105 protein-coding genes, 5 tRNA genes and 1 pseudogene (2 of these 111 cut by a window edge) are annotated in these 113,393 nt (G+C 65.8%); 36 read left to right on the forward strand and 75 right to left on the reverse strand.

What is annotated here, in order from left to right; genetic code table 11:
* The 6 genes from leuD to ACW18B_RS15430 form a co-directional block, all read left to right on the forward strand.
* A protein-coding gene (gene leuD, locus ACW18B_RS15405) for a 3-isopropylmalate dehydratase small subunit (RefSeq protein ID WP_492047902.1) crosses the window boundary here: on the forward strand, positions 1–346 show its 3' portion. Its footprint begins 251 nt before the window's first position; only the last 346 of its 597 coding nucleotides appear in the window; its start codon lies beyond the left edge, outside the window; the stop codon is at positions 344–346.
* Positions 343–1,206 carry an isocitrate lyase/PEP mutase family protein gene (locus ACW18B_RS15410; protein WP_492047903.1) on the forward strand — a complete coding sequence of 288 codons (864 nt, stop codon included), beginning with the start codon at positions 343–345 and terminating at the stop codon, positions 1,204–1,206. Before leuD ends, ACW18B_RS15410 begins: the two co-directional genes overlap by 4 nt.
* A complete protein-coding gene (locus tag ACW18B_RS15415) occupies positions 1,203–2,342 on the forward strand; it encodes an alcohol dehydrogenase catalytic domain-containing protein (protein WP_492047904.1) in 1,140 nt (379 codons plus the stop codon). The genes ACW18B_RS15410 and ACW18B_RS15415 overlap by 4 nt, the downstream gene beginning before the upstream one ends.
* Before the next feature lie 7 nt (positions 2,343–2,349).
* Positions 2,350–2,856, forward strand: a complete 507-nt coding sequence (locus ACW18B_RS15420) for a VOC family protein (RefSeq protein ID WP_492047905.1) — start codon at positions 2,350–2,352, stop codon at positions 2,854–2,856.
* An 84-nt stretch (positions 2,857–2,940) separates the two neighbouring features.
* Entirely contained in the window at positions 2,941–4,410 is a 1,470-nt protein-coding gene (locus tag ACW18B_RS15425) for an NAD-dependent succinate-semialdehyde dehydrogenase (RefSeq protein WP_492047906.1), read from the forward strand.
* Positions 4,411–4,506: 96 nt separating this feature from the next.
* Positions 4,507–5,673 (forward strand): FAD-dependent monooxygenase, encoded by a 1,167-nt coding sequence (locus ACW18B_RS15430; protein WP_492047907.1) that lies wholly within the window; start codon positions 4,507–4,509, stop codon positions 5,671–5,673.
* Positions 5,674–5,738: 65 nt separating this feature from the next.
* On the opposite strand, the gene ACW18B_RS15435 is transcribed toward ACW18B_RS15430, so the two are convergent.
* From ACW18B_RS15435 to ACW18B_RS15460, 6 genes are all read right to left on the reverse strand, one after another.
* A complete protein-coding gene (locus ACW18B_RS15435; RefSeq protein ID WP_492047908.1) occupies positions 5,739–6,542 on the reverse strand; it encodes an alpha/beta fold hydrolase in 804 nt (267 codons plus the stop codon).
* Positions 6,543–6,557: 15 nt separating this feature from the next.
* Positions 6,558–7,613 (reverse strand): DUF3089 domain-containing protein, encoded by a 1,056-nt coding sequence (locus tag ACW18B_RS15440; protein ID WP_492047909.1) that lies wholly within the window; start codon positions 7,611–7,613, stop codon positions 6,558–6,560.
* A gap of 122 nt (positions 7,614–7,735) precedes the next feature.
* Positions 7,736–9,940 (reverse strand): beta-glucosidase, encoded by a 2,205-nt coding sequence (locus ACW18B_RS15445; protein WP_492047910.1) that lies wholly within the window; start codon positions 9,938–9,940, stop codon positions 7,736–7,738.
* 21 nt (positions 9,941–9,961) lie between these two features.
* Positions 9,962–10,924 (reverse strand): alpha/beta hydrolase fold domain-containing protein, encoded by a 963-nt coding sequence (locus ACW18B_RS15450; RefSeq protein ID WP_492047911.1) that lies wholly within the window; start codon positions 10,922–10,924, stop codon positions 9,962–9,964.
* Complete coding sequence (locus ACW18B_RS15455; protein ID WP_492047912.1) at positions 10,921–12,480, reverse strand: carboxylesterase/lipase family protein; 1,560 nt, start codon at positions 12,478–12,480, stop codon at positions 10,921–10,923. Before ACW18B_RS15455 ends, ACW18B_RS15450 begins: the two co-directional genes overlap by 4 nt.
* A 91-nt stretch (positions 12,481–12,571) precedes the next feature.
* Positions 12,572–14,893, reverse strand: coding sequence for a TonB-dependent receptor (locus ACW18B_RS15460; protein WP_492047913.1), 2,322 nt, complete (start codon positions 14,891–14,893; stop codon positions 12,572–12,574).
* A gap of 270 nt (positions 14,894–15,163) precedes the next feature.
* On the opposite strand from ACW18B_RS15460, the gene ACW18B_RS15465 reads away from it, so the two are divergent.
* Positions 15,164–16,375 carry an alpha/beta hydrolase gene (locus tag ACW18B_RS15465; protein ID WP_492047914.1) on the forward strand — a complete coding sequence of 404 codons (1,212 nt, stop codon included), beginning with the start codon at positions 15,164–15,166 and terminating at the stop codon, positions 16,373–16,375.
* Positions 16,376–16,379: 4 nt separating this feature from the next.
* On the opposite strand, the gene ACW18B_RS15470 is transcribed toward ACW18B_RS15465, so the two are convergent.
* The gene (locus ACW18B_RS15470; RefSeq protein ID WP_492047915.1) at positions 16,380–17,375 is read right to left on the reverse strand and encodes a DUF1838 family protein; all 996 of its coding nucleotides are present in this window, start codon (positions 17,373–17,375) and stop codon (positions 16,380–16,382) included.
* Between the two features lie 95 nt (positions 17,376–17,470).
* Complete coding sequence (locus ACW18B_RS15475) at positions 17,471–17,995, reverse strand: hypothetical protein (RefSeq protein WP_492047916.1); 525 nt, start codon at positions 17,993–17,995, stop codon at positions 17,471–17,473.
* A gap of 396 nt (positions 17,996–18,391) precedes the next feature.
* Between ACW18B_RS15475 and ACW18B_RS15480 the strand changes: the two genes are divergently transcribed.
* The 5 genes from ACW18B_RS15480 (at position 18,392) to ACW18B_RS15500 (ending at position 21,621) form a co-directional block, all read left to right on the forward strand.
* Positions 18,392–19,009: a GtrA family protein gene (locus ACW18B_RS15480; RefSeq protein WP_492047917.1), complete on the forward strand. Its 618-nt coding sequence runs from the start codon at positions 18,392–18,394 to the stop codon at positions 19,007–19,009.
* A 67-nt stretch (positions 19,010–19,076) separates the two neighbouring features.
* Positions 19,077–19,541 carry a winged helix-turn-helix domain-containing protein gene (locus tag ACW18B_RS15485; protein ID WP_492047918.1) on the forward strand — a complete coding sequence of 155 codons (465 nt, stop codon included), beginning with the start codon at positions 19,077–19,079 and terminating at the stop codon, positions 19,539–19,541.
* 2 nt (positions 19,542–19,543) lie between these two features.
* On the forward strand, positions 19,544–20,767 hold the full coding sequence (locus ACW18B_RS15490) for a hypothetical protein (protein WP_492047919.1): 1,224 nt from the start codon (positions 19,544–19,546) through the stop codon (positions 20,765–20,767).
* Positions 20,768–20,806: 39 nt separating this feature from the next.
* Positions 20,807–21,130, forward strand: a complete 324-nt coding sequence (locus ACW18B_RS15495) for a HAMP domain-containing protein (RefSeq protein ID WP_492051743.1) — start codon at positions 20,807–20,809, stop codon at positions 21,128–21,130.
* Positions 21,097–21,621, forward strand: coding sequence for a sensor histidine kinase (locus tag ACW18B_RS15500; protein ID WP_492047920.1), 525 nt, complete (start codon positions 21,097–21,099; stop codon positions 21,619–21,621). The genes ACW18B_RS15495 and ACW18B_RS15500 overlap by 34 nt, the downstream gene beginning before the upstream one ends.
* A gap of 920 nt (positions 21,622–22,541) precedes the next feature.
* Here ACW18B_RS15500 and ACW18B_RS15505 read toward each other — a convergent pair.
* Positions 22,542–24,212, reverse strand: coding sequence for a carboxylesterase/lipase family protein (locus ACW18B_RS15505; protein ID WP_492047921.1), 1,671 nt, complete (start codon positions 24,210–24,212; stop codon positions 22,542–22,544).
* Positions 24,213–24,840: 628 nt separating this feature from the next.
* Here ACW18B_RS15505 and ACW18B_RS15510 point away from each other — a divergent pair.
* The 3 genes from ACW18B_RS15510 (at position 24,841) to ACW18B_RS15520 (ending at position 29,916) form a co-directional block, all read left to right on the forward strand.
* The gene (locus ACW18B_RS15510; protein ID WP_492047922.1) at positions 24,841–27,081 is read left to right on the forward strand and encodes a glycoside hydrolase family 3 C-terminal domain-containing protein; all 2,241 of its coding nucleotides are present in this window, start codon (positions 24,841–24,843) and stop codon (positions 27,079–27,081) included.
* A gap of 248 nt (positions 27,082–27,329) precedes the next feature.
* Positions 27,330–28,274, forward strand: coding sequence for a LysR family transcriptional regulator (locus tag ACW18B_RS15515; protein ID WP_492047924.1), 945 nt, complete (start codon positions 27,330–27,332; stop codon positions 28,272–28,274).
* A 10-nt stretch (positions 28,275–28,284) separates the two neighbouring features.
* Positions 28,285–29,916, forward strand: coding sequence for a DUF6351 family protein (locus ACW18B_RS15520; RefSeq protein WP_492047925.1), 1,632 nt, complete (start codon positions 28,285–28,287; stop codon positions 29,914–29,916).
* A 111-nt stretch (positions 29,917–30,027) separates the two neighbouring features.
* On the opposite strand, the gene ACW18B_RS15525 is transcribed toward ACW18B_RS15520, so the two are convergent.
* From ACW18B_RS15525 to ACW18B_RS15580, 12 genes and pseudogenes are all read right to left on the reverse strand, one after another.
* Positions 30,028–31,227: an alpha/beta hydrolase gene (locus ACW18B_RS15525; protein ID WP_492047926.1), complete on the reverse strand. Its 1,200-nt coding sequence runs from the start codon at positions 31,225–31,227 to the stop codon at positions 30,028–30,030.
* 100 nt (positions 31,228–31,327) lie between these two features.
* Positions 31,328–33,583, reverse strand: coding sequence for a beta-glucosidase (locus ACW18B_RS15530; protein ID WP_492047927.1), 2,256 nt, complete (start codon positions 33,581–33,583; stop codon positions 31,328–31,330).
* 77 nt (positions 33,584–33,660) lie between these two features.
* Positions 33,661–36,531: a TonB-dependent receptor plug domain-containing protein gene (locus ACW18B_RS15535; protein ID WP_492047928.1), complete on the reverse strand. Its 2,871-nt coding sequence runs from the start codon at positions 36,529–36,531 to the stop codon at positions 33,661–33,663.
* Between the two features lie 399 nt (positions 36,532–36,930).
* On the reverse strand, positions 36,931–38,913 hold the full coding sequence (locus tag ACW18B_RS15540) for a 3-hydroxybutyrate oligomer hydrolase family protein (RefSeq protein WP_492047929.1): 1,983 nt from the start codon (positions 38,911–38,913) through the stop codon (positions 36,931–36,933).
* Positions 38,903–39,229, reverse strand: a complete 327-nt coding sequence (locus ACW18B_RS15545; RefSeq protein WP_492047930.1) for an AtuA-related protein — start codon at positions 39,227–39,229, stop codon at positions 38,903–38,905. The genes ACW18B_RS15540 and ACW18B_RS15545 overlap by 11 nt, the downstream gene beginning before the upstream one ends.
* Complete coding sequence (locus ACW18B_RS15550) at positions 39,226–40,581, reverse strand: acyclic terpene utilization AtuA family protein (protein WP_492047931.1); 1,356 nt, start codon at positions 40,579–40,581, stop codon at positions 39,226–39,228. Before ACW18B_RS15550 ends, ACW18B_RS15545 begins: the two co-directional genes overlap by 4 nt.
* Positions 40,581–41,879 (reverse strand): CitMHS family transporter, encoded by a 1,299-nt coding sequence (locus ACW18B_RS15555; RefSeq protein WP_492047932.1) that lies wholly within the window; start codon positions 41,877–41,879, stop codon positions 40,581–40,583. Before ACW18B_RS15555 ends, ACW18B_RS15550 begins: the two co-directional genes overlap by 1 nt.
* A 479-nt stretch (positions 41,880–42,358) precedes the next feature.
* Positions 42,359–42,777: pseudogene (locus ACW18B_RS15560) on the reverse strand (transposase); the annotation flags it as partial.
* Between the two features lie 125 nt (positions 42,778–42,902).
* The gene (locus ACW18B_RS15565; RefSeq protein WP_492047933.1) at positions 42,903–43,232 is read right to left on the reverse strand and encodes a DUF4387 domain-containing protein; all 330 of its coding nucleotides are present in this window, start codon (positions 43,230–43,232) and stop codon (positions 42,903–42,905) included.
* Positions 43,216–44,631, reverse strand: a complete 1,416-nt coding sequence (locus tag ACW18B_RS15570) for an acyclic terpene utilization AtuA family protein (RefSeq protein WP_492047934.1) — start codon at positions 44,629–44,631, stop codon at positions 43,216–43,218. The genes ACW18B_RS15565 and ACW18B_RS15570 overlap by 17 nt, the downstream gene beginning before the upstream one ends.
* Positions 44,632–44,669: 38 nt before the next feature.
* A complete protein-coding gene (locus ACW18B_RS15575) occupies positions 44,670–45,986 on the reverse strand; it encodes a CitMHS family transporter (protein ID WP_492047935.1) in 1,317 nt (438 codons plus the stop codon).
* 27 nt (positions 45,987–46,013) lie between these two features.
* Complete coding sequence (locus ACW18B_RS15580; protein ID WP_492047936.1) at positions 46,014–48,149, reverse strand: TonB-dependent receptor; 2,136 nt, start codon at positions 48,147–48,149, stop codon at positions 46,014–46,016.
* 157 nt (positions 48,150–48,306) lie between these two features.
* Between ACW18B_RS15580 and ACW18B_RS15585 the strand changes: the two genes are divergently transcribed.
* Entirely contained in the window at positions 48,307–49,476 is a 1,170-nt protein-coding gene (locus ACW18B_RS15585) for a citrate synthase (RefSeq protein WP_492047937.1), read from the forward strand.
* Between the two features lie 153 nt (positions 49,477–49,629).
* On the opposite strand, the gene ACW18B_RS15590 is transcribed toward ACW18B_RS15585, so the two are convergent.
* The 13 genes from ACW18B_RS15590 to ACW18B_RS15650 all read right to left on the reverse strand — a co-directional run bounded on the left by ACW18B_RS15590 (position 49,630) and on the right by ACW18B_RS15650 (position 59,046).
* Positions 49,630–49,706, reverse strand: a tRNA-Arg gene (locus tag ACW18B_RS15590).
* 27 nt (positions 49,707–49,733) lie between these two features.
* Positions 49,734–50,039 (reverse strand): ETC complex I subunit, encoded by a 306-nt coding sequence (locus ACW18B_RS15595; RefSeq protein WP_492047938.1) that lies wholly within the window; start codon positions 50,037–50,039, stop codon positions 49,734–49,736.
* Positions 50,040–50,116: 77 nt separating this feature from the next.
* Positions 50,117–50,193, reverse strand: a tRNA-Pro gene (locus ACW18B_RS15600).
* Positions 50,194–50,268: 75 nt separating this feature from the next.
* On the reverse strand, positions 50,269–50,748 hold the full coding sequence (locus ACW18B_RS15605) for a DUF192 domain-containing protein (RefSeq protein ID WP_492047940.1): 480 nt from the start codon (positions 50,746–50,748) through the stop codon (positions 50,269–50,271).
* A gap of 102 nt (positions 50,749–50,850) precedes the next feature.
* Positions 50,851–51,471, reverse strand: a complete 621-nt coding sequence (gene cspD / locus ACW18B_RS15610) for a stationary phase survival cold shock domain protein CspD (RefSeq protein WP_492051744.1) — start codon at positions 51,469–51,471, stop codon at positions 50,851–50,853.
* 194 nt (positions 51,472–51,665) lie between these two features.
* Positions 51,666–51,740, reverse strand: a tRNA-Glu gene (locus tag ACW18B_RS15615).
* A 58-nt stretch (positions 51,741–51,798) separates the two neighbouring features.
* Positions 51,799–51,873: transfer RNA gene (locus tag ACW18B_RS15620), tRNA-Glu, on the reverse strand.
* Between the two features lie 69 nt (positions 51,874–51,942).
* A complete protein-coding gene (recJ, locus tag ACW18B_RS15625; protein WP_492047941.1) occupies positions 51,943–53,760 on the reverse strand; it encodes a single-stranded-DNA-specific exonuclease RecJ in 1,818 nt (605 codons plus the stop codon).
* 105 nt (positions 53,761–53,865) lie between these two features.
* Positions 53,866–54,840: a class 1 fructose-bisphosphatase gene (locus ACW18B_RS15630; protein ID WP_492047942.1), complete on the reverse strand. Its 975-nt coding sequence runs from the start codon at positions 54,838–54,840 to the stop codon at positions 53,866–53,868.
* A gap of 61 nt (positions 54,841–54,901) precedes the next feature.
* Positions 54,902–55,855 carry a class II fructose-bisphosphatase gene (gene glpX, locus ACW18B_RS15635; protein WP_492047943.1) on the reverse strand — a complete coding sequence of 318 codons (954 nt, stop codon included), beginning with the start codon at positions 55,853–55,855 and terminating at the stop codon, positions 54,902–54,904.
* Between the two features lie 51 nt (positions 55,856–55,906).
* Positions 55,907–57,196, reverse strand: coding sequence for a homoserine dehydrogenase (locus ACW18B_RS15640; protein WP_492047944.1), 1,290 nt, complete (start codon positions 57,194–57,196; stop codon positions 55,907–55,909).
* A gap of 76 nt (positions 57,197–57,272) precedes the next feature.
* Complete coding sequence (locus ACW18B_RS15645; protein ID WP_492047945.1) at positions 57,273–58,493, reverse strand: LL-diaminopimelate aminotransferase; 1,221 nt, start codon at positions 58,491–58,493, stop codon at positions 57,273–57,275.
* Positions 58,494–58,602: 109 nt separating this feature from the next.
* Positions 58,603–59,046, reverse strand: coding sequence for a hypothetical protein (locus ACW18B_RS15650; RefSeq protein WP_492047946.1), 444 nt, complete (start codon positions 59,044–59,046; stop codon positions 58,603–58,605).
* 312 nt (positions 59,047–59,358) lie between these two features.
* On the opposite strand from ACW18B_RS15650, the gene ACW18B_RS15655 reads away from it, so the two are divergent.
* Positions 59,359–61,146: a class I poly(R)-hydroxyalkanoic acid synthase gene (locus tag ACW18B_RS15655; protein WP_492051745.1), complete on the forward strand. Its 1,788-nt coding sequence runs from the start codon at positions 59,359–59,361 to the stop codon at positions 61,144–61,146.
* A gap of 69 nt (positions 61,147–61,215) precedes the next feature.
* Complete coding sequence (locus ACW18B_RS15660; RefSeq protein ID WP_492047947.1) at positions 61,216–61,830, forward strand: DUF1287 domain-containing protein; 615 nt, start codon at positions 61,216–61,218, stop codon at positions 61,828–61,830.
* On the opposite strand, the gene argC is transcribed toward ACW18B_RS15660, so the two are convergent.
* From argC to rplM, 3 genes are all read right to left on the reverse strand, one after another.
* Positions 61,827–62,774, reverse strand: coding sequence for an N-acetyl-gamma-glutamyl-phosphate reductase (gene argC, locus ACW18B_RS15665; RefSeq protein ID WP_492047948.1), 948 nt, complete (start codon positions 62,772–62,774; stop codon positions 61,827–61,829). The two genes, ACW18B_RS15660 and argC, sit on opposite strands and share 4 nt — an antisense overlap.
* Before the next feature lie 89 nt (positions 62,775–62,863).
* A complete protein-coding gene (gene rpsI / locus ACW18B_RS15670; protein ID WP_492047949.1) occupies positions 62,864–63,337 on the reverse strand; it encodes a 30S ribosomal protein S9 in 474 nt (157 codons plus the stop codon).
* 3 nt (positions 63,338–63,340) lie between these two features.
* Positions 63,341–63,814: a 50S ribosomal protein L13 gene (rplM, locus tag ACW18B_RS15675; RefSeq protein WP_056444711.1), complete on the reverse strand. Its 474-nt coding sequence runs from the start codon at positions 63,812–63,814 to the stop codon at positions 63,341–63,343.
* A gap of 236 nt (positions 63,815–64,050) precedes the next feature.
* Here rplM and ACW18B_RS15680 point away from each other — a divergent pair, with 236 nt between their 5' ends.
* Positions 64,051–65,448 (forward strand): alkaline phosphatase PhoX, encoded by a 1,398-nt coding sequence (locus tag ACW18B_RS15680; RefSeq protein ID WP_492047950.1) that lies wholly within the window; start codon positions 64,051–64,053, stop codon positions 65,446–65,448.
* Here the strand turns inward: ACW18B_RS15680 and ACW18B_RS15685 are convergent.
* The gene (locus ACW18B_RS15685; RefSeq protein ID WP_492047951.1) at positions 65,445–66,476 is read right to left on the reverse strand and encodes a COX15/CtaA family protein; all 1,032 of its coding nucleotides are present in this window, start codon (positions 66,474–66,476) and stop codon (positions 65,445–65,447) included. The two genes, ACW18B_RS15680 and ACW18B_RS15685, sit on opposite strands and share 4 nt — an antisense overlap.
* 158 nt (positions 66,477–66,634) lie before the next feature.
* Here ACW18B_RS15685 and ACW18B_RS15690 point away from each other — a divergent pair, with 158 nt between their 5' ends.
* Positions 66,635–66,889 (forward strand): GlsB/YeaQ/YmgE family stress response membrane protein, encoded by a 255-nt coding sequence (locus ACW18B_RS15690; protein ID WP_492047952.1) that lies wholly within the window; start codon positions 66,635–66,637, stop codon positions 66,887–66,889.
* Entirely contained in the window at positions 66,886–67,113 is a 228-nt protein-coding gene (locus ACW18B_RS15695) for a DUF2842 domain-containing protein (RefSeq protein WP_492047953.1), read from the forward strand. Before ACW18B_RS15690 ends, ACW18B_RS15695 begins: the two co-directional genes overlap by 4 nt.
* A 69-nt stretch (positions 67,114–67,182) precedes the next feature.
* On the opposite strand, the gene ACW18B_RS15700 is transcribed toward ACW18B_RS15695, so the two are convergent.
* From ACW18B_RS15700 to ACW18B_RS15730, 7 genes are all read right to left on the reverse strand, one after another.
* Positions 67,183–67,259: transfer RNA gene (locus ACW18B_RS15700), tRNA-Pro, on the reverse strand.
* A gap of 72 nt (positions 67,260–67,331) precedes the next feature.
* On the reverse strand, positions 67,332–67,748 hold the full coding sequence (locus tag ACW18B_RS15705) for a MerR family transcriptional regulator (protein ID WP_492047954.1): 417 nt from the start codon (positions 67,746–67,748) through the stop codon (positions 67,332–67,334).
* 12 nt (positions 67,749–67,760) lie between these two features.
* Positions 67,761–68,063 (reverse strand): integration host factor subunit alpha, encoded by a 303-nt coding sequence (locus tag ACW18B_RS15710; protein ID WP_035047822.1) that lies wholly within the window; start codon positions 68,061–68,063, stop codon positions 67,761–67,763.
* A 199-nt stretch (positions 68,064–68,262) separates the two neighbouring features.
* Positions 68,263–69,240 carry a beta-ketoacyl-ACP synthase III gene (locus tag ACW18B_RS15715; RefSeq protein WP_492047955.1) on the reverse strand — a complete coding sequence of 326 codons (978 nt, stop codon included), beginning with the start codon at positions 69,238–69,240 and terminating at the stop codon, positions 68,263–68,265.
* Positions 69,237–70,310 (reverse strand): phosphate acyltransferase PlsX, encoded by a 1,074-nt coding sequence (plsX, locus tag ACW18B_RS15720; RefSeq protein WP_492047956.1) that lies wholly within the window; start codon positions 70,308–70,310, stop codon positions 69,237–69,239. The genes ACW18B_RS15715 and plsX overlap by 4 nt, the downstream gene beginning before the upstream one ends.
* Positions 70,311–70,442: 132 nt before the next feature.
* Positions 70,443–70,982: a YceD family protein gene (locus tag ACW18B_RS15725; protein ID WP_492047957.1), complete on the reverse strand. Its 540-nt coding sequence runs from the start codon at positions 70,980–70,982 to the stop codon at positions 70,443–70,445.
* Positions 70,967–71,497 (reverse strand): ubiquinol-cytochrome C chaperone family protein, encoded by a 531-nt coding sequence (locus tag ACW18B_RS15730; protein ID WP_492047958.1) that lies wholly within the window; start codon positions 71,495–71,497, stop codon positions 70,967–70,969. Before ACW18B_RS15730 ends, ACW18B_RS15725 begins: the two co-directional genes overlap by 16 nt.
* 121 nt (positions 71,498–71,618) lie before the next feature.
* Here ACW18B_RS15730 and ACW18B_RS15735 point away from each other — a divergent pair, with 121 nt between their 5' ends.
* Positions 71,619–72,107 carry an outer membrane protein assembly factor BamE gene (locus ACW18B_RS15735; protein WP_492047959.1) on the forward strand — a complete coding sequence of 163 codons (489 nt, stop codon included), beginning with the start codon at positions 71,619–71,621 and terminating at the stop codon, positions 72,105–72,107.
* Positions 72,108–72,346: 239 nt separating this feature from the next.
* A complete protein-coding gene (locus ACW18B_RS15740; RefSeq protein ID WP_492047961.1) occupies positions 72,347–72,883 on the forward strand; it encodes a response regulator in 537 nt (178 codons plus the stop codon).
* A 6-nt stretch (positions 72,884–72,889) separates the two neighbouring features.
* On the opposite strand, the gene ACW18B_RS15745 is transcribed toward ACW18B_RS15740, so the two are convergent.
* Complete coding sequence (locus ACW18B_RS15745; protein WP_492047962.1) at positions 72,890–74,674, reverse strand: SLC13 family permease; 1,785 nt, start codon at positions 74,672–74,674, stop codon at positions 72,890–72,892.
* 200 nt (positions 74,675–74,874) lie between these two features.
* Here ACW18B_RS15745 and ACW18B_RS15750 point away from each other — a divergent pair, with 200 nt between their 5' ends.
* Positions 74,875–75,213, forward strand: coding sequence for a hypothetical protein (locus tag ACW18B_RS15750; RefSeq protein WP_492047963.1), 339 nt, complete (start codon positions 74,875–74,877; stop codon positions 75,211–75,213).
* An 81-nt stretch (positions 75,214–75,294) separates the two neighbouring features.
* Here ACW18B_RS15750 and ACW18B_RS15755 read toward each other — a convergent pair whose 3' ends face one another.
* From ACW18B_RS15755 to glyA, 7 genes are all read right to left on the reverse strand, one after another.
* Positions 75,295–77,448, reverse strand: coding sequence for a sodium-translocating pyrophosphatase (locus ACW18B_RS15755; RefSeq protein WP_492047964.1), 2,154 nt, complete (start codon positions 77,446–77,448; stop codon positions 75,295–75,297).
* A gap of 243 nt (positions 77,449–77,691) precedes the next feature.
* Entirely contained in the window at positions 77,692–78,192 is a 501-nt protein-coding gene (locus ACW18B_RS15760) for a hypothetical protein (protein WP_492047965.1), read from the reverse strand.
* Between the two features lie 34 nt (positions 78,193–78,226).
* Entirely contained in the window at positions 78,227–79,291 is a 1,065-nt protein-coding gene (gene thiL, locus ACW18B_RS15765) for a thiamine-phosphate kinase (RefSeq protein WP_492047966.1), read from the reverse strand.
* Positions 79,251–79,703: a transcription antitermination factor NusB gene (gene nusB / locus ACW18B_RS15770; RefSeq protein WP_492047967.1), complete on the reverse strand. Its 453-nt coding sequence runs from the start codon at positions 79,701–79,703 to the stop codon at positions 79,251–79,253. Before nusB ends, thiL begins: the two co-directional genes overlap by 41 nt.
* The gene (gene ribH, locus ACW18B_RS15775) at positions 79,700–80,164 is read right to left on the reverse strand and encodes a 6,7-dimethyl-8-ribityllumazine synthase (RefSeq protein ID WP_492047968.1); all 465 of its coding nucleotides are present in this window, start codon (positions 80,162–80,164) and stop codon (positions 79,700–79,702) included. The genes nusB and ribH overlap by 4 nt, the downstream gene beginning before the upstream one ends.
* A 67-nt stretch (positions 80,165–80,231) precedes the next feature.
* Positions 80,232–80,705 carry a transcriptional regulator NrdR gene (gene nrdR / locus ACW18B_RS15780; protein WP_492047969.1) on the reverse strand — a complete coding sequence of 158 codons (474 nt, stop codon included), beginning with the start codon at positions 80,703–80,705 and terminating at the stop codon, positions 80,232–80,234.
* 31 nt (positions 80,706–80,736) lie between these two features.
* Entirely contained in the window at positions 80,737–82,029 is a 1,293-nt protein-coding gene (gene glyA, locus ACW18B_RS15785; RefSeq protein ID WP_492047970.1) for a serine hydroxymethyltransferase, read from the reverse strand.
* Between the two features lie 164 nt (positions 82,030–82,193).
* Here glyA and ACW18B_RS15790 point away from each other — a divergent pair, with 164 nt between their 5' ends.
* Entirely contained in the window at positions 82,194–82,634 is a 441-nt protein-coding gene (locus ACW18B_RS15790) for a Ros/MucR family transcriptional regulator (RefSeq protein ID WP_492047971.1), read from the forward strand.
* Positions 82,635–82,651: 17 nt separating this feature from the next.
* On the opposite strand, the gene hemA is transcribed toward ACW18B_RS15790, so the two are convergent.
* The 8 genes from hemA to ACW18B_RS15830 all read right to left on the reverse strand — a co-directional run bounded on the left by hemA (position 82,652) and on the right by ACW18B_RS15830 (position 89,438).
* Positions 82,652–83,878 carry a 5-aminolevulinate synthase gene (hemA, locus tag ACW18B_RS15795; RefSeq protein WP_492047972.1) on the reverse strand — a complete coding sequence of 409 codons (1,227 nt, stop codon included), beginning with the start codon at positions 83,876–83,878 and terminating at the stop codon, positions 82,652–82,654.
* Between the two features lie 160 nt (positions 83,879–84,038).
* Positions 84,039–84,935: a 3-hydroxyisobutyrate dehydrogenase gene (mmsB, locus tag ACW18B_RS15800; protein WP_492047973.1), complete on the reverse strand. Its 897-nt coding sequence runs from the start codon at positions 84,933–84,935 to the stop codon at positions 84,039–84,041.
* 107 nt (positions 84,936–85,042) lie between these two features.
* The gene (locus ACW18B_RS15805; RefSeq protein WP_492047974.1) at positions 85,043–85,843 is read right to left on the reverse strand and encodes a class I SAM-dependent methyltransferase; all 801 of its coding nucleotides are present in this window, start codon (positions 85,841–85,843) and stop codon (positions 85,043–85,045) included.
* Between the two features lie 59 nt (positions 85,844–85,902).
* On the reverse strand, positions 85,903–86,955 hold the full coding sequence (locus ACW18B_RS15810) for an enoyl-CoA hydratase/isomerase family protein (RefSeq protein ID WP_492047975.1): 1,053 nt from the start codon (positions 86,953–86,955) through the stop codon (positions 85,903–85,905).
* Positions 86,952–87,563, reverse strand: a complete 612-nt coding sequence (locus tag ACW18B_RS15815; protein WP_492047976.1) for a histidine phosphatase family protein — start codon at positions 87,561–87,563, stop codon at positions 86,952–86,954. The genes ACW18B_RS15810 and ACW18B_RS15815 overlap by 4 nt, the downstream gene beginning before the upstream one ends.
* Positions 87,564–87,571: 8 nt before the next feature.
* Positions 87,572–87,985 carry a type II toxin-antitoxin system VapC family toxin gene (locus tag ACW18B_RS15820; RefSeq protein WP_492047977.1) on the reverse strand — a complete coding sequence of 138 codons (414 nt, stop codon included), beginning with the start codon at positions 87,983–87,985 and terminating at the stop codon, positions 87,572–87,574.
* The gene (locus tag ACW18B_RS15825) at positions 87,982–88,251 is read right to left on the reverse strand and encodes a type II toxin-antitoxin system Phd/YefM family antitoxin (protein WP_492047978.1); all 270 of its coding nucleotides are present in this window, start codon (positions 88,249–88,251) and stop codon (positions 87,982–87,984) included. The genes ACW18B_RS15820 and ACW18B_RS15825 overlap by 4 nt, the downstream gene beginning before the upstream one ends.
* 47 nt (positions 88,252–88,298) lie before the next feature.
* The gene (locus ACW18B_RS15830; protein WP_492047979.1) at positions 88,299–89,438 is read right to left on the reverse strand and encodes an isobutyryl-CoA dehydrogenase; all 1,140 of its coding nucleotides are present in this window, start codon (positions 89,436–89,438) and stop codon (positions 88,299–88,301) included.
* Between the two features lie 140 nt (positions 89,439–89,578).
* Here ACW18B_RS15830 and ACW18B_RS15835 point away from each other — a divergent pair, with 140 nt between their 5' ends.
* From ACW18B_RS15835 to ACW18B_RS15865, 7 genes are all read left to right on the forward strand, one after another.
* Positions 89,579–89,914 carry a hypothetical protein gene (locus tag ACW18B_RS15835; protein ID WP_492047980.1) on the forward strand — a complete coding sequence of 112 codons (336 nt, stop codon included), beginning with the start codon at positions 89,579–89,581 and terminating at the stop codon, positions 89,912–89,914.
* A 154-nt stretch (positions 89,915–90,068) separates the two neighbouring features.
* Entirely contained in the window at positions 90,069–91,571 is a 1,503-nt protein-coding gene (locus ACW18B_RS15840) for a flavin-containing monooxygenase (RefSeq protein ID WP_492047981.1), read from the forward strand.
* Positions 91,572–91,762: 191 nt separating this feature from the next.
* Positions 91,763–92,230, forward strand: a complete 468-nt coding sequence (locus ACW18B_RS15845; protein WP_492047982.1) for a DUF2147 domain-containing protein — start codon at positions 91,763–91,765, stop codon at positions 92,228–92,230.
* Between the two features lie 49 nt (positions 92,231–92,279).
* The gene (gene hemB / locus ACW18B_RS15850) at positions 92,280–93,284 is read left to right on the forward strand and encodes a porphobilinogen synthase (protein WP_492047983.1); all 1,005 of its coding nucleotides are present in this window, start codon (positions 92,280–92,282) and stop codon (positions 93,282–93,284) included.
* Positions 93,281–94,159, forward strand: a complete 879-nt coding sequence (locus ACW18B_RS15855) for a helix-turn-helix transcriptional regulator (protein WP_492047984.1) — start codon at positions 93,281–93,283, stop codon at positions 94,157–94,159. Before hemB ends, ACW18B_RS15855 begins: the two co-directional genes overlap by 4 nt.
* A gap of 29 nt (positions 94,160–94,188) precedes the next feature.
* Complete coding sequence (locus tag ACW18B_RS15860; RefSeq protein WP_492047985.1) at positions 94,189–95,271, forward strand: serine hydrolase domain-containing protein; 1,083 nt, start codon at positions 94,189–94,191, stop codon at positions 95,269–95,271.
* Between the two features lie 32 nt (positions 95,272–95,303).
* On the forward strand, positions 95,304–95,687 hold the full coding sequence (locus ACW18B_RS15865; protein WP_492047986.1) for an NUDIX hydrolase: 384 nt from the start codon (positions 95,304–95,306) through the stop codon (positions 95,685–95,687).
* Here ACW18B_RS15865 and ACW18B_RS15870 read toward each other — a convergent pair.
* A complete protein-coding gene (locus tag ACW18B_RS15870) occupies positions 95,684–96,301 on the reverse strand; it encodes a TetR/AcrR family transcriptional regulator (RefSeq protein WP_492047987.1) in 618 nt (205 codons plus the stop codon). The genes ACW18B_RS15865 and ACW18B_RS15870 overlap by 4 nt on opposite strands.
* A 71-nt stretch (positions 96,302–96,372) precedes the next feature.
* Here ACW18B_RS15870 and ACW18B_RS15875 point away from each other — a divergent pair, with 71 nt between their 5' ends.
* Entirely contained in the window at positions 96,373–97,221 is an 849-nt protein-coding gene (locus tag ACW18B_RS15875) for a metal-dependent hydrolase (protein WP_492047988.1), read from the forward strand.
* On the opposite strand, the gene ACW18B_RS15880 is transcribed toward ACW18B_RS15875, so the two are convergent.
* A complete protein-coding gene (locus tag ACW18B_RS15880; protein ID WP_492047989.1) occupies positions 97,196–97,588 on the reverse strand; it encodes a ribosomal maturation YjgA family protein in 393 nt (130 codons plus the stop codon). The two genes, ACW18B_RS15875 and ACW18B_RS15880, sit on opposite strands and share 26 nt — an antisense overlap.
* Positions 97,589–97,639: 51 nt before the next feature.
* Positions 97,640–98,587, reverse strand: coding sequence for an NAD(P)-dependent oxidoreductase (locus tag ACW18B_RS15885; RefSeq protein ID WP_492051747.1), 948 nt, complete (start codon positions 98,585–98,587; stop codon positions 97,640–97,642).
* Between the two features lie 21 nt (positions 98,588–98,608).
* Between ACW18B_RS15885 and ACW18B_RS15890 the strand changes: the two genes are divergently transcribed.
* A complete protein-coding gene (locus ACW18B_RS15890) occupies positions 98,609–99,508 on the forward strand; it encodes a flagellar motor protein MotB (RefSeq protein WP_492047990.1) in 900 nt (299 codons plus the stop codon).
* A 100-nt stretch (positions 99,509–99,608) separates the two neighbouring features.
* The gene (locus tag ACW18B_RS15895) at positions 99,609–100,451 is read left to right on the forward strand and encodes an arginyltransferase (protein WP_492047991.1); all 843 of its coding nucleotides are present in this window, start codon (positions 99,609–99,611) and stop codon (positions 100,449–100,451) included.
* A 134-nt stretch (positions 100,452–100,585) separates the two neighbouring features.
* On the opposite strand, the gene ACW18B_RS15900 is transcribed toward ACW18B_RS15895, so the two are convergent.
* From ACW18B_RS15900 to ACW18B_RS15915, 4 genes are all read right to left on the reverse strand, one after another.
* On the reverse strand, positions 100,586–101,353 hold the full coding sequence (locus tag ACW18B_RS15900) for an SDR family oxidoreductase (RefSeq protein WP_492047992.1): 768 nt from the start codon (positions 101,351–101,353) through the stop codon (positions 100,586–100,588).
* 11 nt (positions 101,354–101,364) lie between these two features.
* Entirely contained in the window at positions 101,365–102,306 is a 942-nt protein-coding gene (locus ACW18B_RS15905; RefSeq protein WP_492047993.1) for an NAD(P)H-dependent flavin oxidoreductase, read from the reverse strand.
* Complete coding sequence (locus ACW18B_RS15910) at positions 102,303–103,265, reverse strand: quinone oxidoreductase family protein (RefSeq protein ID WP_492047994.1); 963 nt, start codon at positions 103,263–103,265, stop codon at positions 102,303–102,305. Before ACW18B_RS15910 ends, ACW18B_RS15905 begins: the two co-directional genes overlap by 4 nt.
* Before the next feature lie 75 nt (positions 103,266–103,340).
* Entirely contained in the window at positions 103,341–104,663 is a 1,323-nt protein-coding gene (locus tag ACW18B_RS15915; protein WP_492047995.1) for a serine hydrolase domain-containing protein, read from the reverse strand.
* A 351-nt stretch (positions 104,664–105,014) separates the two neighbouring features.
* On the opposite strand from ACW18B_RS15915, the gene ACW18B_RS15920 reads away from it, so the two are divergent.
* Complete coding sequence (locus ACW18B_RS15920) at positions 105,015–105,212, forward strand: hypothetical protein (RefSeq protein WP_492047996.1); 198 nt, start codon at positions 105,015–105,017, stop codon at positions 105,210–105,212.
* Between the two features lie 14 nt (positions 105,213–105,226).
* Here ACW18B_RS15920 and ACW18B_RS15925 read toward each other — a convergent pair whose 3' ends face one another.
* The 7 genes from ACW18B_RS15925 to era all read right to left on the reverse strand — a co-directional run.
* On the reverse strand, positions 105,227–106,405 hold the full coding sequence (locus ACW18B_RS15925; RefSeq protein WP_492047997.1) for a saccharopine dehydrogenase family protein: 1,179 nt from the start codon (positions 106,403–106,405) through the stop codon (positions 105,227–105,229).
* A gap of 101 nt (positions 106,406–106,506) precedes the next feature.
* Positions 106,507–107,085, reverse strand: coding sequence for a TMEM175 family protein (locus ACW18B_RS15930; RefSeq protein ID WP_492047998.1), 579 nt, complete (start codon positions 107,083–107,085; stop codon positions 106,507–106,509).
* Positions 107,086–107,096: 11 nt separating this feature from the next.
* The gene (locus ACW18B_RS15935; RefSeq protein ID WP_492047999.1) at positions 107,097–108,434 is read right to left on the reverse strand and encodes a serine hydrolase domain-containing protein; all 1,338 of its coding nucleotides are present in this window, start codon (positions 108,432–108,434) and stop codon (positions 107,097–107,099) included.
* Entirely contained in the window at positions 108,431–110,710 is a 2,280-nt protein-coding gene (gene parC / locus ACW18B_RS15940; protein ID WP_492048000.1) for a DNA topoisomerase IV subunit A, read from the reverse strand. Before parC ends, ACW18B_RS15935 begins: the two co-directional genes overlap by 4 nt.
* 59 nt (positions 110,711–110,769) lie before the next feature.
* Positions 110,770–112,359 (reverse strand): alkaline phosphatase D family protein, encoded by a 1,590-nt coding sequence (locus ACW18B_RS15945; RefSeq protein WP_492048002.1) that lies wholly within the window; start codon positions 112,357–112,359, stop codon positions 110,770–110,772.
* A gap of 63 nt (positions 112,360–112,422) precedes the next feature.
* Entirely contained in the window at positions 112,423–113,154 is a 732-nt protein-coding gene (gene recO / locus ACW18B_RS15950) for a DNA repair protein RecO (protein WP_492051749.1), read from the reverse strand.
* 150 nt (positions 113,155–113,304) lie between these two features.
* Positions 113,305–113,393 carry the 3' portion of a GTPase Era gene (era, locus tag ACW18B_RS15955; RefSeq protein ID WP_492048003.1) on the reverse strand. It continues 877 nt past the right edge of the window, so the window shows 89 of its 966 coding nt (coding positions 878–966); the start codon falls outside the window, past its right edge; it ends in the stop codon at positions 113,305–113,307.

Raw genomic sequence — 113,393 nt, forward strand, 5'->3', positions numbered from 1 at the left:
CCTCAAGGAGGCCGGCGTGCGCGTGGTGATCGCGCCCAGCTTCGGCGAGATCTTCCTGTCCAACTGCGCCAAGAACGGCGTACTGGCCATCCGCCTCGCGCCCGCCGACATCGCCAGCTTGGCCGATGCGCCCACTCTGACCGTCGACCTGCGGGCCCTGACGGCCACGCGCCCCGATGGCATAGTGGTCACCTTCGAGGTTCCGCCAGCCACCCGCGAGGCCCTGCTGAACGGCTGGGACGACATCGCCCGCATCCGCGCGCTGCATGGGCAAGACATAGAGACCTTCGAAGCCCGTCGGCGCGCCGCCGAGCCGTGGCTTTTCAGTGCTGGAGACCGAGCATGAGCCGAAACGACGTCCTCAAGATCAAGCTGGCCGCGGGCAAGTTCTTCGTCGTGCCGGGCGTGCACGACATGATCGCCGCCGTGATGGCCGACCGCGTCGGCTTCGACGTCGTCTACGGCACCGGCTACTGGCTCACCGCCTCGTCAATGGGCCTCCCGGACGCCGGCATCGCCAGTTACACTCAGATGCTGGACCGCATGGCCACAGTGGCTCGCACCAGCAAGGCGGCCCTGATCGCCGACGCCGACACCGGCTATGGCGGCCTGCTGAACGTCCACCACACCGTCAAGGGCTACGAGGCGGCAGGCGTCAGCGCCATCCAGCTGGAAGACCAGGAATTCCCCAAGAAGTGCGGTCACACGCCCTTCAAGCGCCTGATCTCGCAACAGGACATGGCCGACAAGATCCGCGTCGCCAAGGACGCCAGCGAGGGGATGCTGGTCGTGGCCCGCACCGACGCGCGCCAGTCTGAAGGCCTGGACGGCACGCTGCGCCGCCTGGAAGCCTATGCCGAGGCCGGTGCCGACATCCTGTTCCCCGAGGCCCTGACCACCGAAGAAGAGATGCGCAAGGCCTGCGAGACCTTCGACAAGCCGGTCATGGCCAACATGGCCAATGGCGGCCTGACCCCGATGCTGAAGGGCGACGTGCTGGCCGACATCGGCTACGCCTTCGCCATCTATCCGTCGCTGACCAGCTTGATCGCCGCCTCGGCCATCGAACAGGCCCTGATCAAGCTGCGCGACGAGGGCGATGGCGAACCGGCCGACATGCCGATGTTCAATTTCAAGACGTTCTGCGAAATGATCGGTTTCGAGGACGTCTGGGAATTCGAGAAGAAGTGGGGCAAGGGCCAATGAGCCGACAGATCCGGGCCCTCGTCCTCGACGCCTGCGGTTGCTGCCCCCGCCCCTATCGGGAGTCCGCGCCGCTGCGGGTGGCGCAGCTGACGCTGGACGATCCCCAGCCCGGGGAACTGCTGATCCGCATCGACGCCGCCGGCCTGTGCCATAGCGATCTGTCGGTCGTGAACGGCGACCGTCCGCGCCCGATGCCGATGGCCCTAGGACACGAGGCCACGGGCATCGTCGAGGCCTTGGGCTCGGAAGACGACCTGGTGTTCAAGGTCGGTGACCGCGTGGTCATGGCCTTCCTGCCCGCCTGCGGCGAGTGCGAGGACTGCGTGGCCGGCGAGAGCTATCTTTGCGGCCCTGGCTCCAAGGCCAATGGCGAGGGCCGGATGCTGCGCGGCGGCTCGCGTCTTCGCGAAGGCGACACGCCGATCAAGCATCACCTGGGCGTCTCCGGCTTTGCCGACTACGCCGTGGTCGACCGCCGCTCGGCCGTGAAGATCGACGACGACGTCCCGGCCGAGATCGCCGCCCTGTTCGGCTGCGCGGTGCTGACCGGCGTCGGCGCGGTGATGAACAGCGCCAAGGTCCAGCCCGGCGAAAGCGTCGTGGTCTACGGCCTGGGCGGCGTCGGCCTGTCGGCCCTGCTCGGCGCGGTGGCCAGCGGCGCCAGCCCAGTTGTCGCCATCGACCCGATCCCGGCCAAGCGCGAACTGGCTTTGAAGCTGGGCGCAGCCGCGGCCTTCGCCCCGGCCGAGGCCGAGGCGGGGATCAAGTCGGTGCTGCCGCGCGGCGCGGACGTGGTCATCGAGACCGCCGGCAAGGCCGTCGTGCTGCAGGCGGCCTATGCCGCCGGCCGACGCGGCGCCCGCATCGTCACGGTCGGCCTGCCCAACCATAACGACATGCTGACCCTGCCCGCCGTATCACTGGTGGCCGAGGGCAAGACCCTGATCGGCAGCTACATGGGCTCGGCCGTGCCGGCCCGCGACATTCCCAAGTACATCCGCCTGTGGAAGGCCGGCCGCCTCCCAGTCGAGCATCTGCTGACCTCGCAAAGCCCGCTGGCCGACGTCAACGCCCTGCTCGACGCGCTGGAGGACGGCCAAGCCATCCGCCAGATCCTGCTGCCGCAAGAAGCCTGATCCCTAGATGGCCCAGCCGCCCTCTTCTGCCCTGATCCGCGCCACCCTGTTCGTCGAGTATCTGGCCCGGTCGGCGACCTTCTACGGGGCGCTGGGCCTGACGGAGACCTACTACCAGGGGCTGCTGGAGGATGCGTCCGCCAGCATCCTGCTCGGCTTCGACCGCCACTGGCCCTATCCGGTGCGGATCGTGAAGACGGCAGGTCCCTGCTTCGGCATGGTGGGCCTGTTCCAGCTGGACCCGCGTCACGACGCCGAGACCCTGCCGACGCCCACCGGTCCCGCCCGCCGCGGCGAGGTCGCCCTGATCTTCTACACACCCGACCTAGAGGCGACCGTCGCCCGACTGAAAGTGGCCGGCGCAACCTGGATCGGCCCGGTCCACGTTTTCCACGCCCCCCAGGGCCGTGCACAGCCGGAGATCTGCCTGCGTGATCCCGACGGTGTGCTGATCAACCTGGTCCAGCGCAATCCCGCCGACCAGAACCTGCTGACCGAGCCCCTATCCGCTTAGCGGTGACGACGGCCCGCCATTGGCCGCACGGCAGCCTTGCCCGCTAACGGTGACGTCGATCATTCCAAGGGAGTCCTGGGTGCCATGACCGTGTTCAACCCGCTGAACCTGGCCGATCCCGACCTGCTGCGTCAGCAGTGCCTGGTCGGCGGCCAATGGATCGACGCCCCGGACGGCCGCACCATCGCGGTGACCAACCCTGCCACCGGCCGGCTCATCGGTCATGTGCCCAACCTTGGCCAGGCCGAGACCCGCGCCGCCATCGAAGCCGCCGGCGCGGCCTTCGCCCAGTGGCGCAAGACCACCGCCGGCGAGCGCGCGACCATCCTGCGCCGCCTGTTCGACCTGAAGCTAGCCAATATCGACGACCTGGCCAGGATCATGACCGCCGAGCAGGGCAAGCCCCTGGCCGAAAGCGCCGGCGAGATCCGCTACGCCGCCAGCTACATCGAGTGGTTCGCCGAGGAGGCCAAGCGCGCCTATGGCGATATCATTCCGCAGAACCGGTCCGACCGCCGCATCCTGGTGCGCAAGGAGCCGATCGGCGTGTTCGCGGCCATTACGCCTTGGAACTTCCCGGCGGCGATGATCACCCGCAAGGCCGGCGCCGGCTGGGCGGCGGGCTGCGCCGGCGTGATCCGCCCGGCCAGCAAGACACCGTTCTCGGCCCTGGCCATCGGCGTGCTGGCGCAGCGCGCCGGACTGCCGCCCGGCGTCTGCAACATCATCACCGGCTCGGCCGGCCCGATGGGCGAGGAGATCACCTCCAACCCGATCGTCCGCAAACTCAGCTTCACCGGCTCGACCGAGGTGGGCGCCGCCCTGCTCGCTCAATGCGCCCCGACCATCAAGAAGACCTCGATGGAGCTGGGCGGCAACGCGCCCTTCATCGTCTTCGACGACGCCGATCCCGAGGCCGCCGCCCAGGGCGCCTTGGCCGCCAAGTTCCGCAACAGCGGCCAGACCTGCGTCTGCGCCAACCGCCTGCTGGTGCAGTCAGGGATTCACGACGCCTTCGTCGAAGCCTTCAAGCGCGCCGTAGCCGGGCTGAAGGTCGGGGCCGGAGACGAGCTTGGCGTGACGCTGGGCCCGTTGGTCGACGGCGGGGCGCTGGCCAAGGTCGAGCACTACGTGCAGGACGCTGTCGCGCGCGGCGCCAAGGTCGCGGCCGGCGGCGCCAGAAGCGAGCGCGGCGGGCTGTTCTACGAGCCGACCATCCTGGTCGACACGCCGGTCCACGCTCTGTGCTTCAGCGAGGAAATCTTCGGCCCGGTCGCCCCGATCTTCCGCTTCGAGACCGAGGACGAGGCCATCGCCCTGGCCAACGACACGATCTTCGGCCTGGCCTCCTATGTCTACACCCGTGACCTGTCGCGCGCCTTCCGGGTCAGCGAGGCCCTGGAATACGGCATGGTCGGGATTAACGAGGGCCTGATCTCCACCGAGGTCGCGCCGTTCGGAGGGGTCAAGGCCTCGGGCCTGGGCCGCGAAGGCTCCAAGTACGGCATGGACGACTATATGGAGCTGAAATACGTCGGTATCGGCGGGCTGTAGTTATCCGCGCAGCGACAAGCCGCGTCCGGCGCTTTGCAGGTCGGGCGTCGACGCTCTACAGCCGAAGGTGAACACCAATCCACCGGAGGCTCCCGCGTGAATCCCAAGCCCAGCATCGCCATCGTCGGCGGCGGCATCGGCGGCCTCTCGGCAGCTCTCGGCCTAGCCCGAGCTGGCTACAGCGTCGACGTCTTCGAGGCCGCGCCGGCCTGGGCCGACATCGGCGCGGGGGTCACGCTCGCGCCGAACGCCATGCTCGGCTTCCAGTACCTGGGCATCGGCGAACAGGTGGCGGCGGCCGGAGTCGAGCCCAAGACCCAGTCGATCCGCCACTGGCAGGACAACCGCCTGCTGTTCCAGCTCGAGCGCGGCAACGAGATGCGCGAGAAGTACGGCGCGCCCTACGTCTACATCCACCGCGCCGACCTGCACGCCATCCTGGTCGAGGCCGTCCAGGCCGCCGGCGGCCGCCTGCACATCGGCAGCGCGGTCGAGGTGGTCAGTCCCGTCGAGGGCGGTGCGGCCTTGATTCTGAAAGGCGGCCAGACCTTCCGCGCCGATCTGCTGATTGGCGCAGACGGTGTCAAGTCTGTGGTGCGCAAGCTGTTCGAGCCCAGCCTTCCCCACTTCACGGGCCACATCTGCTTCCGGGGGCTGATCCCGGTGACGCCGGATATCGAGCACCTGGCCCAGAACCCCGGCATGCATATCGGTCCGGGCCGTCTGGCGGTGCGCTATCCGGTGCGCGGCGCCCAGGTGTTGAACCTCGTCTTCTTCATCCGCCGCGACGGATGGAGAGATGACGGCTGGACCATCCCGGCGACCCGGGACGAGCTCTCGGCCAATTTCGAGGGCTGGTGCGACGACATCCACACCATGATCGGCCGGATCGACGAGAGCCGGCTCTACAAGTGGGCGATCAACGCCCGCACGCCGCTACCGACCTGGCGGATCGGCGACACCATCACCCTGCTGGGCGACTCGGCCCACGCCATGACGCCATTCCTGGGTCAGGGCGCGGCCGCCGGCATCGAGGACGCCGTCGTTCTGACCCGCGCCCTGGAAGCCTCAGCCAGCCTGGACGAAGCCTTGACCCGCTATGAGACCGCCCGGCATGAGCGGGCCAGCTTCATCCAGCTGGAGTCCAACGCCAACGCCGATCGCATGCAGGGCCAGGAAACCGACAACTTCGGCCTGGGCGGCCTGAAGAACGAAGAGACCCTGGGCCTCTTCGCCTATGATCCAGGGACGGTGGCCATCTAGGCCACGCTCAAAGTACTGAGGCCTGTTTATCCGTTTCTGGTGTTTCCATCAGAAACGGACAGGCTCTATGCGGCCAGGAATTCGCTGACGGCCTTTGCCCAAGCCTGCGGCTGGTGATCGACCACATCGACGCCGCCGCCGGCGGGCAACGCGACGAAATCGAAGTCCGGGCGGATCTCCCGCGCACGCAGGGCCGCGTCATAGATCAGGTCGTCGAGATTGGTCAGGATCAGCGTCGGATGACGGATGCGCGTCATCGTCTCGGCGTGATCGTAATTGAACGCGGCGTTGTGCCCCCACCACATCTCGCCGTAACCGATGAACTTCTCGGCGACCATGCGGGTGATGATGGCGGGATCGGCGCCGGGGCCGTGCAGGCGCAGACGCACCTTGAAGGTCTCGGCCACGTGCTCGCCGTCCAGGTGATGGACCATGCCCTTCTCCTCGGCCGTGACCGTATCCCGCATCTCCTGCAGTTCGGCCTCGGTGAACGGCGTCGGGCCGTTGATCACCAGCTTGCGCACCCGGTCGGGCCACAGCAGCGAGATCTCGGTCACGACCTGGGCGCCGGTGTGGTGGCCGGCGAAGTCGGCGCGGGCGATGCCCAGGTGATCGAGAACCGCCGGGAACACCGAGGCATAGTCGGCGATCGAGGGCACGTGCGGCGTCGGGTCCGACGCGCCGAAGCCCGGGTGATCGACCGCGATCACGCGCAAGCCATGTGCGGCCAGGGCCGGAACCAGCAGATCGAACTGGCGGGCCGACTGCGGCGACTGGTGGCTCAGCACCAACGGTTGGCCGTCACCGCCCGTGTCGTGGAAATGAACCTGGCCAAAGGGTCCGTCGGCATAGCCGCGACGCGTTTTCATAGATGTCTCTCGGATCTAGCGGTGTTTCGCCACGGCGGCCTTGGCGCGCAGCAGGGCATTGGCCTGCATGTCACCCCAGAACAGGCCGATATCGTGGAAGTGCATGCTGCCGCCCGGCAGCGGCTGAAGGTCCGACGCCGGGTCGGGCGTGACGACCAGATAACCGCGATCGCAGCGGGCGGCGACCTTGCCCTTCTCTGGGGCGCGCATCGGCGAGGCGTCGGGCGTCCCCGGAATGGCGCCCTGGCTGGCGCTGGCCTCGGCGGACGGCTTGCCGGCGTCGAAGGTCAGCGGGTTGACGCACAGGATCGAGGTCCCGGGCGCGCCGGGGTGCAGAGCGGTGAAGCGAGCCGTGGAGGCCTTGCTGATCGCGTCCAGGTCGGCCGAGGCTACCACCGCGTTCCATTGCACCAGGCAATGCAGCTGATCGGGCGTCTTGCACACCGGGACGGTCTTGTAAGTCAGCGGGAAGTCGCCTTCGGCCAGGTTGAAGCCGATCGCGTAGGCGGCGACCATCCGGCCTTGCAGCGGCTTGCCGTCGATACGGCGCTCGACCAGACGGGCGACGTGCGAGCCGCCCTGGCTATGGCCAACCAGGATGAAGGGGCGGCCCTTGTTCTCGTGGGCCAGATAGTAATCGAACGCCCGCTCGACATCGCCATAAGCCAGGTCGAAGGCCTGGGCACCGTCGGTGGCGATCTTCGACAGGGCCAGGGTCGAGGCCTGGCGATAACGCGGAACGAACAGGCGGCAGCAGGCGGCGAACGGACTGGCCTGACGCGCCGTGGCGCTACCGTCAGTCCAGGCGTTCAGCGTCGCGTCTGCAGGGTCGCCGTTCCACTTGTCGGCGCTGCGGAAGGTGGTGGGGTGGATGTAGAAGACATCGACCTTTAGGGGTTTGTCCGCGACCACGGGGGCCGGAACCACGCCGACGCCCTTGCCGGCAAACGTGGCCCATGACGCGGGCTTTGCGTAGTCCAGCGCCGGAGGCGGCGACTGCGCCGCGAAGTCGGTCGCCTGCCGTCCTGCGGCGGGCGACGCCAGCGAGAGCGCCAGGAGTCCCAGGATCAAGGCCGTTGGCCTCCAGTACCCACGCCCGGTCATGTATCCTCCGCTGAGATGGCTGGCGATCCTACAACATCGTCACCGGCGCGAGGCAAATGCTCCAACGCCGGTGACCACGTGTCGGAGAATCAGGGCTGGAGGGTCCGGGCCCGAAGCTTGGCCGCCCCCTTCAGAGACAGATCGGCCGAGGACGCCCCGACCGCGACGCCATGCTGGCCGGCTGTCACGCGCCAGACCTTGGCCGCCGCGTCGTAGTTCGCCAACAGCCTGGCATCCGCCGCCAGGCTTACGCGCCGTGTCTCGCCCGGGGCCAGCGCCACCCGCTCGAACCCGATCAGGCGCTGCAGCGGCTTGCCGGCGCGGTCCGTCAGATAGACCTGCGGCGTGTCCTTGCCCGCCCGGGCGCCGACATTGGTGACGTCGAAACTGACCGTCAGCGTGTCGCCGCCCGCGACCTTCAGGTTGGCGTACGAGAACCGGGTGTAGGACAGGCCGAAGCCGAACGGGAACAGCGGCTTGACGCCGGTGGCGGCGAAACGGCGATACCCGACCTCCGCGCCCTCGGAATAGACGACGTCGAACCGCGTCTTGGCGGGCAGGCCTAGGCCCGGAAGCTCGGCGCGAGGATACTGGTCGATCGCCGCCGGGAACGTCACCGGCAGTCTGCCGGCCGCGTCGACCTGACCAAACAGCACGTCCGCTATGGCCTCGCCGCCGTCCGCGCCGGCGTACCAGGCCTCGAGCACGGCTCCGACGGAGCCCAGCCACGGCATCGACACCGGCCCACCCGTCTGCAGAACGACCACGGTCCGGGGATTGGCGGCGGCCACCGCCGCGACCACGGCGTCCTGCCCGCCCGGCAGGGAAAGGTCGGGCGCGTCTTCGCCCTCGCCCAGCCACTGGTTGGCGAAGACGACGACGATGTCGGCGTTCCTGGCCGCGGCCACGGCCGAGGCCATATAGCGACCGTCATCGAACGTCACCGAGGCCTCGGGAGCCAGCTTCCGGATGGCCGCCAGCGGCGTCGAGCCCTGAGGCCCGGCGGAATGGAACTGCATCGAGCGCCACAGGGCCATCATGCCTTCGCCGCCCAGCGGCACCTTGGCGCCCTTGCGGCCGGGCGGAACGACCTGCGACGAGCCGCCGCCGGACAGGACGCCCTGGTCGGCATAGCCGCCGATCACGGCGATCCGCTTGGCGCCTTTGGCCAGGGGCAGCAGGCCGCCTTCGTTCTTCAGCAGAACGATGCCTTCGCGCGCCACCGCGCCGGCCACCTTGGCGTTGGCGGCATAGTCGATCGGCTGAATCTTCGGCGGATCGTCAAACAGGCCGACCGCGAACATCGAACGCAGGATGCGGCGGATGGCGTCGGATAGGCGCGCGGCCGGAACCTCGCCCTTTTCCACCGCGACTTTCAGCGGCGCGCCGAACCAGGTGGTCCCGTCCAGCTGCTCGCCCGACTGCTGGTCCAGACCCTTGACGATGTAGTCGGTGGCGTGGACCGCGCCCCAATCCGACATCACCCAGCCCTTATAGCCCCAGTCACGCTTGAGCACGCCGTTCAGGAGATGGTCGTTGCCACAGCTATAGTCGCCGTTGACCAGGTTGTAGGCGCACATCACCGAGGCTGGCTGGCCCTTCTCGACGGCGATCTGGAAAGCCAGCAGGTCGCTCTCGCGATGCGCCGCCTCGTCGATCACCGAATTGGCGAAGTTGCGACCGGTCTCCTGGCCGTTAAGCGAGAAGTGCTTGAGGGTCGAGGCCACCTTGCGGCTCTGGACACCCCGGATCGCCTCCCCCGCGAGCACGCCCGCCAGCCATGGGTCCTCGCCCAGATACTCGAAATTGCGGCCGTTGCGCGGATCGCGCGCCAGGTTCGCGCCACCGGCCAGCAGGACGTTGAAGCCCTTGGCCCTGGCTTCTCCGCCGATCATCGCCCCGCCCTCAAAGGCCAGGCGCGGGTTGAACGTCGCCGCCAGGGCCAGGCCCGACGGCAGCGCCGTGGCGCCATCGCCCGGTCGTACGTCGCCCGGGTTGGCCACGCCGAGGCTGGCGTCCGTCTCCTGCAGCGCCGGAACGCCCAGGCGGGCGACGCCGGGAATGAAACCTGCCGAGCCGATCGCCCCCTCCGGCAGTTTGTTCGCTCCCCAAGCAAGCGCCATCGGCCCATGCAGTAGGCCGATGCGCTCGTCCAGGGTCAGGGCTTCGTCAAGCAACGCCGCTCGCTGATCCGGTGAAAGCTTGGTGTTCATCCAGGGATGGGGGACTTGAGCGAACGCGCTCCCGGCCAGCGCCAGCGCCGACACGGCGGCCGCAAGGGTCTTGCTGATCATAGGGGAAATCTCCGATCGTGCTTATCGGGACGGCTTTAGGACGCGGTCGAAGAAGGCGAAGGTGTCGTCGATGGCTCGTTGGTGGAACTCTCGCGTGGCCTCCGGCGTCGCCCCATACCAGCCATGGTTGGCGCCCTGATAGACCTTCACATCGGCTTGACCACCAGCCTTCTTCAGCGCCTCGGCCATGGCAACCGATTGGGACGCCGGGATCGCGAAATCCTTGTCGCCATGCAACAGCAACATCGGTGGCGGGATCGCCTTGATGTGGTTGATCGGGCCAACCGCCTTGGCCGTCTCGGGGCAGTCGATGATCCGGCAGCCGAGGAACGTGTTGGTCGTAGCGAACATCTTGTCGCTGTAGGTCACGTTCGGCGGCAGCGTGAAATCGAAGACCCCGTACCAAGACACACCGGCCGTGACGCAGTCTTCGCCGCTGCAGTTCACCGTCGTCATGGCCGCAAGCTGGCCGCCCGACGAGTCGCCCCAAGCCGCCGACCGGGTCGGGTCGATGCCGTAGGTGTCGGCGTGCTGCTTCAGCCAGACGACCGCCGCGTCGACATCGTCGGTCTGGGCCGGCGACGGCGCCTCGCCGCTAAGCCGATAATTGACCGCCGCCACCACGTAGCCGCGCGCCGCCAGGGCGGCCAGCACGTTGGGGAAGTCCTTGTAGAACGCCATCCGGCGCGCCGTGCCCCGCGACCAGCTACCCCCATGGATCTGCACGATAAGGGGCCGTTTGCCCGTCCCCGCCGGGACATACAGGTCCAGAGTCAGCGGTCGAAAGCCTTCGCGCTCGATATAGACGACGTCCTTCCACATCGTGACGCCGCCGGGCATGGCGACCGTGGAGATCGGCAGCGGGTCGGACAGTTTTGAGTCCAGGATATCGATGCGTGGCGTGGGCGCCGGGGTTTGGGCAGCGGCTAGCCCGGGCGCCGAAGCGGCCAGCGCGAGGGCGATCAGTATATTGCGCGGGTTCATTTCGGTGAGGTCTCCTCGACCAGGTCCAGGCGGGCCTTCAGGGGGTCGGGACCGACCTTCGCCCCCTCGGCGGTAATATCCAGAATGATGTCCTTGGCGGCGTCGTAGGCCGGCAGAGCAGGAGCGCCGGGCGCGGCCGGGACACCGGTTTTGGCGAAGCCGACCCAGTAGGCATGAGTCAGCTGGGCGGCGGCCTTGTCGGCCGGCGTCAGAGCTTGGCCATATCGCGCCTCGGCGGTGTCGAAGACGAACGGGATCTCGGTGGCGTGCGGCGCCCCCCACAGCGCGCTCCGCAGGCTCTCGGCCACATAGGAGAAGCGGTAGGGATAGACCTTGGCGCCCTGGGCCGACAGCATCTTGGCGATCAGCCGCACCGGCTCGATCATCGCCCGGTCGGCGGCCGCCTGCCAGCCATAGACCTTGATGTCCGCCGCGCCCGTCGGGTCGTAGACGGCCTCGGCGGCTTTGCGCTTGTCGCCGAACGGCGCGAACACCTGGTCGCGAGAACCGCCGAAGAAGAAGCCGTCAGCGCTGGTGGCGCCGATCATCAGCGGAACCTTGGCCCACTCGCCGGCCTGATAGGCCAGCAGGGCTTCCCGGGTGAAGATCCGATCGTCGAGCATCGGGCCGGAATAGGCCTGGGTAAAGGCGCTCGCCATGTTCAGCCCATCGGTCACCTGCTCGGCCGAGAGGCCCCGCAGCGCGGCCAGGGCGGCGGCGTCGGTTCCCTTGATGCCGGACTTCTCGGCGAAGACCAGGCCCACAGCCTCGCCCGTACGCTCGCCCGCGGCGCCGCGCAGCTTGGGAATGGGGAACAGACCCGCGCGGCCGGCGCCCGACTGAATGATCGCCTTCTGGAACAGGCCCTTGGCCATCGGCGTGGCCAACAGGGCATGGATCGACATGCCGCCGGCCGACTCGCCGAAGATCGTCACGTTATCGGGGTCACCGCCAAACGCCTCGGCGTTGTCGCGCACCCACTTCAGCGCCGCGATCTGGTCGAGATAGGCGTAGTTGCCCAACAGGCCGCCATCGGCGTTCTCTGCGCTCAGGGCGGGGTGGGCGAAGAAGCCGAAGCGGCCCAGGCGGTAGTTGAAGCTGACCAGGATCACGCCGTCGCGGGCGAAGGCGTCACCGGCATAGACGGGCGGCGAGCTACCGCCGTTGACGAAGCCACCGCCATAGATCCAGACCATGACCGGCAGCTTGGTCTTGGCCATGGCCGCGCTCTCGGGCGCCCAGACGTTGAGATAGAGGCAGTCCTCGGCCGGCGTCACCCCCAGCGGCGCGGCGTCGCCCGGAAAGGGCTGCTGCATACAGTCGGGACCATAGGCCTTAGCGGGCCTCGGCGCCGCCCAGGTTTCAGGGCTTTGGGGAGCTCGCCAGCGTAGCGCGCCCATAGGTGGCTTGGCGAAAGGAATGCCCTTGAACGCGGCGACGCCCGCGGTCGTCTCGCCGACGACAGGGCCAAACCGGGTTACGACGGTGCGCTCGGCGGCCAGCGTCGGACTGGCGGTGAAAAGCAGGGCGGCGGCGAAGAGTGCGCGACACGACATGAAAGCCATCCGGTCTTGAAGAAAAGGGTCGGCGCGCCCGCCGCAAGCGAGCGCGCCGAATGGGGGCGGTTCAGCCCACGATGTCAGGCCGTTAGCGCCAGACGTACTTCAGGCGCAGGCCGATGCTGCGGCCCGGCGCGATACCGGCCAGCAGCGCACTGGACCGCGTAAAGTCCAAGGTCACGACGTCGTAGAAGGTCGTGGCGTTGGTGAAGTATTGCGAGTCGAACAGATTGCGCACGAACAGCTCGGCCGACAGCGCCCCCTTGGTGACACCGGCACGGACGTCGACCGTGTGCTGGTCGGGGGTCTTCAGCAGGTTGTCGTTGCTGACGTACGAACCGGACTTGTAGCTGTAGTTGATGTTGGCGAACCAGTTGGCGTCCGGCAGCGACGTGAGCTCGCCATAGTAGCTAGCGCCGAGGATCGACTGGTATTTGGAGACGTTGTTCAGCTCGTTGCCACGATAGACGTGGGTGTCGGGGTTGCCGGTGATCTCGTTGCAGCTGATGCAGCTGCCGGCGCGGATGTTGGTATCGTTGATCGCGCCGCCGAAGTTGATCTCGAAGCGGCGGACCGGACGATACGTCCCCTCCACCTCGACGCCGCTGAGCTTGATCTTGCCGTTGTTGACCTTGGCGAAGGCGCCGATCAGATCGGCGCCCTGCCTGTAGTAGCGGCTCACGTAGTTGATCTGGTTTGACCACTCGTCGTAGTAGGCGTCCGCCGCCAGCGACAGCTTGCCATTGAGGAACGTGCCCTTCAGGCCCGCCTCGAAGTTCTGCAGTTTCTCGGGCAGCACTTCCACGCCGAAGCCATAGCGCGAGATGAAGTCCGCACGGTTGGCCGGCGTCAGGGCGTCAAGGGCGCGAGGACTGTTGAACGGGCCCGGGTTCACGCCCTTGGAATAGGTCGCATAACCCATCACCCGATCGGTGAAGTGGTACTGGGCGATGGCCCGCGGCAGGAAGGTTTTGTAGGTCGCCGACTGGCCGCCGCTTTGGACCTTGTCGGACTGGTAGCGGCCTTCCAGGTTCAGCGTCAGCTTCTTGCTCAGGTCGTAGGTCAGGCCGAAGAAGCCGGCCAGCGTCTCAGAACTGGAGGTGCTGGAGGGGGTGTACGAGTTGCTCGACGCCCCGAACGCCAGCAGCGAGCTAGCCAGGCTGGTATCGACCCGCTGCCAGGCGTAGCTGCCGCCGGCCAGCCAGCGGAAGGCGTTGTCCTGGTTCGAGATGACCCGGAATTCCTGCGAGAAATTGCGATTACGCTTCGAGACCGAGAAGACGTAGTTGACCAGTTGGGAGTCCTGGTTGTCGAAATCCTGCATCTGGCCGAAGACCTGCTGGTCGACGCCCGTGATCGACACGAAGGTCAGGTCCAGGTTCGGCGCGTAATATTCGGCGTTCAGGCCGCCGTGAAAGGCGTCGCGTTCCAAGCCAAACTCATCGATCGACTTGACCTGCCGGCCTGTCGTCTTGCCGGCGGCGACGAAGGCCTTGATGTCAGGGGTGACCACATCATTGATCGTGATCTTCTTGATGACCGTCGGCACCTTGCCGCAGAACCAGCGCCCGGCCGGCGTCGTGCAGTTCGAATAGTTCGGTGCGATATAGACTTGGGCCGACGGACCGTCCTTGTCGTGACGATACATGCCGGTGAACTTGATCTTCAGATTGTCGACCGGCTTGGCGACGATGGTCAGGTTGACGTTCTGGGTCTGGCGATCGCCGACCCGCTCGTGGGTACGCCAGGTGGCGCTGTTCTCGTAGTAACCGTCCTGGTCCGAGTAGCGGTACGAAATCCGCGCGGCCAGCTTCTCGCCGTCGCCGATCGGACCTTCCAGAGTAATGCGACCTTCGGTCAGGTTCTGGGTGGCCAGGATGCCGTTCAAGGTCAGGGCCGGTGTGAAGGACGGATCCTTGGTGATCAGCGAGATGGCGCCGCCGAAGGTCTGACGGCCGAAATAGGCCGCCTGAGGCCCCTTCAGCGTTTCGATGCGCTCCAGATCATCGACACCGTCCACGGCGCCGGCCGACAGCGGCGCCCCGTCGAGAAAGGTCGTCGTCGTGGGAATGTCCACGTCCGACGGCATGATGCCGCGCAGGATGAATTGCGAGAACGAGCGGTCGTTGCGGCCCGAGCTTGTGATGGTCGCATTTTCGGTCATGCCCGGCGTGTAACGGGCTACATCGGTCAGCGACGTGACGCCCAGTTGCTCGATCTTCTCGGCGCTCATGGCCGAGATCGCCACGGGCGTCTCGAGAATCTTCTCCTTGCGGCCGCGCGCGGTGACCACGACTTCGGTTATCTCGCTGCCGGCTTCCTTGTCCGTGGCCTGACCTGCGGCCGTTGCACTGCTTGCGGCGAACGCGAACACGGTGGCCGAAGCCCCGATCATAAGTGATGCTTTCACGCGGTTCATCTTGCTATCCCCCTCACAGATCGCACGCCTGTCCGGCGCTTTGTTGATGAGGGCGAGCATCTACGACAACGCTGTCGTCGGCGCGCAAATCACGGCGTTATCCGACCTGCGAAGACTCGTTGTTACGCCGCTGCAGAATTGTGCAGGCAGGACCATCAAAAAGCGGCGCCGGTATCCGCACGGCGAAAAGCTGGCAAATCGCCCGCCCTGCCAGGCGGCGCTCGGGGAAGACTTGATCTTTTGCGGCCCAGGAACTCTCCGGTGAGACACACGATCATCGCGCTGCTGACGGCCGGCGCGCTTCTGGCGCTACCGGCGGCCGCGGCGCGCGCCGAAACCTCGTCGTGCGAGATGCGCGGGCCGACCCAGGCGCCGCTCGACTATCAATCCGTGGAGACCCTGCCGGACGGACGCGTACGCTTCCGGCTCTGCGCGCCGGCCGCTCCGTCCGCCAAGGTCGTCAGCGGCGACATAGACTCGATCCCTACTGGATATGACGGCGGCCCGCCCGGCCTGGCGATGGCCAAGGACGCGAAGAACTACTGGGCCGCAACGACGGCGCGGCCGGTAAAGCCCGGCGTCCATATCTACGGATTCGAAGTCGTCGGACTGGTCATCCCCGATCCTCAGTCGTCCGAGACGGCCAGCCAAGCTCGCGGAATGCGGTCGACCTTCTATGTCGCCGCGCCGGACTTGGCCTTCGAGCGCTATCGCTCCGGGATCGCCCACGGACTAGTCTCGACGGTAGAGTATCCGTCGGCGACGACAGGCACGCTGCGCCGGGCGCAAGTCTACACCCCGCCCGGCTACGAGGCCGGCGGCCGACGCCGCTATCCCGTGCTCTATCTGGTGCATGGCGTCGGCGACACCGAACGCAGCTGGATCGAGAAGGGCCGTGCGAACTACATCCTGGACAGCCTGATCGCCAACAAGGCCGCGCCGCCGATGATCGTGGTGATGCCGTTCGGACATACCCCCGCGCGCGCCGAAATCGACAACCGTTTCAACAGCGATTTCCGCGACGACCTGATCAAGGATCTGACGCCGTTCATCGATGGCCATTTCCGCACCGAGGCCAGGGCGGACCGCCGGGCGATGGCGGGCCTGTCGATGGGCGGTCTGCATACGATCAATTTCGGCCTGACCCGTCCCGACGTCTTCGGCCCGATCGGGATCTTCAGCATCGGCTTCATCGGCGAGGACAACCTGGCCCGGTTCCGCGATCACGACTTGCCGGCTTTGAAGGCGCGCGCGGCCGCCGGCACGTGGGTCTATTACACGATCGGGCGCGGCGATCCGGTGCTGTCGCTGGTCCCGCCGACCCGCACCCTCTTCGATCAGGCAGGCCTGAAGTACGAGTATGTCGAGACGGACGGCGGCCACGACTGGGACGTCTGGCGCCGCGACCTGCGCGACTTCGCAGGGCGCGTCTTTTCCACGAAAGGGCCCGCGGCGAACCGCGGGCCGCAGTAGCGGGTTATTTGCGCCGCACGTAGCCCGGCGTCTCGGGGGGAACCTCCTCGGCATAGCGCATGAAGGTGTCCTGCACGCCTTCGTCCGGCCCCTCGGTCGGCTCCTCGAGCAGGTCGGGACGGTCGCGCTCGACGCGCTTGAGCACGGCCTTGGGCACGTCCTCGGGACCGCCGGTGATCTTGTAGCTGTGCATCCGGCCCATCAGCACGCCGTGCACGCCGCTCTGGCCCATCTTCATCCACGGCCACCACGGCCCCTGGCGCATGAAGCCGGCATGAAAGCGGGCCGAGACGACAGACCGGTCGTCGATCTCATCGGCCGGCGTGAAGATGCTGAAGTGTTCGGACGGATTGATCACCGGTCCGGTCGAGGCTTTGGGCCAGCCTTCCGGCGTGACGGGGTTGCTGTATTCGTGGGCGTAGTCCCACGACAGCAGGTACTGGTCGCCGACCCGTTGCCAGGGCAGACGGAACGGCTGGGCCTTGGCCTCGCCCATGTCGTTGTTCTTGGTCTCGGCGTCGCCGACCTTGAACACCTTCTGCTCCAGGCCCAACGTGCCGCGGAAGCGGTCGTTCAGGAACGTGTAGACGTCGACCTTTTCGCCCGTATACGGATTTTCCCAGGCCTCCAGGATCTCGCCGGTGGCGAGGTCGGTGAAGTAGCTGCACTCCTTGCCCATCACCTTCACCGAGCCGTCGGGCTGGATGACGTTGCGGATGTTGCCGAAGCCGCAGAAGTTGAACAGCGGCTTAGCCCGCTGACTGCCGACGATGCCGTACTGCACGCCGTGATAGCCCGACAGCACGGCCTTGGGACCGATCGTGCCCCACATCTTGGCGAAGCCGTAGAGGTTCTCGCGCGGGTCCTCGAGGTTCAGCGGTCGGATGTTGCTGGAGGCCGCTGCAGTGGCGGCGGGCGCGGCGGCCGCGACGCCGGCTCCAAGGAACCCGCCCAGCGCCCCGCGCCGGGACACAGCCCTGTTCATCGCTTCAAAGATCATCGCGCCTCACCTCAGGTTCAAAAGTCTGAGGCAGAAGCATGCATGGATCGGCGTGGCCGGGCCGCGCGGCCCGGCCACTCTCCGCCCTGCGGACGTCAGGCCTTCGGGGGAACGGTCACGTCGAAGCTGGCCCAGTCCTTGGTGATGAACACCTCGTCGATTAGCGTGCGCTGGAAGCACAGCCCGTTGCGGAACCACTGCCAGGTCCGGGCGCGGTTGGTGCGGTCGTCGGAGTTCTGGATCATCTCGTAGAGATAGACGTCGGGCTCGCCCTTGCGCACCCAGTTCAGGCAAGTTGAGCGGCCGAAGTCGTCCGGCGACATCTGCGCCGCCCAGCCCTTGATCAGGTCGTTGTCCCACCAGACGCGGCCGTTCTCGTACCAGGCCGGGAAGTCGCGGATCTCGGTCTTGCCATCGTCCCAGAAGTAGTAGTTGGTCTGGTGATAGCGGACCTTGCCGTCCTCCTCGATGAGGCGGCACAGCAGACGCGAGCGGTGCTGGTCGGTCAGCTCGCCCGTCTTGGCGTCGTAATAGCGATACCAGCCTTCCCAGACGCCTTCGTTGCTGACGAGGATCGGCATGGTCTCGTGGATGTCGTCGGTCTTCGGCTTGCTGCTCATGTCAATCTCCGGCTTTCCTCGTTTCGAGCGGCGCGATCGGCCGGGGCGGCGCACTGCGAAGGCGCTCGCGACCTCGGCGACCGGCGGACGCGAGCCCATCTGAACTTTCGTCACCTGTGGCTAGTTCATCGCGGTGGCGAGCGATGACCCATGAGCGGAGGCTATCCACCTTGCGGATAGCCTCCGCTCATCCGAAGCGACTGCTGGACGCGATTTTCGACCGGCGGCATCGAAGCCTCCGGTCCCGACCTCAGGGATCAGATGCAGGAACTCCGGAAACATGTGTGGTCCCGGAATGAGGTGGTGCGGGTTGATCTTGAAGATTGACGGGTCTTTCGTCCAGGCGTCGCCACCGGCCTGGCCCATAGCTCGGGCCTGCGCCAGCTGACCGACCCGATGAGCGGCTTTTTCGCCATCCGTCGCGAGGCTTTCGAGGCGCGCGCGCCGCATCTGGCCGGGCGAGGCTTCAAGATCCTGCTGGAACTGATCGTCGCCCATCCGACCTTTCCGCCGGGGCGAATCCGTGAGCTGGGCTTCAAGTTCGGCCTGCGGACGAAGGGTCAGAGCAAGTTCTCGATTTCGGTCGCCTGGGACTGTCTGGCCACCCTGGTGCAGGGCGGTTCGGGTGGATTGATCGGTCGCCGATTCTTCACCTTCGGCTGCGTCGGCGCCTTCGGTTTCGGCGTTCATCTGGCGATCCTGGGCCTAGGCTACAGGGTCCTGGGCGCGTCGTTCGCCGCCGCCCAGATCTTCGCCCTCTGCGGCGCGATTCTGTCGAACTACGCGCTGAACAACATCCTGACCTACGGCGACCGGTCCAATCGCGGCTGGCGCTGGATGTCGGGCCTGGTGTCCTTCGCCCTGATCTGCGGGTCCAGCGCCTGGGCCAATTTCGAGGTCGCGCAGCTATCATTCCGGCATGGCGCGCCCTGGCCGGCCGCCGCCTTCCTGGGCGCGGCCACCGGCGCGCTCTGGAACTACCTGGCCACCGCACGGATCACCTGGCGGGCCTGAACCTCTCGGTTTCGAAACAAAAGTCCCGACATCGCGCGCGGGACCGAGCGTGTTGATGCTGTCGTCAATGGGGGAATCCATTGACCGCATTCTCGGGCTCGAACTCGGCGCCGACGACTATGTCGTCAAGCCGGTGGCGCCTCGCGAACTTCTGGCGAGGGTTCGGGCGCTTCTGCGGCGGCGGGGCGACGGTGGCGAGGCCCCGGCCAGCCGGACAGCGGTCTATTCCTTCTCCGGGTTCCGCTTTGATCTGGTGCGTCCCAGCTTCGCTCCCCGGACGGAGACGATGATCATGCTGACGCCCGGCGAGCTTTCGCTGCTGGGCGCGCTGGTCGAGAACCCGCAGCGGGTGCTTTCACGGGAAGAACTGGCGCGCTTTTCGCGCGGCGAAACCCAAGTCTCGCTTGATCGCGCCATCCACATCCAGATCAGTCGGCTGCGCAAAAAGCTCAACGAGCAGAGCGGAACCGAGATCATCAAGACACACCGGGGTCTGGGCTATGTTCTGGACTCGAAAGTCACGAGGGTTTGAGCATGCAGCGACGGGCGCGGTGGCCGGCGGGCGGCGTTCCGCTGCGATTCCAGATCGTCGCCCTGCTTCTGGCCGGGCTGGTGGTCGCCCAGCTGGCGATCCTGGGTCTGACCGTCCTGCTGCCGCCCAAGCCCGCGCCGAAGTACCGGATGGTGGACGTGGCCTTGGCTCTGAAGGGCGGCGCGCTGAAAAGCGACAATCCTCGTCCCCTGGAGCGCGTGGTCCGCGACGAGCCGCCAAGCCTGGAAAGCCCCAACTGGGTCATTTCAGAAGAGTCCCGCGCGGACCTTTCGCGGATGCTCGGCGTATCACAGGCTCATGTGCGAATTCTGTTCTACGCCCCGCCGGCCCTCACCGGCGGCAGCGCGGCGACAAGGCTTTCGACGGCCACATCAGCCGAAACCGTCGATCCCGCCGCCTATGCGGCGCCGGTCGACGCCGCGCCACGCCTGATCCGCACCTCGCTAAGCGCCGAGCAAGGTCCAGCAGGCGGCGGTCCGCCAGGTGGGGGCCAACCTCCCGGCGGCGGTTTTCCCGGAGGCTTCCCAAGCGACGGCTTCCCGGGGGACCCGGGTCGCGGCGGCGATTTTCCATCCCTCCCCGAGCGCGCGCCACAAGATCACAAGCCGCATGACGATCGGCCAGCCGCGCGCCGGAGCGAGCGATCGTCTCAGCCCGCATCGACGGTCGCGGCGGCCGCCCCGGCCTCCGCGCCAGGCGACGCGCCAGGCGCCCCCCAGCCCGCGCCGAGCACGAATCCCTTGGCGACAAGCTCGCCGGCTGGCGCGCCGTCGTCCGGCGGCCCAGGCGCCGAGGCCAGCGAAGGGCGACGCGAACCCGCCGTGATGCAACCCATTCCTGACGTCCCACCGCCGCGCACCCGTCTCGACCGCACGCCTGTCGTCGCGCAGGAGGCGCCAGAGCCGAGCGCCGTGGCGCTGGACGTCCCGATTCAGCCCAGCGCGGCCGCCTCCGCCGTCACTGAACCGCTGACGGCCACAGTGGCGCAGCCCTCCATCGGATCAGAGGCTCGCCCGAGCGGCTTCGTGATCGGCGCGGCCGACCAGGGCGGCTATGTCCTGCCGTCGGAGAGCGCGCCGGCCAAGGGCCTCTTTGGCCTCGCGCCGACGCCCTTCGTTCAGGGCGACTTCGTGGCCGCCTTCCAGGCTTCGCCAGGGCGCTGGGTGACTGTCCGGCCTACGCCCGAGCGCTTTCCAACCACCTAGCAACGTCGGATCGCGCTTTGGTTCCTGCTTTCATCCTTGGTGATCGCGCCCTTGGGCCTGATCTTCGCACGGGGGCTGGCCGAGCCGTTGGTCCGGTTCGCTGACGCCGCCGAGCGCTTGGGCCGTGATCCGTCTGGCCAACAGGCGCCGCTGAACGGTCCCGCCGAGATCGGCCGCGCCGCCCGCGCCTTCAACCTGATGCAGAGCCGGCTCAAACGCTATATCGACGACCGAACGGCCATGGTCGGGGCCATCAGCCACGACCTGCGCCCCCCCCGGCGCGGATGCGGTTCAGGCTTGAGCGTATCCCCGTCGAGGCGCGGGCCGGCATGTCCAACGATATCACCCAGATGGACCAGATGATCGGCGCGGTCCTCGCCTTCATCCGCGACGCCAGCGAGCCTTCGGTGCGCGAGCGGGTCGAGCTGCGCTCCATACTCGAATGTGTTGTCGACAACGCCACGATCATGGGCGGGGATGTGACCCTGGACCCCGGTGACCGCGTGCCGGTCGATGTCGACAGCCTCAGCGTCGAGCGGGTGCTGACCAATCTGATCGACAACGCCCTCAAATACGGCGACCGCGCCCACGTCCGCGTCTTCGAGGAGGGCGGCGAGGTCATCGCCGAGGTGCAGGACGACGGTCCCGGCCTCCCTGATGAGGAAATGGAGAAGGTCTTCCTGCCGTTCTACCGGTCGGACCATTCGCGGAACCTGAACAAGAGCGGGATAGGTCTGGGTCTGGCGGTCTCGCGCTCGATCGCCCGCGCGCACGGCGGCGACGTCAGTCTCAGCCGCGGCGAACAAGGGCTCAAGGCCCAACTGCGCCTGCCCCGCGCACCGTTGGCGGCCTAGAGCCAATCGACATTCATCGCATCCAGTTCATGGCGGCGGCGAGGTGGACGAAGCCGAGAAAGTGAACGGCTCTGCGATCATACTACGTGGCGAAGCGCCGGAAGTGTTTGAGCATTGAGAAGCAGGGCTCGATGCAGTTTCTGGCGCGATAGGCCTCAGTGTCGTGGTCGATAAGCACCTTTCGGGTTCGATTGAATGGGATGACACCGTCGCGAGCAAGGTCGCGGGCGCACCGTCAATCGCACGAAATTTGACCTGCCCCTCGATCGTTGCCGATCCCTGGAGAGCAAAAACACTTTCAATTTCAATGGTTTAAATCAAATTCACAATGATCCCCGAAAGCCCCCGGATCACTCCCACTCGATCATCAATTGAACGGCAAGGCGTTGAATTTTCTGGTATTAAAATGCAACTAAGATGTATTGATGCCAAGCAATACGTAAAATTACTAAACTAACGACTTAATTGAACTTCATATTTATTAAAAGTTTTCACTCATAGTCATTAATGAGGAACGATCAAACATCTATACTGTATATCACAGTGCACCTTTTCACGCTCGAGGCACCCAAAATACGCTTGCGCACGCTGGAACACTCCATTTTGACCTGCGGCACCCCTGGAAATGATGTTTCCAGCGTTCCATCGACGGGAGGCTGAGCTAGCTAGCGCCTTTGAAACTGAGCGTCCGAGCGACTCTAACAGCCCAACAATGCCCATCAGGCGGGGAAAACGGCTGGCGAAAGTGACTCCTCAGTATGTCCGCTCGCTCGATGTCGAGCGGATCCAACGGAGCGCCCGGGGGCTCGGTAGTTTTCAAGTGGGACCGGCTGACCGTGCGCTCATCGCTCGTCGACAGCATGACCTGAGGGAGCGTTGCCAAAGGCCAGGTGGGGTGTTGCCCCCCGGCCTTCGGACGATCACCGTGGCTTGGGTAGCGTCGCCAGTTCGGTATCGATTTGGTTCAGCTTCGCTTCCGTGAGCTGCTGCGGCAGATAGGATTGAAGCGCCGCGAGCGTCAGGCCCCGCGCCATATTGATCTGGGGGCCGCTAACCACGTCCAGGATGTGGCGATCCAGCACCGCACGGGCCGCGGGATCATCAAGCAGCGCGCCAAGCGGTGTCGTCAGGCTATTGTAGCGCCCCGACGCCCGCGCCGCCGCCAGTCGAGCCACGCCCTTGTCGATCTCCTCGCCCCATGGGTCCTTCTGCGGCACGGCGGCGCCTTGCGCCGAAAAATCCATCAGCGCATCGGTCGCCGGATCATATTTGGGCCACGCAGGCAAACCAGCGCCATTGGGATCGCCTGTCTTGGCGAAGTTGACGACATAGGCGCTGATTGTCTTGCCGACGGCGTCATCCTTGGGCGCGGTCTGGGCGCCGTATTTGATAGTGGCGTTGTCAAAGAAGAAAGGAACGTCGGTCGCGTGCTGCGCGCCGGGCTGACCGACGGATTCAGCGACATAGGAGAAGCGGTAGTGCCAGACCGGCACGCCTTGCTTTGCGATCCTGGCCGCGGCGCTGCGTGCGCCAGCGATCATGAAGCCGCTCTTGCCTCCCATGTCGGCGCTGGTGGCGCCGATCACCATCGGCACATGCGCGAACTGTCCCGAGGCATAGGCCTGGCCTTGATCGACGATGATCTTTCCATCGCGAACCGGCCCGGTGAAGGTTTTTGGCCCCGGCTTGGGCTGGAACAGTTGGATCATGCTGAGGTCGTCGGTGACCTGCTCGGCGCTGAGCGCGCGCAACTCTTCCATGGCCTTGGGGTCGTCGGGCGACACACCATTGGCCTTGGCGAAATTGGACATGATCTGCTCGGCGTCGGCGAGCGAGGGGTTCTCGGTGGTCTCGGCGTTGCCGCCGGAGAGCACCATCGCCTTCTGGAAGAGTCCGCGCGCGAGCGGCGTCGTGACCAGCGTATGCACGGACATGCCGCCCGCGCTTTCGCCGATAATGGTCACGTTAGAGGGATCACCACCGAAGGCGGCGATGTTTTGCTGAACCCACTTCAGCGCAGCGATCTGGTCGAGAATGCCGTAGTTTCCAAGCAGCCCGTGGTCGGGGTCCTGCTTGGTCAACTGAGGCAGTGCGAAATAGCCGAAGCGCCCGAGGCGATAGTTGAAGCTGACGAACAGCACGCCCTGCTTGGCGAGATTGGCGCCCGAATAGGTGGGCGGCGAGGCGCCGCCGTTGACGAAGCCGCCGCCATAGATCCAGACGACGACCGGCAACTTCGCCTTAGCCTCCGTGGGCTTCCAGACGTTCGCATACAGGCAGTCTTCGGCGGGGGTCGTACCGAGCGGCGCCGCATCGCCACCGAACGGCTTCTGCATGCAGTCGGCGCTATACGTGGTGGCCGGACGAACATCCGTCCAAGGCGCCGGCGGCTGCGGCGCGCGCCAGCGCAGCGCGCCAACGGGAGGAGCGGCGAACGGTATGCCTTTCCAGCTGACAACGCCCTCCTCTAGCGTTCCGCTGATCTTTCCTTGCTCGACACTGACCACGGCCGAGGGAGCCTGGGCCAGGGCGGAAATCGGCGCACAGGTCAACGCCGCCACCATCAGGGTCTTGAAGGCCAGAGACTTCATTTTGTCTTCCTCGTTCATAAGAACCGTCGAACGCCTTTCCTTCAGGCTGAGAGGCGGCGCCATCAGGCGAAAGCGGACGGGTCCCAAGCATCGAAGCGCACAGCCTCAGGCTGCCCTACCCCATTCGTCGCCCGACGCAACAACAGCACTAGCCTGGCCCCGCATCCGAAACCACTCCCAACACACTACGCCCCTCATCAGATAGCGTAAAGGACTATGCCCCAGAAATACAATAACTCAATTGCCTCATAACTTTCCAATATGGATTAAAGATCCGATATATTCAGTTTTCCGATAGACCTATAAAGAATTTATATTTGTTGAGAGCTTCCCGGTTCGTCACGATCAATGCGCGCAGACGACTAGTGACAGACTAGAGGCTGGGTCAGGCTTAGGGGGCGAGCAATGCGTGGTATCTGGCGGGACAGTGCGCCATGCGCCGGACTAGCCGACGCACCGCCGAAAGGCTCGGAGACGCAGTCGTCTTTCCCTGGCGCCCTGACCGCGAAATCTTAGCCAAGCAGCAGCCGCCGCGCGCGCAACGAAAGCACGCCGCGAAAGATCGCTCCCAACGCAAGGAGCCGGTCGAGCTTCAGCGCCCCCAAGTCGCATATTGAGGAGAGAAACCATGAGTCGTCGCACCACTCTGAGGATCGCGCTCGCCGCGAATCTGACGGCGCTAACGGTCGCCGCCGGGCTGGGCGCCGCCGCGGCGGCTGAAGAGGCCCGTCCCTGGATGAAAGCGACACTCACGCCCGAACAGCGCGTCGCGGTGCTGCTGCCGCAAATGACCCAGGACGAGAAGCTGACGCTGGTGTTCGGCCAGTTCGCGACGGATTTCCCTTTCCGCAATAACCACAAGGCGCCGGCCGACGCGCGCGCGGGCTCGGCCGGATATGTCCCAGGCGTCCCCCGGCTGGGGATCCCGGCGCAATGGCAAACGGACGCGGGGATCGGCGTCGCCACCCAAGGCGGGGCCGCCCGTAAGCGCGAGCGCACCGCCCTGCCCTCCAATCTCGCGATCGCGGCCAGCTGGGATCCTGATCTCGGCTTCCGGGGCGGCGCGATGATCGGCGCGGAGGCGCGCGCCTCCGGCTTCAACGTCATGCTGGCGGGCGGCGTGAACCTGGCCCGCGAACCGCGCAATGGTCGCAACTTCGAATATGGCGGAGAGGATCCTCTCCTATCGGGCGCCATCGTCGGTGCGCAGATCGCCGGAGTGCAGTCGAACCACCTGATCTCAACGGTCAAGCATTTCGCGCTGAACGATCAGGAGACCGATCGTAACGCCGGCAACTCGGTGATCGACCCCGTCGCGGCGCGTCAGTCCGATCTCCTGGCCTTCGAACTGGCGATCGAACATGGCGATCCAGGTTCGGTGATGTGCGCCTATAATCGCGTCAACGGGCCCTTCTCCTGCGAGAGTTCATGGCTGCTGCGCGATGTGCTGCGCCAGGACTGGGGCTTCAAGGGCTATGTAATGTCCGACTGGGGCGCGGTCCATTCCACCGTCCCGGCCATCTCCGCGGGCCTCGATCAGGAGTCGGGCTTCCCGTTCGACGAAAAACCCTATCTGGGCGAAGAGCTGAAGAAGGCGCTAGCTGACGGAACCGTCACGACCGCGCAGCTCGACACGATGGTGTCCCGGATCCTCTACGCGATGTTCCGCCACGGGCTGTTCGATCACCCCATCACCAGCGCGCCGATGGACCTGCCCGAGGACACCCTCGCCAAGCACGCCGTCATCAGTCGGACGGCGGCGGAAGAGAGCATCGTGCTCCTGAAAAATCAGGGCGGGTTGCTGCCACTGGCGCCCGGCGCCAAGCATATCGTGGTGATCGGCGGCCATGCGGACAAGGGCGTGATCGCTGGCGGCGGATCGTCACTCGTTTATCCGCGCGGGGGCAACGCGGTCCCTGACGCCGAGCCCAAGTTCTGGCCCGGCCCGCAGATGTTCTATCCGTCCGCTCCCCTCGCGGCGCTGCGCCTAAGGCTGCCGTCGGCGCAGATCGAATTCGTCGACGGTCGTGACGCAGCGGCGGCGGCTGAGAAGGCGAAGTCCGCCGACGTCGCTATCGTCTTCGCCACACAATGGGCTGGCGAGGCCTTCGACGTCTCGCTGTCGCTGAAGGACGGCCAGGATGCCTTGATCGACGCAGTCGCCACGGCCAATCCGCGCACCGTCGTGGTGCTTGAGACGGGCGGCGCGGTTCTGACACCTTGGTCAGGGAAGATCGCGGCGCTCCTGGAGGCCTGGTTCCCCGGCACTCAAGGCGGGGAAGCGATCGCCAACGTCCTGACCGGCAAGGTGAACCCATCGGGCCGCCTGCCGATCACCTTCCCGTCCGCCCTCGTCCAGCTTCCCCATCCTGAAGACCCTGCGAAAGGCGACGTGCGCTACACCGAGGGCGCGGCCGTCGGTTACAAATGGTACGAGCTGAAGAAAGCCCAGCCCGCGTTCGCCTTCGGCCATGGCTTGTCCTACTCGGACTTCGGCTATTCCAAGCTGACGGTCAAAGCAGGGGCGGACGGCATCGTCGCGCGTTTCGACGTGAAGAACCGTAGCCGGGTCAAGGGCAAGGCCGTTGCTCAGGTCTACGTGGCCGGCGCGGGTTGGGAAGCGCCGCGCCGCCTGGCCGGCTTCCGCAAGATCGAGGTTGCGCCGGGTAAATCCCAGTCCGTATCCGTGAAGATCGATCCGCGCCTGCTCGCGACGTTCGACGACAAAGGACGTTGCTGGCGAATGTCGCCCGGAAGCTATCAATTCGAGCTCGGAGGATCTTCCTCCGACACGCAAGCCACGACGAAGGTGACGATCTCACCCAGCCAGACCCACAGTCTGAAGGAACTTTGCGGGGGCGGTGCTTAGGACCTGCCCAGAGTAGCCGATCCTGATACCCGGTTGCTCTGCCCCCCCCCTTGCCAGCACCTCGCTCAAGCTCTGGGCGTGGTGCTGGCAAGGGGCGGCGGCTGATCACGGCATAGAGCGACCGTAATTATATCCGGCAGAACAGACGATGCAGCGCCCGACAGCGCAATGCTGACTAGACGGCTGTCGAACCTTCCAGTTCAATCGTCCCGTACCGGCCCAAAAAGACGCCGGACGGGGGAAACAAGATGGACCATCGCGATACGCGATTGCTTAATGGCCTACGGATCACGTTCAGTCAGGTCCGGGGCTTTGTCACGGTCGCTTCGACCAACAGCTTCACGCGGGCCGCCGAGGTCCTCAATCTCTCCCAGCCAGCGCTGACGGGTCGCATCCAACAGTTGGAGGAGAGCCTGGAACTGCGCCTGTTCGACCGCAACACCCGCTCAGTCGAACTGACCGACGCAGGGCGAGAGTTGCTGCCGGTCTTCATGCAACTGGTCAACGATCTCGAGGGCGCGGTCATCAACGCTCGGGACCAGGCTGTGCGAACCGGTGGGACGGTCCGATTGGCCTGCCTGCCATCCTGCGCCGCAACGGTTCTGCCCGGGCTCATCCGCGCCTTCAGAGCCGATCGCCCCGATACCACGTTCGTTGTCGAAGACGCCCTGGATACGCAGGTCCGGGCGCGCGTGCGGGAAGGCGAGGTCGATTTCGGGATCTGCGCGCGCGGCGATAACGACCCTGACCTCGATTTCGAGGATCTCTTCCAGGACAATCTTCAGGTGGTGTTCCGGCCCGGCCATCCCCTTGCCAAGGTTGACCAGATCACCGTGCATGAGCTCACGAGTCATCCTTTGATCCTGACCAACCGCGCCAGCAGCGTGAGGATGGTAGTCGAACGTGCTTTCGCCGCTAACGGACTCGGTGTCACGCCAGCATGCGAAACGAGTTACATGTCCACCGCCGTCGCGCTTGTGCGAGCGGGTCTAGGCGTGGCGATCCTGCCGTCTACGGCGCTAGAGGCGAGAGACGCTGAGGTCTGCGCGAGAGTGATCGACGATCCAGGTTTCGCCCGCACGCTGGTTCTCGCCCGGCGTCGCGGCGTGCCGATGCGCCGGATCGCGGTCGCTTTCGTCGACAGCATCCGCCAGGCGCATCTGGGGAGATCGCCGTTTCCGATCGCCTCATAAGAAGTCTCGAATGGCGGCTGCCGGGAAGGCGCGGTCGAATGGCCCCTCGTGTTTCGGGGGCGCTGTGACTCATCCAAGTTCATGGATTTCCGCGGCCGCGCTCGTGCTCGCCGCCGGAATTTTGACGCCTGTCGATGCGAGCGCCGCGACCCGGTGCGAGACGCTTGCAAAGGCCTTTACCGGCGGGGACAGCGTCGCCACCGCACGCGAGATAGACGGCGCCTGTCGGCTCCAGGCCGTCACACGGCCCCGGCCAGGCTCGGAGATCGGCATTTCCGTCTGGCTGCCGGCCGATCGCTGGAATGGACGCCTCTTGGTGCTTGGCAACGGCGGTTACAGCTCGGCCCTGCCGGAACCGGCCATGAACGCCTATCTCAAGCGCGGTTATGTCGTGGCCGCGACCGACACTGGGCACAAGGGCGACGATCCCGACTTCGCGGCCCAGCGTCCAACATCGATTGACGATTGGGCCCGCCGCTCGGTGCACGAAACCGCCGTGCGCGCCAAGCGGGTGTCGTCGACGTTCTATGGCCGCCCAGTCTCCTTCGCCTATTTCCAGGGCTGCTCGACCGGCGGCCACCAGGCCTTCATGGAGGCTCAACGCTACCCTGGAGATTTCGACGGCATCGTCGCGGGCGCGCCCGGCTTCAATCGAACGCGTCTGAACGCCGGCTTCCTCTGGCAATTTCTCCAGAACCACGAGGCCGATGATCCGGCCCGCCCGATCATCCCCGCCAGCAAGCTGGCCCTCATCACCAAGGCGGCGCTGACGCAATGCGGCAAGGCCAACGGCGCCGAAGGCGGGGGCTTGCCGCAAGATCCTTATCTGAACGCGCCGCAAGCCTGCGCCTTCGATCCCTCGCCCCTTCGTTGCGTCGGTGAGGAGACAGACAGCTGCTTGACCGACAAGCAACTGGATCGCCTGCGCCGCATGTCCGCGGGGGCTCGCAACGCCGACACGGGAGAGCGGATCTATTTCGGCTGGCCGCCGGGCAGCGAAAGCCCCGCCGGCGCGTATGGCGGATGGAGCCTCTACTGGGCCAATCCCGTAAAGCCGGACGAGCCGGCACGGGCCAGTTTCTGGCGGATTTGGGCGGGCCTGGGCGGCGGCTGGCGGCCTAGCCTTGTCGATTTCGCCAAGGACACCGACCGCGCCGACCGCAGGCTTGCCCGCCGTATCAACGCGATGAGTGTCAAGCTCGACGCGTTTCGCCGTCGCGGCGGCAAGATGATCCACTGGCATGGCGGAGCCGACCCGGTCGTGCCGGTGCAGGATTCGATCGTCTACCATGACCGACTGACCAGCCGCGAAGCGCGCGCGGGGCGTGACGCCAGCGCCTTCTATCGGTTCTTTATGGCCCCCGGCGTCGAACACTGCCAAGGCGGACGGGGCCCCGCCCCGCTAGACATTCAGGCGTCGATCGAAGCCTGGGTCGAGCGTGGTCAGCCCCCCGCCACGGTATTGGCCACCCAGGTCCAGGGCGGCTCGACGGGACACGGCTTCGCCCGCCCGCTCTGCCCCTACCCGCTCGTCGCTCGGTTCGATGGTCGCAACGCACCCGATGCGGCGTCGAGTTTTGCCTGCGCGCCACCGGCCGGCGGCACTAAGGTCGCGCCACCCGCTCGGAAGTATCTGCGCTAAGCGATGCCTGACGCATTTCACGGCCTGACGGCGGCCCGTTCGACCGGTCGAGCGGCGGTTCTGCCACACCTGTTCGCGCGACCAGATTGAAGCAATCCGACCGGAAAGCGCCTAGCGGAAAAGGCGCGGCGCGAAATCGGCCAGGTAACGGCGCCAGTTGATCCAAGTGTGGCCGCCGCTGCTCTCGTTGTAAACGTGGGCGATGCCGTACTTGTTCAAGGTGGCGCGGGTCGGGGCGACGGTCCCGTACAGGAAGTCATCCTTGCCCATGGCGTAGTAGACGAGCTTGAAGCTCTTGGCGCCGGCCTTGAGGGCGGCCTCGTTGCGGGTCGCGTAGTCGGCGGCCTGCTGCGGCGACTGCAGGCCCATGCTGAAAATGCCGATGTAGTGGAACAGCTCCGGGTGGGTCAGACCGTTCTGGATGGTGTGCGCTCCGCCCATCGACAGCCCCGCCATCGCCCGCGCGTCGGCCTTGGCGATCGTGCGGTAGTGGGCGTCGACGTACGGGATCAGGTCCTGGAGGAAGTCGTCGCGGAAGTCGGTGTTGGTCAGCATGTCCGCGCCGGGCCGGTCAGGCGTGTGGCCGGCGGGCATGACGATGATCATCGGCCGCGCCTTGCCCGCCGCGATCAGGTTGTCGAGAATGTACTGGGCGTGGCCGACCGAGGTCCAGCTGTCGTCGCTGTCGCCTGCGCCGTGGACCAGATAGAGCACCGGATAGCTGCCCTTGCCCTTCTCGTAGCCGGGCGGGGTGTAGACGTGAGCGCGGCGGCGAACGTTCAGCGCCCCTGACCAGTACTCGACCGTCGACACCACGCCGTGCGGCACGGCCTTGTTGAAGGTCTGAAACGCTCCGGCTGGCCCCGTGACCTCGAAGGTGCTGTTGACACCGGCGCGCTCTTCCGAGAACCGCGTGCCCTGAGGATCGGGCACGCGCGCGCCGTCCACATTGAAGTTGAAGCGATAGGTGTCGGCCGCGACGGGCTTGTCGGTCGTGACGGTCCACAGGCCGGTCGGGTCCTTGGTCATGGCCAGGCCGCGCGGCCCCCCGCCGAAACCCATCGGGATGACGTCGGCGTTGTCGGTGCTGGTCACCATGGCGACCTGGGCGTCCGGCGCACATAGGCGGAAAGTCACTCGGCCGTCGGGCCGTTGCTCCACCGATCTGTAGGCGGCCGGTCCGGCGAAGAAGCCGCGCGGCAAGCAGCTGGCGGCGTCACCCGGGGCTGAGGCCGGAGCCTGAGTCAGGGCCGGGACCGGCGCGAACAGCAGGGCGGCGGCCGCCGTGCCGATCAGATGGAGCTTGGTCATCGTACTCGGCCTCCCGCCGAAGCTTGAAGTGTGATCGCAGTCTGGTTCTCGGCCCGCGCCGCCCACCTGGACAGGCGCGGCCAAGGAGCGCGCCATTCTACTAGGGCTTGATCACCCCGGCCTTCACCTTGGCCGAGGCCTTGGCGTCCAGGGCCGTGGCCGAGGCGCCGACTGCGACGTCGTAAGTCCCGGCGTCGACGCGCCACTTGCGAGCCTTGACGTCGAAGTCGGCCAGCAGGCGGCGATCGGCGATGACGGTCACGCGCCTAGTCTCGCCCGGCGCGAGCTCGACCCGCGACCAGCCCAGGAGACGCTGCTCCGGCGCACCCGAGCGGGCGGTCAGATAGACCTGCGGCACATCCGCCCCCACCTTGGCGCCGGTGTTGGTCACGTCAAAGCTGGCGGTGATGGTGTCGCCGCCGGTGACCTTAAGGCCGCTGTACTTGAAGCTAGTGTAGGACAAGCCATACCCGAAGGCGAACAGCGGCTTGAAGCCCTTGCGCGCGTACCAGCGATAGCCGATGTCCGAGCCTTGGGGATGGGGTGCGTCGAAGCCCTTGCTCTTCTCGGCGACAACCTCTGGCGGGTCGCCGAAACTAGGACCGACATAGCCAAAGCCGGCGATCTGGCGGTTAGGCAGTTGGTCCTCGGAGGCCGGGAAGGTGATCGGCAGGCGACCCGACGGATTGACGTCGCCGAACAGCACGTCGGCGATCGCCTCGCCGCCCTTGGCGCCTGAGTACCAAGCCTCAACCACCGCGCCGACCTGGTCAAGCCATGGCATCAGGACCGGATTTCCCGTCTCGAGAACCACGATGGTGTTCGGATTGGCGGCGGCCACGGCGGCGACCAGTTGATCTTGCCCCTGGGGCAGGGACATGTCGCCTCCGTCGATGCTCTCCATGTTCCATTGGGTGACGAACACCACAGCGACCTCGGCGTCCTTGGCCAGGGCGGCGGCCTCCGACGGATAACGCCCGTCGGTGAACCGCACCTTGGCGCCCGGGGCCTTGTCCTTGATCGCCTTGAGGGGCGAGGACGGGTGATAGACTTGGTTGGCCCACGCCACCATCGGCCCCTCGCCGCCCACCGGAATGGACGCGGCATGGCCAGCCCCGGTGGTGACTTGGGAGGACCCACCGCCCGACAGCACGCCCTTGTCGGCATAGCCGCCGACCACCACGATCGACTTGGCCGTCTTCAGCAGCGGCAGCAGTGATTTGTCGTTCTTCAGCAGGACGATGCCTTGCTGGGCCACCGCCTTGGAAGCGGCCGCGCCGGCGTCGTAGTCGATCGCCTGGCCCTTGCGCGAGGGCGTGTCGAACACGCCGACCGCGAACATCGAGCGCAGGATGCGGCGGGACATGTCGTTGACTCGAGCCTGCGGGACCTCACCCTTGGCGACGGCCTCCTTCAGCGGCTTGTCGAACCAGACCTGAGGGTCAAGCTGCGCGCCCGACTGCTGGTCCAGGCCGTTAATGGCGGCTCTGACGCTCGGGACCGCGCCCCAGTCGGACATCACCCAGCCCGGCCAGGCCCAATCGCCCTTCAGCACCTTGTTCAGCAGGAAGTCGTTGTCGCAGGCGTAGTGGCCGTTGATCTTGTTGTAGGCGCACATCACCGAGCCGGGCTGGCCCCTCTCGATCGCAAACTGGAAGGCCAGCAGTTCGCCCTGCCGGAAACCCTGCTCGTCGATCGTGGCGTTGACGATGTTGCGGCCGGTCTCCTGGTCGTTGAGGGCGAAATGTTTGACCGTGGAGATGACCTTCTGGTCCTGCGTGCCCCGCACGGCCTCACCGGCCAGGACGCCGGCCAGCAGCGGATCCTCGGCCAGGTATTCGAAGTTGCGGCCGTTGCGCGGCTCGGCGGTCAGGTTCATGCCCCCACCCAGCAGGACGTTGAAGCCCTTCTTGGCCGCCTCCTCGCCGACGACCGCCCCGCCCTTGTAGGCCAGGGCCGGGTTCCAGGTCGCGCCAAGCGCCAGGCCCGACGGCAAGGCCGTTGCGATGTCGCCCTTGCGCACGTTCATCGGGTTGGTCACCCCCAGGCTGGCGTCGGTCTCGAACAGCGCCGGCACGCCCAGGCGCGGGATGCCGGCGATGTAGCCGGCCCCGGGGATGGCCTCTTCGGGGATCTTGGCGTTGGGGCCGAACGGGATCGGCATGATCCCGTGCAGCAGGCCGTAGCGTTCGTCGTCGGTCAGCGCCTGATCCAGCAGCTCGGCGCGGTCGTCGGCCGAGAGCTTGGTGTTCATCCACGGCCGATCGGTCGACGCTTGAGCACAGGCCGAGCCGGCCATCGCCGCCCCCGCGCCGAGCGCCACGCAGATAGTGGACGACGCCAAAAGCTTTCTCATAATACTCATCCCCAAAGGGGCCGCCCACCAGGCGACCCCGTCTCTAAGGTGTTGATGCGTAGCTCGTCAGGAGCCGACTAGAAGGCCTTGTTGATCTGCAGGGTCCACTGTCGGCCCAGTACGTTGTGGACGCTCCCATCGAACGCCGAGCCTGTGGTCAAGACGAGAGGCGGGTCCTTGTCGGCGAGGTTCTGGACGTTCAGCGACACGCGCAGCCCGCGGGACCAGGCCGACGTGCGATCTTCCGGCACCGAATAGGTCAAGCCGGCGTCGAAGGTGGTCCAGCTGGGCACCTTCGACTTGCCCACCGTCACGCCGCCGATGGTGAGCGGGATGGTGTTGGTGTAATCGCCCACATAGTTCATGAAGAGGTTCGCCGCCCACGCCCCTTGGTTCCATCCGATATTGGCGCGGCCACGCAGACTGACGGGGTAATAAAGCTCGTCGAGGCGGTTTGCCTCGGCGACCGAGGGCGAGGCCTTCACCTTGTTGTTGAGGATTTTGGTGACCGACCCGCCAACGGTCCAGCGGCCCACCTCGGTGTCGAACCCGTAGTTCAGGGAGAAGTCGAGGCCATCCTGCAGGGTCGAAGCCAGGTTCGTCTTGCGGGAGTCCAGGATGACGTTGACCTGGCAGTAGGTGCCAGTGACCGGCACGATGTAGTCGGCGATCCGGCCGGCAAGATAGTCGCGCAGCTTCGGATCATAGGTCGCCGGGTCTCCCGCCACACATGTCGTGGGGTTATTGATCGGCGTGATGAATTTCGCGAACGCAGCGCGGTTGGCGGCGCTGGCCAAGTATAGGTCTCGATTGGGGCTGGTGATCTGATTTTGATAGTCGATGCGATAGTAAGTGCCGGACACCCTCAGGCCGGCGATCGAGGGCGGGGTGAGGTCGAAGCCGATCGACAAGGTGTCTGCGGTCTCCGGCTCGAGCGTGGAGTTGTTGCCGAGGATGACCAGCGCGCTGGTATAGCCCGGGAACAGGGTGCCGATGGCCGGATCGCCTGAGTTGTTGATCGTCGGCAGACCCACGATCTCGGCGGAAAAGACCGTCGGGCTCTTGTCCGTGAGGGTGGGCGCCCGGAATGAGGAACCCGCCGAGGCGCGGAACGCCAAGGTGTCGTTGACCTCCCAGGTCACGCCGATCTTCGGATTGGTCGTCGAGCCGACGTCCGAATAGTCGTCGTAGCGAGCCGCGACGTCGATCGCCAGACTCTGAACGAAGGGCATGGCGTTATCCGGCCCGACGATCGGCACGTAGATTTCGGCAAACACCGACTTCACCTTGCGATGCTCGTCGGACTTGTTGTCGATGGCGAAGACGTTGCTTACGCCGCGGTTGGCGCCGTTGCTCAGTGTCTGATGCTGGTCGGAATACTCACCGCCGAACGCCGCGCGGACCATGCCGCCCGGCAGGCGGAACAGCGGGCCGTTAAACTTGAGCACCGCGTCGTTCATCACGTTGCGGCTGTACTGAACGTTCGATCCGGTGAAACTGGCGATTTGGGCCGAACTCAACGGCGTAGCGCTGAAGGGATCCAGCGTGCCGGCGTTCACCTGGGCCGCGTAGGCGTCCAGGTTGACGTTTGAATTCAGGTTGCAGATGCCACACGTGCGGTCCGCGCCGTTGGTGAAGTAGAGCTCGCTCTTCCAACTGGCCGGCAGGCTGGCGGAGAGGCCCACCGTCTGGGTGAACGCCTTATCCGGGTTCACCGTCTCGGTTACGCCGATGTAGCGGTTGAAGTTGATCGAGTAGGTCTCGGCTCCGCTCGGACAGTTGGCGGTCGCTGTGCCCGGCGTGCCAGGCACACCCGACACGTAGTACGGCGTGCCGGGACAGACACTGATGTTCGTGCCCGTGTTGGGCTGGTACTGAAGCGTCGAGGTCTTCCGGTGGGTGTAGAAGCCCTCGTAGTAGGCCGACAGCCACGGCGTCAGCTCCTGATTGACGAAGAGCGCCAACTGGCGCCGGCGAACATCCGGCAGATAATCGGTGTAGCGCGCTGAATCGACGAGGTTCGTCCCGGTCAGCTGAGCGGCGGTAAGGCCGGCGCCCCCACCGGTCGGAAAGCCGTAATAGGTGTAAGCGCCGTTCTGATTGACGACCAGATTGCCGACGCCGCCCGAGGACACCGTGCCGTTCAGCGCCCGATTGTCCTGCCCCCCGAAACGCCGCAGATCTTGCATCAGCAAAGCGCTTTCGGAGCGCTTGCCGCGCGTGCGATGCATCACATCGCCCGTCAGGATGAAGTTGCCGTGGCCAAGGCTGTTTTGCCACTGCCGGCCAATGGTGAACGATCCTCCAAGCTCTTCCGAGAAGCGATGCTTGGTGAAGCGCGTCGAGGCCTCCTGGCCGTCGAAGTTCTTGCGAAGCACATAGTTGATGACGCCGCTCACCGCGTCGGCGCCGTAGATCGCCGAGGCGCCATCGGTGATCACATCGACGCGCTCGATGGCGGCGATCGGCACTTGGATGGCTTCGGTGAAGGCGTCGGAGGCTCCGCTCGGCGCCACACGGCGGCCGTCAACGAGCGTCAGCGTCGCGCCATAACCCACGCCGCGAATATTCACCGCCGTGCCCTGCGTGGCGTTGCCCCCGTAGCCGGTCGTGCCGCCTTCGACATAGTTCTGGCCCGAACCTCCGGCCAGCGGCGTGCTCTGGATCTGCGGTAGCGTACGCAGGACCTTCTGAATGTCGGTAAAGCCAGTGGCCTGAATGTCCTCGGCCGTCATCGTGATCGTTTGGCTGCCGACCGCCTTGACGCCGGCAATGTTAGTACCGGTCGCCACGACCACGACTTCCTCGACCGTCGCGTCATTGTCATCAGCAGGTTTCGGCGCCGCTGGCGCGGCCTGCTGGGCGAGCGCCGTGGTGGCCAGCATCAACGCCAGGCACGAGGCCCCGCTGAACAGACCAAACGTCTTGCGAATATCGGACCCGCGCATGGGTATTCCCTCCCCTATTTTTTTTTTGCTCTTCAAGGCCCCCCATCAGCCTCCGCGCCGCAGAAGCGGCGAGAAGGGACGGGGTCTGGGCTCGGACGCTAGGTCTGGGCCAAGGCCATCGAACCGACCAAGGAGATCGGCGTCGGGGCGCCTCTGCCCTCAAGCTGTCGGAAGAGTTTGCGTGGGGCTAAACGTTTTCTCCGATGAACTCATAAGCTTCCTCGAAGAATTGCGAGCACGGGCGGGCACGCGCAAAAAGGCCCCTCGATCCAAGGATCGAGGGGCGCAGCAGGATGAGCCCAAATGACAGGCGCTACCTTGCTATCGGGATGGCGAGCCCTGTTGAAATGGCAAATTCCGATCCATTGATCAGGCGGGCTGATCAATCGTCTCCGGCGTTCAGTCGGGCAGGATGACGATGCCTTGCTGCACCACGATATGGTCTCTGGGGCCGACCACCGATGCGATGGGCGGTATATTGTCCAGACTCAGAGGCGCGGCCGCGCCAGGCGCCCCGCCCCGTGGCGTGGTGCGGACGATCTGGCTGGGCGGTAGAGCCGCCGAGGTCGTCAGGTTCAGCCAAAGCCGGTCCAGAGCCCGGAGCAGGTAGTAGCCGAGCGGTACGAACCGGGTGTCGAAGCCCGGACCCGCAAAACCGAAATGCTCGGCATGCTCCACCTCGACATATCGCAATCGACTCTCGCCGCCTTCCCGCAAGCTGTTGGTCGCCAGATAGGGACGCGAGCTGAAGCTTGGCGGCACCCGATTGTCGGCGCGGCCGTGCACGATGATCGCCGGCTTGCCATGCAGGTCGCCCTCGGCGCGAAACTCGGCGATACCGGCCTGGACGCGTTTGGCCTTGGCCGACCGCCCTACCGCCAGTTCGCGGATGCAGAGCGCGCCGTCGAGATTGTAGTCGGTTCGACCGGTGCTTTTCGAGCGCGACAGATCGTTGCGACGCGGACCACCGGGATCGTCGTCGTTGATCAGATCGATACTTCCGGTCGGCGCGCCGCCTGCGGCCTTGGCGAAGATTTCCGCGAATTCGGCGGGGGGAACAGCGCGCGGCCTGCCTTCCGCGTCGACCGATGCATAGCTATAGCCGCATATCCGGTCCTCGACGCCAAACCGGCCATGATCGCTGGCGTATTTGACCGCGGTCGCGTCCGGCCCAACGAGATATCCGGCGGCGTTCAGCACCTCGGTTTCCGGGTCGAAGCCGTAGGCCAGCAGCTTGTCCTGCGCTTCGCGGGCCTGGCCCTCCAGCGTTGTCGCCGACAAAAGCGCTCGCTGCGCCAGCGACGCGCAGCGATCGGCGGCGTGTGTCAGCCGCTCGACCCAGGGGGCGTCGGGCAGGGCCAGGGCCGCGCAGGGTTGGTAGAGATTGGCGAAGCTGAAATAGTCCAGCAAGGTTCGCGCGCCGTTTGCCCGCAGCGCCCCTCCCCGCACAACCCGGACACGAGCGTCACCGATCACCTGCACCTGGGGCTCTCCGGCGACTACGCCGTCGATCAGACCTTCGCGATCCTTTTCGGCCGCATAGAGGGCGGCTCCGCCACCGTTTGAATTGCCCGCGACGATCACCAAGGTATTGGTGCGGGTCCACCCGCCGCCGTCGCGCGCGTTAAGTTGCCAGAAGGCGTAGCGTATCGCCCGCAGGACATCCTCACCCCACTGGCTTTCGGGATTCTGCCGCGAATGGGCGGCCTTGAAGGCGATGCGATGCGGATATCGCGCGAGGAACTCCGCCCTCCCCTTCGCCGACAACGGCGCAGTGAAATGCGATCGCTCGCCGGCGGCCGCCGAGCTTGCAGGCGCACCATCGAACTGGATGACGGTGTCGCTCTGGAGATCGTGCGCGCCGGTGCCGTGGCCCTTGTCGGTGTAGACCACCGCGCACCCACGCTGCAGCCCCCAGAAGCCAAGGGTCGAAATGTCGTGATAGAGGCCGAGCGAGCCCGACTGCGGCGTCGCCAGGATGCATCGTTGCTCACGGGAGAGATGAGCAGGAATCTGCAGGAGGACCGCGCTCCTTGCCCCGGAGGGGCCCTTCGTGAACGCTCTATATTCCTCGCCCGCGACACGCCCGTCGTTCGGGTACGGCTTCGTGGTCGTCGCGTCGACCGTGGGCCCAAACAGCCGTCCCCACCCTGACGCCTGGTCGAGCCTTACGCTCATCGTCGCGCGCCGGAGCTCGGCGAAGGTAGGGTGCAAGGGATCGGCATAGGGCCGGGGTTGGCCGGCGAGCCCCACCAGGTCGTCCTGCACGCCGTCATAGTGACGGTGGTCGAGCACGACGAAGTCGCTCGCCGCTGCGGTGGCGGCCAGCGTGAAGCCCGCTGTCAGCCCTAGGACAGCCGCAAGCCAGCGCCTAAGCCGCATCGCCGATTTCCGTCGCGGTGAGGTCCAGCTCGAGAAGCAGGCCGCTGAGGCACTTGCCATGGGCGTCCAGGGCCAGTGACCGCGTCACCCCGCCCCCCAGCGCACCGTTGAGCACGAAATTGAGCGCCAGCAGGTTTGGCAGGTCGAAGCGCCTGACCTCGCCACGAACGATGCCCCGCAGGTGGCTCTTGACGCGCTCAGGCGTCAGGACCGCGCGGACTTGCTCATAACCGGCCTGATCGTAGGCGATGACGGAGATGTTTGAAACGTCGCCCTTGTCGCCGCTGCGGGCATGGGCCAAGTCGCGCAACTTCATGCTACGGCCTCGAAGATCACGCTTGGCTCGACCAGGTCCCGTTCGATCAAGGTCGAGACGACCCCGATCACGGGACTGACCGAACGCGTCGCCCCTCCACCGCCCGCTGGTCCGTTGGTGTAAAGCGCTTCGACCTCGCGCCCGACGCGGTCCGCGTCATCGCGGGTCTGTGTTCTGGCGACGACGCGGGCGCGCACTTCCATCGGCGCAAAGGCCGAGACCAGGGTCTCGGGCGCGACGGCGTCGACACCGATGAGCTCAAAACGCGTCTCGTCCGGCGTCAGGCCGATCAATCGAAACCGCTCGGCGATGATGTCCAACGCAAGACGACCCCGCGCGACCGCGGTCGAGCCGGCATAGGAAATCGCACCTTCCCCGATGAAGCCCTCCTTTCGGCCCAGCGACACCTTCAGGCGATCCGGGCGCGCCGTCCCGCCCCCGCCCACGACCGCGACGCGATCGGGGCCAATCTGACGGAACGTGACCGTGGAAAAGTCTGCGATGACGTCAGGCGTCAGATAACGGGCGGGATCGTGGAGTTCGTAGAGTAGTTGTTCGGTGCAGGTCGCCACATCGACCCGCCCGCCCGAGCCGTCGACCTTGGTGATCACCGCGGCACCGTCCTCGGCCACCTCCGCCAGTGGAAAGCCCAGCCGCGCCAGTTCAGGCACGGTCTTGACGCCAGGATCGGCGAAATAGCCCCCTGTTACCTGGCCGGCGCACTCGAGCAGATGGCCCACGACCGTCCCACGGCCAAGCCGCTCCCAGTCGTCCATCGCCCATCCGAACTCGTGGACCAGCGGCGCCAGGAACAACGAAGGGTCGGCCACCCGGCCGGTGACGACCACGTCGGCGCCGCGCGCCAGGGCGCCGACAATGGGTCCGCAGCCAAGATAAGCATTGGCGGAGATCAGGCTGTCGCCAAGGCCGGCCACGTCGCCCTCGGTCTCCAGCAAGGCGCGGTCCGAACCCTTGAGAACTTCGAGCACATCGTCGCCGACCACCGCCGCGACCTTGACGCTATTTAAACCCAGCTCCGAGGCCAGTTCGGCGATCCTGCGCGCCGCCGCCCGAGGATTGGCCGCCCCCATGTTGGAGATGATCTTCACCCGCTTCTCGACGCATAGCGGCAGCACGGCGCGGATACGCGCCTCCAGCAGAGGATCATAGCCGCCCGTCGGATCGGTTAGCCGCGCGCGTTGGGCCAAGGCGATCGTGCGTTCCGCTAGACACTCGAAAATCAAGTAGTCCAGCCGTCCTTCACGAACGAGCTCGATTGCGGGCTCGATACGGTCGCCGGAAAAGCCGGCGCCCGCGCCGAGACGGATGACGGGAGAGGTCCGGGAAGACATCACAGCGGGAAAAGCCCTAGCAGGAGACAGGCCAGCGCCATCACCAGCGATGCCCCGTAGAGGAACGGGAAGGTGAACTTCTGGTGGGCGGACAGCTCCACGCCCGCCAGCCCCGCCACCAGGAACGTGGCTGGCGTGAGCGGGCTGACCGGAAAGCCCGTCGTCATCTGGCCGATGAGCGCGGCCTGGGCGACCTGGACCGGCGCCCCGCCAAGATGAGCATGCGCCTCGGCGATCACCGGCAGCACGCCGAAATAGAACGAGTCAGGATCGAAGATCATGCTGAGCGGCATCGCAACCATCGAAAGGGCGAACGGAATATGCCGCCCGCTGTCGGGATGAACGTTGGAGACCGCCGCGCTGGCCATGGCCTCGAGCATGCCCGATCCGGCCATGATCCCCGTGAATGCGCCCGCGGCCAGCAGGATCGAGGCCATGAGCAGCGCCGACTTGGCATGGGCGTCGATCCGGGCGCGCTGATCGGCGACCTTTGGAAAATTGATCACGAGCGCCACGGCGAAGCCGATCATGAACACGGCGGCTGGCCCCACCACCCCGCTGACGAGCACGCCCATGACGGCGAGCGTCAGCGCGAGGTTGAGAAAGAACATCGCGGGCCGAATGGGAGGGCGCTCGGGCGCGTCGTTGGCGATCTCGGCCAGAAAGGCCTCAGCGCCCCCGTCCTTGAGCTGCAGGCGCTTTTCCTCACGTTTGCCGAGCCACCAGCTCGCCGCGAACACAAACACCAAACCCACCGCCTGGACGGGGATCATGGGGCGGAAGATGTCCAGAACCGGAATGTGAAGCGCCGACGAAGCCCGTACCATCGGACCTGTCCAGGGCAGGAAATTGACGCCCGCCGCGAGCGAAGCGACACACGCCAGGACGCGGCGATCCATCCCGAGCTTGTCGTAGAGCGGGCGCATCGCGGGGATCGCCACCAGAAAGCAGACGGCGCCCGAGCCGTCGAGGTGGATCAGCAGCGCCAGCAATGCGGTGCCGACCGTGATCCGGCTGGGCCGCATGCCGACCGCCTTCAGGATCCTGGCCACGATGGGATCAAGCAAACCCGCATCGGTCATGACGCCGAAAAACAGGATGGCGAACACGAACATCGCGGCGATCGGCGCGATCTTGCCCAGGCCTGTCAGCATCAGCTGCGGTATCGCGGGTCCAAATCCCGCGGCCAGGGCCGCGACGACCGGGATCAGGATCAGCGCCACGACGGGTGACGCTCGATTGGAGAGGATCGCGACGGTCAGCGCTATAATCGTCGCAACGCCGATGAGGGCGAGCATGGAGGTGTGTTCTTCCCAAACGCTGCGGTCAGCTTGTCCGGGAGTTATCGTACCCGACGCGCAAGCCCTGCAAACCGGAAGAACTGATCAACTCATAGCGATTGCCGATCAATAGGGTCGGCCTTCCCGCTAGCCTGCGCCAAGGCACCGGAGCTCCAGCAATGAGACCCCTGGGGGCCACGAGGCGGACGGTCACGACTTCCGAGAAGGGGCCAGGAACAGAAATTAGCGCCGCGCCGGCAACCGGACCTTCGACCAGCGTGAAGTCGACCGCCCGTCGCGCGGCTACTCCTGCTCTAAGGGCCAAACTTCTAGTTCCGGACAACGAGCTGATTTCAGCTCCGGGCACCCGCGGGAAGCTCCGGGAACGTCCGGCAACTTCCGGAGTGGCGCGCCGTGCTGGACACCCAAGAGAACTACGCGTTTTCGTTCGAACTTGAGCCACTCTACCGAGCAGATAATGGACAAAAGCGCGGGCCGCGCAGGCGCTCGCGAAGCTCGGTATCCGGCGGGCGACGCGATCGGTAGCGCACCATCCTGCGGTCCGCCTTGATGATCGAGCAGGCCCGCCGCTCGCTGATCTCGAACACCGTCCGCAGATGAGCGACGCCTTCGCGCATGGCGGCGGGCCCTACCATTTTTTTAAGAGCAGCTCGTTCAACGCCGCCTTGTCGAGCATGGCGTCGGCCAGCAGCGACTTGAGCCGCCGGTTCTCGTCCTCCAGCGCCTTCAGCCGCTGGGCCTCCGACACGCTCATGCCGCCGAACTTGGCCTTCCAGGCGTAGATCGTGCCTTCCGACACGCCGTGCTTGCGGGCCAAATCGCCCGCCTTCGCCCCAGCCTCGTTCTCCCGCAGGATCCCGATGATCTGCTCTTCCGTAAATCTCGATCGCTTCATGTCCGTCCACTCAAGGGCCGGACTCTAGCTCCGCGTGGAGGAAGAAATCAGGGGCAGGTCACGCCAGAAACACGACCTTCAGAGGGGATTCTACCGGTAATGATCGACACTGAAACGCCGGATTGTCAGCTTGATGACGGCGCTCTGCCGTCCAGCACCGCGTCGAGCAACCGGACATATTGCTGGCCGCTATGCATGTCCCGCTCGAGCACTCCGCCCTGAGGCGACTTCCGGGGGTACGAGATCTTCAGCACCGCCAGGGAGCCTACAGCGAACCGCTTCACCTGCGCGGGATCCGCGCCAAAGGTCCGGCCGATCGTCTCTGCCGACAGAGCAGGCGCATCCTTGTAGCGCTCATACGACTCGTCCCCGTCGAAGAAGACGTCGATCGTCACCCAGAACGGCCCCGCGTTCTTGGACCGCACCTGGTGGCAGACGTCACGCAGCGTGACCATGGTCGGCCTCCCCATGTTGGCTAAGGTCCACCCAGCGCGTTCGGACCAGTTCGAAGGGATCGGTGGTTTCAACCACGTGGTTGAGCTTGAACGCGAAGACCTGCCCGCGCTCGATCTCGGCCGGCGAGAACGGGAAGGCGTAGCTGGGCAGCTCGATGCCCATGCGCACGGGAAAATGGAAGAAATACGGATTGCAGGCCTTGGCGATCTGAGTGGCCAAGACCTGACTCTCGGCGGTGGCCACGAACAGCAGACCGACCTCGCGCGGCGGCGCCGCGTCCGGCCCCGGCGCCTGGCCGGAGACGGCGTTCCACCCATAGGCGCGCAGGGAGATATGGAAGTCTCCGGCAGTAGCGCCCAGGGTTTGGCGTACGCGCTGATCAAGGGCCTGGGCCATGCGCGCCATGAAGCCGTCGAGATCGGCGAGCACCGCGGGATCCTCGATGCCGACCAGCATGATCGTCTGGAACGGACCACCGGCAGCCCCTTCCAGTTTCATGGTGTAGGGCTTGGGCTCCCAGCGAGAGCCGGTCACCCGCACGGTGCGGCTATCGAGCGACCGGTAGCGCGAGGCGGTCACGTCCAGGACGCCGCCCGGCTCTATCAGACGGAAGGGATCGCTGTTTTCGTAGAGCATGTGAGCGGAGACGGTGTGCGGCTCGCAGCGATTGTCGGGTGAGAGCGGCGTAATGTCGAAGCCCTCGCCATCCACCGAGAACAGGATGCCGGGGTCCATCGGGTTGACCGTGCACTGGCCGCCGCATTCGGCGACCTTGGCGCCGTGCCACGCCGGACCGGCGGCGGCGCCCAGCATCAGCGGAACGGCGGCCAGGACGGCCGTGTCGGTGGTGCGGCCGCCCAACACGATCTCGGCGCCGCCTTGTAAGGCCGCGACATAAGGCTCTGGTCCCAGCAGGGCGACGATGTGAGCGCAGGACTCCAGGGTCGTGTCGTCCAACGGACCCATTGGAAGCAGAGGGCGGATGCGGCCCTGGGCGTTGCGGGCCTTAAGCACCGCCTTGTCCTGCTCGGAGTAGAGCACGGCGATCCGAGGTGTCAGCGCTTGCTCGCCGGCGATCTCCAGCACGATCTCCAGCGTCCAGTCGACCGCCTCGTCGCAACCCGAGGTGCCGCAGGAACCGACCAGCAGAGGGATGCCGGCCTTGGCCCGCGCGGCCATCAGGATGGACAGGTCGCGCTTGACCGCCGCCCGGCTGTACTTGGACTTGCCCGTGCCCAGATAGGCTGGACCGCTGTCGGTGGAACCAGCGTCCAGGGCGATCGCGTGAGCCCCCGCAGTGAGGCCGGCCTCCACCTCCTCGGCGCGGACCCCGGCTCCGAGGACGCCAGCCGGCACCAGGACCTTGACGCCCCCGACCGGAAGCTTGCCGTCGTGCATGGAACCATCCTTGGGAAAATCGGGAACGCTTCGAGCCATCAGCCGGCTCGCAGGGGGAAGGCGCCAGTGGCCAGGGCGGCGACCAGCATGAGTAGACAGGCCGCCACGGCCCATTTCAGCGAGAACCGCTGGGCCTCGCCGACCTCGACCTTGAGCAGACCGGTAACCAGATAGATCGCGGCGATCAGGGGGCTGAGCCCATGCACCGGCTGGCCGATCAGCGAGGCCCTGGCGATGGCCTCGGCCGGCACGCCGAACTTGGCGGCCGTTTCGGCAATGACCGGCAGGACGCCGAAATAGAAGGCGTCGTTGGACATGAAGAAGGTCATCGGCATGCTGATCAAGGCGGTGATCGGCGCCAGATAGGGTCCAAGGCTGGGCGGGATTGCCAGCAGGGTCGCGTCGGCCATCGCCTTGACCATGCCGGTTCCCTGCAGGATGCCGGTGAAGGCTCCGGCCGCGAAGATCAGCAGGACCACGCCGAGGACATTGTTGGCATGAGCGGCCACGCGCTTTCTTTGGCTGGTAATGTCCGGATAGTTGACGATCGCCGCCACGGCGAAGGCGCCCATCATCAGGACCGGCAGGGGCGCGAGCCCCAGCACCAGTCCGGCGACCAGGACGAGGGTCAGGGCCAGATTGAACCAGAACAGCTTGGGGCGCTTGATCGTCGGGTCATCGGCGAGATCGAGCACCGGGTCGCTCCCCTGCTCGTCCGTTACCTTTTCGAGGCTCAGGCAACCGAGGCGCGATCGCTCGCGACGTCCCAGCCACCAGGCCAGGAGCAGCACGCCGGCCAGGCCGACCGCCATGGCCGGGATCAGCGGCAGGAACACCGCGCTGGGCTCCAGGTGCAGGGCGGCGGCCGCGCGCGCGGTGGGTCCGCCCCAGGGCGTCAGGTTGATGATGGTGTTGCTGAGGCCCAGCAGCAGGGCCAGGATCAGGGGGTTCAGCCGCAAACGGCGATACACCGGCAACAGGGCCGCGATCGTGACCAGGGCCGTCGTCGTCCCATCGCCGTCCAGCGACACCACCATGGCCAGCAGGGCCGTGCCGACCGTCACCCGGACAGGATCGTCGCCCACCGTCGCCAGCACCTTGCGCACCAGTGGGTCGAACAGCCCGGCGTCGATCATGATCCCGAAGTAGAGCACCGCGAAGGCCAGCATCAGGGCGGTGGGCGCCAGCTGGGTGACGCCCTTGACGATCATCCCGCCCAGTTCCGGTCCCGCCCCCGCCGCCAGACCGAAGAGGATCGGCACGAGGATCAGGGCCGTCACCGCCGACAGGCGCTTGGTCATGATCAGCGTCATGAAGCTGATCACCATCAGGAAGCCGAGCAGCGCCAGGTTCATCCCGGCCTCCGGGACAGGACAATCATCCTAGTACTTCCAGTTCAGGGTCGCGCCGACCGTGCGGGGCGCGCCGAAGGTGGCGAGGTCCGCTCCCTGAAACACGACCTGGTGGGTGCGATAATAGCGGTCTGTCAGGTTCTTGCCCCACACCGACAGGCTCCAATGGCCGTCGGCGTTGTCATAGACCAGCCTTCCATCGACCAGCAGCTTGGGCTTGCGTACGGTGATGGGGTTATTGTCGATGTCGTCCCAGATCTTGCTTTCGTAAGCGAGATCCACGGCCGCGGTTAGCTGCGCGCCCGACGCGAACGGCTGGGCGTAGCTGGGCGACAGGGTGATCTTGTGCCTTGGGCTGCGGGTCATGTGATTGCCCGAGCGGTCCTGCCCTCGATCGACCAGATCCAGGAACTTGCCGTCGGTATAGGCATAGCTGGCCGTCACTCGGGCGCGCTGGCCCAGACGCGCGTCCAGGGAGGTCTCCAGCCCCCGGATGCGGGCCGTACCGGCATTGGTGGTGATGGTGTCGAAGCCGCGGGTGCTGCGCACCTGCAGGTCCTTGTAGTCGGTCTGGTAGATCGAGGTGTTCCAGGTCAGACGGCGGTCCAGCAGCGTGGTCTTGGCGCCCAGTTCATAGAGCGTGGCGGTCTCGGGATTGAATGGCGTGGTCGCCGAGCTCGCCGTCGACGGCGTGTCCTGGTAGCCGCCGCTCTTGAAGCCCGTCGAAATCACCCCGTACAGCATGACGTCATCGCTGGGCGAGACGTCGCCGCCGAGGCGCCAGGTGATCTTGTCCCACTCGTGGCTGGTGTCGATGCTGTAGCGGTTCGCCGCCCGCAGCAGGGCCGTGGAGTCGAGGTTGTTGAGCGCATAGTCCTTCTTGTCCTGCGAATACCGCAGGCCGCCAAAGACGTTGATCCGGTCGCTCACTGGCCAGGTGGCGTCGCCGAACAGAGCCCAGCTGGCGGTCCGGGCGTCCTGGTGAAAAAGGTCCTTGGCCGCATAGGTGGCCGGCGGCGTCGGACGCGACTTGATGTCAGCCAGCAGGCTGTCGGTCCGCTGGGTGTCGGCCCCGAAGTAATAGGCCCCGATCACCCAGCGCAGCTTGGAGTCGGGCAGCGCCGAGGCGCGCAGTTCGTGGCTGTGGAAACTGGTTTTCTCATCCTGGCCGCCGCGGAAGTTCAGGGCGTAGATCGTCGGATTGCCGCCGTCGAAGTCCTCGGCGTAATGATAGGTCAGGTCACGGTACGAGCCGATATAGGTCACCGACGCCAGCGGCAGGTTCCAGCTCAGATTGGCCCGTAGGCCCCAGGTGTCGCGATCGTTACGGCCATTGTTCTCTGCGTAGTATTGATCGCGCTGGCCGTTGATCCGCCACAGAGCACTGGCCGCGACGCTGGGATCGACCTGCACGACGTGGCGAGCGTCGCCATTGCCACGGTCGCGCGTGCCGTCCACGGCGAGGACCGCCGTGAAGGCCTCGCTGGGCCGCAGGAGCAACTGCAGGCGACCACTGTTGGTGGCCTGATCCTCGGCGGCGCCGCCGGCGAAGGCGTTCTTGGTGTAGCCGTCATGATTGCGCGAGCTGAGGCTCAGACGAACCGCCGCCTTGCCATCGGCCATCGGCGCGTTGACGAACCCCGCCGCCTCCACGCGCGAATAGTCGCCGACCGTGACGGATGCGCCGGCGTCGAAGCCGCCCGTCTCCGGCTTGCGGTTGATAATGCTGAGCGCCCCGCCGACCACGTTCTTGCCCAGCAGCGTGCCCTGCGGGCCCTTCAGCACCTCGATCCGCTCGACGTCAAAGGCGTCGAAGGCCACCGCTGAAGGGCGGCCGTAATAGACCTCGTCGATGAACACCGACACCGAAGGGTCGCCCGCGGCGCCCCGGTCGGACGAGCCGATACCGCGCAGGGTGGGACGCGGCTGACTGCTGGGGAAGGTGTCGAAGTTGAGCCCCGGCGTGCGGTTGGCGACGTCCTGCACCTGGACGATGCGGGCCTGCTCGATCTCCTTGGCGCCGAACACCGACAGCGTCAGCGGCACGTCCTGCAGGTTCTCAGAGCGCTTCTGGGCGGTGACCACGACCTCGTCCAGGGCGAACGCCTCGGGCGCCGTGGAGACTGTTTGGGCGATCGCCGCCGAGCCGGTCGAAAAGGCGAGCAAACATGCCGACGCGAGTAGGGTCTGACGAGCGTTCATAGTTGTTCCCTCCATGCGCTTTCACATTGACGTTTCCCATCAACGTGTCTTCTGATGCAGCGCTTGAAGCGATAGAAAGACTGCTTAATAATCTTCGTCAATCTGTACGAAATTTGTCCATATGAATGATGATCAGCTGTTCATGGCCGCCGACGAAGCCGCCGAGGTGCTCGGCGTCAGCCTGACGACGCTCTACGCCTATGTCAGTCGCAAGGGCATTCGATCGGAAAAGCAGCCGGGCTCGAAGAGCCGCCGCTACTGGCGCGCCGATGTCGAAAGGGCTCGCAAGCGGGGCAAACCCGTCGACCCGTCGGCGGGTCTGATCAAATCGACCGCCGTGACGCTGATGACCGCCAAGGGACCGTTCTATCGCGGCGTGTCGGCCATCGAGCTGTCCGAGACCGCCAGTATCGAGGACGTCGCGAGCCTGCTCTGGGACGCGCCCGACGCCTTCGCCGAGACGCCATTGCTGCTGCCGCCAGAATACCTCGACGCCGCCAAGGCCTTCTCGTCCCTCCCCCGCACCGCGCGCGCCATCGCCCTGTTCAGCCTGATGGAGCACGCCAATCCTCGCGCCCATGACCTGTCACCGCGGGGCTACGCTCGCTCTGGAGCAGGGGTGATCCGCACCTTCGCCTCGATCGTCGGCGGCGGTTCACCCTCGGATGTCGGGCCGATCCACGAGGTTCTGGCGCGCAACCTGAACGCCGGGCCCGACTACGCCGACCTTGTTCGTCGCTGCATGGTGCTCGCCGCCGACCATGAGCTCGACCCGACGACCTACGCCGTCCGCGCCGCCGCAAACGCGGGAGTCACCCCGTACGGCGCGGCCATGGCCGGCATGGTGGCCGGCCGAGGACGGCGCCTGCATCAGGGCCGCGCGGAAACGGTGGCGCGCTTCATCGAAGAAGCCATGAGCGGAGATCCGCGCGAAGCGGTGCTGTCACGATTTCGGATTGGCGAGCCGATCCCGGGTTTTGGCGGTCGGCTCTACGCCGATCAGGACCCCCGAGCCGAGGCGTTGATCGCCGCGCTTGAGAACGCCCTTCCTGAACCGATCTTCGCACGCCTCCGGGCGGTGACTGAAACGGTCGAGGACCTGACAGGCGCGGCCGCCGACTTCATCGTACCGACCGTTTTCCTAGGCAAACTCCTGGGGCTGAAGGGCGAGGAGTTGGCGGTCTCGACCGTGGGCCGCATGGTGGGCTGGATCGCTCACGCCATGGAACAGTACCAGGATAACGAACTTTTCCGCCCGCGGGCGGCCTATGTGGGTCGCCTGCCGCGGTGAAGGCGCTTCGCCGCTTTACGCCAGGTTTTCACTGAAACGTTGAGACGGGCATGCGCAAGTCTCCGACCCCTAACCACTAATCGTATTGCGTGTCAGCGATACTGAAGAGAAAGAAAAGGAAACTTCGGAAAATCCTGGGAAAGCCCAGGGAGGTGGCGCGCCCTGCTGGATTCGAACCAGCGACCGCTCGCTTAGAAGGCGAGTGCTCTATCCAGCTGAGCTAAGGGCGCGAACCAGAAGGACCTCGGACGCTGAGCCTAGTGCGTCCAGGGCTGCCTGCGGCCGGCCGCGAAGTTGTCGGCATAGGCCTTGAGGATACGCTTTGGGGTCTTGGGCTCGAACAACTGGAAAGCCAGGCCGTTGTGCTGGGCGTAGGCGACCGCTTCCTCGCGCGTCTCGAAATTCAGACGCACCTGGCCGTTCATGTCGGTCGACTGGGTCCAGCCCATCAGGGGATCAGATTGACGCGCCGAGGTGGGTTCGAACTCGAGCACCCAGTCCTTGGTCTTGGCCTTGCCCGACTGCATGGCGGTCTTGGCGGGGCGATAGATGCGGGCGAGCATGAACCTCTCCAAAGGCTCCCGTGAATGTCGAGTCTGCCTATCCCCCTCGAGCGTTGCAAGGGAAAGACTTCGGCCGATGGTCGGAGCGGCAGGATTTGAACCTGCGACCCTCTGGTCCCAAACCAGATGCGCTACCAGGCTGCGCTACGCTCCGAAACATCGGCAGGCGCGTGCTCTACAGGGGTTCGTCTCCAGGATCAAACGAGAACGCGCGCCTAGAGCGACTTGATCAGCCTTTCGGGAAAATGCGGTGCCAAACCCGGTCGCCGGGCAGAAGGCCCAGCTGCGCCGCGCGACCGCCCGCCAGCTCAAGAACGCCCAGAACCTGGCCGCCAGAAGGGATCGGCGTCGTGCTGTGGGGCTGGGCGTTGCGCGTGATCGAGAGTACGCGGCCGTTGGGCGCGATGAAGATGATGTCCAGCGGAATGAGGGTGTTCTTCATCCAGAAAGCCACGGGCCGTGGCTTGGCGTAGGTGAACAACATGCCGCGGTCGGCCGCCAGGGACTTGCGGAACATCAGGCCCCGCTCCTGATCGGCGGGGCTGGCGGCGATCTCGACCTGAAAACGGGTCCGCCCCTTGGCGGTCACGATTTCCAAGGGTTCCGATTTGGCGGCCGCCTGCGCGGGCGCGGTCTCGCTGGCGAACAGCACGCCCGTCAGCAACGCCGCCAGAACCAAGCGCCGTCCCAATCCGCCGATCAACGCCACAGAAACCTCAATCGAAACATGTCCCCGCGCACGCTGGCGGCCCCAAAAGGCGGCCTGTCGTAGCGCCCCTTGGGATGAACTGCACCCTGTAAACGGCGAAAATCAGGCGTCGCCTGGGTTGATCTCGGCAACGACCAGGCCCTTGGGCCCCTTGGCGAACCGCACCAGAACGTCATCGCCGGGTTGAAGGTCTTCCAGACCGCCGCGCCTCAGGGTCTCGATATGCACGAAGATGTCGCCTGGTTCCGCGTCGCGCACCACAAAGCCGTAGCCCTTGGTGCGATTGAACCATTTCACCTTGGCATGTTCTGCCGGCCCTTCAGGGGTGAGCGCCTCGCGTCCGCCGCCGCTGTCCAGACCCGATCGAAAGCCGCTGTTGAAACCGTCTCGGTCCCGGCGGGCGACCGGCTCGGCGAAGCTACGGCGAGGACGCTCCAGTGGCGAGGGCGCGGACGTTTCGTCGAGGTCGACGACCTCACAAACCTGCCACCCCTTGGGTCGACGCACCACGTCGCAGACGATCACCGCACCCTCGAGCGCGCTTTCCCGCCCGCAATTGCGCAATGACGTCACATGGAGAAGCACGTCCTTCAGGTCGGTCTGGCCAGGATCATCGGGAACGATGAACCCGTACCCCTTGCCAGCATCGAACCATTTTACGCGGCCGCTGATCCGCATGAGGTCATCATGCGCCGCTACGGCGTCAAAATCATAACCAGACATTCCACCCCTCTGACCCGTCCAATCAGCCCAACGGGACGAGCACCACAAGAATAACAGTGTTCTCGCGTGAGGAGAGCCGTCAATGAGGAATTCGCGCAAACCACGCGCTGAGGTAGGTGTCGCGACATTTCGCCGCAGACAAAGACCGGAAACAATTTGGAAATTTTACCGCTGGCGCCCAATACGGCGGCGGGTGGTAGTCCCTAGGGGAGTCGAACCCCTCTCTCCAGAATGAAAATCTGGCGTCCTAACCGATAGACGAAGGGACCACATCGCCACACGAAGGTGGAGAGGTCGTCAGACAGACCAAGTTGAAAGCCTCGCGGGTGGTAGTCCCTAGGGGAGTCGAACCCCTCTCTCCAGAATGAAAATCTGGCGTCCTAACCGATAGACGAAGGGACCACGGCCCCGCGAGGAAGCGGGTGTATAGCCGCGCCCTCCGACGCACGCAAGCCGCAGGGAAGCATTTTTTCAGTCGTTCCACACCCGGGGATCGGCGGCGTCTTCGATCTCGAGTTGGACGCCGTTGCGGCCGTTATAATCATCGGGTTTCAGACGTCCGGCGACGTGCAGAGCCCCGCCTCCGGTCAGCAGCCGACGCCCCAGATCCGTTTCGGCGCTGCGCCAGGAAATCGCCTTCAGACGCTCGCCCGTGGGGCCCACCAGATCGACCTTCACGTGACCGCCCTTCAGGGCCATGACCCGGTCAGCGCGCACGCCGGTCAGGGCGAACATCGGCTCGGGATTTCCCGGACCAAACGGCGCCAGGCGTTGGAAATCCTCATAGAGGGCGCGATCAACGCCCCGGGGCTGCACCAGGGCGTCGATTTCAACCGCCTCAGGGCCTACAGCCTCCATCTCGCCGGCCAGACGCTCTTCCAGGAAAGCGCGCAGTTCGGGAATAGAGTCCGGGCGGATCGACAGGCCTGCGGCCATGGCGTGGCCCCCGCCTGACATCAGCAACCCTTCCTCGAACGCGGCCTGTATAGCCGCCCCCAGATTGACGCCGGGCTGCGAGCGGCCGGAGCCCTTGCCGACATTGGCGGCGCGGTCGATACCGATCACCACCACGGGCTTGCGATAGCGCTCGCGAAGGCGACCGGCGACGATGCCGATCACGCCGGGGTGCCAGCCCTCCCCGGCCACCACGATCACCGGAGCGTCCGGGTTGAAGTTGCTGCCCCGCTCCAGAACGGCGGCGGCTTCCTCGACCACGGCGGCCTCGACGGCCTTGCGCTCGGTGTTGAGGGCGTCCAGCTCCTCGGCCAGCAGGCGGGCCTCTTCGGGATCGTCCGTGGACAGCAGGCGCGCGCCGAGATCCGAACGACCGATCCGGCCGCCGGCGTTGATCCGCGGCCCTATTATAAAGCCGGCGTGGAACACCGAGGCCGGCCCGGAGCCCTTGCCGACCTCGAACAGGGCCTTGAGACCCGGATTGCCCCACTGGGACATGGTGCGCAGCCCCAGGGTGGTCAGGGCGCGGTTGAAGCCGACCAACTGGGTGACATCGCAGACCTCGCCCATAGCCACCAAATCAAGCCACTGGCGCGGGTCGGGCTGGGGTCGCTCGTCGCTGAACAGGCCGCGCTTGCGGGCCTCGCGATTGAGCGCCGCCAGCAGCACGAAGGTCACCCCGGCGGCGGCCAGCACCCCCTGCCCGCTCTGACAGCCTGGCCGGTTGGGATTGACCACGGCGGCCGCGGCTGGCGGATCTTCACGCATCAGGTGGTGGTCGATCACCACCACCTCCAGGCCGATGGTGGCGGCGCTGGCGATCGCGTCATAAGCGGCCGCCCCACAGTCCAGCGTCACGACCAGCTCGGCCCCGGTGTCGCGGATGGTCTTGAAGGCGGCGGGACTGGGGCCGTAGCCCTCGGTCAGGCGGTCGGGGATATAGATCGGCAGCTCGACGCCCATATAGCGGAACCAGCGCACCAGCTGGGCAGCGCTGGTGGCCCCGTCGACGTCATAGTCGGCGAACACCATGGTCGAGCGGCGCGTCTCCAGCGCGTCGATCAGGATTTCCGCCGCCCGGTCCATATCGGTGAAGCTGGAGGGGTCAGGGAACAGCGCCCTCAGAGTCGGACGCAGATAGTCCTCAGCCCCGTCGACGCCCACGCCGCGCGCGGCCAGGGCGCGGGCCAGGGGTTCGGACAGGCCATGAACCTGTTGATGACTGCGCGCCGCCGCTGGATCGCCCGGCCGCTCGCGCCAGGCCCGGCCGCTCAGCGAGCGGGAGACGCCCAGAAAGGCGTCCTGATCGAAGGGCGCGTGACCGTCGGCGGCCACGGCTAGAGCATCCCGCTAGGACTGATGATGGACATCGGGCGAGCCTATCCGTTTCCGAGGATTCGCTCCATGCGCCATGGCGGCGTCAATCGCGGTCGCGCGTCCCTAGACCGTCGCAGCGACCTGATCGACTTCATTGGCCGAGCCCAGCACCACCGGCACGCGCTGGTGCAGCTTGGTGGGCTGCAGATCCAGGATCGCCGCCTTGCCGTCCGTGGTGGCCTTGCCGCCGGCCCGCTCAACGATCAGCGCCATAGGATTGGCTTCATAGAGGAGACGCAGCTTGCCGGGCTTGTCCGGCTCGCGCTTGTCCCAGGGATACAGGAACACGCCGCCGCGCATCAGGATGCGGTGCACGTCGGCGACCATCGAGGCGACCCATCGCATGTTGAAATTCTTGCCGCGCGGACCGTCCTTGCCCTGCAAGCAGCCCTCGATATAGCGGCGGACGGGCGGCGCCCAATGACGCTGGTTGGACATGTTGATGGCGAACTCGGCGGTGTCGACGCTGATCGCCACGGCGTCGTGGGTCAACAGCCATTCGCCATCGGCGTTCAGGGTGAAGCCAAACACGCCCTTGGCCAGGGTCAGCACCAGCATCGTCTGCGGGCCATAGACGACATAGCCTGCGCCGACCTGCTTGCGGCCGGGCAGCAGGAAATCCGCCTCGGTCGGTTCATGATCGCCGGGCGCGGGAAGGATCGAGAAGATCGTGCCGACCGACACGTTGACGTCGATATTGCTGGAGCCGTCCAGCGGATCGAAGGTGACCAGGAAACCGCCGACCTTGCCGGTGGTTTCGATCTCTTCCAGTTCCTCGGACGCCAGGCCCGCCACCGTCGGACAGGCCTTCAACGCATCGCGCAGGATGTCATTGGTGATGATGTCGAGCTTCTTCTGCTCTTCATCCTGGACATTGATCTGGCCCGCCGCGCCCAGGCTGCCGGAAATGGCGCCCGAGGCGACGACCCGGCTGATCTGCACGCAGGCCTGCGCGATGACCGCGACCACGTCCTTGACCGCGTCGTCGTCGGTCCGCTCGGCGGCCAGATGGTCGGCGAGTGTCTTGAGCGTGGTCATTCAGGGTCTCGGAAAGATTGGAAGGATTCGCCGCGACCTTAGCGGCTGGGTCGTGACGATCCTACACCCGGCGCTTCATTCGAACTTCACGGACCGTGCCCGTCGAAGAATTCATCACCAGGGTGTGGGTATGCACGAAGCCGTCCCGATAGGTGACGCCATCCAGCAGATTGCCCCAGGTGACGCCGGTCGCGGCGAAGATGGCGTCGGCGCGAACGATGTCGTGCAGGTCGTACTTCTTGTCCAGGTCGGTGATGCCCCACTTGGCCGCGCGCGCCTTCTCGTCGGCGTTGCGAAACAGCAGCCGCCCCTGGAACTGACCGCCGACGCACTTCAAGGCCGCGCAGGCCAGAACGCCTTCAGGCGCGCCACCTGAGCCGACATAGAGATCGATGCCGGTGGCGGGATCGGTGGTGTTGATCACCCCGGCCACGTCGCCGTCGGTGATCAGATAGACCCGCGCGCCAACCGACCGCACGCTGGCGATGATCTCGGCGTGCCGCGGACGATCCAGAACGCAGACCGTGATCTGGGCCGCCGGCACACCCTTGGCGGCGGCGAGCGCCTGGACGTTCTCGGCGGGCGACTTGTCCAGATCGATCACGCCGGCCGGCAGTCCGGGCCCGCAGGCGATCTTGTCCATATAGGTGTCAGGCGCGTTCAGCAGCGTGCCCTTCGGGGCCCAGGCCATCACGGCCAGAGCGTTGGGCATGGCCTTGGCGGCCAGGTTGGTGCCTTCCAGCGGGTCCAGTGCGATGTCGATGATCGGACCTTTGCCGGTGCCGACCTTCTCGCCAATATAGAGCATCGGGGCTTCGTCGCGCTCGCCCTCGCCGATCACGATCTCGCCGTTGATCGCGAGTTCGTTGAGGGCGTTGCGCATGGCGTCGACCGCCGCCTGGTCGGCCGACATCTCGTCGCCGCGCCCCACCATGGTCCAGGAGGCGATGGCTGCGGCTTCCGTGACGCGCACGGCATCCAGGACCAGCGCCCGATCCAGGGTCTTCGAACTCATCAACATCTCCCAGCCCTTTTGGGCTCCAATCGCGGCCGCTTTTCGCGGTTCTCAGATGCGCGCAACACGCAAAAGGCGCGGACGATCTAGCACGGCGCGAAGTTTTTCGATGCGGCTAATCGCGTCCAGAAGATTGGATTCCGGCGTCGCATGGGTAACGAGCACGATCGGCACGCCGCCCGCCCCTTCAACAGGCTTTTGCAAGAAGCTGTCGATCGAGACCCCGCATTCGGCCAGGGTTTCGGAGATGGCGGCGATGGCCCCGGGCTCGTCCCGGACCATGATCCGCAGATAGGCCTTACCCACCGTACGGCTGGGATCGACCGGGATGAAGGGCTTGAGATCGCCGGCCGGCGCCTGGAAGACCGAACGCGTCGCGCCGGTCATCACATCGGCGATATCTGCGGCCACGGCCGCTGCCGTAGGCCCCGCCCCGGCCCCGGGGCCCTGAACGAAGATACGACCCACGCGGCGACCTTCGATGAACAGGGCGTTGAGCGCACCGCCCGCCTGAGCCAGCGGGTGTTCCAGCGGCACCAGCGAAGGATGCACCTTCACCGCCACGCCCCCCTCGGTGCGCGAGGCCGAGGCCACCAGCTTGATCCGATAGCCCAGATCCTTGGCCAGCTTGATGTCGAGCAATTCGACCGAGGCGATGCCCTCGACCTCCGTGGCGGCGAAATGGGGCGCGCAGCCGAAGGCCAGGGCCGCCAGGATGCTGATCTTGTGGCCCGCGTCGAAGCCGCCGACATCCATGGTGGGGTCAGCTTCGGCATAGCCCAGGGCCTGGGCCTCGCGAAGGACGTCGGCGAACGAGCGGCCGGTCTTTTCCATCTCGCTGAGGATGAAATTGCAGGTGCCGTTGAGGATGCCGGCCACCAGATCGATATCGTCGCCGACCATCGCCTCGCGCATGATCTTCACGGCCGGCACACCGCCCATGACGGCGGCCTCGAACAGCAGCGGCACGCCTTGAGCCTCGGCCAGGGCCGCCAACTCCGCTCCGTGCTCGGCGATCAGGGCCTTGTTGGCCGTGACGACCGGCTTGCCGGCCTTCAGAGCCGTTTCCACAGCGGCCTTGGCCGGACCATCGGAACCACCGACCAGTTCCACGAAGAGATCGATATCCGGCGAGGCGGCCAGGGCCACGGGGTCGTCGAACCAGGTCAGACCAGAGATATCGACCGTGCGCGGCCGCGACCTGGACCGCGCGGAGACGGCGGTGACGACGGCGCTGTCGCCAGCGGGCGCGAAGTTGGGGCGCTCGACCAGGAACTGCAGCAGACCGCCGCCGACCGTGCCAAGTCCCGCGACGCCGACTCGCCAGGTTTTCTTCGTCATCTTGGAATCCTATCGCGGGATCGGGTCGCCGCGGCTGGCGGCGACCCGAGTCTGGAGATCAGTGTGCCGCAGCCGTTCAGGCCGGCTCCACCGAATTGTGGTGCTTGGCCAGGATGGCGTCGGCGTTGGTGATGAATTTCTTCACGTTGCGGGCCGCCTGACGGATGCGGTGCTCGTTTTCCACCAGACCGATACGCACATAGCCCTCGCCATATTCGCCGAAGCCGACGCCCGGCGCGACAGCGACGCCGGCTTCCTCGATCAGCAGCTTGGAAAACACCATCGAGCCGGCTTCGCGATAGGCCTCGGGAATCTTGGCCCAGGCGAACATCGAAGCCGGAGGATTGGGAATGTCCCAGCCCGCACGGCCCATAGACGACACCAGGGCGTCTCGACGCGTCCGGTAGATGCCGCGGATCTCTTCAACGCAGTCCTGCGGGCCGTTCAGGGCCGCAGCGGCGGCGACCTGGACCGGCGTATAGGCCCCGTAGTCGAGATAGGACTTCACCCGGGCCAGGGCGGCGCAGATGCGGGCGTTGCCGACCACCATGCCGACGCGCCAACCGGCCATCGCGTAGGTCTTCGACAGCGAGTTGACCTCGACGGCGATGTCCTTGGCGCCGTTGACCTGCAGGATCGACGGCGGCGGGTTGTTCTCGAAATAGATCTCGCCATAGGCCACGTCGCTGATCACCAGCAGATCGTGCTTCTTGGCCAGGGCCACGGCGTCCTTGTAGAAGTCCAGATCCACCGACTGGGCCGTCGGGTTGGACGGATAGGACAGGATCAGCACGCTGGGCGGCGGCACCGAGTGCTTCACCGCGCGGCTGATGTTGGACAGATAGTCCTCCGGCGTCAGGGCCGGCACGTGACGGATCACGCCGCCCGCCATGATGAAACCGAAGGCGTGGATCGGATAGGCCGGGTTGGGGCAGATGATCACATCGCCGGGCGCCGTCAGGGCTTGGGCGAGATTGGCGAAGCCTTCCTTGGAGCCGAGGGTGGAGATCACCTCGGTATCGGGATTGAGTTTCACGCCGAACCGACGGTCGTAATAGCCGGCCATGGCGCGGCGCAGACCTGGAATACCCTTGGAAGCCGAGTAGCGGCCTGCCTTGGGATCGCGGGCGGTTTCGATCAGCTTGTCGACGATGTGCTTGGGCGTCGGCATGTCGGGATTGCCCATGCCGAAATCGATGATGTCAGTCCCCTCAGCGCGCAAGCGCGCCTTGATCTTGTTGACCTCTTCGAAAACGTAGGGCGGCAGACGGCGGATACGATGAAAATCGGTGGTCATTTGGGGCTCTATGCGCAGCTTCGGCGCTTCGGGAGCGAAAGTCGGGCATGGATAGACCCCGAGCGGGGTCGCGCCAAGCCAGTTCAAGGAAGATTATGCCTTCGCCGGCCTATTTCGGCTGCGACGAAGGCGCGCTAGCTCGGCCACGCGCCGCCCGTGCGAAGGCTTCGGTCGCGGCACGGTCTGCGTCGGTGGGCGCATAAAGGTCCGGAGCCTTGGCTTCTGCACGCGTTACGGCCGCAAAAGCTTCCGTGTCGTGGAGCTTGAAGGTGTCCGGGGCCGTGTCGCGGATCAACTGCGCGGCGGCGGCCTGTTCGGCGGCCATGGCGGCCTTGAAGCGAGCAGGACCACGCACGTCCGTCGGGATCGGAGGGATGTCGGCAAACCTCGGACGACGGCCCTTTTTCAGGCTCGCCGCATGCGTCGCCTCGGCGATCGGTGAACCGGGATCGACCTGTGCGCTCTTGAACGGCGACGCACAGCCCGTCGTGGCCATGGCCCCGAGAGCGAGAAGTACGCCGAGCCGTACGATTTTGCCTGTTGCGCCGATCATCGTGTCTCCGGTCTTATGCGATGATCGCGACGAACAAAAGGCCGCGCGCGTCAGGTAGCTGGCGAGACGGCAAGAAAAGAAGCGGGAAGAAGCAGCATGGCCAAGGCGAAATCACCCTCCAAGTCGCGCAAGGCCGCCACCGCCGAGGCGAAACCCGCTTCGACCGCGCCCAAGGCCGCCGCCAAGCCGAAGGCCGCCAAGGCCAAGCCCGCGCCGCCGCCGCCGCCCAAGCCAGCGACCACGGCCCGCCCCGAATCGACCGCCAAGGCATCGCCCAAAACAAGCGCGACGCCCGCGAGCAGTTTCGACGCGATGATGTCACCCGACCAGCGCCAGATGCTGGAGACCTTGTCGGCCAATCTCGCCCGCGCCGCTGTCACCGCCCAGGGCGCCATAGCCGAGGCCGCCCTGCGTCAGGCCGATCGTCCCGCCGCGCTGAACGCCGATCCCTTCCACGTGGCCCCGGCCATGAACGAAGTGATGTCACGCCTGGCCGCCCAGCCGGACCGCATACTGCGCGCCCAGGCCGACCTCTTTAGCCGCTATATGGACCTTTGGCAGTCCGCGGCGCGCCGGGCCGCCGGCGAGGAAACCCAGCCTGTGGTCGCGCCGGCCAGCGGCGACAAACGCTTCAACGACCCCGAATGGGCGTCCAACCCCATGTTCGACATGATGAAGCAGTCCTATCTGCTGACCTCGAACTGGCTGAACGGTCTTGTGTCAGACGTCGAAGGCGTCGATCCAGCCTCCAAGCGCCGGGTTGAATTTTTCACCAAGATGCTGACCGACGCCTTCTCGCCGTCGAATTTCCTGATCTCCAACCCGGCCGCCCTGCGCGAGGTGATGCAGACCCAGGGCGAGAGCCTGGTGCGCGGGATGGAGAACTTCGCGGCCGACCTTGATCGCGGCGGCGGCCAGCTGGCCATCAGCCAGACCGATCTGGAGAAGTTCAAGGTCGGCGAGAACGTCGCCACCGCGCCAGGCAAGGTCATCTACCAGAACGATATCCTACAGCTCCTGCAGTTCGATCCGTCTACGGATCAGGTGCACGAAATCCCACTGCTGATCTTTCCGCCGTGGATCAACAAGTTCTACATCATGGACTTGCGGGCCGAGAATTCGATGATCCGCTGGCTGACCAGCCAGGGCTTCACGGTGTTCGTCGCTTCGTGGGTCAATCCGGACGCCAAGCTGGCGGCCAAAACCTTCGAGGACTACATGCTCGAAGGCATCTATGACGCCACCCAGCAGGTCATGACCCAGGCGGGCGTCGATAAGGTCAATACCGTCGGCTACTGCATCGGCGGCACCCTGTTGTCCTGCGCCCTCGCTCACATGGCGGCGCGAGGCGACCAACGGATCAATTCGGCCACCTTCTTCGCCGCCCAGCAGGACTTTTCCGAAGCCGGAGACCTGCTGCTGTTCACCAACGAGGAATGGCTGCAGTCGATCGAGCAGCAAATGGACGCCACAGGCGGCTTCCTGCCCAGCCAGTCGATGGCCGACACCTTCAACAGCCTGCGCGGCAATGACCTGATCTGGTCGTTCTTCGTCAGCAACTATCTGATGGGCAAGGAACCCCGCCCGTTCGATCTGCTGTTCTGGAACGCCGATCAGACCCGCATGCCGAAGGCCTTGCACATGTTCTATCTGCGCAACTTCTACAAGGACAACGCCCTGTCGCGCGGCTTGCTGACCCTGGGCGGTGAAACCCTGGACCTCGCCAAGGTCAAGACGCCGATCTATGTCCAGTCGTCCAGGGACGACCACATCGCGCCCTATCGCAGCGTGTATCGCGGCGCGCGGGCCTTCGGCGGCCCCGTGACCTTCACCATGGCCGGCTCCGGCCACATCGCCGGCGTGATCAACCACCCCGCCGCTGGGAAGTACCAATACTGGACCAATGGCGCCCTGCCCGGCTCGGTAGAGGGCTGGATCTCCGAAGCGCAGGAACATCCCGGCTCGTGGTGGCCGCACTGGGCCGCCTGGTTGAGCGAAAAATCCGGCCCCATGGTTCCAGCTCGCGACCCCGCCAAGGGCGTGCTCAAGCCTATCGAGGACGCGCCCGGCAGCTATGTCCGGGTGAGGTCAGACGCCTGATCAACGATCATGTAGTGGGAAGACGACGTTCGCCCAAAACTCGCCGAGATTGCAGCAGAGCTTCTCGGCATGATCGTGCTCAGCCGCCGAACAACCCTGGGACTGATTCTCGCCGCGCCGGCGTTTGGCGCGGCGACGCCGCCTCGTGACGGCATCGCCCTGGCCAGGGCGGCCCGGACCCAGATCGGCGTGACCAAGGCCTATGACGCCAGCTATCGCGCCATCGACTATCCACAAGGCGACGTTCTGCGCACGACGGGGGTTTGCGCGGACGTTCTGGTGCGGGCGGCCCGCGACGCCTGGAAGGTCGATCTGCAGCAGCGCGTGCATGAGGACATGCTCCGCAACTTCGACGCCTATCCGTCCCGCCGCACCTGGGGCCTGGAGTCGCCGGACGCCAACATCGACCACCGGCGGGTCCTGAATCTGGAGACCTACCTGAGCCGTCAGGGCGCCCTGCTCCGTCGCGCGGACAAACGGACGGCCGGCGACGGGTTCAATGACGCCCGGCCCGGCGACATTCTGACCTGGCGGGTCTCGGCGAACCGACCGCACCTGGGCGTCGTCGCGCATGGACCCAAGGGCGTCAGGGTCGTGCACAATATCGGCCTTGGGACCAGGGAAGAGCCGCTGTGGATGTTCAAGCTCCACAGCGCCGTGGCGCACTACCGCTGGCAGGTCTAGAGACCCGCCGCTTCGTCCAGACCCAGGGCCAGGTTGAGGTTCTGAACGGCCGCGCCGGACGCGCCCTTGCCCAGATTGTCGAGCAGGGCCACCAGGCGCACCTGGCTGCTGGTGTCCGAGCCAAACACGAACAGCTTCATGCGGTTGGTGCCGTTCAGCCCCTCGGGATCCAGGGTCGTCATCGCCTTGGCCTCATCGAGCGAGGCGACTTCGACGAAGCGCTCCCCCCGGTAGTGGGCCGCCAGAGCCGCGTGGATCTCCTGCAAGGAGCGGCCCTCGTCCAGCGTGGACATGTGCAGCGGAAGCTCCACCAGCATGCCCTGGGCGTAGCGCCCCACGGCGGGCGCGAAAATCGGCCGGGTCAGCAGGCCGCCGTGCTTCTGGATCTCGGGCACATGCTTATGCGACAGACCCATGCCATAGATCCGGTAAGGGACCTTCGTATAGTTCGGTGAGGTCTCGTCCTCGAACTCGGCGATCATCGCCTTGCCGCCGCCGGTATAGCCCGACACAGCATTGAACGAGATCGGCAGTTCGGCGGGCAGGATGCCGGCCGAGACCAGCGGCCGGGTCAGGGCGATGGCGCCGGTGGCGTAGCAGCCAGGGTTTGAGATCCGCGTGGCGGCCGCGATCTTGCCGCGCTGCTCGCGGTCGAGTTCAGCGAAACCGTAGGCCCAGTCCGCCGCCGTGCGGTAGGCGGTTGAGGCGTCGATGATCTTCACGGCCGGGTTAGTGACCAGGCCGACCGCCTCGCGCGCCGCGTCGTCGGGCAGGCAGAGGATGACCGCGTCAGCGCTGTTGAGCATTTCAGCGCGGGCGGCCGGGTCCTTGCGCTTGTCGGGGTCGATCGAGATCAGCTGCAGGTCGGTGCGGCCGACCAGGCGCTCGCGGATCTGCAGACCCGTAGTGCCGGCTTCGCCATCGATGAAGACCCTGGGCGTCATGCTGACTTCCGATCAATCCGAACACTAGAACAAGAAAAAGGGCGCTTCGGTTTCCCGAAGCGCCCTGTTCCAAACGCATGAAACCGCGTTTAGCGCTTCGAGAACTGGAAGCTACGACGGGCCTTGGCCTTGCCGTACTTCTTACGCTCGACGACGCGGCTGTCGCGGGTCAGGAAGCCGTGCGGCTTCAGAACCGGGCGCAGCGCGGGTTCGTAGTAGGTCAGAGCCTTGGACAGGCCGTGGCGCACAGCGCCGGCCTGGCCCGAGAGGCCCGAACCTTCAACGGTAACGACGATGTCGAACTGACCTTCGCGGTCAGTGACCTGCAGGGGCTGAGCGATCATCATGCGCAGAACCGGACGAGCAAAATAGATCGTCTGGTCGCGACCGTTGATGGTGATGGTGCCCTTGCCGGGCTTGATCCAAACGCGGGCGATCGCGTTCTTGCGCTTGCCGGTCGCGTAGGCGCGGCCTTGGGCGTCGATCTTCTGGACGGCCGGAGCGGCCGCTTCAGGGTTGCTGGACAGGCTGGCCAGCGCGTCAAAGCCTTGAGCTTCGGACATGACTTAGGCGCTCCGGGTGTTTTTGGCGTTGCGCGAAGCGAAGTCGATCGCTTCCGGGCTCTGCGCTTGGTGCGGGTGCTCACCGTTGTTGTAGATGAGCAGGTGCGTCAGTTGCTTGCGGGCCAGGGGGCTTTCCTTGGGCAGCATGCGCTCAACGGCCTTTTCGAGGACGCGTTCCGGGAAGCGGCCTTCCAGCAGCTTGCGCGGGGTGGTCGACTTGACGCCGCCCGGGTGACCGGTGTGGCGATAGTAAACCTTGTCGTCCATCTTCTTGCCGGTGAACTTCACCTTGTCGGCGTTGATCACGACGACGAAGTCGCCGCAGTCAACGTTGGGGGTGTAGTCGGGACGATGCTTGCCGCGAAGACGCATGGCGATGAACGTCGCCAGACGACCGACAACGGCGTCCTGGGCGTCGACCACGATCCACTTCTTCTCGACCTCGGCGGGCTTCAGGGAAGCCGTGGTCTTTTGCATGGGATTGATCCGTATTCCTTGTGCGTCAGGAGCCAAGAAACAGGATCCGTTCGCGTGAGGGGCGGCAGGTACAGCAGGGTTCCTCACCTGTCAACAATACGTGCGCAAGAAACTCGACAAACCCTTATGGCGCAAGGGTTTTACCTATACGGTATCATAATACCACAATCAACGTCGTCATCTTTGCGTCACGCAAGGCGGGCATCACGATCATCCTTGCCTGGAGCGCCTTTCCCATGACCTTCTCCCGCCGCGCCTTCATCTCTTCGGCCGCCACAAGCCTGGCCTTCATGGGCTTTCAGGTCCGCGCCCAGGACAACGCCAGCGGCGGCTCCTATCTCAATCAGGTGGCGGGCTATGGACCGCTGCGTCCCGATCCGAAGGGCATGATGGAGCTGCCGGACGGCTTCTCATACCGGGTGATCAGCCAGGCGGGCGAGACCATGTCCGATGGCTTGCTCGTGCCGGGCGCCTTTGACGGCATGGGCTGCTTCGATCTGGGCGGCGACCGCGTCGCCCTCGTGCGCAATCACGAACTGGACCACGACAAGATCGACTCCGGCCCCTGTGGCCAAGGCGCGAGGCTGGCCGGGCGGCTGGCGCGCGACAAGGTCTACGACTTCACCAGCGGCGACTCGCCGCTGCCGGGCGGCACAACCACGATAGTCTACGACCTCAAGAGCGGACAGACCGTGAGCCAGCATCTGAGCCTGGCGGGCACGGCCGTGAACTGCGCGGGGGGCGTCACGCCCTGGGGCTCGTGGCTGACCTGTGAAGAGACTGTCCGCAGGGCCGGAAAATCGGTCGGCAAAGACCATGGCTATGTCTTCGAGGTGCCCAGCACCGCAAAAGGGCTGGTCGAGCCGGTTCCGCTGAAAGCCATGGGACGATTCAAGCACGAGGCCGCTTGCATCGATCCCCGCACCGGTGTGGTCTATATGACCGAAGACGTGGCCGACGGTCTGTTCTACCGCTTCCTGCCCAACGACCGGCGCAATCTGGCGGCGGGCGGGCGGCTTCAGGCGCTGGGCTTCGTCGGTGTCCAGAGCGGCGCCGACAGCCGCAACCAGGCCAGCCGCACGATCGAACCCGCCGGCTGGCTGGATGCGCGCTGGATCGATCTGGACGGCGTAGACAACCCCGACGACGACCTGCGTCGGCGCGGCCATGCGGCAGGCGCCGCCGTCTTCTCTCGCGGCGAAGGCCTGTGGTGGGGGCAGGACGAGCTCTACTTCACCGCCACGTCGGGCGGCCCCAAGGGCGCGGGCCAGATCTTCCGCTATGCGCCAAGCGCCGAGGAGGGCCAGGCTGGCGAGCGCGACAGGCCGGGGCGTCTGCAACTGTTCGTCGAAAGCGACGACACGCGCGTGCTGGACTATGCCGACAACATCACGGTCTCGCCCCAGGGCCACATCGTGGTCTGCGAAGATCGCTATTCCCTGATCAAGCCCAACCACATCAAGATGATCACCCCGCAGGGCAAGGTCTTCACCCTGGGTCGCAATGTCTTCAAGGGCAATGCCGAGTTCGCCGGGGCCTGCTTCTCGCCGGACGGCCAGACCCTGTTCGTCAACATCCAGTGGCCAGGCATGACCCTGGCGATCACGGGCCCTTGGACGACAATGACGATCTAGGGCCGCCGCACGCGCCAGGCGAAGCTGGTGGCGACCGCCAGCAGGACCGCCGCCCCCGCCTGGTGCAAGACGCCCAGGGACACCGGCACATGGGCCATCAGGGTCCAGACGCCCAGGCCGGCCTGCAGGGTTACGACCACGGCGACGGCGAGCCCCGCGACCTTGGCCATGGCCGGCAGCCGGCGTCCGCGCTGGCTCAGCACGCCCAACGCGATGCCCGCCACGAACAAGGCATAAGCCATCAGCCGGTGATGCAGTTGCACCGCGCCTTGGCTGTGGGCCAGGGTGCCCCACAAGCCCTTGCCGAGATAGGAGTCCGGCAGGAAAGAGCCGTTCATCAAGGGCCAGTCATTATAGATCAGGCCCGCGTCATTGCCCGCCACGAGCGCGCCCAGCAGGCTCTGGAAAAAGACCGCGACCAGGAAGGCCATGGCCCAGCCGCGCCAGGGTGAGCGCTCCTCGATGCGCGGAGAGCCGGACCAGGCGTCCAGCGCAGTCCAGATCAGCACTACGAACAGACCCAGGGCCAGGCCCAGGTGCGCCATCAGGCGCTCGGGCGCGACCGACACCCGCTCGGAGAGGCCGCTCGACACCATCCACCAGCCCACCAGCCCCTGGAGGCCGCCCAGGGCCAGCATCACCGCGCAACGCCAGATCAGCCGGCGCGGGATCATCCGGCGCACCAGGAAGAAAATGAAGGGCAAGGCGAAGGCCGCCCCGACCAGGCGGCCCAGCAGCCTGTGCGCCCATTCCCACCAGAAAATGCCCTTGAAGGCCTCCAGCGTCATGCCGGCATTGACCAGCTTGTATTGCGGGATCTGCTTGTAGAGTTCGAAATTGGCCTGCCAGGCGGCCTCCGACATCGGCGGCAATGCCCCCAGGATCGGTTTCCACTGGGTGATCGACAGCCCAGAATCGGTCAGGCGCGTAGCGCCCCCCACAACCACCATCGCAAAGACGAGCGCCGCCACGGCGAACAGCCAGATGGCGACAGGGCGAGAACGATCGGAACGCAGGAAAGACGTCATGAGGACGGAAGAAGCGCTTGTTCAGGGCCGAAATGGGGCGAGGCAACCCCTACTCCCGCGCCCCCCTCGCGTCCATGTCTGATGTGATGGACCATGACGCGCGCCCGGCTTCATGCGAAAGTCGCCCCGCCGACCGAGGGTTCGGCGCGGAGGACCTGATGAGCGGAGCTGGCGTGTTCGCGACGGCGGTGATCGGCATCTTCGCCGGATGGATCGCCGATCTGGCTCTGGGGCGTCGCCATTCCCTGTTCGCCAAGCTGCTGATCGGCGTGATCGGCTCTTTTATCGGCGTGTTCATCGCCCAGCGCCTGGGCCTGCCCTTCACCGGGCTGTGGGGCGACCTTCTGGTCGCCACGGTCGGCGCCGTTCTTTTCCTGGCCGTGCTTGGCCTCATTGTCCGGAGACCCGCGTGAGCGAACCCCTCATTCCCGCCCGCCTGCGCAAACTGATCGGCGGCCTGGGCATCATGGCGTTTCTGGCCGTCTGGATCTGGGCCGGAACCAGCCTCTACGACTACCTGCCCGACAATCGCGCGGTGCACCTGATCTATTTCGTGGTCGTCGGCATGGCCTGGGGCCTGCCGCTGATGCCGCTGATGTCGTGGATGGGCAAGGCCGACAAGCCCGTCATTCGCTGAAGCCATGAACCGAAAAAGGCCGCCCCTCGGGGCGGCCTTTCCGTTCTTCCGTTTATTCCCTTGCGGAAATGGTCGGAGCGACAGGATTTGAACCTGCGACCCCTTGACCCCCAGTCAAGTGCGCTACCAGGCTGCGCCACGCTCCGACGGAAGAGGCGCCCTTATAGGCGCCGACCTTGGCCTCCGCAACCGGTATTCCAGGTGAATTTCCCGCAGCGCTAAAGACGCTTCAAAAGCCCGTCCAGACGCGCCTTGACCCCTTGCAGATCGTCCAGCGCGAAGGCCAGGCGCCGGCGGGCGTCATCGGTCAAAGCAAAGTCGGATGCGCAAGGGACGCTGGCGTCGAGCGTCGCAGAGCCGTTGCCGCCCAGGCCAGCGGCGACCACATGGGCCAGGCCCTGGTCGCGATGCAGTTTCTGCACGCCCTTGATGGTCAGGCCCTCGCCGTGCAGCAGCACGCGTACGCCATTCAGGACGGCGATGTCCTGCGGGCGATAGAATCGCCGCCCGCCGGCCCGCTTCATGGGCCGAATGAAAGAGAACTTGGTTTCCCAGAAGCGCAGCACATGCTGCGGCACGCCAAGCTCGTCGGCGGCTTCGGAGATCGTGCGGAAGGCGTTGGGTCCCTTCGCCACCGCTTGTTGATCCTAGCCGCCCAGGGCGCGGTCGATGCGCGCCTTCATGACCTGCGAGGCGCGAAACCCGATCACCCGGCGGGGTTCGATCTCGGCCGGCTCGCCCGTCTTGGGATTGCGGCCCATGCGGGCCCGCTTGTCGCGAACCTGGAAGACGCCGAATCCGGAGAGCTTGACCGTTTCACCGGTCTCCAGCGCCTCGGCGACCAGATCGAGCGTGCGCTCGACCAGGCCGGCGCAATCCTGCCTCGTCAGACCGACCTCTTCGTGAACCGCCTCGCAGAGGTCGGCCCGGGTCAATGTCGCGCCCTTCATGACGCCCCCTACGCGCTTTGGCGGGACCGCTAGGCGCCGCGCCAGATTGACAACTCTTGGTCCGATCGAGCGAAGATGGTCGCCTTCGCTCTACAAACGGTGACGTTTAGCCAAAGACTGCATGCCGCGATTATCGCATGAAGTCAAAGACTCAACGCCGGGACTTCACATCCGCCCGCAAGCTGAACACCGAAGACCGTCAGAGGCGCAGAAGGCAGGCGCCCCAAGTCAGGCCGCCGCCCATCGCCTCCAGCAACAGCAGTTGCCCCGGCTTGATGCGGCCATCGGCGACGCCGTGCGCGAAGGCCAGAGGGATCGAAGCCGCCGAGGTGTTGGCGTGGATCGCCACGGTGGAGATGACCTTGTTCTCATCGAGTCCGACCCGGTGCGCCACGCCCGCCAGGATTCTCTGGTTGGCCTGATGGGGTATGAACCAGTCGACGTCCGCGATCGCCACGCCCGCCGAATCGGCCGCCGCGTGGATCGCCTCGGAAATGTTGATCACCGCGTGCTTGAAGACCTGATTGCCCAGCATGCGCAGCTTGCCCACCGTACCGGTGGTCGAGGGCCCGCCATCGACGAAAAGCAGGTCCTGCTTGGTTCCGTCGGCGCGCAGGGCAAAGCTCAGCAGCCCCTGATCGGCCGTCGTCCCCTGCCCTTCGCGCGGTTCCAGCACCACGGCGCCGGCGCCGTCGCCGAACAGCACGCAGGTGCCGCGGTCGGACCAGTCCATCAGGCGGGTCATGGTCTCGGCGCCGATGACCAGGGCGCATTTGGCCTGGCCGCGCGCCACGAAGCCGTCGGCGACGCTCAGCGCATAGACGAAGCCAGAGCAAACAGCCTGGATGTCAAAGGCAATGCCGACCGGCGCGCCCAGCTTGCGCTGCACGATCGTGGCCGTGGCCGGAAAGGTCAGGTCGGGCGTGGTGGTGGCGACAATGATCAGATCGACATCGGCGGCGGTCTTGCCGGCCGCTGTCAGCGCCGACCGGGCCGCCTCGACCGCGAGATCAGACACCGCCTGATCGTCCTCGGCCTGATGGCGCTGACGGATTCCCGTGCGCTCAACGATCCATTCGTCGCTGGTGTCTACAAACTTGGCCAGGTCGCCATTGGTGACGATCTTGGGCGGCAGATAGGCGCCGACGCCGGTGACCGCACTACGCACTACGCTCACTCACTCGCTCCTTGGCTGTCGACGCCGGATGGACTGTCGCCATCCTGGGCCGCCAGAGCGGTCAGGCGCTTCAGATTTCGATCGATCTCGGCGGTAAAGTCGCTGCGCGCCAACTCGGTGGCCACGCGGATCGCCGAGGCGAAGCCTGTGGCGTCGGCCCCGCCATGGCTCTTCACCACGATGCCGTTCAGCCCAAGCAGCGGTCCGCCGTTCACCCGGCCGGGATCCAGCCGCGCCCGCATCGTCTTCAGCGGACCAGAGGCCAGCAGCGCGCCCAGCATGGCCAGCGGGCCCGAGGTCAGGGCCGTGCGGATCTCTTGCGAGAAGAAGCGCGCCAAGCCCTCTGCGGTCTTCAGGGCGACATTGCCGGTGAAACCGTCGGTGACGACCACATCGACCGTGCCGTAGGCGATATCGGTGCCCTCGACAAAGCCGCGATAGTCGAAGTCCAGGCTGGTGGCGCGCAGGATGGCGTGCGCCTCGCGCACCTCCTCATGGCCCTTTTCATCCTCGGAGCCCACATTGAGCAGGCCAACGGTGGGACGCTCCGAGCCATGCACCGCGTGGTGGAAGGCCGCGCCCATGATCGCGAACTCCACCAGTTGGTCGGCGTCGCTCTGCACATTGGCGCCGACATCCAGCACCGCCGACACGCCCGTCATGGTGGGCCAACTAGCGACGATCGCCGGACGTTCCAGATCCGCGCACATCCGCAGGATCAGCTTGGAAATCGCCATCAAGGCGCCGGTGTTGCCCGCCGAGACACAGGCCTGAGCCTCGCCGGCGCGTAGCGACTCGACGGCGTTCCACAGGCTGGAGCCCTTGCCGCGGCGCATGGCCTGGGCGGGCTTCTCCTCGCTGGCGATGAACTTGTCGGTATGGCGGACGTCGCTGACTGCCTTGGCCGCCGGAAATCTGGCCAGTTCTGCGTTCAGTCGAACCTCGTCGCCGTGCAGCAGGAACCGCACGCCCGGCAGAGCTTGAGCGGCCAAAGCCACCCCCGGCACGACGACGGACGGACCATGATCGCCACCCATGGCGTCGATTGAGATGATTATGGATTTCGACACGTTGGCGCTGTCAGCTCCCAAGGCCCGCCACAGCGGGCCCTCTTCCAAACACTTCAGGGCGCCCTTGGCCGGTTACGGCGGCGGACGACATCATCGCGTGCTTATCACGCAATTGCAGCGAGTCGGACTGGATCAGCCCTCGTCGCCCTTGATTTTCAACGCCTTGAGCGCCGAAAACGGCGAAATCTCGGCCGTAGGCTGAGGCGGCTCGAACACCGCTCCGGGCTTGCGCGGGAAGGGGTCCAGCTCCAGCGCCAGATGTTCGACCACATAGCCCGACACATCGACAATGTCGCTTTCCAGCACATCCGGAGGATCATCGGCCTCGGGATCCAGCGCCAGCTCGCCGCCGTCATCCTGCGGCGCCTCATAGCTGTCGGCGGAAATCACGTGGACCTTGAAGCGCGCGTCGATGGGCTCTTCGAACTCATCGGCCGTAACACCGCAGGTCTGGGTCACCCGGGCCCGGATCAGGCCCGACACCTCGGCGCCGTCCAGCCAGGGCGTCAGATAGACCTCGGCTTCCAGGGCTTCGATGGCCACCAGGCCCAGTTGCTTGGCCAGAGCCTTGCGCTGCGCCGCATCGGGCTCCAGCCGGACGCTGACGCCGCCGCGATCAATGCGGCCGAGTTTGACCTCGCAGGGCCAGGGCGTGTTCACGGGTTCGGCCATTGCGCTTCTCCTTGCAGCAGAGCGTCCAGCGACTGACCAGCCAGACTCTCGCGCGCGTCGACCACATAGGCCGTCAAAGCTTCGGCGTCGCCTTCGCCGCGCTCTTCCAGAACCGTGCGACGGATCATTTCACTCAACGCCGTGCGATCCGGCAAGGATGCGGCGGCTTCGTCAAAGGCCTTGAGGCGACCATAAAAGGCCCCCGCCAGCTTCTTCATCTTCTTGCCGACGGCCGTATCCGACACGCCGATCTCACGGAACGCATCGTCCAGCCCCCGCACATAGGCGTCAAAGACCGCCTGAGAGGTTTCGGCGGCCAGGTCGCCCTGCCCCTTCAGGCGCTCGAGCAAAAGCACCACATGCAGGGTGAAGAGCTCGAAACGGCCCTCCAGCGAGTCGCGCACGCCCATGGTCGCGTATAGCGGCGCCGACCGCGCCTGAGCGACGGCGCCAGCATAGAGCTTGCCCCCCGCCGCCTTGGCAGGCCTGGGCTTGAGCAGCCGATCCAGAATCATTCAACGCCTCTATTTCGCCGCGACTAGGAACTAGATGGGCTTCCAGTCCACGCGGACCATTGAACTAAGCCCCCGCGGGCGATAGGTCAAAGTCCAGCATTTTTCCGGTTCCGGAGACCGCATGTTTCGTCCCGCCGTTTTTGTCGCCGCCGCCCTCGGCCTGTCCGCCGTCGTCTCCGGCTGCACGCCGCTGACGAGCTATTCCGGCTTTCAGGCGATTGAAGCCAAACCCGTCGACATGAAGGTGGGCGAAGACAGCAAGTCCACACTCATGGAAAAGCTGGGTTCGCCCTCGACCGTCGCGACGTTCGATCCGAACACCTGGTACTACATCTCGCAGACGACCGACCGGGTGGCCTTTTACAAGCCGCGCGTGATCAAGCGCGACGTTGTGGCCATCAAGTTCAATCCCGCCGACGAAAAGGTCGCGGCGATCAACACCTTCACTCTGAAGGACGGCAAGGTCATCGCCTTCAATGGCCGCGAGACTCCGACACGCGGTCGCGAGATGACGATCCTGGAGCAACTGCTCGGCAACGTCGGACGTGGCGGCATGTTGCCGCAGGACCAGGACAATGTGCCTGGCAGCCGCCCGGGCGACCGCCGCTAAAAAATCCAGGATTTGCGTCGCTTCAAGAAGGCCGCGCCCTCACGGGCGCGGCCTTCTTCGCACGTGCAGTATATGTTTGCGCAACTCGAGATAGAGTTACCATATCACCATGAATTATACTTAATTACATTCGGTAACCATTTCGACAGCTCAAATTTCCATGCGCAACACTTCATAAACCGGAAACAAGGCAGTCTCGACTTCTCGGAAAAAATCGCGCCAGGTATTTGGAAACGAGCATGAACGGGATGGACCTCAAGTCGTTGTCCGTGCTCGTTGTCGACGACAATTCGAACATGCGTGCGATTTTGGGAACGATACTCAAATCGTTTGGCATCCGCGACATCCACCAAGCTGAAGACGGTCTGCAGGCGTTGCGCGTCGTCAACGAGCGCGAAGTGGACATCGTTTTTACCGACCTGATGATGCAGCCGGTCGATGGTCTGGCCTTCATCCGCTGGATCCGCACGTCAACCGCCAGCCCCAGCGTCTACATGCCGATCATCATGATCACGGGTCACGCCACCAAGCGCAGCCTCGACGACGCGCGCATGGCCGGGGTCACGGAATTCCTCGCCAAGCCCGTCACACCCCGTGGCGTGCTTCACCGCCTGAACGAAGTGATCAACAATCCGCGCGTCTTCGTCCGGGTCAGCGACTATTTCGGTCCCTGCCGCCGCCGCCGTATTGATCATGAATTTGTAGGCGAGGAGCGTCGCGGCGTTTCCAACGAAAACGAAGCGGACGCGCTCGTCGATCTTGATGACGCCTATTGAGCCGCATCACCGCCCGGCAAAGGGCCAGAACACGGTGATCAGCAGCGGCGCGACGATCAGGATCAACAGGGTCAAGGGCGCGCCAAGCCTGGCATAGTCGCCGAACTTGTACCCGCCGGGTCCCAGCACCAGCGTATTGCACTGATGGCCAATGGGGGTGAGGAAGTCGCACCCCGCCCCGACAGCCACCGCCATCAGGAACGGATCAGGATTGAGGCCCAGGCGCTGGGCCAGGCTGAGGCCGATCGGCGCGACAATCAGGACCGTGGCGGCATTGTTGAGAAACGGCGTCGCCGCCATGGCCACCGCCATCATCGCCGTCAGGGTCAGCAACGGCGGCAGGCCGTGGAACGCGCCAGATAGCCAGCCCGCGATGAGATCGGTGCCGCCGCTGGCCTGAACGGTGTCGCTGACCGGGATCAGCGCCGCCACCAGGATCAGGACCGGCCCCTCCAGGGCGGCATAGGCTTCGCGCATCCGCAGTGCGCCGCTGGCGATGACCAGCACGGCCGCGCCGAAGAAGCCCGCCGTAACCGAGATCACGCCGAACCCGACCAAGAGCATGGCGCCCGCCAGAATCGCCGTGGGCAACAGGACGTGGCGCATGCCGCCCAGGCGGACTTCGCGTTCAGCCAGCGGCAGGCACCCCAAGGCCTGCAAGGCGCCGGGCAGCTGATGCTCAGCGCCCTGCAGCACCAGGACATCGCCCGCCTTGAGCCGCACCGTGGCCAGTCGGCCCGCCATGCGATGGCCGCTGCGGCTGACGCCAAGAAGATTGACGCCATGCGCATCGTTCAGTTTCAGGCCGCGCGCCGTCTGCCCGATCAGGTCCGATTGCGCGCTGATCACCGCCTCGACAACGCGGACTTCGTCGGTGGGGACGTCCATGATCAGGGGACGATCGGCGTCGCTGAGCTTAAGCTTGGCCTTGACGATCAGTTCGTTCAGTTCCTGATGTTCGCCCTCCAGAAGCAGTACGTCTCCGGCCTGGATCTTGCGATTGGGGTGCGGCGAGGCCATCCGCTTGCGGCCGCGTAGGATAGCCACCACGCCGACCGCGCCACCCGCCGCAGCGCGCAGGTCGGCGACCCGCGACGCGCCAAAGGTCCAGGCCTCCGGAACCTCCACCTCGGTGACATAGGCGTTGGCCGCCAGGGCCGCGTCGATATCGATCGCCGCGCTACGTTCCTTTGGCAAAAGCCGGTAGGCGAAGGTCAGGTAGACGATGGCCATAACCGACAGCAGCCCCCCGACCGGCATGAAATCGAACATCAGGAACGGCTTGCCCAGGGACTCCTCGCGGATCTTCGAGACGATGATGTTGGGGGACGTGCCGACCAGAATGGCCAATCCCCCGACCAGCGAGCCGAACGACATCGGCATCAAAAGCCGCGAGGGAGAGACGCCTGTACGGCGGGCGATCTGCAGGGCGGACGGCATCATGAGGGCCAGGGCCCCGACATTCTTGGTGACCATCGACAACAGCGTGGTGACGCTGGCCAGGACCGGAACCTGGGTCCGCTCATCCTTCAGATGCGGCAGCAAGGGTCCCATAAGGAGATCCACCAGGCCCGAGCGCGCAATCGCGGCGCTCAGAACCAGGGCGCTGGCGATGATGATGACGATGTCGTTGGAAAACCCCGCAAACGCCGCCTTCACCGGGATCAGGCCCATAGCCATGCCTGCCGCCAGCGCGCCCAGGGCGACCAGATCATAGCGGAAGCGCCCCCAGACGAAGCACGCCACCGTCGCGCCGATGAGGCCGAAAGACAGCCCCTGATCCAATGTCACGTGAACGCCCCGCTACTCGCACCTGGCCGCCAAGCCCGACCTCGCCGGCTCAACGGACAAGGTCGCCTTCCGTTCAATGCGGCGATCTCGAAGATGAACGAGAGCCAACGGAGTGCTCCGGGAACGTTCAGGCGAAGATAGTCTTACTGGCCTCATCGGATCGCCCTCCCCGGCGACCCAGAGTTTCGAAAGACCTCGTCATGAAGCGTATTTTCCTCCCCCTCGCCGCCCTCGTCGCCATCTCGGCCGCGCCCTTGGCCGCCCAGGCCGCGCCTTGGCAATCGGTCAACCAGCGTCAGGCCACGCTGGAGCACCGCATCGACCAAGGCGTCCGCAGCGGTCAGCTCACCCGCCCCGAGGCGACCCGTCTGCGCAGCGACTTCCGCGCCCTCACGACCCTGGAAGCCAAATATCGTCGCAGCGGCGGCGGTCTGTCGATGCAGGAGCGTCGCGACCTGGACACCCGCTTTGATCGCCTGAGCCAGCGGATCCAAGTGCAAAAGCACGATCGCCAGGATCGCGATCATCGCCGCGGCTAGGTCCGGGCCCTCCTGACTCCGGAATCGAAAACGCCCCGGAGGTTTCCCTCCGGGGCGTCGTCATTTGTCTTGAGGGTCGGATCACATACCGTGGGCCAGAACCGCCAGCAGCAGCAGGGCCACGATGTTGGTGATCTTGATCATCGGGTTCACGGCGGGACCCGAGGTGTCCTTGTAGGGATCCCCAACGGTGTCGCCGGTCACGGCGGCCTTGTGCGCCTCCGAGCCCTTGGTGTGCAGAACGCCGTCCTTGTCGGTGAAACCCTCTTCGATCACCTTCTTGGCGTTGTCCCAGGCGCCCCCGCCGCTGGTCATCGAGATGGCGACGAACAGGCCCGTCACGATCACGCCCATCAGCATGGCCCCCAAGGCGGCGAAGGCATCCACCTTGCCGGCTATGGCCTGGACCACGAAGAACAGCACAACCGGCGAAACCACCGGCAGCAACGACGGCACGATCATTTCGCGGATCGCCGCCTTGGTCAGGATGTCGACCGCCTTGCCGTACTCCGGCTTGACCTCATAGGTCATGATGCCGGGGTTCTCGCGGAACTGGCGACGGACCTCGGCCACGACGGCCTCGGCCGCCCGGCCCACGGCCGTCATCGACATGCCGCCGAACAGGAAGGGCAGCAGCCCCCCAAAGAGCAGCCCCACCACGACATAGGGGTTGGACAGATCGAAGGTTACCGGACCCATGCCCTCGAAGAAGCTGCCCGCCGGCGCATTGGCCGAAAAGAACTTCAGGTCCTCGGTATAGGCGGCGAACAGCACCAGGGCGCCCAGGCCAGCCGAACCGATGGCGTAGCCCTTGGTGACGGCCTTGGTGGTGTTGCCCACGGCGTCCAGGGCGTCGGTGGTGACCCGCACGTCCTTGGGCAGACCGGCCATTTCAGCGATGCCGCCAGCGTTGTCGGTGACCGGACCAAAGGCGTCCAGGGCGACGATGAAGCCCGCCAGGGACAGCATGGTGGTCGTGGCGATGGCGATGCCGAACAGCCCCGCCAGATTATAGGTCACCACGATGCCGACGATGATGGTCAGGGCCGGCAGGGCCGTGGACTCCAGTGACATGGCCAGACCCTGGATCACGTTGGTGCCGTGACCGGAGACCGAAGCCTGGGCCACCGACCGAACCGGGCGGAAGTTGGTGCCGGTATAGTATTCGGTGATCATCACGATCAGAGCCGTGACGGCCAGACCCGCCAGGCCGCAATAGAACAGGCTGTCGGCGTCGAAGGACTTCTCGGTCGCCGTGCCCAGGCCGACCGTGACGGCGGCCGGAACCAGCTGATGGATCACGTACCAGACGGCCGGGATCGACAGCAGGCCGGTGACGATCAGGCCCTTGTAGAGCGCGCCCATGATGTTCTGGCTCTTGCCCAGCCGAACAAAGAACGCCCCGATGATCGAAGTGACGATGCAGACCGCGCAGATGGCCAGCGGCAGCAGCATCATCGACGATACGATCTCGGCGCCGCGGAAGAAGATCGCCGCCAGCACCATGGTGGCGACCGTGGTCACCGCATAGGTCTCGAACAGGTCGGCGGCCATGCCCGCGCAGTCGCCGACATTGTCGCCGACATTGTCGGCGATGGTCGCGGCGTTGCGGGGGTCATCCTCGGGGATGCCGGCTTCCAGCTTGCCGACGAGATCGCCGCCGACATCAGCCCCCTTGGTGAAGATGCCGCCGCCCAGACGAGCGAAGATCGAGATCAGGCTGGCGCCGAAGCCCAGGGACACCAGCGAGTCGACCACAACGCGGTCGGTGCCCGCATGGCCCATCTGCAGCAGCACGGCGAAATAGCCCGCCACGCCGATCAGGGCGAAGCCGGCCACCAGCATGCCGGTGACGGCGCCCGAGGTGAAGGCCATCGACAGGCCCTTGGCCAGGCTTTCAGACGAGGCCTGGGCGGTGCGCACATTGGCGCGGACCGAGATCAGCATGCCGGCGAAGCCTGCGGCTCCAGACAGGATGGCGCCCAGGGCGAAACCGACGGGCTGCTCCCAGGATTTGAAGAAGAAGGCCAGGAGCGCGATGACCACCACGCCCACCAGGGCGATCGTGGTGTACTGGCGCTTCAGATAGGCTTGGGCGCCTTCCTGGATCGCCGCGGCGATCTCCTGCATTTTCGCATTGCCGGGCGAAGCCCGCATCAAGCTCGCCGTCTGTACGATGCCGTAAAGCACCGCCAGCAGCCCGGCCGCTATGGCCACATAAAGCCAAGAACTCATCCGTAAATTGCCCCTTCGCGCTTCCAATCACGAGGGGAACGCCGATCCGCTTCGGTCGCCTTGATCATCGTCAAGACGCCGTTCGGATAGACGGGTGGGCCTTATGGCCTCGTGCCCCCTCGATGCTCCCTAATTGGCGCGCACGGCGCGCCAAGAGAAGGACAGTGCCAAATGGCGCAGGGCTACGCAAGCCGCGCACATTGGGGCGACTGAAAGGGGTCGAAACGACCGCTCGGGATGAGTCTAGTGGTGTTCGGCGGCCGCCGGCGGCGGCGTCGGGCGCTTGGGCCCCGACGGATGCGGTATCTGATTGCGCGCGATCTGCTTGACGATGTCGACAGACGCCACCTTGCCCTTGCCGGCCAGCTTGCTCGCCTCGTTCATCACGAAGGCCTTCAACTTGACCGCATCGACTTCGTTGTAAGTGTCAGAGGCCGTGAACGGGCTGCTGTGAGCCGCCTTGACGAGGGCGTCGCGCAGCAACGGCTCCTTGCCTTCCATCACGGTCGCCGGAACGGTGGGCGCCAGCTTCAGGGTCAGGTTGAGGAAGACATAGTTCAGCAGACGCCCGTCAACGATGATCGGGATGGCGATCGGCTGCAGCTTGACGACGACGTCTGGTGCGGCCTCCTCGCCTTCCTTGCCTTCCTTCTTCTTGGGGGAATTGGCCAAGGCGGGGCCGGCCATGGCGAGCATGGCCAGGGCGACAAGGGCGCGGCGCGTCAGGGGAGTGCGAGCGGTCATGCGCCTCCCTTAACCGACAAGCCTTGAAGTCAGCTTAACCGTGCAGCCAACCCAGGCGCTCCGGGGTGATGTCCTTGCCCTTGAACAGAGCGCAGATCCCCTCGCCTTCGACGAATTCGCCGATGTCGCGGAACGGCACGCCAGACACCATGGCGGCGGCCTGGAAGGCGGCCACGTCGGTGGGATCCACAGCGCAGACGATCTCATAGTCGTCGCCGCCCGAAGCCAGGGACATGCGCGCCTCGCCGGCTTCCGGCTGCGCGCCCAGCCATTGGCGGGCGCCGGGCGACAGCGGCAGACGGTCCAGATCAACCAGGACCCGCAGACCGCTGGCCTTGGCCACATGGGCGGTATCGGCCAGCAGGCCGTCGGAAACGTCGGCAGCGGCGCGGGCATAGGCGCGCAGGGCGGCGCGAATGCTCAGGCGCGGCGGCGGCATGCGGTAGCGACGGGCCAGTCCGCCGTCCGGATCCTCGACCTCGCCCCAGTGGGCCAGCAGGCCCAGCCAACCGTCACCGATCGTGCCGCTGACCATCAGACGGTCGCCAACGCGCGCGCCGCGCCGCAGCACCGCGTCGCCAGAAGGCGCCCAACCCAGGAAAGTCGCCGAAACCACCAGCGCGCCCGAGGTGGTGACCGTGTCGCCCCCCAGCAGGCTAATATCGTAAAGCGCGCCGTCCTCGGCCAGGCCTTGGGCGAAGAGTTCACGGTCCGCCACGGTGGTGCCCGAAGGCCAGCCGACAGCCAGGAAATAGCCGTACGGCTCGGCCGCCTTGGCGGCGAGGTCAGAGAGATTGGTGCGCAGCAGACGCTTGGCCACGACGTCCAATTGCTCGCCGGCCAGGAAATGCACGCCGGCGACCATGGCGTCCTTGGTGATGACTAGATCATAACCGGGGCGCGAGGGAAGGACCGCCGCGTCGTCCATGAGATCCAGCGCCGCCGGATCACCGCGGGTCAGCGGGCGCAGAAGGCGCGCTATATGGTCGAACTCATTGGCCGCCGGCGGCGCCACCGTCTCCGGTGGGACCTCCTCGGCGAACCAATCGTCGTCTTCGTCAGGTTCTTGCATCACGGGCGATCGCGTCGAGGGCGCCATTGATGAATCCAGCCTCCGGTCCTTCGAAGAACGATTTGGCGATCTCGACATACTCGTCGATGACCACCTCGGTGGGTACGTCACGCCGATGGATCAACTCAAAAGCCCCGGCGCGCAACACGGCGCGCGCCGTGGCGTCCAGACGCTCAAGGCGCCAGCCCGAAGCCAGGCGCTTGACGATGGCCTGATCGACCTCGCCCTGCTTGGCCACGACACCCTTGGCGAGCTCGGCGAAAAAGGTCTCGTCGGCGGCGGCCATCTGCTGGCCGTCCACATCGCGGTCAAAGCGGTGCTCGGAAAACTCCCGCACCACGGCATCGACACCGACGCCGGAGACTTCCATCTGGTACAGGGCCTGGACGGCGGCCAGGCGGGCCACGGAACGGGGCTGGATGCGATCGGTCTTGCTCATCGCGACTGACCCAGCAGCTGCTGCTTGAGCGTCACGGTCTCAAGGCAGGCCTTGGCGGCTGCGCCGCCCCGGTCGCCTTCACTGACCTTGGCCCGTACCCAGGCCTGGTCTTCCTCGTCAACGGTCAGCACGCCAAAGCCGATGGCCAGACGCCGGCCGATCGCCAGATCCTGAAGACCCCGCGCGGTTTCATTGGCGACGATCTCGAAATGATAGGTCTCACCGCGAATTACGCAGCCCAGCGCGACGAAGCCATCATAGCGCACCCCGACAGGGCGGTGGCCGGCTTCCTCGGCCAGGGCGATGACGCTGGGGATCTGAAGGGCGCTCGAGACAGTGACGACGTCATAGTCCGCGCCATAGGCCTCAATCGCCTGGGCGGCCCCGCGCAGCAGCTCGTCGGAGATCCCCGAATGGCTTCGGCCCTCCACGATTAGCAGGCGGATCTTGTCTTCAACCATAAAACTCGAACTCCAGGGCCGGCTCTGGCGGCGCCAGCAGACTCAGCCGCATCGAAACAGAATGCGCCTATAGCTCTTCGTCCGCGACGTCGCTCAGACCTTCTTCACCCAAAAACTTTGCGAAATCGCTAGTTTCCTTGAAATCACGGTAAACTGACGCGTAACGGACATAGGCGACGTCATCGAGGGCCTTCAAAGCCTTCATCACCATCTCGCCAACCGTCGAGGACGGCAGCTCGGTCTCGCCCATGCTTTCCAGCTGCCGGACGATGCCATTGATCATGCGATCGATCCGTTCGGCGTCGACCTGACGCTTCTGGGTGGCCAGGGCAATCGACCGAACCAGCTTCTCGCGATCGAACGGCGAGCGCCGTCCCGACCGCTTCAGAATGGTCAGCTCACGCAGCTGCACACGCTCGAACGTCGTGAACCGCCCGCCGCATTCCGGACAGGCGCGGCGACGTCGGATGGCCGCGCCGTCTTCCGACGGGCGGCTGTCCTTAACCTGACTTTCCATGTGACCGCAGAAAGGGCAGCGCATGATCTAGCCCTCCCTGGCTCAATCGAATCTATTAGTTGTAGATCGGGAAGCGCGCCGTCAAGGCCAGCACCTGCTCGCGCACCTGCGACTCGACCGCGCTATTGCCCTCGGCGCCATTGGCCGCGAGACCGTTGATGACCTCGCCGATCAGTTCACCGACCCGGGTGAACTCCGCTTCGCCGAAACCGCGGGTGGTGCCGGCGGGCGTGCCCAGGCGGATGCCCGAAGTGACCGTAAACGGCGCGGTGTCGAACGGAACGCCGTTCTTGTTGCAGGTCATGTTGGCCCGCTCGAGGCTGTGCTCGGCGTCGCGGCCGGTCACGCCCTTGGGGCGCAGATCGACCAGCATCAGGTGGCTGTCTGTGCCGCCGGAGACGATCTTGACCCCCGACTTGCCCAGGGCTGCGGCCAATGCGCGCGCATTGGTGATTACCTGTGCGGCATAGGCCTTGAACTCGGGCCGGAGCGCCTCGCCGAAGGCCACAGCCTTGGCGGCGATCACATGCTCCAGGGGGCCGCCCTGAAGGCCCGGGAACACCGCCGAATTGACCTTCTTGATGATGGCCTCGTCATTGGTCAGCACCATGCCGCCGCGCGGACCGCGCAGGGTCTTGTGGGTGGTGGTGGTGACGACGTGGGCGTGGGGCACGGGGCTGGGGAACGCGCCGCCGGCCACCAGGCCGGCAAAGTGGGCCATGTCGACCATCAGATAGGCGCCGACGCTGTCGGCGATCTGACGGAAGCGGGCGAAGTCGATCTCACGGCTGTAGGCGCTGCCGCCGGCGATGATCAGCTTGGGCTTCTCGCGCTCGGCCACCTCGGCGACATTGTCATAGTCGATCAGCTGGTCCTGCTGGCGCACGGTGTAGGACACCGGCTTGAACCACTTGCCAGACTGATTGGCGGGCGACCCGTGGGTTAGGTGCCCCCCGGCGGCCAGGTCCATGCCCAGGAAGCTGTCGCCCGGCTGCAGCAGGGCCATGAACACCGCCTGGTTGGCCTGCGAGCCCGAGTGCGGCTGGACATTGGCGAAGCCGGCGCCGAACAACTGCTTGGCCCGTTCAATGGCGATCGTTTCGATCTCGTCGACGAATTCGCAGCCGCCATAATAGCGCTTGCCCGGATAACCTTCGGCGTACTTGTTGGTCAGGATCGAGCCCTGGGCCTCAAGCACCGCTCGCGAAACGATGTTTTCCGACGCGATCAGCTCGATCTGGTTTTGCTGACGCCCCAGCTCCAGACCGATCCGATCGAAGATGTCGCGGTCCGCCGTGGCGAGGTCCGCGCCGAAAAAGGCGGTCAGGTTGGAATCGTGTGCGGTCATGGGCGGTCTCCAGACACTGCGGGGGAGTCAGTGGCGCCCTCTTTAACGGCCTACGCGCCGCGATCAATCTCGGAACCACGGAGAAAATCGCGCGTTGGTTCCATTCCGCAGGAATGAAGTCGTCCTGCCGGGCAAAAACGTGGCCACAACGAGGGCGAGACACCATGGTGTCGCAGAGCGGCGAACTGAATTCCAAGCCCGGGCGGGAACCGGATTTTCTGGCGCTAAGCACGGATATCGTCGCCGCCTATGTCGGACGCAACACGGTCAGCCCGTCAGCGATCCCCGGCCTCATCAGGACGGTGCATGAGGCCCTGGTGACCCTGGGGCCGGGCGCTGCGCCGCGCGCGCTTGAAAAGACCAAACCCGCGGTTCCCGTGTCTCGCTCGGTCCAGCACGACTACATCGTCTGCCTGGAAGACGGAAAACGCCTCAAGATGCTCAAGCGCTATCTGCGCACGCACTACGACATGAGCCCCGAGGACTACCGCCGCAAATGGGGCCTGCCCGGCGACTATCCGATGGTCGCGCCGGCCTATGCCGTGCAGCGATCCAACTTCGCCAAGCAGATCGGCCTGGGCAAGGGCGTAAGACGGGGGTCATAGCCCCCTTTTGGACGCGATCAGGCCGCGTAGCCACCCATGCGGGCCACGTTGCAGTGGGACCACAGCTTCTCCATCGCCACGACCAGCTTGCGCATCATGTCGTCGGTATGGAACGGCGTGGGGGTAAAGCGCAGGCGCTCGGTGCCGCGGGGCACGGTCGGATAGTTGATCGGCTGCACATAGACGCCATGCTCGGCCAGCAGCATGTCGCTGATCAGCTTGGTGTGGTTGGGATCGCCAACCATCACCGGAACGATGTGGCTGTCGTTTTCCATGACCGGCAGACCGGCGGCCTTGAACATCGCCTTCAGGGTCTTGGCGCGCTCCTGGTGCGCCTCGCGCACTTCGGGATGTTGCTTGAGCCACTTGACGCTGGCCAGAGCGCCGGCGGTCAGGGCGGGCGGCAGCGAGGTCGTGAAGATGAAACCCGAGGCCATCAGGCGAATGGCGTCGACCACGACGGTGTCGCCGGTGATGTAGCCGCCCATCACGCCGAACGCCTTGCCCAGCGTGCCTTCGATGATGTCGATCTGATCCATGACGTCGTCGCGCTCGGCGACGCCGCCGCCCCGCTGACCGTACATGCCGACGGCGTGGACCTCGTCGAGATAGGTCATCGCGCCGTATTTCTTGGCCAGGGCGGCCGTGGCGCCGACGTCGGCAATGTCGCCGTCCATCGAATAGACGCTCTCGAACGCCACCAGCTTGGGCGCATCGGCCGGAGCCGCCGCCAGCAGCTCTTCCAGATGCGCCAGGTCGTTGTGGCGGAAGATGTGACGCTTGCCGCCGCCATTGCGGATGCCGGCGATCATCGAGGCATGGTTCTGCTCATCGGAGAAGATGATCAGGCCTGGCAGGATCTTGTAGAGCACGCTGAGGCTGGCTTCGTTGGACACGTAGCCCGAGGTGAACAGCAGAGCGGCTTCCTTGCCGTGCAGGTCGGCGAGTTCCGCTTCCAGCTCGACATGGTGGTGATTGGTGCCCGAGATATTGCGCGTGCCGCCCGAACCCGAGCCATGCTGGTCGATCGCGGCGTGCATCGCATCCAGCACCACCGGGTTCTGACCCTGCCCCAGATAGTCGTTGCTGCACCAGACCACGACCTCGCTCTCGCCGCCGTCCGGAGCCGTCCAGGTCGCGCGCGGGAAGGCGCCGCGATGGCGCTTGAGATCGGCGAACACGCGGTAGCGACCCTCTTCACGGATCTGGCTCACAGCGGCACTGAACGCGGATTTGTAGTCCATGGTCTTTTTTGCTCGACCGCCAGACGGACAAGACCGCCGGACCGCCGGTCCCTTCTCGATACACCGCGTTTCGCATGCGCGGGAGGCCGCTGTCCACATAGGGACAAGTACTTAGATTTAGGAAATAGCGCTTTTCGTCGCGCCGATCCAAGAGCTGCCGTTAGGTCAGATCGCTGATTTTGCCCCGCAACATCTGGATCACGGCCGAGAAATCCTTGCCGCCAAAGCCGTTGGCGTCGAACAGGGCGTACAGAGCCTCGGCCTGCGCGCCCATCGGGGTGGTGGCGCCCGCCTTGGCCGCGGCCTCCTGGGCCAGCTTGAGATCCTTCAGCATCATCGCCGTGGCGAATCCGCCTTCGTAGTGACGATCGGCCGGGGTCTGCGGCCCCACTCCCGGCACCGGGCAATAAGTCGAGACCGACCAGCACTGGCCCGAGGACTTGCTGGCGATCTCGAAGAACCGGTCGGCCGCCAGGCCCAGCTTTTCGGCCAGGGCGAAGGCTTCGCAGGTTCCCAGCATGGAGACACCCAGCAGCATGTTGTTGCAGATCTTGGCCGCCTGCCCCGCCCCGTGTGCGCCGGCGCGAATGGTCACCCGCGACATCGGCGCCAAGGCGGCCTCGACGGCGGCGAAGTCGTCCGCGTCGCACCCCACCATGAAGGCCAGGGTCCCGGCTTCGGCGGCCATGATCCCGCCCGACACCGGCGCGTCGGCGAAGCGGAACCCGGCTTGCGACGCCTGCCTGGCCACGGTCCGGGCGCTGTCGACGTCGATTGTCGAGCAGTCCAGCAGCAGGGCGGACTTCGGCGCGGCGGCCAGGATCTGTTCGCCATAGACAGTCCGCACGTGCGGGCCGGCGGGCAGCATGGTGATCACCACCTCGGCGTCCTTGACGGCCTCGGCCACCGAACCCGCCGCATGGCACCCGGCCGCCACGGCGCGCTCGACCGCCGCCCGTGAAAGGTCAAACGCCTGGACGAGGCGCCCCGCCTTGGCCTGGTTGGCGGCCATGCCGCCGCCCATATTGCCCAGGCCGATAAAGGCGATGCGGGTCATGCCCTGCTCCCAAAAGCGAACCGCGCCTCATGGGCGCGGCTCTTGTCATTGTGGTCGGCGCGTCCTTCGAGGCCGGGTTCCCAGCAGCCTCGAAGGACGCAGGGCCGCTAACGCGCCGGCTTGCGGAACTTGTAGACGAACTGGTCGGTCTTGCCGCGGATCGACGGGTCGAAGACGCTGACAGTGCGCTTGTCGGCCGGGTCGCGGAGAACCCGGCTCTCGCCTTCGAAGATAAAGCCTGCGGCGGTCACTTCAGACTTCACCACCGCCGAGTCGATCCGATGGAGGGTCTCTGTATCGCGCAGCCCCGAACCGGCCTGGGCCGCGTGGTCGATGACCAAATAGACGCCACCCGGCTTGAGCGCGCGGAAGACGGCCTTGTTCACGGCCGACAGATCCGCCGGTCCCATGAACTTGTCGTGCATGTCGTGATAGTTCTGGGCCGTGAACACCAGATCCAGTTTCTCGGGCGTGGAGAATTTGGGCAGGGTGTCGAGCAGCACCATCACGTTGGAATAGGCAGGTTCGCGAGCGATCGCGTTCACCGACGGCTCGCGATTGGCCAGCTTGGTCAACTCGTCGGGCACATAGGCGTACACCCTGCCGCGAGGCCCGACGGCCTTGGACAGGATACGCGTGAAATAACCCCCGCCCGGGATCAGGTCGGCGACCTTGGCGCCGGTCTTGACCCCGGCGAAGGCCAGGATCTCGGCCGGCCGACGATCGGCGTCACGAACCATGTCGACGGCGGGCCGCGCCGAATCGCTCACGGCCGCGGCGATATTGGCCGGGATGGCGGCGGCGGCGTGACCTGACGGCGGCGGGGGCGGCGGAGGCGGTCCCATGGGCGTCGTGGCGCAGGCGGCGAGGCCGAGCACGGCGACGAGACTGAGAAGCGGCTTACGCATGGCATTCCTTCCGAACCGGGGCGTGTTCTTGTTGCGCGCACGTTAGCGCACGACGTCCGCTACGTCAGCGGCGTCCATTCCTCTTGCGGCGGCAAGGGCGAAAAAATCTCGTCGAGCATGGTCTCTGTCACTCCTTCGAGGCGCGTCGGCGACCACTGCGGCGCGTTATCCTTGTCGATGATCACCGCCCGCACGCCCTCCAGAAAATCGTGTTTCTGAACCACCCGCGCGCCGATCCGGTACTCCAGCGCCATGTGCTCGGCGAAGTCCTCGGCGACCGCGCCCTGCTCCAACTGTCGGAAGGCGACCTTCAGGGTCTGGGGCGATTTGGTCTTGAGGATTTCCAGCTGGGCCTTGCCCCAGTCGCTGGAGTCCATCTCCAGAAACTCGAAGATCTGCTCGACGCTGTCCCCGACGAACAGGCGATTGAGATCCTGCTCGATGCTGGCCAAGGGCGCCTTGCCGGCGTCGGCGCGGAACGTCTTGAGGATCTCGTCGATGCGGCGATGATCGGCGGTGATCGCCTTCTTCAGGCCCTCGATGGCGCCGAATTCGACGAAATGGGTGGCGATCCCCAAGCGCAGGCAGTCCGCGCCCTTGATCCGCGCCCCGGTCAGGGCCAGCCACAGCCCCGCCTTGCCCGGCAGGCGCGGCAAGTACCAGCCGCCGCCGACATCCGGGAACAGGCCGATGCCGGTCTCGGGCATGGCGAAGGTCGTGCGCTCGGTGGCGATCCGGTAGTGGGCCGGCATCGAGATGCCGACGCCGCCGCCCATCACCACGCCGTCCATGATCGCCACCACCGGACGGTCATAGGTGAACAGCAGGTGGTTCAGCCGATACTCGGTGTGGAAGAACTGCCGCGCAGCGACGCCATCGCCCGCGCCGCTTTCGGCCAGCATCCGGATGTCGCCACCGGCGCAGAAGCCGCGCTCGCCGGTGTGGTCGATCATCACCATGTCGATCTCGGGATCGGCCTGCCAACCGATCAGGGTGTCGATCATCTTTTGGCACATGCCCAGGGTCAGGGCGTGCAGCGCCTTGGGCCGGTTGAGCGTGATGCGGCCGACGTTCTTGTGAACGCGGACGATGATTTCTGCGGGGTCGTTCATGCGGTTTCCTTGGCGCCGTCCTCGACAGGCTCACAGTCCAGGCGATCGATCTGACCGCCCTGCAGCCGATAGAGCGCGTCTTGCGGCACGTCCTGCGCCAAAGTCGCCGCGCGCGAAAGTCCGGCATAGGCGCCGCGCAATAATCGACCGGCTATGCCATGGCTGACTACGATCAGCCGGCGCTCGGGCTCGGCCGCCTGCTCGGCCAGCCAGGCTGACACCCGCGCCATGACCTGCTCATAGGTCTCGCCGCCGGGCGCGGTAAAGAACCATTCGGGGCTCTTGAAGGCCTCGGGATTTTCGCGGTGCACATCGGCATAGAGACGCCCCTCCCATTGGCCGACCGTCAACTCCATCAGCCGGTCGTCAAATTCGATCGTCAGACCCACACGGTCGGCGATCGCCTGGGCGGTGTCCCGCGCCCGCCGCAGCGGGCTGGCGATGATCCGCCAGTCGGCCGACGGCTCACGCGCGGTCAGATCCTTGAGCAGATCGGCCATGGCCCGGGCCTGCAAGCGGCCCAGAGGCGTCAGGTCAGCCTCGGCCTGCCCCTGCAGGCGACGCTCGCGGTTCCACTCGGTCTGGCCGTGGCGGCAAAGGTAAAGCATTCAGGTCTTCATCTCAGGTCGAAACACTCGACGCCCGCATCGCTGGCGGCCGCCAGCAAGGCTTCGTCGCGTGAAGCAAGAGGCCAACCCTGGTCAAGGGCGAGCGCGAAATAGGAAGTGTCGAAAAGGCTGAGTCGCTTCACCCGAGCCAGCACCCCGAGTTCGCCCATGACGATGGCTGGCGCATGAAGCTTCACGTTCAGATCCACATGGAACAGCAACGCGTCGTCATATTCTTTGGCTGTGAGCCCCCTCCGCCTCTCGAACGTCAGCAGCGCATTGCGAACTTCCCAGTCGAAAATGGACGGCGCCTGGAAGTCCATTTGATTGGCTTGGCTCAACAAGGCGTTCGCTAGCGGCGTCGCCTGAGACGGCAACAGCCAAGCGAGCGCGGCGGAAGCGTCGAGAACGATCGACCTCACTCTCGGGCGAGCTGCTTCAGCTCTTCCCAGGTCATCGTCTCGATCCCGGAATTGGAGGCGGCGATTTCGTCACGCAGCGCCTGGGAGCGAGCCACTAATTCCGCTGCCGAAACCTTGCGCGGCTTGGGCGTCGCTTCGTTTGCCGGCGACAGCCTCGCCACCGCCCGTCCATGCCGCGTGATGGTCACCGTCTCGCCGTCCTTCTCGATGGCGTCGAGCAGGGCCGAAAGGTGGGTCTTGGCTTCGAGGACGCCGACTTCACGCATGGCAAACTCCTAGTCTGACCACATGTGGTCAGACTAGCACGCCGGGCTCACGGCCGAAACATCTCGCGCGCTATGATCACGCGCATGATCTCGTTGGCGCCTTCCAGGATCTGGTGCACCCGCAGGTCGCGGACGATGCGCTCCAGCGGATAGTCCTGCAGATAGCCGTAGCCGCCGTGGAGCTGCAGCGCGTCATTGGCCACCTGAAAGCCGGCGTCGGTGGCGAAGCGCTTGGCCATGGCGCACAGCTTGGTGGCCTGCGGGTCCTTGTTGTCCAGCGCATGGGCCGCGCGACGCACCATCAGGCGGGCCGCCTCCAGCTCGGTGGCCATGTCGGCCAGCTTGAACTGCAGGGCCTGGAAGTCCTTCAGCGGCTTGCCGAACTGCTTGCGGGTCTCCAGATGGGCCTTGGCTGTGTCCAGGGCCAGTTGCGCCCCGCCCAGCGAGCAGGAAGCGATGTTCAGCCGCCCGCCGTCCAGGCCCATCATCGCGAAGCGGAAGCCTTCGCCTTCCTCGCCGATGCGGTTGGCGACCGGCACACGACAGTCGTCGAAGTTCACCTGGGCGGTCGGCTGGGATTTCCAGCCCATCTTGCGCTCATTGGCCCCAAAGCTCAGGCCCGGCGTTCCCTTCTCGACCACGAAGGCCGAGACACCCTTGGCGCCGTCGGCGCCGGTGCGGGCCATCACCACATAGACGTCGGACACGCCGCCGCCCGAGATGAAGGCCTTGCCGCCGTTCAGCAGATAGTGGTCGCCGTCCAGCCGCGCCGTGGTGCGCATATTGGCGGCGTCCGAGCCCGAGCCCGGCTCGGTCAGGCAATAGCTGGCGATCAGGTCCATGGTGGTCAGGCGCGGCAGATAGCGCTGGCGCAGGTCCTCGGACCCGAACCGGTCGATCATCCACGAGGCCATGTTGTGGATGGTCAGATAGGCCGCTGTCGACACGTCGCCATAGCTGAGCGCCTCGAAGATGATCGAGGCGTCGAGGCGCGACAGGCCCGTGCCGCCGACGTCTTCCTGCACATAGATGCCGGCGAAGCCCAGCTGGGCGGCCTCACGCATCACATCGACGGGGAAATGCCGCTTCTCGTCCCACTCGGCCGAATGCGGGGCAAGCTGCCCTTCGGCAAAGGCGCGCGCCGCGTCCTGAATCGCCACCTGATCGGCGCTGAGTGCGAAATCCATGCGCGATATCCTCCCATGCGAGGCAGAACCGCCCTCGTCTTCGTTGGGCGACTGACCTGCCGCGCGCCTGACGGCATGTCAATCACCGACCGCCTACACAAGAGTAGCGTTTTGCGCCGAGCCCACGCTAGGTTGTGAACATGCTCTCCTTTATTCTCGGGACCGTCTTTTTCGCCGTCTGGATAGGCTGGGGACTGCGCATAACTTTCGCCAATCCAGAAGTCGTCAAGCTGAGGATCAAGCGCGATCTTGAAGGCGAACGGAAGCGTGTTCTGGACATTAGGCGTTGCGGCGGGTTCAGCGAAGGTCGCGGCTTTCGCCACTTCCGCACCTATGAGGTCACCACGGAAGAGCGTGGCTGGAAGAAAGAACGCCGTGTCGCGGTAGAAGCAGTCTGGTTCTCCGACGCGGAAGTCCGGCACTACGACGAAGTCTGGCAACAGATTTCAGGACCGGGAACAGGCGCTTGGCGGTAAGGCGCCCCCGCCCCCGGGCTCAGAAGAAACTGCTTGATCCGCGTCAAACACAGGGCCAGCTTTAAGTTTACAGTGTTTAGTTAGGCGCCCGAAAGAGGCGCCCAGGATGGAAACACGGCGAGACCAAAAGGTCCGTCGGGCACGGGAGGGCCAGATGACGCAGGCGACCACGCTCGAAAGAGCGGCCAAGACCGCGGAAAGCGAACATTTCGACGTCATCATCGTCGGCGCGGGCATATCGGGGATCGGCGGGGCCTATCACCTGACCACCCAGCGCCCCGGCGCAAGCTTCGCCGTCCTCGAAGCGCTCGGGGACTTCGGCGGCACCTGGCGCAGCCACACCTATCCCGGCATCCGCTCCGACAGCGACCTCTACACCTTCGGCTATCGCTTCAAGCCCTGGGTTGGCCCGCCGATCGCCAGCGCCTCAGAGATCCTCAACTATATGGGCGAGGTGATCGCCGAGAACGATCTGGCCCGCCACATCCGCTATCGCCACAGGATCACCCGGGCCAGTTGGTCCAGCGCTGACAAGCTTTGGACGCTGGAGGTGACACGGGGCGACGGCCAGACGCAGAGCTTCACCACCGCCTTCCTGTGGATGTGCCAGGGCTATTACCGCCAGCTTCAGGGCTACACGCCGCAGTGGCCCGGCATGAGCGACTATACGGGCCAGGTCATCCACCCGCAGGAATGGCCCAAGGACCTCGACTACAAGGACAAAAAGGTCGTCGTCATCGGATCGGGCGCCACCGCCGCCACCTTGGTGCCGGCCATCGCCGGCGACTGCCAGCACGTCACCCTGCTTCAGCGCTCGCCGACCTATTTCGTGCCCGGCCGCAACGAGAACGACCTGGCCAACACCCTGCGCGAACTGCAGATCGACGAGACCTGGATCCACGAGATCGTCCGTCGAAAGGCCCTGTTCGACCAGGAGATGTTCACCCATCGCGCCGTCGCCGAACCCGACGTGGTCAAGGCCGAGCTTCTGGAGGGGGTGAAGGCCTTCCTGGGCGAGGACTTCGATATCGAAAAGCACTTCACGCCGCGCTATCGCCCCTGGCGGCAGCGGATCGCCTTCGTGCCGGACGGCGACCTGTTCCAGGGCATCGCTTCGGGCAAGGCCTCGGTGGTAACCGACGAGATCGAGCGCTTCACGCCGACCGGCCTGTTGCTGAAGTCCGGGGAAACCCTCGACGCCGACCTGATCATCACCGCCACAGGCTTCAACCTGAACGTCCTGGGCGACATCGATTTCGTCATCGACGACAAGCCGCTGACCTTCGGCGACACCGTCACCTATCGCGGCATGATGTTCACCGGCGTGCCCAACATGGTCTGGGTGTTCGGCTATTTCCGCGCCAGCTGGACCCTGCGCGCCGACCTGATCGGCGATTTCGTCTGCCGCCTGCTGGCCCATATGGAGGCCAAGGGCGCCAAGCAGGTCGAGGTCGCCCTGCGGCCGCAGGACAAGGACATGCCTCTGTCGGCCTGGATCGATCCCGAGAACTTCAATCCCGGCTATCTGATGCGCGGAATGCACCTGCTGCCCAAGGCCGGCGACAAGCCCGAATGGCGTCACACCCAGGACTATTGGCTGGAGAAGGATGAACTCCCGGCCATCGATCTGGACGAGGCCAGCTTCGTCTATTCCTGAAGATCCAGAGCCTTGCCGACGGCGTCCGACAGGGGCGGCGTCGGCCCGGTTCAGAGCCGATATCAGGCGGACCGGAGGCATGGTCTGAAATCCTCCGTTACACGACGTGAATCGCCGAAATCGCAACAACCCCTTGCTAACCTTGCCCCGCCGCCTCAAATCACCCCTTCAAGGAGGCGTCGGTTTTCTGGATGCGTATCGTGAAGTTGGCTTTTGCCGCGATGGCGGCGACCCTGGCATTGGGTTCGGCTGCGGCTCAGGCCGCAGGCGCCGATGACATCGCACGCACCTATGGCGTCTGGCGCAACCCTCACGACAGCGTTCACCTGGAAATCAAGGACTGCGGTCCCAGCACCTGCGGCGTCGTCATCTGGGCCAGCCCAAAGGCGCAGGCCGACGCCCGCAAGAGCGGCTCGGACTCGCTGATCGGCCAGCAACTGCTGCGCGACTTCGAACCGCAAAAGGCCGGCGGCATGCGCGGCAAGGTCTATGTGCCCACCCTGAAGATGACCTTCCAGGGCACCGCCCAGTTGCTCGACGCCACGACCATGAAAGCCAAGGGCTGCGTGATCGGTAACCTGCTGTGCAAGTCACAGGTCTGGACCCGTATCGAGAGCGGCTACAACGTGGCCAGCCGCGCGGCGCCTGCGGCTCCTTAAGGGCGGTAGCGTCTTGCCTCGCGCCGCCGCACGCGCGAAACCCTAGGCCATGACCACGCCCCCGCTCGCCCCCTACCCCGCCAGCCGCCTGCGCCGTGTTCGGCAGGCGGACTGGACCCGCCGCCTGATCCGCGAAACCGAAGTGCGTCCGTCCGACCTGATCTGGTCGATGATCGTGCACGAAGGCGAAGGCGTCATCCCGATCGCCTCGATGCCGGGCGTCGAGCGCCTGAGCGTCAAGGACGCCGCCAAGGCCGCCGTGCGGGCTCGCAACCTGGGCATTCCGGCCATCGCCATCTTCCCGCATATCGACGGATCGCGGAAGGACGCCACCGGCTCGATCGCCGCAGATCCGGACGGCGTCATCCCCCGCGCCGTCAAGGCCATGAAGGACGCCGCCCCCGAGGTCGGCATCATGTGCGATGTGGCGCTGGACCCCTTCACCAACCACGGCCATGACGGCGTGATCGAAGGCGGCAAGATCCTCAACGACCCGACTATCGAGCGCCTGATCGAACAGGGCCTGATGCAAGCCGAGGCCGGCGCCGACATCCTGGCCCCGTCCGACATGATGGACGGCCGCATCGGCGCCCTGCGCGCGGCTCTGGAAGGCGCCAATTTCCAGGACACGATGATCATGTCCTATGCCGCCAAATACGCCTCGGCCTTCTACGGCCCCTACCGCGACGCGATCGGCTCGGCGAAACTGTCGGCGGGCCAAGGGGATAAAAAGACCTACCAGATGGACCCGGCCAATACCGAGGAAGCGATCCGCGAGGTCGCCCTCGACATCGCCGAGGGCGCCGACATGGTCATGGTAAAGCCGGGCATGCCCTATCTGGATATCCTGCGCCGCCTGGTCGATGAGTTCCGCATGCCCACCTACGCCTTCCAGGTGTCGGGCGAGTACGCGATGATCAAGGCCGCCGGGATGAACGGCTGGATCGACGAGGAACGCGCCATCCTCGAAAGCCTGACCGCGTTCAAGCGGGCCGGCGCCGCCGGGATCATCAGCTATTTCGCGCCGTGGGCGGCGGAAAAGCTGGGGTCGTGAGTCAGCCCCGGGCAGCCTTCAGCCCGGGCCGGTTCTACGGCGCCGTCGCGGTGGAACATCACCTCGCAGACGCCCGTGTCGCGCATTTGGCCGCCACCACGCCGCCCGAACAGGTGGCTGAGCACAGTCATGACGACGCCCATTTCGTGCTGGCCACGCGCGGGCGGTACGTGACCACCGCGCATGGCGACGAGACCGAGGGTCCGGTGCTGGTCTTCAACCCGCCCGGCGTCATCCATCGCGACCGCTTCGAGGGCGTGGACGGCTGGTTCCTGGCGATCAGTGTCGAGGCCGAAACGTGGCGCGACCTGACCAGCCAGTCCAGCGCAGCTGTCGACGCCCTGCGCTTGCAGTCGCCCCGGGCGGTCGGCGCCGCCCTGCGCCTGACTCGCGCCGCCCTGTCGCGCGACATCGAGCGGATCGACCTTGAGACCCACGCCCTGGCGCTGACCGCCGAGGCCATGATCCCGGCGCGCCGTGAAAGTCAGAAGCGACCGGCTTGGCTGGATACGGCCGAGAGCTTCCTGGCCGACAGCTTCGACCAGCCGATCGGCATCGCCGACATCGCCCGCGCCGCCGGCGTCCACCGCGTGCACCTGGCGCGGGGCTATCAGCGCTGGATCGGCGCCGCCCCGGGCGACCGGCTGCGGGCCCGCCGGCTGGAGCGGGCCGCCGACCTGCTGATGCACGGCCGCACGGGCATCGGCGAAGTCGCCCTTCTGGCCGGCTTCTGCGACCAGAGCCATCTGAACCGTCAGTTCCGCGCCGCCTATGGCGTAACCCCCGGCGAATTCGCGCGCCTGTGCGGCCGGCGCCGACCGTCGGCTTCCCACGATGTTTCCACCGTCCAAGACGAGCCGCGCGAAGCGAGCTAACCGGGACCCCAAGCGTAGGAGTATCCGTCTTGAAGCCTTTGTTGATCGCCGCCGCCCTTTTGCTGGCCGCGCCCCTTCCCGCCCTCGCCGCCGACAAGGACTGGCCAACCGCCGCGCCGGCCGCCGAGGGCCTTTCCGCCGAGCGGCTGGAGGCGATGTCCGCCGCCATCAAGAAGGGTGATTTTCAGCAGATCACCAGTGTCCTGATCGCCCGCCACGGTAAGCTGGTCTCGGAATCCTACTATGATGACGGCGGCGCCGACGCCCGCCGCAACACGCGCTCGGTCACCAAGACGGTGACCGGCATGCTGGCGGGGGCCGCCATCGCCCGCGGCAAGATCTCCAGCGTTTCCGCCCCCATCCTGCCCTATCTGAAGGACCGGCTGCCGCTCGAGAACCCCGATCCGCGCAAGGCGAAGATCACGGTCGAGGATCTGCTGACCATGAGCTCCCTGCTCGAATGCGACGACGAGAACTCGTTCTCGCGCGGCAACGAGGAGCGCATGTACCTGATCGAGGACTGGCCGAAATTCTACCTCGACCTGCCCATCCGTGGCTTTCCGGCCTGGATGCCCAAGCCCGCCGACGCCCCCTATGGCAGAAGCTTCAGCTACTGCACCGCCGGGGTCACCACGCTGGGCGCGGCGGTCCAGAGCGCGGTGAAAAAGCCTCTGCCCGCCTTCGCGGATGAGGCGCTGTTTGGCCCGCTGGGCATCGAGAAGCCGCAATGGCAGTTCTCGCCCACGGGCCTGGCCCAAGGCGGCGGCGGCCTTGAGCTGACCAGCCGAGACCTGCTGAAACTGGGCCAGCTCTACGCCAATGGCGGGCGCTGGAACGGCCAGCAGATCCTGCCAGAGGCCTGGGTCAAGGCGTCCGTCACACCGCATGCCGAGGCGCGCACGGCGACCGACTACGGCTATCTGTGGTGGCTGCAGACCTTCGCCGGCCACAAGGCCTGGCTGATGAACGGCAGTGGCGGCAACAAGGTGATCGTGATCCCCGATCTCGACCTCGTGGTGGTGATCACCACCACCAACTTCAATGTCCGAGGTTCCCATGGGATTTCCGACAAGCTGCTGGTCGAGCACGTGCTGGCGGCGGTCGGCGGCTGAGGCGAATCCCTTCGTCTGCTATGGCTGGGTCCATGACCCAGCCGACCATCGACATCGTCACCGCCGTCATCCGCGACGACGCCGGGCGGATGCTGGTGGTGCGCAAGCGCGGCACGGCGATCTTCATGAAGCCCGGCGGCAAGCGCGAACCGGGCGAGGATGACCTCACCGCACTCGCCCGCGAACTCGACGAAGAGCTGGGCTGCAAGCTTGTCAGCACGGACCTGCTGGGTCATTTCGAGGCCCCGGCGGCCAACGAGGCCGGCTTCACGGTCAAGGCCGCGACCTATCTCGCCAAGGTCGAGGGCGAGATCGGCGTGCGGGCCGAAATCGAGGAGATGGCCTGGATCGACATCGCCGCGCCGGGCGACATCCGCCTGGCGCCGCTGATGCGTGTGGTGATCGCCGCCCTCTAGCGGCCCGTCCGGGTCGCCTCGTCCAGGCGGGCCAGCAGGATGCCCAGCGCCACCTCGCGCGCTCGCCCCGGCGGCTTGCCCAGCAGGTCACTCAGCGGCGGCCCGAACAGTCCGACCCCCAGGGCGAAGGTCACGCAGCCCAGGATGAAGTCGCCCAGCATCTCGGCCGAGACGCCCGTCACCTGGTTGATACGGGCGTCGATCACCTCCTGAACGGCGCCGCGCACACTGGTCATACGCGACGCCTCGCCGGTCAGCACCAGCCAGGCCGCCAGACGCGCCGCGCCCTTGGCCTCGAAGGCGTCGAACAAAGCTCGCATACCGTCGCCGGCCAGGGCGACCGTGTCGCCTTCGGTCACGGTGATGGACAGCACCTCGTCGACCAGTTGCCGGATCATCCGCTCCATCAAGGCCGTCTGCACGCCGTCGATCGAGCCGAAGTGATGCAGCACGGTGGCGTTGGCCACCCCCGCCCCCCGGGCCACCTCGACCAGCTTCAGGTCCTGCGGCCCCGAGGCCAGCAGGATGGTTTCGGCGGCCGCCAGGATGTTGTCGCGCGACGCTTCGGGCGAACGTCGTTGCCGGGTGCGGGGTGCGGAGGACTCTATTGACATTTTTATCGGTAAGGCCATTCTAGAGACAGGCTTGCTGCGACAAGCCCTATCCCGAGGCAGGAACGAACGCCATGGCCGCGCCGCGCAACACCCCCCAGGACGTCGAGGTCACGCCGCGTGACCTGCATTTCGACACCCAGGCCGTCAGCAAGGGCGCCTGGCTGGGCGGTGACGTGGTGGGCACCGCGGTGTTCAACGCCCTGTCCCTGACCTTCCCCGACGGCGAGCGGCTGTTCATGGACGCCGTGCGCCACTATCGGCCCAAGCTGTCGGGCAAGCTGCTGGACGACGCCAAGGCCTTCATCACCCAGGAAGCCATCCATTCGCGCGAACACGTGGCGATGAACGGCGGCCTGGATCGCGACCGCTATCCCGTCGCCGCCATCGAAGCCCAGGTCAAGGCGCGCACCGCCATGGTCCGCGAGCGCGGCCCGATGGCCATGCTGGGGGCCACCATCGCCCTGGAACACTTCACCTCGATGATGGCCGACTCGTTCATGCGCGATGACGGTCTGTTCGAGAACACTGACCCCGAAATGAAGCGCCTGTGGCAATGGCACGCCCTGGAAGAGACCGAGCACAAGGCGGTGGCCTTCGACGTTTTCCAGACCGTCACCCAGGCCTGGACGCCGCTGCAACGTTATCGCCTTCGCGTCCGGGTGATGGTGCTGATCAGCCTCCTGTTCACCCGCAACATCACCCGCTACGCCTCCGCCCTGCTGGCCGCCGACGGCATGAAGCCGGGCATAGCGCGGGCCAGGGTGTTGTGGTTCCTGTTCGGGACGCCGGGTCTGTTCCGCCGCTGCGCCCGCGAATACCGGGCTTGGTATCGCCCGGCCTTCCATCCGTGGGACCATGACAACCGCCAGCGGCTGCAAGGCCTGCGCGACGCGTTCACTCCGGCAATGGCGGCGGAATAGGGCGAGCGCCCCGAACACGCTCCGCGACAAGCACGGTCAGGCCGCCGACGGCGTAGGCGACCAGATCCTTGAAATCGAAGACGCCGCCGAAAACGACGCGGGCCAGTCGGTTGCCGGCCAGTCCCACAAGCTCGAGGACGTGGACGAGCTGGCCCAACTCGATGACCACCGCGAGCGCCAGGGCGGCCGCCAGGGCTGACGCCAACCGCAGCGGCGTCGCGGCCCGCACCGCCAGATAGACCAGAACCACCGCCAGGACGTCCCCGCCATAGGGGCGGATCAGATCGTCATTGAGCCAGAGGGCGATGGCTGCCTCGACCGCAAAGACGATCAAGGCCGCCAGGCCATAGACAAGGCGAGGTCTCATGGTTTGCCCCATGACCTTATCAGCATCCCGGAACGCAAGGCCCAGGCTCGCCTAGGCTTCCAGGCGCGCCGCCAGGCTGGACGTATCCCAGCGATTTCCGCCCATGGCCTGCACCTCGGCATAGAACCCGTCGATCATCTTCGCGCTCTCGAGCCTGGCCCCGTTGCGGGCGGCTTCGTCCAGGGCGATTCCCAGGTCCTTGCGCATCCAGTCGACCGCGAAGCCGAACTCGAACTCGCCCCGCGCCATGGTCGCCCAGCGGTTCTCCATCTGCCAGGACTGGGCCGCGCCCTTGGAGATCGCCGCCAGCACATCATCGGTCGGCAGGCCCGCGCGCTTGGCGAAGTGCAAGGCCTCGGCCACGCCCTGGATCACACCGGCGATGGCGATCTGGTTGCACATCTTGGTCAGTTGGCCGGCGCCCACCTCGCCCATGCGGCGCACGGCCTTGGCATAGACGGCGATGACCGGCTCGATCCTGGCGAAGGCTGCGGCGTCGCCGCCGGCCATGATGGTAAGCTGACCGTTCACCGCCCCAGCCTGGCCACCCGACACGGGGGCGTCGACGAAGAAGCAACCCTGGCCGGCGACCAATGCCGCCATCTCGCGCGCCACGGTGGCTGAGGTTGTGGTGTGGTCGACGATCACCGCGCCCGGGCTCATGGCCGGCAGGGCCTGCGCCACAACAGCGCGCACGTCGTCATCATTGCCCACGCACAGCGCGATCAGCTCACAGCCGGCGACGCCCGCCTGGATCGTATCGAAGGCCGCGCCGCCATGCTCGGCGGCCCAGCGCCGGGCCTTGTCCGGGCTGCGATTGAAGACGGAAACGTCGCGGCCGGCGGCCTTCAGGTGGCCCGCCATGGGATAGCCCATCACGCCCAGGCCGATAAACGCCGTCTTCATGTCGAACACTCCCTTGAAGGTCCTGCGATTTCGCCTGCCCGGGTCCATTCGGCAACCCCATCTTAACGTCCGCAGGTCACCTTCCCCAGACAGGGTTAAGCAGGCTTAAGCACTATGGCCGTCAGTAGCGAACAGCCGATCATCATCAAGAAGGTCAAGAAGGTGGTCGGCGGCGGACACCATGGTGGCGCGTGGAAAGTCGCCTACGCCGACTTCGTGACCGCGATGATGGCCTTCTTCCTGCTGATGTGGCTGCTGAACTCCACAAGTCCCGAACAAAAACAAGGCATTGCCGACTATTTCGCGCCAGCCAGCATCTCGTCGACCACCAGCGGGTCGGGCGGCATCCTGGGCGGCACGTCCCTGGGTGACGATGGCGCCAAGGCTGACGGCAAGCTGTCGGTGATCCAGCAGATGGCCCCCGAGGCGCCCGACAGTTCCAACAAGGACGGCCAGAGCACGACGACGGCCAATCTCGAATCAGCCAGCGAAGAAGCCCTGCGCGACGCTTTGGCCAAGAAAGAACAGGACAGCTTCGCCTCCGCCGCCCAATCCCTGCGCCAGTCGCTGCAGGAAATGCCTGAGCTGGCCGAGTTGTCCAAGCAGATCATGATCGACCAGACACCGGAGGGCATGCGCATCCAGCTGATCGATCAGGAGGGCCGTTCGATGTTCAAGGAGAACTCGAAGGAGCCCAATGACCGCGCCAAGATTCTGCTGCGTGCGGTCGCCAAGGTCGTCAACCAGTTGCCCAACCGCGTCACCATTTCGGGTCACACCAGCTCCAACGCTCTGGGCCGCAAGAGCGACAGCGACTGGGCGCTCTCGGCGAGCCGCGCGGACGCCTCGCGCCAGTTCCTGCGCAATGCCGGGGTCAATGACGACCGGATCTACCAGGTTTCCGGCAAGGCTAATTCCGAACCCCTTTATGCCGACGACCCGACCCTTGCCGGGAACCGGCGCATCTCCATCGTATTGTTGCGTGAAAAACCGGTACTGCCGGACGGCCTGTGACCTTTAGCGGCTCCGCTTCGCAGAGCCGCTTGCGCAAATGACCGGCATACCGCCTAATCACTGAACGGCCCAAGGCCGATGAAAGGGGACGGGCGCTACTGTGACGCAGCATTTTCCGACGCGACAGCTTCGGTTCTTCCTCACGGCCCCGACCCCTTGCCCCTACTTGCCCGGGCGCGAGGAGCGCAAGGTTTTTGCCCACCTCCCGCTGTCGGACGGCCCCACCGTCAATGACAGCTTGACCCAGGTCGGCTTCCGTCGCTCCCAGAACATCGCCTATCGCCCCGCCTGCGAAACCTGTCGCGCCTGCCAGTCGGCCCGCGCCCCGGCGACGGACTATGTGTTCTCGCGCTCGGAACGGAAGGTTTTGGCTCGCAACGGCGACCTTGAGCGCCATCTGGTCGAGTCCGAGGCGACCCTGGAGCAGTTCGAGCTGCTGCGACGCTACCTGCTGACCCGCCACGCCGACGGCGGGATGGCCGAGATGACCTGGCCCGACTATGTCGCCATGGTCGAGGACACTGCTGTCCGCACCCATCTGATTGAATATCGCAGCCGCTCGCTGGATCGCGGCCCCGGTGACCTGATCGCCTGCGTGCTGGTCGATGTGCTCGCTGACGGCCTGTCGCTGGTCTACAGCTTCTATGATCCAACCCTGACCAAGCGCAGCCTGGGCTCGTTCATCATCCTGGACCACATGGTCCAGGCCACCCAGATCGGCCTGCCCTATGTCTATCTGGGCTACTGGGTGCCCGGCAGTGAGAAGATGGCCTACAAGGCTCGCTTCTCGCCCCTGGAAATCCTCAAGCCCGGCGGCTGGGCCCTGATGTCGGCCCGCGAGCGCGGGGCGCGGACACCCAGGGTGCTGGCCACGCCGCTCGACGTCGAGGGCGACGCGCTGGACCTCAGCGACGCCCAGCCTGCAGTCCTGGACGAGCTTTAGCAAAAATACCGCTCACCCCCGCGAAAGCGGGGACCCAAGCTGAGCAGACCGATGATCCAATGAAATTCGGCTTGGGCCCCGCTTTCGCGGGGGTGGCCGGGGTGGGTGGAAGTCCGAGACCGGATCTGGCGGCCCTACCTCGCGAAGCTGACCCCGCCGTCCACCGTCACCGCCGAACCCATCACATAGTCCCCGGCCCGCGAAGCCAGATAGATCGCCGTACCAGCCATATCCTCGTCCGTGCCGATCCGGCCGGCCGGAATGGCCTTGGACACCGCGTCGGCGTGGTCGCGGGCGACCTTGTTCATGTCCGAGGCGAAAGCGCCGGGCGCGATGGCCGAAACCGCGATGTTGTCCGGCGCCAAGCGCAGGGCCATGCGCTTGGTCAGGTGCAGCAGACCCGCCTTGGATGCGCCATAGGGATAGGTCTCTTCCTTGGCGACCGACTGGCCGTCGATCGAGCAGATGTTGATCACCTTGGCCACGCGATCCTTGGCCGCCGCGCGCAGGGGAGCGATCAGGGCCTGGGTCAGGAAGAACGGAGTCTTCATGTTCAGGTCGACGGTCTTGTCCCAGCCGCTTTCCGGGAATTCGTCGAACGGCGCGCCCCAGGCGGCGCCGGCGTTGTTGACCAGCACATCGAGCTTCTCTTCCCGCTCGAGGATCCGCTTGGCCAAACCGTCGATGCCGTCCATCGTCGAGATATCACCCGGCAGCGAGACGCACTCGCCAAATTCCGACAGGGCCTCGGCGGTCGCGTCGCAGGCGGCGGCCTTGCGGGCGGTGATGTAGACGCGCTTGGCGCCATAGATCAGGAAGCCCTTGGCGATCATCGCACCGATGCCGCGCGAGCCGCCAGTGACGAGGGCGACGCGGCCTTCGAGCGAAAACAGATTCTGCATGGTTCTGACTCCTAGAAGCCGCGCGCGGCGGCCAGGCCGCCGAGGCGACCGGTAATGTCGTGAAACTGGGCGACGGTCTCGTCGATGATCTGCTGGGCGGTCTTGACCTCGTCGATCAGGCCGATGGTCTGGCCGGCCAGGGCTGGCGCCGCCTCCATGTCGCCGCCGAAATAGACGCCCAGAATGCCCTTCAGGGCGTCGGGCGGCATCAGGCCGGCGTCATAGATCTCCTTGGTCCGCTCGGACTTCAGGGCCCGGATGCAGGGGCTGGATTTCTTGTTGAGGATCCAGGTGCCGGTCTCCTTGCCGCCGGTGATGGCGGCCTTGTAGTTCTCGTGCACCGGGCTCTCGGCCGAGCTGACGAAGCGCGTGCCCATCTGGATCGCCTCGGCTCCGAGGGCAAAGGCGGCCGCCATGCCGCGTCCGTCGCAGATGCCGCCGGCCGCGATCAGCGGCACGTCCACCCGCGCGCGGATGGCCTGCAGCAGGACCAGGGTCGAAACTTCCTCGGGGTTCTTGAAGCCGCCGCCTTCCGCGCCCTCGACCACCAGGCCGTCGATCCCGGCCTCGGCGCATTTGACCGCCGCATCGACCGTCGGCACGGCGTGATAGACGACGATGCCGGCGTCCTTCAGCGGGCCGATGAACTTGGCCGGACTGCCGGCCGAGGTGGTGACGAACTTCACCCCGCTCTCGCAGACGAATTTGAGCATGGCGTCGTCGCGCAGGAACATGATGGGCAGGTTCACGCCGAACGGCAGACCCGTCTCCGCCATTTTGCGGATCTCGGCCTTGCAGGTCTCGGTCTCACCCGAGGAGGTTTCGATGATCCCCAGCCCGCCGGCCCGCGACACGGCCGAAGCCAGCGGATAGCGGGCGATCCAGCCCATCGGGGCCTGGACGATCGGATATTTGGCCCCGGTATGGGCCAGCACGCGGTTGGTCTGGGTCATGGGATCAGCAACACACGGCCGACGGCCTGGCGGCTCTCGATATAGGCGTGGGCGGCGGCGGCTTCCGACAGCCGGAAAGTCCTGTCGATGACCACCTGCAGTTCGCCGCGGGCGGCCTCCTCGATCAGGGTCTGGATCATGTCATGGACGCGATCGGTCATGATCTCGGCCCCCAGGAACACGCCGGTCAGGATGCGATTGCCGCCCATCAGCGACGAGACATCCACCTTCAGAGGCTCGCGCCCGGCATTGCCGACCAGCGAGACGCGGCCGCGATAGGCCAGCGACAGCAGGCTGCCCTCCAGGGTCGCGCCGCCGACCGGATCGACCACCAGATCGACGCCCTTGCCGCCGGTCAGTTTCATCACCTGCTCGACCACGTCGTCGCGGCGGTAGTTGATACCGTGATCCAGACCAAAGGCCTTCAGGCGCTCAAGGCGCTCGTCGCTGGAGGCGGTGGCCAGCACCGTCGCCCCGGCCCGCTTGGCCAGCTGGATGGCGGCGATGCCGACCGCCCCCGCGCCGGCCTGGACCAGCACGGTTTCGCCGGCCTTCAGGTGACCGGCGCCGAACAGGCACTCATGCGCCGTGCCGAACGGCACCGGCATGGCGGCGGCTTTTTGCAGGTCGAAGCCGTTCGGGATCGGCCAGGAGTTGCGGGCCGGGACCGACCGCAGTTCGGCGTGCGAGCCGAAGGCGTTCACGGTGACCACCTTTTGGCCGACCTTCAGGTGGGTGACCTCGGCCCCGACCTCGACGATCTCGCCCGCCGCCTGATAGCCGACGATGTGCGGGCTGCCCGCCATCGCCCCGCCGCCGCGATTGAGGGTGTCGCCGCCCTCGATGCTGACCGCCTCGACGCGGATGACCACGCCCGAGGCGTGGCAGGGCGGATCGGCCACATCCTCATAGCGCAGCACCTCCGGCGAACCGGTTTCGTAATAGACGGCGGCCTTCATGGCGCTCTCCCTAAAGTGTTCTTTTGCCTCCCGATCCGATCTGGCCGGCGACCGCCGGCCAGATCGCAAAGGCGACTATTTCGAAGGATCGACCAGCGCCGAATAGACCAGCTGCTGGCTGACATCGTCGAGATTGCGCAGGGCCGGATCGCCGTCCTTGTTGAGGATGTGGATCATGCCCAGGAAGAACAGGTCGTTCTTCGGATCGATCCAGAACCAGGTGCCGGCCGCGCCGCCCCAGCTGATCGTGCCCTCGCCTACCGGCTCGCCAGCCTTGGCCGGATCGGTGATGACCATGAAGTCCAGGCCAAAGCCCTGGCCGCGCGCGTTGCGGAACGAGCCGTCCTTACCGGTCATGATCTCGTCGCTCAGGTGGTTGGAGCCCATCATGGCGATCGTGCTGGGCGACAGGATCCGCGCGCCGTCCAGCTCACCGCCATTAAGGATCATCTGGGCGAAACGGGCATAGTCGGCGCTGGTCGAGACCAGGCCGCCGCCGCCCGAGGCCACGGCCGGTGGCTTGCTGATATCCAGCACCATGAAGCCCGCGGCGGGGACCAGCTTATTGTCCTTTGGGCTCCACAGATACATGGAGGCCAGACGATCGTTCTTCTCAGCCGGCAGATAGAAGCCGGTGTCGACCATCTTCAGCGGCTCGAAGATCCGCGTGCGCATGAAGTCGGCCAGAGACATGCCCGACAGTTTCTCGACGATGAAGCCCTGGATATCGACCGAAGCGCTGTATTTCCACTGCGCGCCCGGCTGACCCACCAGCGGCAGGGCCGCGACCTTTTCGATGAACTCCTGGCCGGTCTTGCTGCTCAGCACGCCGGTCGAGACATAGGCCTTGTCGACGGGGTTGTCGGGCACCAGGCCATAGGCGAACCCGCCCGAATGGCTCATCAGCTCGCGCATGGTCGGCGGACGGCTGGCCGGTTCGGTGATGAAAGTCCCGTCCGGGTTCTGGCCCTTATAGACCTGCAGCTTGGCGAATTCGGGGATGTACTTGCTGACCGGATCGTCGAGGCGCCACTTGCCCTCCTCGTACAGCATCATCATCGCCACGCCGGTGACGGGCTTGGTCTGGGAATAGATCCGGAAGATCGTATCCTTGGTCATCGGCGGGCCGTCGAAGCCCTTCTTGCCGTGAACCTCGAAGGCGACAACCTTGCCGTGACGCACGACCATGGTGGTGACGCCCGGCAGATGGCCCTGATCGACCAGGGCCTGCATGGCGCTGTCCAGGCGCTTGAGACGCTGGGCCGAAAAGCCCACGCTTTCCGGCGCGGCGGTCGCCAGGCTGACAGCGGGGCTGCTCTTGGGGGCCGCATACAGCGGCGCGGCCGAAGCCAGAAGCCCAACCGCCAGGGCGGCTCCCATAAACCGACGCAATGCCATTCTCGCCCTCCAGCGAACAGTTGTTTGAAGCGACCTTAGGGGCAATCGCCCCGCTTGCGCAGTCAGTTTTTCTCTACAGCAAGGCGCGTGAAATCGGACTCATGCGCCTTGCTCCAGGTTTTTATTTTCGCATCGTTTTGGCGGAAAACCGGCGTCCACTTTTCCGCACTATGCTTTGGGACGGCCGACGGCACTCGTGAGGGCGATATCGCCGTCCTCGGCTTACTATCGGTCATCCCCAAGGGCCCGGGCGTTCGCCCGCGACGATCGGCGCCGGACCTTAACCCTGTTTGATCAGGCCCGCTTAACCGTTCCAAACCAGATTGCTTCGCACCACTGAAGGAAATCGCCGTGCAAGTTTCCACCACCAGCGCCGCCTCTTACACGCCGCCGCGTGCCTCCGGCTCGGGCGAGGCTTCGGCGCCGACCGCCGATCTCACGCAACTGGCGGTGGCGCAGACCAACATCAAGATGACGGCGGCGGCCGGCGCGGCCCTTGGCCAGACCACCGGCGAGCTGACCGGCGTACTGCTCAACATCTCGGCCTGAACCGGGCCGAGCCCCTACTCCACCGCGAAGGTCAGTCCGGCATTGGCCTGCAGGCGCTCGACCAGCTTGCCCTGCATCGCCGCGCCCGGCGTCCAGATCCCGCCCGGGACATCGGTCGCCTCGGTCACCAGGCAAATGGCCGACTCGGCGATCATCTTTGACGTCGATCCATAGCCGGGATCCTTGTCACCCTTGACGCTGGCCCGGACCTGCCGGCCGTCGGCGGCGAGCCCCAGAAACAGCACATCATAGAAGCCGGTCTCGCGCTCTTCCTGGCTGGGGCCTTCGCCGGGCTTGGGCCCGCCTTCGCCGCCCAGGCCGCCGTCAGACGCGGCGATCATCCTGGCGATCTGTTCGCCCTGCTCGCCGGGCCCGGTCATCATCATCTCGTCATAGACGAAGTCGGCGCCATAGGCCTGGCCCAGCAGGGCGTTGGACCGGTGGACATTGCGGGTATTGATCGCCGCCATCACGAACGGCGCGACCCACACGCCGAGATCCTCGTCCAGCATCGGCTTATTGCCTGAAGGCTGAGCGGGTCCCTCGAAGCCCGGGACCAGTGAGAACGGGTTTTTCAGCAGCGTGATGATCGACGGATCGCGTGCGGCGGCGGCCATGGTCGCCTTCAGGCTGGCGGCCGTACCGCCCGAGAAGCCGCCCTTCATGCCGCGCACCCGGCCCTTCACCCGTGGAACCGGTCCGCCCAGCTGGGCATTGGCGGCCTCCTGCAGGAACCAGACGCCCAGCTCGAAGGGAATGGAGTCGAACCCGCACGAAAACACGATCCGCGCGCCGCTCTTCTGGGCTGTGGCGTGGTGAGTGTCGATCATCTGCCGCATCCAGGCCGGCTCGCCGCACAGGTCCAGATAGTCGGTTCCCGCCTGCGCGCAGGCGGCCACCAGGCTGGAGCCATACAGCTGATAGGGCCCGACCGTGGTGAGCACCGCCTTGGTCCGCGCGACCATGGCTTTCAGCGAGACGGGATCGTCGGCGTCGGCCGTGACCAGCGGAGTGTCGGCGGGCGCGCCGATCTCGTCGCGGACGGCGGCCAGCTTGTCGAGGCTGCGCCCCGCCATCGCCCAGCGCAGCTTTCCCCCGACGCCATATTGCTTGGCCAAGTACTCGGCGACCAGCCGCCCGGTGAAGCCGCTGGCCCCATAAACGATGATGTCGAATTCCGCCGTCGGGTTCATGCGCCCCTCCCCTGGTCTTGTTGTCGGCAACATGACCGGGTTGGGCGATCGATGCAAACGCCCGTTTGAATTGACCGCGCTGGGAGAGCGTCCGGGCGGACCTATCCCGCCTTGAGCACGCGCTCGATGCGACGGTCGGGGATAAACCAGATCCCCGCCACGGCGACGTAGCAACCGACCCCGACCCACGGATTGAGGAAGGCCAGGCCGATGCCCGCGACGTACAGCAACGGCGACAGCTTGGTTTTGTAGTCCTTGCCAAAGGCCTGGGCCAGTTTGGAGTCCGGCCCCTCGTTGCGGACCAGCAGCCGGGCCAAGAGCATGAAGGCCAGGGCGCACATCAGCATCACGCCGCCATACAGCGCGACGGGTACGGCGGCGAAATGGTTCTCGCCCATCCAGCCCGTGACGAACGGCACCAGCGACAACCAGAACAGCAGGTGCAGATTGGCCCACAGGATCGGCCCGGTCACCGAGGTCACGACATGGAACATGTGGTGGTGATTGTTCCAGTAGATGCCGACATAGATGAAGCTCAGAACATAGCTGAGGAACACAGGGATCAGCGGACCCAGCGACGCCAGATCCGGGTGATGCGGAACCTTCAGCTCCAGCACCATGATGGTGATGACAATGGCCAGAACGCCATCGCTGAACGCCTCAATTCGCCCCTTGCCCATCCCCATGCCCCCTATTGATCTGGATGTTCCAGCGCCTGATAAACCAGCGTTCGCGTGGTGGCGTCCAGCCCTGATCCCACGCCGCCCAGGCGCTGGATCATGCCGATGAAGAACAGGTCATTGGCCGGGTCGATCCAGAACCAGGTGCCGGCGCTGCCGCCCCAGCTGATGGTCCCCGGCCCAACGGGCGCGCCGGAAGCGGCTGGATCCACAGCCACGGCGACGTCCAGGCCGTAGCCCATGCCCGCCGCGAACGGGAAAGGCTTCTGGGTCGGCTGCAGCACATTGGCCGTGCCGTTGGTGGTGACCGTGAAGCTGGGCGGCAGTTGGTTCAGCCGCATCAGGGCCACCGTTTCGGGCTGCAGGATCCGCACACCCTCAAGGTCGCCGCCATTGAGCAGCATCTGGGCGAAACGCGCGAAATCATGAGCCGTCGAGACCAGTCCCCCGCCGCCCGACGGGGCCAGCGGCGGCCGGGTGATATCGCGCCAGCCGCCCTCGACGGCCGGGATCAGATGACCGCTGGCGTCGGCATCATACAGTGCAGCCAGCCGGCCGACCTTCTCCTGCGGCACATAAAAGGCCGTATCGCCCATGCCCAGCGGCGTGAAGATGCGCTCCTGCATGAACACCGGCAGCGACTGGCCCGACAGCTTCTCGACGATATAGCCCTGGATATCGGCGGCGATGCTGTAGCGCCACAACGTGCCCGGCTCGGCGAACATCGGCAGGTCCGAGACCTTGCGCACCAGTTGGTCCAGCGACTCCGACTGCAGCACCGAAGCCTTGAAATAGGCCTGGTCGGCGGGGCTGGACGGGTCGTCGGCGATGCCATAGGCGAAACCCGCCGTATGGGTCATCAGCTCGCGCATGGTGGGCGGGCGCGAGATCGGCTTCAGCACCGGTCGCCCCTCGGCGTCCATCGTGGCGACCCGCAGATTGGCGAATTCCGGCACATATTTGCTGACCGGATCGTCCAGCTTCCACCTGCCCTCTTCATACAGGATCATCATCGCCACGCCGGTGACCGGCTTGGTTTCCGACCGGATGCGGAAGATGGCGTCGGCCGGCATCGGATCGCCGGTCTCGAGCCCGCGCTTGCCGAAGGTGGCGGCCTGTACGAGCTTGCCATGCCGGGCCAGCAGGGTCACCGCCCCGGCGACATGGCCCTGGTCGACCATGGCCTGCATCGTCTCGTCCAGCTTGCGCAGCTTTTCGGACGAGAAGCCGACGGCCTCGGGATGGGCGCGCGGCAGGGGCGCGGCCGTAGCCCCGCCCGCCGCGGCCGCATAGCCGAGCAGGCTGGCGACAAACGCGATCGCCTTCCGCCTCAGCCGCCCGCTGTTCATTTCGGCTTGAACCGCTTGGAGGTCGGGAAGCCCTTGGGCGCCAGCTTGCCGGCCCCGGCCCGCTTGCCGACAAAGAGGTTCCAGTCGGTCCAGTCGCGACGGCGACCGGCGGAATCGATCCAGTAGCCGCCGGTCTCGGCGTTGAACGACAGCGCGTCGCGCAGGCCGCCCTCACGATAGGCCTGCAGCTTGACGCCCTTGCCGCGCGGCATTTCCGGCAGCTCTTCCAGCGGGAAGATCAGGATCTTGCCGTTGTCGCCGATCACAGCCATCTGGTCGCCGACGGCTTCCAGGCAGAAGGCCGCGCCCGCCGCGTCGACGGTCAGGACCTGCTTGCCGGCCTTGCGATTGGCCAAGGCTTCTTCCTCGGGCATCAGGAAGCCATAGCCGAGCTTGGAGGCCAAAATGCGTTTGCGGCCCGCCTTGAACGGGAAGACGTCGAGGATCTTCACCTTGTCTTCCAGCTCGATCATCATCCGCAGCGGCTCGCCATGGCCCCGAGCGCTGGGCAGCTTGTCGCAGCCGATCGTGAAGAAGCGGCCGTCGGAGCTGAAGATCAGCAGCTTGTCGGTGGTCTCGGCCGGGACCAGGAAGCCCAGCTTGTCGCCTTCCTTGAACTTCAGTTCGGACGGATCCTCCACCTTGCCCTTGGCGGCGCGGATCCAGCCACGGTCCGACAGGATGATGGTGATCGGTTCACGGACGATCATCGCCTCGATGGCGGCTTCGGCGTCGACCAGCGGCGCCTCGGCGAAGATCGAACGGCCCACGGCGCCGGTGGGACGCCCGCCCTTGTCCAGCGGATGCTTGATCTTCAGCAGGGCGGCGCGCACCTCGCTCAGTCCCGAGCCGACCAGCTTCCACTGGGCCTCGTCGCTGGCCAGCATGGCCAGGATGCCGTCGCGCTCTTCCATCAGCTCGGCGTGCTCGCGGCGGATCTCCATCTCTTCCAGCTTGGCCAACTGGCGCAGGCGGGTGTTGAGGATGGCGTCGGCCTGGATGTCGGACAGCGTGAAGGTCGAGATCAGCTTCTGTTTCGGCTCGTCCTCGTAACGGACGATGCGGATCACCTCATCCAGATTGAGGTATGCGATCAGCAAACCGTCCAAAATGTGCAGACGGGCCTCGATCTTGCCCAGGCGGTGACGGGCCCGGCGGGTCAGCACCTCGCGACGGTGGGCGAGGAACGCCATCAGCGCCTGCTTCAGCCCCATCACGCCCGGCGTGCCGCGCGCGTCCAGCACGTTCATATTGACCGGGAAGCGGCTCTCCAGCGCCGAGAGCTTGAACAGGCTCTCCATCAGCACTTCGGGCTCGACGTTCTTGGACTTGGGCTCCAGCACCAGCCGGATGTCCTCGGCGCTCTCGTCGCGCACGTCGCCCAGCAGGGCCGCCTTCTTGTTTTCGATCAGGTCGGCCAGCTGCTCGACCAGATCCGACTTCTTCACCTGATAGGGAATTTCGGTGACGACGATCTGATAGGTGCCGCGACCGGTGTCTTCCTTCTCCCACTTGGCGCGGACGCGCACGCCGCCGCGGCCGGTCTCGTAGGTTTCCAGCAAGCTGTCGCGCGGCTCGACAATGACGCCGCCAGTCGGGAAGTCGGGGCCCGGGATGCGCTCCAGCAGATCGGCGGTCGTCGCGTCGGGACGGCTGAGCAGCAGCAGGCAGCCGTCGATCAGCTCGGCGGCGTTGTGCGGCGGGATGGAGGTGGCCATGCCGACCGCGATGCCCGACGAGCCGTTGGCCAGCAGGTTGGGGAAGCCCGACGGCAGAACCACCGGCTCCTCGTCCTGGCCGTCATAGGTGGGCCGGAAATCGACCGCGTCCTCATCGATGCCGTCCAGCAGCAGCGTCGCCGCCGTGGTCATCCGGCATTCGGTGTAGCGCATGGCCGCAGCGCTATCGCCGTCGATATTGCCGAAATTGCCCTGGCCCTCGACCAGCGGGATGCGCTGAGCGAACTCCTGGGCCAGACGCACCAGGGCGTCATAGATCGACTGGTCGCCGTGCGGGTGGAAGTTACCCATCACCTCACCCACCACCTTGGCGCACTTGCGCGCCGCGGCCTCTGGGTTCAGGCGCATGTTGTTCATCGCGTACAGCACGCGACGGTGCACAGGCTTGAGCCCGTCGCGCACGTCCGGCAGGGCCCGCGAACTGATCGTCGACAGGGCATAGGCCAGATAGCGGCGCGACAGGGCCTCGGTCAGGGGCTCGTCAAGGATGCGGTCGCCGTCGCCAGGACCGCCGGGGGGAAGGACAGGTTTGTTCATGAGGAGGAATCGTTACTGGGCCTGCACCCTAGCAGCAATCCCTCCCCCGATTCGATGGCCTAGACCGAAACGAGCCGTGGATTTCCCGCCTCGACCGCCCATTTCGCCCGCGTGGACAGCGTTCCTTCCCGCCGGGTGATGCCATCCATCACCTTGAACTCGGTGGTCCACCGCTGACGCGTCACATCGCAGATGGCGTAGCCGCGCTGGGCGTTGTTGAATTTCAGCTGCGGATTGACCGCCTGGATCTTGGCCATGTCCGCACGCTGATCAACGCCATCGCCGCCCGAAGAGATCGAGGTGACGACAAATTCACTGGCGATCGGCGCGCCGTCGGGATGGGCGCCATCCAGAAACAGCTCGCCGGCATAGTTCTGGTGCTCATCGCCGGTCAGCACGATCATGTTACCGATCTTGCGGTCGCGGATCTGCTTGAGCAGCCGGTTGCGCGGGGTCCGATAGCCAGCCCAGGAGTCCGCGTTGGCGACGACCGCGGGGCCGGGATCACGATCCAGATCCATCATCATCACCTGCTGGGCCAGGACATTCCAGGTGGTCTTGGAGGCCGACAGGCCGTCCACCAGCCACTTCTCCTGCTTCAGCCCGAGGACCTCGGCCTTGAGATTTTCCAGCTCGCCGCAGACGCCCCACTGGTCGCCGCAGGGCTGATCTGTGCGGAACTGGCGGGTGTCGAGCAGGTTGAGCTCCAGCAGATCTCCATAGGCCGCGCGGCGATAAAGCTGCAGACTGGTCCCCACCGGGAAGGCGCTGGCCCGCAGCGGCATATGCTCATAATAGGCCTGGACGGCGGCCTGACGGCGGAGGTTGAACAGCTTGGGATCGGTGCCGTCCTGATCGATGTCCGACACCCAGTTGTTGTCGGTCTCGTGGTCGTCCCAGACCACGAACCAGGGCGCGGCGGCGTGGGCAGCCTGCAGGTCGGGGTCCATCTTGTACTGGGCGTAGCGGCGGCGATAGTCGTCCAGGCTGTAGATCTCGCCGCCGAAGTGTTGGCGGACGTTTTCCACCGGTCCGTTCGGCCCGTTCGACAGCCGATTGCCGCGCCCCTCATAGATGTAGTCGCCGTAGCAGAACACGAAGTCAGGGCGGTCCTCGGCCATCCGCCGATGGGCGGTATAGTAGCCGCCCTCATAGTGCTGACAGCCGGCGACGGCGAAGCGGACGCGATCGACTGGGGAGCCCAGGGCGGGCGTGGTGCGGGCCCGGCCCACGCCGCTGCGCTCGCTGCCGGCCACGAACCGATACCAGTAGTCGCGATTGGGCTGCAGCCCCGCGACCTCGACATGGACGGCGTGACCCAGTTCGGGCGGGGCGATGGCGACGCCCTTGGCGACCACGGTCTTGAAGCCGGCGTCGGCGGCGACCTCCCAGCGGACCTCAACGGGGACCATCGGCATGCCGTAGCCGATCTCGAACGGCTGAGGCGCCAGGCGGGTCCAGATCACGAAGCCGTCCGGGGCCGGATCGCCCGAGGCGATCCCCAGCTGGAACGGCGAGGAGTTGAAGATCGGCTGGGCCAGGGCCGCGCCGGTCAGGAACGGCAGCACCAAAGCGCTGGCCGCCGATCCCCCCAAGGTCTGCAGCAGATGACGGCGGGACAGGTTGTAGAGATCGATCGGCAGGGACATGGCGAAGCTCCGGAACTTGCGTCTCCGATAGCGCGTCCGTGTGACGGTTTGTCACCCGCAAGACTACAGTCTTCCCGCCTCCCCCAGCCGGTCCAGCAGCCAGGTCCGGGTCGGCGGCAGCGGCCGGTTCAGCGGGCCGAACACGAACTGCTCCAGGAAGTGGCCGGTGATCTCCAGCCCGGCCTTCACATCCCCCTCCGCCAGCCCGCCCTGGGCCGACAGCAAGAACGGCGGCAGGGGCAACAGCTTGTCCTTGTAGGGCGCGCCGGCCTCACGGCTGACGGCCCGGCCGGTGCGCGGGCTGACATAGATCAGGTCATCGAAACTGCCGGTCGCTGCGCATTTGGAGAGATCCAGGCCAAAGCCCAGCTCCTGCAACAGCCCCGCCTCATAGCGCACATAGACCGCCGGCCAGATGTCGGGGATCGGCAGCACCCCGATCAGCGCCTCCAGCGCATGGAACGCGCCCGGATGGGCCTCGCGTTCGGGCAGGGCGCCGGCCGCCAGCGACGCGGCGGACGACAGTCCGGCCAGGGCCAGGGGATCATCGAACAGGGCCGCGACGCCCTCGCCCATCGGCTCCAGGGTCGCCGCGCCCAGCTGATCGGACATCCGGGCGCGATAGCGGGCGGTCACCCGCGAGCCGGGCTGCAGGAACGGCTTCATCCGCCGCGAGGCCGCGCCCGACACATGGGCCGCGAACTTGCCGCGCTCCAGGGTCAGCAGCTCAACAATGGCCCCCGTCTCACCATGGATGCGGGCCGACAGCACCAGGGCCTCATCTTCCCATTCCAGGCTCATCCGCCCTCTCCCGGGGGGAGAGGGAGGGACCCGCCGCGAAGCGGTGGGAGGGTGAGGGCGTAAGACGTCGAAGGGCGTAACCCCTCATCCTCCCACGCCTGCGGCGCGGGCCCCTCCTTCTCCCTCTGGGAGAAGGAAAGACGATCAGACGTCAAAATCCAGACCCATGTCGTTGAAGACGCCCCGCTCTTCGGCCCAGTTTTCCTTGACCTTGACGTGCAGGAACAGGTGCA

The sequence above is a fragment of the Caulobacter sp. FV2ps19 genome (genome assembly GCF_058681035.1).

Bases quoted from the DNA above. Each gene is read 5' to 3' on its own strand.
- ACW18B_RS15410 (WP_492047903.1), top strand. From the start codon at position 343: ATGAGCCGAAACGACGTCCTCAAGATCAAGCTGGCCGCGGGCAAGTTC.
- ACW18B_RS15415 (WP_492047904.1), top strand. From the start codon at position 1,203: ATGAGCCGACAGATCCGGGCCCTCGTCCTCGACGCCTGCGGTTGCTGC.
- ACW18B_RS15420 (WP_492047905.1), top strand. From the start codon at position 2,350: ATGGCCCAGCCGCCCTCTTCTGCCCTGATCCGCGCCACCCTGTTCGTC.
- ACW18B_RS15425 (WP_492047906.1), top strand. From the start codon at position 2,941: ATGACCGTGTTCAACCCGCTGAACCTGGCCGATCCCGACCTGCTGCGT.
- ACW18B_RS15435 (WP_492047908.1), bottom strand. From the start codon at position 6,542: ATGAAAACGCGTCGCGGCTATGCCGACGGACCCTTTGGCCAGGTTCAT.
- ACW18B_RS15445 (WP_492047910.1), bottom strand. From the start codon at position 9,940: ATGATCAGCAAGACCCTTGCGGCCGCCGTGTCGGCGCTGGCGCTGGCC.
- ACW18B_RS15450 (WP_492047911.1), bottom strand. From the start codon at position 10,924: ATGAACCCGCGCAATATACTGATCGCCCTCGCGCTGGCCGCTTCGGCG.
- ACW18B_RS15455 (WP_492047912.1), bottom strand. From the start codon at position 12,480: ATGTCGTGTCGCGCACTCTTCGCCGCCGCCCTGCTTTTCACCGCCAGT.
- ACW18B_RS15470 (WP_492047915.1), bottom strand. From the start codon at position 17,375: ATGATCTTTGAAGCGATGAACAGGGCTGTGTCCCGGCGCGGGGCGCTG.
- ACW18B_RS15475 (WP_492047916.1), bottom strand. From the start codon at position 17,995: ATGAGCAGCAAGCCGAAGACCGACGACATCCACGAGACCATGCCGATC.
- ACW18B_RS15480 (WP_492047917.1), top strand. From the start codon at position 18,392: ATGAGCGGCTTTTTCGCCATCCGTCGCGAGGCTTTCGAGGCGCGCGCG.
- ACW18B_RS15485 (WP_492047918.1), top strand. From the start codon at position 19,077: ATGGGGGAATCCATTGACCGCATTCTCGGGCTCGAACTCGGCGCCGAC.
- ACW18B_RS15490 (WP_492047919.1), top strand. From the start codon at position 19,544: ATGCAGCGACGGGCGCGGTGGCCGGCGGGCGGCGTTCCGCTGCGATTC.
- ACW18B_RS15500 (WP_492047920.1), top strand. From the start codon at position 21,097: ATGTCCAACGATATCACCCAGATGGACCAGATGATCGGCGCGGTCCTC.
- ACW18B_RS15505 (WP_492047921.1), bottom strand. From the start codon at position 24,212: ATGAAGTCTCTGGCCTTCAAGACCCTGATGGTGGCGGCGTTGACCTGT.
- ACW18B_RS15510 (WP_492047922.1), top strand. From the start codon at position 24,841: ATGAGTCGTCGCACCACTCTGAGGATCGCGCTCGCCGCGAATCTGACG.
- ACW18B_RS15515 (WP_492047924.1), top strand. From the start codon at position 27,330: ATGGACCATCGCGATACGCGATTGCTTAATGGCCTACGGATCACGTTC.
- ACW18B_RS15520 (WP_492047925.1), top strand. From the start codon at position 28,285: ATGGCGGCTGCCGGGAAGGCGCGGTCGAATGGCCCCTCGTGTTTCGGG.
- ACW18B_RS15525 (WP_492047926.1), bottom strand. From the start codon at position 31,227: ATGACCAAGCTCCATCTGATCGGCACGGCGGCCGCCGCCCTGCTGTTC.
- ACW18B_RS15530 (WP_492047927.1), bottom strand. From the start codon at position 33,583: ATGAGAAAGCTTTTGGCGTCGTCCACTATCTGCGTGGCGCTCGGCGCG.
- ACW18B_RS15535 (WP_492047928.1), bottom strand. From the start codon at position 36,531: ATGCGCGGGTCCGATATTCGCAAGACGTTTGGTCTGTTCAGCGGGGCC.
- ACW18B_RS15540 (WP_492047929.1), bottom strand. From the start codon at position 38,913: ATGCGGCTTAGGCGCTGGCTTGCGGCTGTCCTAGGGCTGACAGCGGGC.
- ACW18B_RS15545 (WP_492047930.1), bottom strand. From the start codon at position 39,229: ATGAAGTTGCGCGACTTGGCCCATGCCCGCAGCGGCGACAAGGGCGAC.
- ACW18B_RS15550 (WP_492047931.1), bottom strand. From the start codon at position 40,581: ATGTCTTCCCGGACCTCTCCCGTCATCCGTCTCGGCGCGGGCGCCGGC.
- ACW18B_RS15555 (WP_492047932.1), bottom strand. From the start codon at position 41,879: ATGCTCGCCCTCATCGGCGTTGCGACGATTATAGCGCTGACCGTCGCG.
- ACW18B_RS15565 (WP_492047933.1), bottom strand. From the start codon at position 43,232: ATGGTCACGCTGCGTGACGTCTGCCACCAGGTGCGGTCCAAGAACGCG.
- ACW18B_RS15570 (WP_492047934.1), bottom strand. From the start codon at position 44,631: ATGCACGACGGCAAGCTTCCGGTCGGGGGCGTCAAGGTCCTGGTGCCG.
- ACW18B_RS15575 (WP_492047935.1), bottom strand. From the start codon at position 45,986: ATGAACCTGGCGCTGCTCGGCTTCCTGATGGTGATCAGCTTCATGACG.
- ACW18B_RS15585 (WP_492047937.1), top strand. From the start codon at position 48,307: ATGAATGATGATCAGCTGTTCATGGCCGCCGACGAAGCCGCCGAGGTG.
- ACW18B_RS15595 (WP_492047938.1), bottom strand. From the start codon at position 50,039: ATGCTCGCCCGCATCTATCGCCCCGCCAAGACCGCCATGCAGTCGGGC.
- cspD (WP_492051744.1), bottom strand. From the start codon at position 51,471: ATGTCTGGTTATGATTTTGACGCCGTAGCGGCGCATGATGACCTCATG.
- ACW18B_RS15630 (WP_492047942.1), bottom strand. From the start codon at position 54,840: ATGACCACGCTCAAGACACTCGCCGACCATCTGGCCGCCGAGCGGACC.
- glpX (WP_492047943.1), bottom strand. From the start codon at position 55,855: ATGAGTTCGAAGACCCTGGATCGGGCGCTGGTCCTGGATGCCGTGCGC.
- ACW18B_RS15640 (WP_492047944.1), bottom strand. From the start codon at position 57,196: ATGACGAAGAAAACCTGGCGAGTCGGCGTCGCGGGACTTGGCACGGTC.
- ACW18B_RS15645 (WP_492047945.1), bottom strand. From the start codon at position 58,493: ATGACCACCGATTTTCATCGTATCCGCCGTCTGCCGCCCTACGTTTTC.
- ACW18B_RS15650 (WP_492047946.1), bottom strand. From the start codon at position 59,046: ATGATCGGCGCAACAGGCAAAATCGTACGGCTCGGCGTACTTCTCGCT.
- ACW18B_RS15655 (WP_492051745.1), top strand. From the start codon at position 59,359: ATGATGTCACCCGACCAGCGCCAGATGCTGGAGACCTTGTCGGCCAAT.
- ACW18B_RS15660 (WP_492047947.1), top strand. From the start codon at position 61,216: ATGATCGTGCTCAGCCGCCGAACAACCCTGGGACTGATTCTCGCCGCG.
- argC (WP_492047948.1), bottom strand. From the start codon at position 62,774: ATGACGCCCAGGGTCTTCATCGATGGCGAAGCCGGCACTACGGGTCTG.
- rpsI (WP_492047949.1), bottom strand. From the start codon at position 63,337: ATGTCCGAAGCTCAAGGCTTTGACGCGCTGGCCAGCCTGTCCAGCAAC.
- rplM (WP_056444711.1), bottom strand. From the start codon at position 63,814: ATGCAAAAGACCACGGCTTCCCTGAAGCCCGCCGAGGTCGAGAAGAAG.
- ACW18B_RS15680 (WP_492047950.1), top strand. From the start codon at position 64,051: ATGACCTTCTCCCGCCGCGCCTTCATCTCTTCGGCCGCCACAAGCCTG.
- ACW18B_RS15685 (WP_492047951.1), bottom strand. From the start codon at position 66,476: ATGACGTCTTTCCTGCGTTCCGATCGTTCTCGCCCTGTCGCCATCTGG.
- ACW18B_RS15690 (WP_492047952.1), top strand. From the start codon at position 66,635: ATGAGCGGAGCTGGCGTGTTCGCGACGGCGGTGATCGGCATCTTCGCC.
- ACW18B_RS15710 (WP_035047822.1), bottom strand. From the start codon at position 68,063: ATGAAGGGCGCGACATTGACCCGGGCCGACCTCTGCGAGGCGGTTCAC.
- ACW18B_RS15725 (WP_492047957.1), bottom strand. From the start codon at position 70,982: ATGGCCGAACCCGTGAACACGCCCTGGCCCTGCGAGGTCAAACTCGGC.
- ACW18B_RS15730 (WP_492047958.1), bottom strand. From the start codon at position 71,497: ATGATTCTGGATCGGCTGCTCAAGCCCAGGCCTGCCAAGGCGGCGGGG.
- ACW18B_RS15735 (WP_492047959.1), top strand. From the start codon at position 71,619: ATGTTTCGTCCCGCCGTTTTTGTCGCCGCCGCCCTCGGCCTGTCCGCC.
- ACW18B_RS15740 (WP_492047961.1), top strand. From the start codon at position 72,347: ATGAACGGGATGGACCTCAAGTCGTTGTCCGTGCTCGTTGTCGACGAC.
- ACW18B_RS15750 (WP_492047963.1), top strand. From the start codon at position 74,875: ATGAAGCGTATTTTCCTCCCCCTCGCCGCCCTCGTCGCCATCTCGGCC.
- ACW18B_RS15755 (WP_492047964.1), bottom strand. From the start codon at position 77,448: ATGAGTTCTTGGCTTTATGTGGCCATAGCGGCCGGGCTGCTGGCGGTG.
- ACW18B_RS15760 (WP_492047965.1), bottom strand. From the start codon at position 78,192: ATGACCGCTCGCACTCCCCTGACGCGCCGCGCCCTTGTCGCCCTGGCC.
- thiL (WP_492047966.1), bottom strand. From the start codon at position 79,291: ATGGCGCCCTCGACGCGATCGCCCGTGATGCAAGAACCTGACGAAGAC.
- nusB (WP_492047967.1), bottom strand. From the start codon at position 79,703: ATGAGCAAGACCGATCGCATCCAGCCCCGTTCCGTGGCCCGCCTGGCC.
- ribH (WP_492047968.1), bottom strand. From the start codon at position 80,164: ATGGTTGAAGACAAGATCCGCCTGCTAATCGTGGAGGGCCGAAGCCAT.
- nrdR (WP_492047969.1), bottom strand. From the start codon at position 80,705: ATGCGCTGCCCTTTCTGCGGTCACATGGAAAGTCAGGTTAAGGACAGC.
- glyA (WP_492047970.1), bottom strand. From the start codon at position 82,029: ATGACCGCACACGATTCCAACCTGACCGCCTTTTTCGGCGCGGACCTC.
- ACW18B_RS15790 (WP_492047971.1), top strand. From the start codon at position 82,194: ATGGTGTCGCAGAGCGGCGAACTGAATTCCAAGCCCGGGCGGGAACCG.
- hemA (WP_492047972.1), bottom strand. From the start codon at position 83,878: ATGGACTACAAATCCGCGTTCAGTGCCGCTGTGAGCCAGATCCGTGAA.
- mmsB (WP_492047973.1), bottom strand. From the start codon at position 84,935: ATGACCCGCATCGCCTTTATCGGCCTGGGCAATATGGGCGGCGGCATG.
- ACW18B_RS15805 (WP_492047974.1), bottom strand. From the start codon at position 85,843: ATGCGTAAGCCGCTTCTCAGTCTCGTCGCCGTGCTCGGCCTCGCCGCC.
- ACW18B_RS15810 (WP_492047975.1), bottom strand. From the start codon at position 86,955: ATGAACGACCCCGCAGAAATCATCGTCCGCGTTCACAAGAACGTCGGC.
- ACW18B_RS15815 (WP_492047976.1), bottom strand. From the start codon at position 87,563: ATGCTTTACCTTTGCCGCCACGGCCAGACCGAGTGGAACCGCGAGCGT.
- ACW18B_RS15825 (WP_492047978.1), bottom strand. From the start codon at position 88,251: ATGCGTGAAGTCGGCGTCCTCGAAGCCAAGACCCACCTTTCGGCCCTG.
- ACW18B_RS15830 (WP_492047979.1), bottom strand. From the start codon at position 89,438: ATGGATTTCGCACTCAGCGCCGATCAGGTGGCGATTCAGGACGCGGCG.
- ACW18B_RS15835 (WP_492047980.1), top strand. From the start codon at position 89,579: ATGCTCTCCTTTATTCTCGGGACCGTCTTTTTCGCCGTCTGGATAGGC.
- ACW18B_RS15840 (WP_492047981.1), top strand. From the start codon at position 90,069: ATGACGCAGGCGACCACGCTCGAAAGAGCGGCCAAGACCGCGGAAAGC.
- ACW18B_RS15845 (WP_492047982.1), top strand. From the start codon at position 91,763: ATGCGTATCGTGAAGTTGGCTTTTGCCGCGATGGCGGCGACCCTGGCA.
- hemB (WP_492047983.1), top strand. From the start codon at position 92,280: ATGACCACGCCCCCGCTCGCCCCCTACCCCGCCAGCCGCCTGCGCCGT.
- ACW18B_RS15865 (WP_492047986.1), top strand. From the start codon at position 95,304: ATGACCCAGCCGACCATCGACATCGTCACCGCCGTCATCCGCGACGAC.
- ACW18B_RS15870 (WP_492047987.1), bottom strand. From the start codon at position 96,301: ATGTCAATAGAGTCCTCCGCACCCCGCACCCGGCAACGACGTTCGCCC.
- ACW18B_RS15875 (WP_492047988.1), top strand. From the start codon at position 96,373: ATGGCCGCGCCGCGCAACACCCCCCAGGACGTCGAGGTCACGCCGCGT.
- ACW18B_RS15880 (WP_492047989.1), bottom strand. From the start codon at position 97,588: ATGAGACCTCGCCTTGTCTATGGCCTGGCGGCCTTGATCGTCTTTGCG.
- ACW18B_RS15890 (WP_492047990.1), top strand. From the start codon at position 98,609: ATGGCCGTCAGTAGCGAACAGCCGATCATCATCAAGAAGGTCAAGAAG.
- ACW18B_RS15900 (WP_492047992.1), bottom strand. From the start codon at position 101,353: ATGCAGAATCTGTTTTCGCTCGAAGGCCGCGTCGCCCTCGTCACTGGC.
- ACW18B_RS15905 (WP_492047993.1), bottom strand. From the start codon at position 102,306: ATGACCCAGACCAACCGCGTGCTGGCCCATACCGGGGCCAAATATCCG.
- ACW18B_RS15910 (WP_492047994.1), bottom strand. From the start codon at position 103,265: ATGAAGGCCGCCGTCTATTACGAAACCGGTTCGCCGGAGGTGCTGCGC.
- ACW18B_RS15915 (WP_492047995.1), bottom strand. From the start codon at position 104,663: ATGGCATTGCGTCGGTTTATGGGAGCCGCCCTGGCGGTTGGGCTTCTG.
- ACW18B_RS15925 (WP_492047997.1), bottom strand. From the start codon at position 106,405: ATGAACCCGACGGCGGAATTCGACATCATCGTTTATGGGGCCAGCGGC.
- ACW18B_RS15930 (WP_492047998.1), bottom strand. From the start codon at position 107,085: ATGGGCAAGGGGCGAATTGAGGCGTTCAGCGATGGCGTTCTGGCCATT.
- ACW18B_RS15935 (WP_492047999.1), bottom strand. From the start codon at position 108,434: ATGAACAGCGGGCGGCTGAGGCGGAAGGCGATCGCGTTTGTCGCCAGC.
- parC (WP_492048000.1), bottom strand. From the start codon at position 110,710: ATGAACAAACCTGTCCTTCCCCCCGGCGGTCCTGGCGACGGCGACCGC.
- ACW18B_RS15945 (WP_492048002.1), bottom strand. From the start codon at position 112,359: ATGTCCCTGCCGATCGATCTCTACAACCTGTCCCGCCGTCATCTGCTG.